This is a genomic window from Gemmobacter sp. LW-1 (assembly GCF_001303875.1).
Taxonomy (GTDB): domain Bacteria; phylum Pseudomonadota; class Alphaproteobacteria; order Rhodobacterales; family Rhodobacteraceae; genus Gemmobacter; species Gemmobacter caeni.
The window spans coordinates 1-84,276 of record NZ_LJSC01000062.1 but is presented as its reverse complement, the minus strand read 5'-3'; the positions used below and the strand labels follow the sequence as shown (position 1 = coordinate 84,276).

The window sequence follows — 84,276 nt, the reverse complement described above, 5'->3', positions numbered from 1 at the left end:
GGCTTGCCACTTCCATCGCCGAACTTCCCGTGACAATCACGCTGATCCTCTCGGCCATCCGCAAGGCGGCGGAGGATGAGGGGTTCGACACCACCGATCCCGTCATTCAGGCCGAGATCCTGCGCTGTTTCGCGGCGGGTACGCCCTCGGGCGGCGATGACGGGGTGAATACTGCGCTCATCGGTGCCCGGCTGACGCTGACCGGACCGGCCCTGCAAAAGCTGATCGCCACGCTGGCGCCGAAGATCGCGGCGGGGCTGAGCCAGAAGCTTGCGGCGCAGGCGGTGCCGGTTCTGGGCGCACTGTCCGGCGCGGCGGTGAACGCGGCTTTCCTGAGCCATTATCGCGAGCTTGCGCGCATCCGCTTTCGCCTGCTGCGGCTGGCGCAGGAGCATGGCGCCGAACGAGTGGTCGCCCGCTTCAACGCGGCGGCCAGCGTGAAGCCGCTGCTGCGGTCGGACTGATCACTCCGGCAAGGTGGCGAGCCAGCCCATCACCGCCGGGCGCACGCTTTCCACGCCTTCCGCCATGGCCGCGGTGACCACCGCGCGCACCTCGCGCAGATCGACCTGACGCAGCAATGATTTTACCGGCCCGATGGAGGCGGGGCGCATCGACAGCGTGCCGATGCCCAGCGAGGCAAAGACCATGGCCTCGATGGGCCTGCCCGCATCCTCGCCACAGAAGGAAAGCTGGGCGTTGCTTTCCGCGCAGCGATCCGCAATCAGTCGCAGGAAGCGCAGGAAAGAGGTGTTCAGCGTGTCATAGCGGCGGCGCACCCGTTCATTTTCACGGTCGGCGGCGAAGAAGAACTGCTTCAGATCATTGCCACCAATGGAAATGAAATCGGCGGATTCGAAAAACGCCTTGGGCGCGAAGGCCAGGCTGGGGGTTTCCAGCATCGCACCGATGCGCAGGGTTTCGGGCACGGGATGACCCATGGCCGCCTCGCGGTCGCGCTGGTGCAGCAATTCATTGCGGGCAGTGACGAATTCCTCATGTTCGGAGATGAAGGGGAACATCACGGTCAGGGGGCGCCCCCGTGCGGCGCGCAGCAGCGCCTGCAACTGCATCCGCAGCACGCCGCGTTTGTCGAGACCGACGCGGATCGCGCGCCAGCCCATCGCGGGGTTCGGCTCGTCCTGCGGCTTCATGTAGGGCAGCACCTTGTCCGAGCCGATGTCCAGCGTCCGGAAGGCCACAGGCCGCCCCTTGGCCGCATCCATGACGCGGGCGTACAGCTTGGCAAGCTCGTCCCGTTTCGGCATCTGGTTGCGGATCAGGAATTGCAGCTCGGTGCGGAACAGGCCCACGCCCTCGGCCCCCGAATTCTCGATCGAGGGCAGATCGGCCATCAGGCCCGCATTCATGTAAAGCCGGGTCACCGTGCCGCAGCGCGATTCCGCAGGCAGGCCGCGCAGGCTGGCATAGCGCTCCTGCGCCTTGGCCTGCATCGCCATCTTGTCGCGGAAACTGCGCACCACCACCTCGTCCGGGCGCAGATGCACAGTGCCACTGTCGCCGTCGACGAGGATCGGATCGCCGTTCAGCGCCTCGGAGGTGATGCGTTCGGCATGGATGATCAGCGGGATGACCAGCGCGCGGGCAACGATGGCGGCATGGCTGCCGACCGAGCCTTCCTCCAGAACCACGCCGCGCAGTTTGCGGCCGTATTCCAGAAGTTCGGCGGGGCCGATGTTGCGGGCCACCAGAATCGGGTTTTCCGGCATGGTTGCGCCGGTATCCTGCCCCTGTCCGGTCAGGATGCGCAGCAGGCGGTTTGACAGGTCGTCCAGATCGTTCAGCCGTTCGCGCAGATAGGCGTCGGGCACCTGTTCCAGACGGGCGCGGGCTGCGGATTGTTCCTTTTCCACTGCCGCTTCGGCCGACAGGCCGCGCTGGATATCCTCTTCCATCCGGCGCAGCCAGCCACGCGAGCGGGCGAACATGCGATAGGCTTCCAGCACCTGCCGCTGATCCTTGTCCAGCGACTCCGCACTCAGCAGATCGTCGATGGAGATGCGCAACTGGCCCACCGCGTCGCGGATGCGGTCGATCTCGGTCAGCGGATCGTCGGCCACCGGATTGGTGACGACGACGCGCGGCTCGTGCAGCCAGACATTGCCCTCGGCCGTGCCTTCCTGCCCGGTGCCGCCGCGAAAGATGCGCGGCTGTCGGTGCAGGGCGCCGGGGCCTTCGCCTTCGCCGACGAAGGCGCCAAGCTCGGTCATCTCGGCCAGCACCATGGCCACGACTTCCAGCGCATAGACCTCGTCATCCGAGAACTGCCGCGCCGTGCGGGACTGCACGACCAGAACGCCCAGCTTTTCCCCGACCCGCTGGATCGGCACGCCGAGGAAGCTGGAAAAGAGTTCCTCGCCGGTTTCCGGCATGTAGCGGAAGCCGCGCTCTGACGGCGCATCGGCCGCATTGACCGGCGTCGCGGTCCGCGCGACGCGCCCGACCAGACCTTCACCCACCTTCATGCGGGTCTGGTGGACGGCCTCTTTCTTCAGCCCCTCGGTCGCACAAAGCTCCAGCGTGTCCTCGTCGCGGAACAGGTAGATCGAACAGACTTCGGTCCCCATGGAATCGGCGATCAGATGGGTGATGCGGTCCAGCCTGTCCTGGCCCTTGCCGGGCAGGGCAAGGCTGTCGCGCAGGCGGCGGAGGAGTTTGCGGCTGTCGCTCTCGCTGCGTTCGGGCATGTTTGGGGGTGCCGTCCTTCTGGATGCCTTTGCCCCCTTTAATCACAGCACGCGGCAAAACGGAACGGGGGAGAGGGTCGCGCCCCGAAGTCACCGCCAACTGCCGCCGATTTGGGCAGTGCCGTCCCCGGACGCATTGCATCCGGCAAGGGATGTGCCGGACAGCCATGGCGTGCAGCGCGATAGACGATGGGAACCGCCGGCAGGTCTTCCCGCGCCTGACCTGCGGACGATTCGGGAATCCCTGGGCCGGTCCTGACTCCGTCCCGCGCCTGCATCCGGCGCGGTCCGTTGCAGATTTGGGGCGCAGAATGAAAAACGCCCCGCAGAGTGCGGGGCGTTCGGGTCAGCTTTGGCCGCGATCAGGCTTTTTCCAGCTCGAACGCATCGTGCAGCGCCTGCACGGCCAGTTCCATATACTTGCGGTCGATCAGGACCGAAATCTTGATTTCCGAGGTCGAGATGACCTTGATGTTCACGCCCTCGTTAGCCAGCGCCTTGAACATCTTGGCGGCGACACCCGTATGGCTGCGCATGCCGATGCCAACGACCGAGACCTTGGCGACATCAGTGTCGATGATCAGCTCGTCATATTTGATGACGCCGGCGGCGCGGGCATCTTCCATCGCCTTCTTGGCGCGCTCGACCTGGTTGATCGGGCAGGAGAAGGTCATGTCGGTGACGGCGCCGGGGTGGCTGTCGTCATAGTCCTTCTCGGAGATGTTCTGGACGATCATGTCCACGTTGACGCCCGCCTCGGCCAGCGGGCCGAAGATGGCCTGGGCCACGCCCGGACGATCCTCGATGGTGAAGAGGGTGATCTTCGCTTCCTCGCGCGAGAAGGCGATGCCCGAGACGACTTTCGATTCCATGATTTCCTCCTCGTCGCAGACCAGGGTGCCAGAGTTTTCGTCGGTATCCTCGAAGGACGACAGCACGCGCAGCCGCACCTTGTAGCGCATTGCCAGTTCGACGGACCGGGTTTGCAGCACCTTCGCGCCGAGGCTGGCAAGTTCCAGCATTTCCTCGAAGGCGATCTTGTTCAGCTTGCGCGCCTTGTCAGACACGCGGGGGTCGGTGGTGTAGACGCCATCGACATCGGTATAGATATCGCAGCGTTCGGCCCCGAAGGCGGCGGCAAAGGCCACGGCGGTCGTATCCGAACCGCCCCGGCCCAGCGTGGTGATGCGGCCCTCGGCAGACAGGCCCTGAAAGCCCGCGACCACGGCAACCTTGAAGCCTTCGGCGAATTTCGCGTCGATATTCTCGCGCGGGATCGACACGAACCGGGCCGACCCATGCGCGGAAGTGGTATTGATCGGCACCTGCCAGCCCTGCCAGGAGCGGGCGGGCACGCCCATCTCCTGCAGGCGCAGCGCCATCAGACCGGCGGTCACATTCTCGCCCGAGGCCACCACCGCGTCATATTCGCGGGCGTCGTAAAGCTTCGACGTGCCCTCGACCCAGCCGACCAGTTCATTGGTCTTGCCCGACATGGCAGAGACGATGACGATCACGTCATAGCCACGCTCGACCTCGCGCTGCACCTTCTTCGCGGCATTTTCGATCCGCGCGAGATCGCCCACCGAGGTGCCACCGAATTTCATCACCAGAAGCGGCATGGCCAACCCCCGTTCTGCCATTAAAACCGCGCGTTCCATACCAGAAGCGGGGGGGGATGCAAGCGCGCTTTCCGATGGGGAAGGCGGTTCAGTCCAGCCGGAAGTTCACCGGCTGCAAGGGTGGCGGCGCGGCTTCGCCCAGATGCGGCGCGAGGCCGATCTCGGCCAGACGGCAGATTGCATCGAGCGGCAGCGCATTCGCTGTATTGCCAAAGGGATGCGCCAGTTCCTCGGTCACCTCGGCCAGGCCGAAGAAAGTATAGGCCACGATCAGCGCGAAGACCGGCGTCAGCCAGCCCGCAGGTTCTACCAGCGCAAGCGGCAGCAGCAGGCAGTAGAGCCAGCTCGTGCGGAAGACCAGCAGGGAATAGACGTAGGGCAGTGGCGTGGCGCGAATACGCTCGCACCCGGCCTGCGCAAGCGCGATGCCGGACAGGCGGGCCGAAAGGGTGCGGGCGCCGAAGCCGTCCAGTTGCCCGTTGCGGCGGGCCTCGGCCAGCAGGCTGTTCATCGCGTCCAGCGTCGCATCCGGGCCTTCGCCCGCTGCCAGCGGCAGGCCGCGCAGCGCACTGCGGTGCAGATGCAGGAAATCACGCATCGACCGCAGCAACTGCATCCGGATCTCGGTGTCGTCGAGAAACAGATCCGCTTCGCGCGCGAGGCTGCGGCTGTCGGCCAGAAGCCCGCCCCAAAGTTTGCGTGCCTCCCACCAGCGGTCATAGGCCGCATTGTTGCGAAAACCCAGAAACAGCGACAGGGCGACGCCGAAAACCGCGAAGGGGGTGGCGCTCAGATGTGGCAGCGGCATGACGTTGTGATCCCACAGCATTGCAGCCACCGCCAGCACGCCCACCAGCGCAAGCTGCGGCGCGATATGCGGCAGGACCGAACCGCGCAGGGCGAACAGCAGCTCTGCCGTGCCGGGTTTTTCGCGCAGGATCATCGCGGCCTCCGTCTTTCCTGCCCTTGGATCGGCCCGAAGCCGCCATCCGTCAAGGCCGGAGCCGACAGGGCCGCGCCTGTCTGCGACGGTCTCAGGCCCGTGCCGCGCCGAAATGGTGCAGCGCAGCCACCGCGCAGGAGGCGAGCCGCGACATCGGGCTGTCTGAACGGGAGTTGAGGATCACCGGCACCCGCGCGCCCATCACCAGCCCCGCGCCTTCTGCATGGCTGATGAAGGCAAGCTGCTTGGCCAGCATGTTGCCTGCGTCGATGTCGGGCACGACAAGGATATTGGCCCGCCCTGCCACGCCGCCCTGCAAACCCTTGGTGCGGGCCGCGCCGATATCCACCGCATTGTCCATCGCCAGCGGCCCGTCGACCAGCCCGCCCCTGATCTGGCCGCGCTCGGCCATTTTCGACAGCAGCGCCGCGTCGATGGAGGACTGGATGGCGGGGGTCACGGTTTCCACCGCGCTCAGCACGCCGACCCGCGGCTCCATCCCCAGTGACAGCGCGAGGTCGATGGCGTTCTGGCAGATGTCCATCTTGGTGGCGAGATCTGGGGCGATGTTGATGGCGGCATCCGTCACCATCACCGGCTGCGGCTGGCCCGGCACATCCATGACGAAGATATGGGTGAAGCGGCGGCCGATGCGCAGGCCTGTGTCGCGGTCAAGCATCGGGCGCAGCAGGTCTTCGGTATGAAGGTGCCCCTTCATCACCGCGGCCGCGCGGCCTTCATGCACCAGCTTGCAGGCCATGGCCGAGGCCGCCGCATCACCCGAGGTCACGTCGATCAGTTCGAACCCCGAAATATCGGCGCCGGTTTCTGCCGCCGCCGCGCGGATCGCGGCCGCCCTGCCGATCAGAATGGGGGTGATCAGGCTTTCCCGCGCGGCCAGCAGCGCGCCGCCCAGTGAATTGGCGTCATCGGGGCAGACCACGGCTGTGGGCAGCGCGGGCAGAGGTCGTGCGCGATCCAGAAGCGCATCGAAATGCCGGTGGCGCTGCACGATGAGGCCCGGAACCTCGATATCGTCGCGGCGGAATTTCACCGTGGGCGCCTGTACCTCGGCCTCGCCCGACAGCAGCAGCGCATCGTCGCCGGTGCGGCGGATCTCGGTCCCCAGACGCAGAACGTTGCCCGCGCACTTTTCCAGCACGGTGACGCGGCAGACCAGTTCATCGCCCGCATGGGCCCGGGCATGAAAATCCAGCGTCTGCCGCAGGTAAAGCGTGCCGGGGCCGGGCAGTTGCGTGCCGAGTACCCCGGAGATCAGCGCGCCCAGAAACATCCCCGGCGTGATCTGTTCGGGGTGGCCATCACCATCGGTATCGGCATTGGGCAGGTGCATCGGGTTATAGTTCCCCGAGGCGGCGGCAAAGACATAAAGATCGTCGGGTGTCACCAGCCGCCGGATTTCGGCGCTGTCGCCTGCGGCGATTTCGTCAAAGGTCCGGTTCACCATATGCATCGGCATCTCCCTTGCGTGGGCAGGGGATGGGTGGCCGGGAATCGGGGCGCGGGTCAAGCCGTGGCGCGACGGCAGGCCCATGCAAAAGGCCCGGAGATGCCTCCGGGCCCTGCAAGTCAGCGGAAAGGGAAAGGATCACTCCTTCGCGCGTTCCACATAGCTGTTGTCGGTGGTGTTGATCACGATGCGGGTGCCGACGCCGATATGCGGCGGAACCATCACGCGAATACCGCCGGTGCAGATCGCGGGCTTGTAGCTGGACGAGGCGGTCTGACCCTTGACGACCGGCTCGGTCTCTTCAACCTCGACGGTAACCTTTTGCGGCAGTTCGATCGACAGTGCCACGCCCTCGTGGGTCAGGATCCAGACGCGGATACCGTCGCGCAGGTGGACCTTGGCATCGCCGACGACATCCTCGGACACGGCGATCTGCTCGTAGCTCTCGGGGTTCATGAAGTGGAAGCCTTCGCCATCCTCATAGAGGAAGTCGAATTCGTTCTCGTCGACATGCGCCTTTTCCACGCTGTCCACGGTCCGCCAGCGCTCCTGCACTTTCACGCCATCCGAGATGCGGCGCATCTCGACCTGGGTCACCGAGTTGCCCTTGCCCGGATGCACGTTTTCGGCGGCGATCACGACATGCAGCACGCCGTTGAGGTCGATCACGTTGCCCTTGCGGATCGAAGAGGCGATCACTTTAGCCATTGTTACGGTCCTTGGTTGGAATTGAGACAGGCTCTGGCGCCCGGATGGCGAAGCGCCTAAACCATCCGCGACCCGATTTCCAGAGAAAAGCCCGCGAAATGAGCCCGACACCCTGGTGGAACCCCGCGCGCCACGCCGACCGCCGCCCCGCGCTGCTGGCGCGTGCCCGCCTTCAGGCCGCGCTGCGCGGCTGGTTCGCGGGGCAGGATTTCCTTGAGGTCGATCCGGTGGCGCTTCAGGTCAGTCCCGGCAATGAGGCCCATCTGCACGCTTTTGCCACCGAGGCCATTGGCAACGACGGGCTGCCGGTTCAGATGTATCTGCATACCTCGCCCGAGTTTGCGATGAAAAAGCTGCTGTCGGCGGGGGAGGAACGGATCTTTGCTTTCGCGCATGTCTGGCGCAACCGCGAGCGCGGGGCGCTGCACAGCCCGGAATTCACCATGCTGGAATGGTATCGCGTGGGTCAGGATTACACGGTGCTGATGGAGGATTGCGCGGCGATGCTGCGGCTTGCCGCCGAGGCGGCGGGGGGCACCACGTTGCAGTATCGCGGCATCACCTGTGATCCTTTCGCGGCGCCGGAACGACTGTCGGTGGCCGAGGCGTTCGGGCGTTTCGCCGGGATCGACCTGCTCGCGACCTGTGACGGGGCGGAGACGGATGCCGCTGCCTTGCGTGCGCAGGCGCGCGCGGCAGGTATCAAGGTGCGGGATGACGACACCTGGTCTTTCCTGCTGTCCAAGATCCTTGTGGAAAAGGTCGAACCCCATCTGGGCCATGGCCGCGCGACGATCCTTGACCGCTACCCGACCGCCGAGGCCGCACTGGCGCGACGTTGCGCCGATGACGCCCGCGTGGCGGAACGGTTCGAGATCTATGCCTGCGGGGTGGAACTGGCGAACGGGTTTGGCGAGTTGACCGACCCTGCCGAACAGCGCCGCCGTTTCGAGGCCGAGATGGACGAGAAGCAGGGCATCTACGGCGAACGTTACCCGCTCGACGAGGATTTTCTGGCAGCGCTCGCCTTCATGCCTGCGGCCAGTGGTATCGCACTGGGGTTCGACCGGCTGGTGATGCTGGCGACCCATGCGCCCCGGATCGACGACGTGATCTGGACCCCGGTCGCGGGGGGCTGAACCTGCCGCGCTGTCGCATTCGCGGGCAGTTGCCGCGCGAACGGGCAGGGCATCTCAGGGTGCCGTAAGGTCATTTCATGTTTTTTGCCCTGTGGTAAGAAAACCTTACCGAATGCTATCTTGCCGCGCAGAAAACGGTTCTCAAACCCGTTTGGGGCCGCTAGGCTGCCCGTCGACACCGATGGCGCGGCAGATCCGGCCGCGTTGTGCAATGAGGAGGAACGGATGGATCGTCGGAAGTTTTTGAGGAATGCGGGTCTTGGCGGTTTGGCAGCCGGGGGGGCTTGCGGCACCGGCGCTGGCGCAGGAGGCTCCGAAGGTGACGTGGCGCCTGACCTCGTCCTTCCCGAAGTCGCTGGATACGATCTATGGGGCGGCCGAAGTGCTGTCGCAGCGGATTTCCGAAGCGACGGACGGCAATTTCACCATCCAGTGCTTCCCGGCGGGCGAACTGGTTCCGGGCCTGCAGGCCGCTGACGAGGTGAGCGCGGGCAACATCGAGGCCTGCCACACCGTCGGTTACTATTACTGGGGCAAAGACCCGACCTGGGCGGTGGCGGCGGCTGTGCCGTTCTCGCTGTCGGCGCGCGGCATCAATGCCTGGCACTACCATGGCGGCGGGATCGACCTTTACAACGAATTCCTGGCCGACAAGAACATCTTCGCGCTGCCGGGTGGCAACACCGGCGTGCAGATGGGTGGCTGGTTCCGCAAGGAAATCAACACCGTCGAGGATCTGAAGGGCCTGAAGTTCCGCGTTGGCGGCTTTGCGGGCAAAGTGCTGGAAAAGCTGGGCGTCGTGCCGCAGCAGATCGCCGGCGGCGACATCTATCCGTCGCTGGAAAAAGGCACCATCGACGGCGCCGAATGGGTCGGCCCCTATGACGACGAGAAGCTGGGCTTCTACAAGGTGGCGCCCTACTACTACTATCCCGGCTGGTGGGAAGGTGGCCCGACCGTCCACTTCATGTTCGGCAAGGCCGCCTATGAGGGGCTGCCGAAGAACTATCAGTCGCTGCTGCGTTCGATCTGCCAGGGTGTCGATGCCGACATGCTGCAAAAGTACGACTACAAGAACCCGACCGCGATCAAGAGCCTCGTGGCCAATGGCACGCAGCTGCGTCCGTTCAGCCCCGAGATCCTGAGCGCCTGCTTCGACGCCGCGAATGAGGTCTATGCCGACATGGAGGCCACCAACCCGGCCTTCGCGAAGATCTGGCAGTCGATCAAGGCGTTCCGTTCGGAGAACTACACCTGGGCGCAGATCGCCGAATACAACTACGACACCTTCATGATGATGCAACAGAACGCGGGCAAGCTGTAAGTCTTCCCCGTTTCGTAGCCGGGGGTCATCCGGCGCGAACAACCTCTCCCCCGGTTCGGAAGGACCGGGGGTTTTTCTTTGTCACGGTCCGGGGCGCGATCTGATGTGATGCGCTGAGATGGAAAAGGCCCCTCCCGGTGGGGAGGGGCCTTTGTGCTGTCGCAAGGGGTCGCGATCAGTTCTGCGGCTGGGGTTCCGGTTGCCCGATGGCAGGCGCGCCCAAAGAGGGTTGGCCCAGAGACGGCTGGCCCAGAGAGGGTTGGCCGAGTGAGGGCTGACCCAGCGCGGGCTGGCCGGGGGCGGGGGCCGGAGTGCCGCCGAGATTCGGCTGACCCAGGCCGCCACCCAGGCTACCCGGTTGGCCGAGACCACCACCCAGACCACCACCCAGACCACCACCAAGTCCGCCGCCGCCGAGGCTCGGCATCTGCGGCAGGGTGATGGTGACATTGGTGGTATCCACCGGCTTGCCCTTGTAGTGCATCACCAGCCCCGGGAAGCCGATCACGACGGCCACCATCACGATCTGGATGAACACGAAGGGTACGGCCCCCCAGTAGATCTGCCCTGTCGTCACCGGAGCGGTTTCCTTGCCGGTTACCTTGTCGATGTAGGGCAGGCGCGGCGCGACCGAGCGCAGGAAGAACAGCGCAAAGCCGAAGGGTGGGTGCATGAACGAGGTCTGCATGTTCACGCCAAGGATGACGCCCAGCCAGATCAGGTCGATCCCCAGCGCCTCAGCCGGGGCAACAAGCAGCGGTACGATGATGAAGGCCAGCTCGAAGAAATCGAGGAAGAAGGCCAGGAAGAACACCAGCACCGACACCACGATCAGGAAGCCCATCTGCCCGCCCGGAAGCGAGGTCAGCAGGTGTTCCACCCAGAGGTGCCCGTTCACGCCATAGAAGGTCAGCGAGAAGACCCGTGCCCCCAGCAGGATGAACATGACGAAGGCAGACAGGCGGGTGGTCGAGGCGAGCGCCTGGCTGATGACCGGCAGGGTCAGCCGCTTCTTGGCCGCCGCCAGAACCATGGCGCCCACCGCGCCCATGGCGCCGCCCTCGGTTGGCGTCGCAATGCCGAGGAAGATGGTGCCGAGCACGAGGAAGATCAGCGCGAGCGGCGGGATCAGCACGATGATCACCTGTTGCGCCAGACGCGACATGACGCCGATTTTCAGCGCCTTGTCCAGCAGAGCCGCCAGATAGACCAGGCCGATGCCGATGGTCGGCGCATAGATGTCGGCATTGGTGCCGACCTTGGGGTGCAGCCAGTGGAAGGCAGCATAGGACAGTGCCGCGCCGACCACGATGGCCACCAGCAGCGAGGTGACGCCCGAGCCGAGTGTCCGCGCCTCCAGCGGCAGGGCGGGCATCGACTTTGGCCGGAGGATCGACATCACCAGCACATAACCGAGGTAGATGCCGGTCAGCACCAGACCGGGCAGCAGGGCACCGGCATACATGTCACCCACCGAACGGCCAAGCTGGTCGGCCAGAACGATCAGAACGAGGCTGGGCGGGATGATCTGTGCCAGGGTGCCCGAAGCCGCGATGACCCCGGAGGCGATGGAACGGTCATAGCCATAGCGCAGCATGATCGGCAGCGAGATCAGGCCCATCGCGATCACACTGGCCGCCACCACGCCGGTCGTCGCCGCCAGCAGCGCGCCCACGATGATCACCGCATAGGCAAGACCGCCACGAACCGGCCCGAAAAGTTGACCGATCGTATCCAGCAGATCCTCGGCCATGCCGGATCGTTCAAGCACGATCCCCATGAAGGTAAAGAAGGGGATGGCAAGTAATGTCTCGTTCGACAAGACCCCCCACAGCCGGTTCGGCATCGTGTTCAGCAGAGGCCAGTCAAGATTGATCGCCCCACCGGACAGGGGGGCGAGTTCGACCCCGATGAAGAAGAACAACAGCCCGTTCGCCGCCAGCGAGAACGCCACCGGATAGCCCAGCAGCAGAAACACCACCAGTGACACGAACATGATCGGCGCAAGGTTCAGCGCGATGAATTCCATCATTTGACGTTCTCCCGCGCCATTTCCTCACCTTCCAGCGTCGCTGCCGCATGGGAGGACACGAAGGGAGAGGGATCGGGTATCACGCCCCGCATCACCGCGATTTTCTTGATAATTTCAGAGACGCCCTGAAACGCCAGCAGCACGAAGCCCGCCAGCAGCAGGGCTTTGGCGGGCCAGAGGATCAGGCCGCCCGAATTGGTGGAAACCTCGCCGATGCGTACCGAGCGCTGTACATAGGGCACCAGATACCAGACCATCAGCAGCACGAAGGGCATCAGGAACAGAAGATGGCCCAGCAGGTCGATCCAGTGCTGCACGCGCCGCGACCACAGGCCATAGACGATGTCGATGCGCACATGTTCGTTCTGTTTCAGCGTATAGGCCGCAGCCAGCAGGAAGGCGGCGCCGAACAGATACCACTGCATTTCCAGCCAGGCATTTGACGAGGTGCTGAACGCCTTTCGAACGATGGCATTCGCCGCGCTGATGATGACGGCAACCAGGATCAGCCACATGACTGATTTTCCTATAAACTCGTTGATACGGTCTATCGCGGCAGAGACTGCCAGCAGGCTCTTCATCTCGTAGATCCCCCCATATAAAGGCGCCTTTGCGGCGCTCATACCTCAGTTTGCCGAAATTGGTAAGAAAAGTTTTCCAAAATCGGGGATCGGGTTTTGCCCTAGCTTCTTTTTCATGGATTTTTGTTCGGAAACCAAGGGGGAAGTGGCGGAAATCCCTCCTGCATTCCGGTTCGGCGACCGCACATGCCGCTGCGGTTCTTGAGTTCCTCCCCCTTCGACCCTAAACCTATGGGACGCAACAAAGGAAGCCATTCATGCGTGTCTCTAGCGATCTTGCCGCGTCGATCGGCAATACCCCCCTCATCCGCCTGCGCAAGGCGAGCGAGCTGACGGGCTGCGAGATCCTCGGCAAGGCCGAGTTCATGAACCCGGGCCAGTCGGTGAAGGACCGCGCGGCGCTGTTCATCATCCGCGACGCCGTGGCGCGCGGCCTGCTGAAGCCTGGCGGCACGATTGTCGAGGGCACGGCGGGCAATACCGGCATCGGCCTTGCCCTGGTCGGCGCCTCGATGGGCTTCCGCACCGTCATCGTGATCCCCGAGACGCAGAGCCAGGAAAAGAAGGACATGCTGCGCCTTGCCGGGGCCGAGCTGGTGCAGGTGCCTGCGGCGCCCTACAAGAACCCGAACAACTATGTCCGTTATTCCGGTCGTCTGGCCGAAGAACTGGCGCGGACCGAACCGAACGGCGCGATCTGGGCGAACCAGTTCGACAATACCGCGAACCGTCAGGCTCATATCGAAACCACCGGGCCGGAGATCTGGGAACAGACCGGCGGCAAGGTGGACGGGTTCATTTGCGCCGTGGGGTCGGGTGGCACGTTCGCCGGTGTTGGCATGGCCTTGCAGCCGAAGGGCGTGAAGATCGGTCTGGCCGATCCCGAGGGCGCGGCGCTGCATGCCTTCTACACCACCGGCACGCTGGATTCGCCCGGCTCCTCGATCACCGAGGGGATTGGTCAGGGCCGGATCACCGCCAACCTCGAAGGCTTCACCCCTGATTTCAGCTATCGCATCCCCGATGCCGAGGCGCTGCCCATTGTCTTTGACCTGCTGTCGGAAGAGGGGCTGTGCCTTGGCGGCTCGTCCGGCATCAACGTGGCGGGCGCCATCCGCATGGCGCGCGAGATGGGGCCGGGCCATACCATCGTCACCGTGCTTTGCGACTATGGCACGCGCTACCAGTCCAAGCTGTTCAACCCCGCCTTCCTGAAGGACAAGGGGCTGCCGGTGCCGGAATGGCTGGACGATGCCGGGCGCCGTCTGCCCGAAGTCTATCAGGACGCCTGATCGCAATGGTTCGTCCGGGGTTCCTGCGGTCACAACCGCTCGCGGTTCTGGCCTTCGTTCTGGCTTTGGCGTCCGGCATCGGTGCGGGCGCCGGATATGCCCAGGAAGGGCAGGGCACCGATGCGCCTGCTTCCGCAGAAACACAGTCACCCGCAGAAACACCGGCACCCGCAGAACCGCAGGGCCAACCGCCCGCCGAACCGGCGATAGATGCGGCGAAGGTCGGGGCGGGCGCCGCCCCCGCGACCGGAGGGCTGAGCAAGAGCCAGACCGCCGGGTCGACGACCGGCGGCAAGTCGATCACGGTTTCGACGCCTGACAGCGCCAAGGTCGATTACGCGGCCTGGGAACAGATGGGCCAGCGCGCCGACCGCGCTCTGGCCGATGCCAATACCTCGAACAACGGGCTGGAACTTCTGCGTGGCCAGCTTGTTGCCTGGCGCACCAAATTCCAGACTGCGCAGACTGCAAACAGTTCGCGGATCACCCGCCTTCGCGACCAGATCTCTGCCCTGGGGCCGGTTCCGGCCGAAGGCCAGTCCGAGGCGCCGGAAATCGCGCAGCGTCGGCGCGACCTTTCGGAGGAGCTGTCGCGGCTTGAGGCGCCGGGGCGCGCGGCGGAAGAGGCCTATCGACGGGCCAACGGGCTGATTGCGCAGATCGACGCCGTTTTGCGCGACCGGCAGGCCAAGCAACTGCTCAAGCTCTGGCCCAGCCCGGCCAATCCGGCGAACTGGGAGGATGCGGCCATTGCCGTGCGCGATACCGGCGCAACGATCTGGCGCGACCTGACGAACAACTGGCAGCGCGCCGACCGCCGGGCCGAGATGTTCGATACCCTGCCGGTGATCGGTATTCTTCTGGTCATGGCGGTGGTGCTGATCTGGCGCGGCCGCGTCTGGATCGAACGCTTTGCCAACTGGTTGCAAGGCCCGAGCCGGTCCGGCCGCTGGAGCCGCGTGCTTGCCTTCATCGCCTCGCTGGGCCAGATCGTCGTGCCCTCGGTGGGTGTGATCATGGTCGCGGTGGCGGCACTGGCGTCGAAGATGTTCACCGGCATGGCGGCCAGTATGGTCGAGGGGCTGGTGCTGACCGGCATCACCCTGTTCACCGGCATCTGGCTGGCGGCGCGGGTCTTCCCGAAACATCCCGATGATGGCGGCCCGCTGGGCTTTCCGGTGCAGACCCGGATCGAGGCGCGCTTTCATGTGCAGTTCATGGGGCTGCTGCTCGGCCTTGGCTCGCTGGAAACCGCGATCTTCCCGCCTGCGCAGCTGAGCGAAGCTGCGGTTCCGGTGATGAGCCTGCCGTTGCAGCTGTTGCTCAGCCTGACGCTGTGGCGTTTTGGTCATCTGGTGAACCGCTGTGCGGGTCAGCAGGCCAGCGACGGGTCCGTGGCAGGGGCGGCAGATGCCGGACGCTTCCGGCTGAGCCTGATCCAGATCATCGCGAAATTCGTCATCGCACTTGCCGTTGTCGCGCCCGTTCTGGCGCTGATCGGCTACAGCTCTGCCGCCAGCGCGCTGCTGTTCCCGGCCACGGCCTCGTTGTTCCTGATCGGGCTGTTGCTGATCCTTGTGCAACTGATCGGCGACCTCTGGGGCGCCGTGGTGCCAGGTGACGAGGATACTGCCGGGCAGGGGCTGCTGCCGGTGCTGGCGGGCTTTCTGCTGACGCTGGTGTCGCTGCCGGTCTTCGCCCTGATCTGGGGCGCGCGGATCGAGGATCTGGGCGAGTTGTGGAACCGCTTTGCCCAAGGGTTCACCATTGGCGAGACGCGGATCTCACCGTCGAACTTCGTCTATTTCCTGATCCTGTTCATCATCGGCTACGGCGCCACCCGGCTGTTCCAGAGCGCGCTGCGCAGCTCGATCCTGCCCAAGACCAAGCTGGATCAGGGCGGGCGCAACGCCATCGTCTCGGGCACCGGCTATGTGGGGATCTTTCTTGCCGCGCTGATCGCGGTTTCCGCCGCCGGGATCGACCTGTCGGGTCTGGCCATCGTCGCCTCCGCCCTGTCGGTCGGTATCGGTTTCGGCCTTCAGAACATTGTGCAGAACTTCGTTTCCGGCATCATCCTGCTGATCGAACGTCCGGTCAGCGAGGGCGACTGGATCGAGGTCGGCGGCGTGACCGGCACGGTCAAGTCGATCTCCGTGCGTTCGACCCGCATCCAGACCTTCGACCGCTCGGATGTGATCGTGCCCAATGCCGATCTGGTCAGCCAGCAGGTGACGAACTGGACGCGGTTCAGCCTGGCCGGGCGGGTCATCGTTCCCGTCGGTGTGGATTACAGCTCTGACACCGAACAGGTGGCCCGCATCCTGCGCGAGATCGCAGAGGCGCATCCGCTTGTGGTGCTGGAGCCGCCGCCCAGCGTGGCCTTCATGGGGCTTGGTGCGGATGCGCTGAACTTCGAGATCCGCATGATCATCCGCGACGTGAATTTCTCGCTGTCGGTTCGGACCGAAGTGAATCACGCCATCGTGCGCCGCTTCCGCGAAGAGGGCGTGGCGATGCCATTCTCGCAGCGCGACATCTGGCTGCGCAACCCCGAGGCGGTGGCCGAGGCGCTGGCCGGGCTGCGGGCTGCGGTGGGCGGTGCCGGACCCGTGGCCCCCGCTGGTGGCGACGGCTCTGCCGCGCGACCGCAACCGCGTCAGCGCGACGATATACAGCTTGACCCGCCAGCCGATCCGCGCGCAGACGAGATACCGGATTTCGACGACGGGACAGAACGATGACCGACACGCCCACACGCCTGCTGTTCCGCGAGGATGCCTATCTGCGCGATGCGCCCGCGCGGGTGCTGGCGCATACGCCCGAGGGCGGCATCGTGCTGGATGCCTCGATCTTCTATCCCACGGGCGGCGGGCAGCCGGGCGACAGCGGGCGGCTGGAATGGCAGGGCGGCGCGGTGGACATTGCGACGGCGGTCAAGGTCGGGCCCGCACAGATCGCGCTGGTGGCGGCAGAGCCGCGCCCTTTGCCTCCGGTGGGCACCAGCCTGCGGCAGTATCTCGACTGGGAGCGCAGGCATCGTCACATGCGTGTTCATACCGCGCTGCACCTGCTGTCGGTCGTGATCCCCCTGCCGGTGACCGGCGGCCAGATCGGGGCCGAGCGCGGGCGTCTGGATTTCGACATGCCCGAACCGCCCGCCGATGTCGGGGCGCTGAATGAGGCGCTGAATGCGCTGATCGACCGCGATCTGCCGGTGGGCGAGCAATGGATCACCGATGCGGAGCTTGCCGCCAATCCGGGGCTTGTGAAAACCATGTCGGTCCGCCCGCCCGCCGGTCAGGGACGGGTGCGGCTGGTGCGGATCGGGCAGGGCGCAGGCCAGGTCGATCTGCAACCCTGTGGCGGCACCCATGTCGCCCGCACGGCCGAGATCGGCCGCGTCGAGATCGGCAAGATCGAGAACAAGGGCCGCCAGAACCGTCGGGTCAGCCTCACACTGGCGGATTGACGCGACAGCGCGTCACGACGGCTGCGGGGCGACTGATGCGCTTTCGCGTCAGGGCGCGTTCACAACCCGTCAGGAATGCGGCTCAGCGCCCGCTGAATGATCGGGGGGGCATAACTCATGTCATGCACGGTATCCTGGCGCACGATGGCCCGCCACAGCGCCGGATCATGGGGCAGGCGCTCCAGCACGGCTGCCGTCATCCGGTTCATCCCGTCAATGCGCCGACGCACCAGAAGCGAGAATCCGGGGTAGAAGCGCATGTTCCCCTCCAGCCCGAATTCGAAGAAATTGATGTTCGACTGGTTCTGCCGGTCCTGGCAATAGATCGACACGCCATCGAGATGCTGCCGTACCAGGCCGAAATAGGCCAGCCGGGGGAAGCGGCGCGCATTCGGATTTTCCTGCTGGGCCAGCAGATTTTCCTCGAATCCCTTGAACAGGGTGACCTCGTCGCGCGTGCGGATCAGGGCAACGTTGGTGACGATTTTTCCCTGAAACATGAAGGACTTGCGCCAGAATCTGTAAACCGCGTCCGGCAAGACCTCGGGGTCCACGGGGCGCGATCTTCCGATCAGAAGCTTGTCGCGCATCTCCAGCAGGAAGCGGTCGGGGATTGACCGGCGCAGATCTTCCAGCGGTTCCAGCAGAATGCGCGCATCCACCTCGAAATGGGTGCAGATCCGTGCAAGGATATCGGGACGCGGGAAGGCCTCCCCCGCGAGGTAGCGGTTGAACTGCGTGCGGTTGATCCCGATCTGCTGGCACAGGACCGAGATCGGCGGCCCACCGTCGCAAAGTTCGCGCAGATTGCGGCCGAAGATCGAACGGACTTCGGTCGGTGACAGGGGGGCCTTGGCCATGGGTCAACCCTCGGGCGGTGGTCTGACGCTGTTCAGCGTCACTCCTGAAACAAAATCGCAGGCTTGTCCACGGTATTGATGCGGAATTCCACATGCAGCGTCAAAGAGCCTGTGCATAAATGATTGAAAGGGCAAGCTTGCCCGAAGTTGGCGCAACCTGTTCGGAGACGGAGTGTCAGATGCTTGGGGTCGTGATCTGGAACTGCCATCGCACAGGCCGGGCGATTGTCTGGTGTTCCGATCACCGTGATCTGGCGCATTACGACGGGCCGGCCGCGGGCACCGCACCGCTGCGGATTGATGTCGGGGATCTGGTTGAAATGTCCTTCCTGCCGGACAGCAGCGTGCGTCGCTGTGCCGATCTGCGTTTGATCGAGCAGGGCTACATGCCCGATGTCGTCAGCGAATTGCGCGGTCGCCGCACCGCAATCGCCGCCGCATGACCGAAGGGCGGAGCCGGTGATACAGAACCGCACCGCAGCCCCTTGCACCCGTCCCGGAACTGCGGTTATACGGCTGCAACGGACAGTTGGCCGAGTGGTCGAAGGCGCACGCCTGGAAAGTGTGTAGGCGGGGAACCGTCTCGAGGGTTCGAATCCCTCACTGTCCGCCACATTCTATTGATTTTATTAGATAATTTGGCGATTTCGTGGCCTTTTGCATGTCACGCTGCATGTCGAGGAAAGGTCTAGATCGGGCCGGTTCGCAGCCCGGAAACGGCGCGGGCGATCACGCGAACGTGACACTTGCCGAAAAACAGCAAACCTGCTTGAAAGAGTAACACGTTCAAATTTTTGGCACCGCATGACAGTCACGATCAATTCCGAAGACGAAGCATGGCAAACACTTCGTGACCTACTTGAAGGTCGCTTGAAGATTGATTCAAAAGAGAAAATTGTCTTCGGTGACTGGGTCAAAGCCTCGGTTTACATACCGGGAAAACGATATGATTCTGCACTAAGCGCCTACATGATGCAGGGATGGGTCGAAACCCAACGTGCGCTATATAGGTCATACGCCTTGGTCGCCCACGGTGAACCGGACGCGCGAAAGCTGACAGACGAAGAACGCGACAAACTTGAACTCGTTGTAACTGTCCAAAGTGGCAGTTCGGATCAGGAAGCGGCGCTAACAGATATTATCAAGGAAGTTCTGACTGGGGCTATCGACAAAATGGACCCGACCACGATTGCAATTGTTGTTATATCTCTTGCCTTGATTTGGGCAGGCCAGTCGGTCTGGCGAACTTGGATTTCGGAACGAAAGGAAGAGCGAGTAGCCGAAACAAACTCAAAGGCGATGCTCAAGGCCCTTGATACTATCCAAGTCGCGGTCGCAGGTGACGCGGAAAAAAGTAGGTTGTTGCAAGATGCGATTAAGAAGCAACCCATGCTTGCCGAACTCAAAGAAGAAGCGGATGCTTCGCGCATGGGGCTAATTAAACATAACTCATCTGTTGACGCAAAGATCAATGGTGTTTCGCTCCCCTCAGATGCAGCAAATAGCCTTACAAAATCCAGCCGAACTTCACCGGAAGAACAACGTAAGGATGGGGCTTATAAAGTCCTGAAGGTTGACACAACGGTTCCCGACGGGTTTCGCGTTCATATCGAAAGTGTAGAAACCGGCGAAACATTCCAAGCCGATGTTCAAGAAGTTATGTCTTCTCTGAATGACCGAAAGCTAATCCAAGAGGCCGAATGGAGTAAAGTTCCAGTCCAGCTTCAAATCAATGCACGAGTGAAGAAAGGGAGCGTAGTAGATGCCCTAATTCTTCGCGCAGATAAATACGAAGAACCGGAGTAGAAGACCCCGGCACAACGCGGCCCTATGCGCTGCAACCGGGGTCCATCGCCGGGTGTCTAAACCGGCTAGCGGACAGGGCGAAAGAAACTAAGCCCCCGTCCGATCCTCATTCCGCCAAGCTGTCGGTGTTCACGCGGGTTGCCATGCCCGCGGCGATTTTCAAGTCATAGAAGCTGCCCGGCAGTTCGGCGGCGACACTCGCAAGCTTGGCATCCAGCCCGGCCACGTCCCGAGCCACCTTGACCCGCATTGAAGCTTCGGGCGCATAGGCGGCGGCTGCATCAACCCGCAGGCTGGCAAGGCGCTCGGGCGTCAGGCCGCTAAGGGCGGCGGGCGCTTCAAGGATCGCATCGGCGAACCGCTTATCGGTTTCGACCAGTCCCCGAAGTTGAGCCGTGAAGTCTGCGGCCTTGTCGCCGGTCAGCGACGACCGAACGAAGGTGCGGATTTCCGACCGAACGACCGCAGCCGACGACCCGCCTTCGGGTTCAAGCTTGCGTTCGACTTCGGCCATAGCGGCAGCGGTTTCCCGTTCAGCCCACGATTTCAGATCGGCGCGGGCCTTCTGGATTTCAGCAAGCGCGGCATCGGCCAGCTTCTTCGCGGCATGGTGCTTCTGCGGCGGCAGGCGGGTCTTGTCCCATTCCAGCGCCTTCACGCGATCAACCGCCGTGCCGACAGACCGATGCACGTTCGTCAGAACCCCGGAAGGAACCGACGGCAAGTCTTCGGCGGACCCCATGAAGGCATTCCGGCCAGCATTGGTGCCCATGATTTCGAGAAAGCGCAGCGCATTGGGGCTATTCACAAGTGCCATGTTCAAACCTTTCCGATTTGGATGCGTTCGCCGGTCAGGCGATCCAGTTGCGTTTCAACGCCGTTCTCGACCGTGAACAGATAGCGGGCGCGCTTCTGTCCGGGTTTCAACGGCACTTCGCCCGTTTCATTCGGGCTAGTGTGCTTCTCATTCGAAGTCCCCTCTTCGCTCTCGGATAGTTCAGCTTCATAAGCTGCAAGCCGGTTCATTAGGTCGCGCTGTTGCAGGGCGCAGCGGGCCGCGAACTGCTCGTTCGTGAAGCGCGGAACGAACCGCAAAACCCCGTCGGCACCTTCTTCAACGTTCCACATGGGCGTTCCGTCCAGCGAATAGCCGATCAAGCGCGGCGGCGGTTCATTCGCCTTCCGCTTCGCTTCAAGCCGGGCGATCCGCGATGCAAGAAAGCGGCTCATTGTTGCTGTTCCAATTCGGCCAAGCGGCTTTCAAGATCGGCGGTTTCGGCCAACTTCGCGATGATCTGCAACAGATAGGCCAGCTTCCCGGCTTCGCTAGCGTCAATCTCTTTTGCGCGAACGGCACGGTAGAGCTTGCAAGCTTCGGCCTTCACGTCTGAAACCGTGTCCAGCTTGCAGCGAACACGCTTTGCTTTCGGCTGACCCACAGGGGGGCTAACCTGCGAAGGCCAAGTCGGGGTTGTGATATTCGCCATGCCAGCCGATCCTTATTGAACCTAGAAGTGCCAATAACTGCCAGTTACGGGGTAATTAATGTCGGCTTGTCAATCCCAAATCAGGAAGACCAAGCCATTTTAAGTGCCTCTCGGTCGGCATCGCCCAATTCTCGCTTCATCCATTTTGATTTGCGACGAAACTTTTCGGCGGATTTCCTGCCAATTTCGATTTGCTTCGGATTGAGCACTTCGCCGACATTCATTGTGCGACGCATATTTCTCTGTCGCAACTAAGCATCCTTCGCCATTCGCTTGACCAACTCTTGCAAATCAGATTCGGATAGCCGCGAGGGATACTTAAATGCCGCTTGAATATTTTCTTCGTTGAACATGATCTTGCCCACATTACAGCCCGCAGGCCCGATTTTCCCCATGCCTCGCAGCGCCCCGTAGAGGGCGCAGGAGGGCCCTTGCCGCTTCCCGGCCACCCATGGGCAACCCCTGACCCCGCCAAGCGCGCCAGCGGCCCGTTGGCGCAGCCCTGCGCCTATGCCCTCCCCGCCTCTGCCAGAAGGTCGGCCATCGTCATGCCGCCAAACGCATTCCGCCAGACCTGCGCCCGTTCGCGCTGCACCATCTGTTCAACGGTTTCTTCGGGCTGCAACATGCCGTCGAAGCCGCGATGAAACGCGCGAGGCATGATGTTCGCGACGCGGTTCAGGGCGTGAACTTCGGCCAGACGGGACACTTCGCGTTCGTAGGTTTCGGACTTGATCGCCTTCAAACGTTCCATGTCATTCAGGTATCGCGTAAACGTGGCGCTTGGCGCTTCTTCGTAGTAAAGCCGACCGGCGGTTATGATGTAGTTTCGCGGATGAAACAGGGCGTCGCGATCTATCGAAAGCGCGATGTTCAACGTTGGGAATACCCGAACGCAAAGCGGCTTCAACGCTTCGACAATAGACGGAACTTCACGAATGAGCATTCCCCACACGGGGGCGTTTCGAACGCGCCGCCTGTAAGCTTCAAAAGCCGACCATTCCGCTTGAACCCATTCGCTTAGAACTTCGGTCAAGAGTTGATCCGAAGTCGCGGCGGTTCGAAGTTCTTTGCTTCGCCAGATAAGCCGATAGCAAAGCAACACATCAAATCCACCCGGCTGTTCGGTCGCCATAGCGAGGAAGTCTTCGGCGACAATGGTATATCCGTTTGCAGTCATTTCGCTGTTCCTTCCAAGATTTCCCACATGGGGCAAGGGACATGGATTAAGATGATTTCTCGTTTCGAAAATCAAACATCGGACATGGACACCCCCTATAGGGGTGTGTGTCCCTATGTCCCCGGTGATATGTCACCAGTTTGTCACCGCGTGTCACCATGTCACCGCTCGCCATTTTGGGGACCGCTATTGGCGGGATTTTGCGGCAACATCGGAAGCGCGATGTTGTTTTCGACCAAGAAGAATCCTTTTACGATCATCTTTCCGAGATCGCGATAGAACGTTCGCTTCTTGCTTGCGCTATTTTCGAGGTGCGATTTTCGATCAAAGAATTTTCGCCACAACTCAACCGGGACACCCCTCGGGTCGCATCCGTAGTCGTGCTTCTGTCTTTCGGTGAATGCTTCCCAGAACGTAGACTTTAGAAACAATTCGCCGTCGCTAAGCGTTGGGCCGTTCCCGACAATCTTTGTGGGCAATTCGGACGGCACTACGACGCAACTTGTAATATCGTCGCCGTCTTCGTCCTTGCCGACTTTCACGATTTCCAGCTTGAAACCGAACGCCTTGCCGTCTTCGCCGTCCTTCACCTTGTCCAGCGTGAAAGTTCGGGCGTCGCCGTCGCGACCGACGATCAACGAACCGTCAACCGCAGCGGGGAAGCTGGAATGCCCGCGAAGACCCTTTTCGGCGTCCTTGCCGGTATGGTGAACGAGGATGACAAGACCGCCGATCAACCGTTGAAGGCGCGACGCTGCGGCGATGATTACGCCCATATCCTTGCCGCTGTTTTCATCCAGCCCCGGCGATGCCCGGTTCAGTGTGTCGATGGCGACGACGCAACCTTGTGGGCAGATGTTCGCCAACTCCTGAATGTCCTGTTCGAACGTGAGCGCGAAGGGTTGCAGGATCGCGGCGAAGTTCGCCGGAACCGGCCTGCCATGAAATGCGGCCCATGCTGCGGCCCGCTGGCGGACCCCGGCGTTGCCTTCAAAGCTGACATACAGAACGGGCGCGGCCTTGGTCTTGAAGCCGAACCATGTTCCACCTTCGGCAATGGTGAACAGCATGTCGAAAAGCAGGAACGACTTCCCCGACTTGAACGGCCCGCCGATCACGCCCAAGCCTTTTGCCGGGAACACGTTCTTCACGCGCCATTCGACGGAAACAAGGGCGCTGATCGCGACGCCGCTTAGGGGTTGATACCGGCTCGTTCGGTTCAGGGCATCAAGCTTGCGAAGCGTAAGGTCTTCGAGCGCATCGGGATCGGGTTTTGTGATTGCCCACAACTTGCTTGCGCGATACTTGCGCATCCCGTGGCGGATCGCCCATTCAATGAACAAACCTTCGAATAGCGGCCCAAGCGACTTGATGCCTCTCGCAACGTCGCGAAAATCTTCCGGGTCCGCCGGTTCAATAAAGGCAAGCACGTCTCTGGCGCTTTCAAAAGCCGAAGTTTCGGCGGCGGTCGCTGCGTGTCGTCCCGCCGCAATAGGGCTGTCGTTCGCCATGATTTCGGGCCTGTATTGCTGGCAAACATGCAAAGGAACATGCAATCCTGCCGTTCCATCGCTATTCTACCATATTTTATTGATTACTTTGGCGGACTGATACTCCGCCAAATCTCACGCCTGACGTGCGGCAGTCAGTTCGACAATCAAAGCTTTGATCGCGGCATCATCTGCGCCGGTAGCGCGGGCCTTCATTACGGCGGAAATTTCGTCGGCGATCCAGCCAACGGCACGGGCACCGATCTTGACCCTTTTCGGCCAAAGCCCGTGCTTCTCCCAATAGTATTGCGTCGACTTCGGAATGCCATATTCGGCATCAATCCGTTGCTGGCGTTTGATCTGCATGTTCCGATCCTCTTGCGTCTAACTGGACATGAAGGGAACATGGTCGGTTCGGCTCAAAAAGTCATTGAAAACAAGTAGTAGTAAGTCGGCAAGCTTATTACCACTCTGCCCGGTAATGTGCGCGGGCGGCTTTGATAAGGCTGCGGGCCTTACTGTCAGAAACTTTGAAGCGCAGAATGATGTCTGAAACGAGTTGCTTTTCTAGGCGGGGTGTTTTGTTCGTCTTGATTTCGTTATGGTAGTCGTGGCCCATGACCATCGCGACAACATCGGTTGGACGAACCTTTACGGGCGCATTGGCCTTGCGTTGCAGGTGCAGTTCAGCAGCGAGAGTGTCCCTTCGATCTAGAATTTCTGCATCTGCGGCCTTCGAAAAAGCATTTGCAATGTATTCGGCTAGTTCGACTGGCATTGTCATCGCCCGCCGAAGATATAGGGCGGCGATTTGCAACAATTCTGCGGCGGCGTCTGGTTCGGTTTTCGCGCGGTGCAACAGTTGTTCCACCCCCCAATCGCTGCGAAGTAGTTCGGCGGTCTTGTCGGCCATCACACTGCACCCCGCATCGGCACAACGTTATCGGCGTCTGTGGGTCGAACGGTGCCGCAGTAATTCGACCAGTCTTCCATGAGACGACGGCGCTTCGGCAACAGGGTGCCGCGCTGATAAGCCGCTTCTGCCCGGTCCTTCAAGCTGTGGGCAAGGGCATGTTCCACAACTTCGCGCGGGTGCGCGGTCGTTTCACCGGCCCAATCTCGGAACGTGCTGCGGAACCCGTGGTTCGTCAGGTCTTTGCGGCCCATCCGTTTCAGAACGTTCGTCAGAGCGTTTTCGCTCATGCTGCCGCTTCGCGAAGTGCCGATGAACACATGACCGCCCCGGAGTCGCCCAGACACGGCACCAGAACCTCACAGCCTCGGCAAGCGCCTTATTTTATTGAGGAAAGACGGTTGGCGACGGGTAACGACACCTAGCGACGGATAGGGCAACGCACTCTCTTAAAAAACCCTATGTTTTTGTCGCGTTACAGAAAGCGCGCGCTAGTTGCATCCTACGGCCAGTCGGAGACTTCCCGCCAAAAGGGCACTGTGGCTCGAAAACGCCTTGTATCGTTGGGCTAAACGCGGTTTTCCAACAGAGCGCCCGCAGGAGCCTTCGGAAACCGTCACTGGACTGGTTCGCGCTTTTGGCCCCCTAATTTTGTCCGATGTCCCATCGTGGACATACAGGTAAGCCATAGTGCCAATCTCGCTGCGCCTATCGATAAATGCCTTATTTTATTGGCTTAAGACGGCTCGGGACACCTTACGACAGGTAACGACGCTTCAGGCCTGGCACCGCCTCTTATGGCCCCCTGTTTCTGTCGCATTACATTTCCGCGTCAATCCGCCGCCAAATGGGGGAAAGAATGGTGGAAGCTGACGACGTGAAATCGCAGATTTGTCAGCTATTTCAATAGGTTAAATGGAGGCAAGTGGCGGAGAGACAGGGATTCGAACCCTGGGTCGGCGCAAACCGACAACGGTTTTCGAGACCGCCGCATTCGACCACTCTGCCACCTCTCCGCGTCAGGGGTCGTCGTGAAGCGGGGATTTAACGAAGCATTCGGGGGCTTGCAAGACCCCTTTCACAGAAAAGTTGAAAATTGCGTCAAGTTGCTGGAATGGGGCGGAAATCCCTTCGGGTGCGTGCGGCTCGCGGTGCGATCACGTGAAGATGTGGCCGGGCTGGTTGGCAAAGGCGTGGCGACGGGTTAGCTCTGGACCTGCGGCCCGCAAACGGGCCCGATGTGGCAGGAGGTAGGCCCGTGTCGAAATTCTGCGGCCCCGTGGCGATTCTGGCCGTGATGCTGGCGATGGGGCAGGCGCCGCTTGCCCATGCCGAGGCGCCGACCGGGGCGCCGGCGGCGGGGGCTTCTATTCCGGCCGGGCTGACCGAGCTGACCCGAACCATGCACATTGACGAGCTGATCGCGGTCATGCGGGCCGAGGGGCTGGACTATGGTGCCGCGCTGAAGACCGAGATGCTGCCCGACAAGGCGCCTGCCGCCTGGGAGGCTTTGGTCTCGCATATCTATGATCCCGGGCGGATGCAGACCGAGTTCGAGACCGCGCTGGCACGGGAACTGACCGGCGCACCGGAGGTCATTGCGGCTGCTGAGGCCTTCTTCGGCGATGCGCGTGGCCAGAAGATCCTGTCGCTGGAGATCGAGGCACGTCAGGCGCTGCTGGATGACAAGGTGGAGGAGGCCGCGCAGGCCGCCGTCGCCCGGATGGAGGCCGAAGGCGCCCCCCGGCTTGAGGCGCTGCACCGTTTCGCCGAGGCCAATGATCTGGTCGAGATGAATGTCATGGGCGCGATGAATGCCAATCTGGCCTTCTATCGCGGGCTCAATGCGGGCGGTGCCTTTGGCGATGCCATGTCCGAAGCCGACATGCTGGCCGAGGTCTGGGGGCAGGAGGCGCAGGTGCGCTCCGAGGCGGAGGACTGGCTCTGGCCCTATCTCTCGCTGGCCTATCAGCCGCTGTCGGATGAGGAACTGCAAGCCTATCAGCGGTTTTCCGAAAGTCCCGAGGGCAAGCGGCTGAATGCGGCGGTCTTCGCCGCATTCGATGGCATGTTTGTCCGCATCAGCACTGAACTCGGCCTTGCGGCGGGGCGTCAGATGCTGGGCGAAGACATCTGACGCGAGGCCGGTCAGCGGCCGTAGGTCGCGGTCAGACTGGCACTGCCCAACGCTTGTGCGCGGGCCATGAAGCTGACCATCGCGGGGCTGGCCAGCGCGCCTTCGGGCAGGGGCGCGGGCAGGGCGTAAAGCGTGAACGTGTAATGATGCGGCGCATCGCCTTCGGGCGGGCAGGCGCCACCAAACCCCGTGGTCCCGAAATCGGTGGCGGTTTCCACGGCGCCATCGGGCATATGTCCACTGGCGCCCGCAGGCAGGCCGGTCACATCGGCGGGCAGATTGGCCACCGACCAGTGCCACCAGCCTGATCCGGTCGGCGCGTCGGGGTCATGCATCATCAGGACGAAGGCGCCGGTGCCCTCGGGCGCGCCGTGCCATGCCAGATCGGGCGAGATATTGCTGCCGGTGCAGCCAAACCCGTTGAACACCTGATCCATGCCAAGCGTGCCTGTGCCAAGCGCATCCGAGGTCAGCACCATATCGGCTTCGGCGCCGCTGGCGATCAGGCTGGCGGCCAGAAGGACGGGATAGAAGGAACGCATTGCAATCTCCTGTTGCTGGGGATGCGTCCTTCTAGCCGGTCGTGACCCCCGGCATGGCCCCGTTCCGCGCAGGCTCTGCCCCGTTCCGCTCATCCTCGGGCAGCGGGAGGCGGATTTCATGCGGTGCAAGGCCGAACCGCGCCCGGAAGCGCGCCGCAAACTGCTGGGGCGAGGCATAGCCCACTTCGGCGGCGATCCGCGACACCGGGAAGGCGGTGCATTGCAGCATCCCCAGCGCCTGCGTCAGCCGGGCATCGCGCAGCAGGACGGCAAAGCTGGTGCCCTCGGCGGCCAGATGACGGCGCAGGGTGGCGGGGCTGCGCGCCATCTGACTGGCGGCGCGGTTCGCCGTCCAGTCGGCAGCCGGATCGGCGGCGATCAGGGCGCGCAGCCGGTCTGACAGCCGGACGGGGCCGGGGGGCGGCAGAACCGCCCCGTCCAGCGCCAGCCACAGCGCCAGTTCCTCCAGCCGCAGCGCCAGCACGTCGGCGGGCAGGACCGCGAAAGGCGAGGGCGCAAAGAAACCGCCAAGCAGGGTCGCAGCCGGTTCAGGAAGGGCGGCCAGCGGCATCGGTCTGGCCGAAGCGGGGCGCGGTGTGGCGGGAAGCCGCGCCATCGCCGCCTCGATCGCGGTGCGTGGCAGGGGCAGGGCGCGGGCCTCGTATCCACCGCGACCGTCGGGGATATTGCAAATGGTCATCGGCAATGCCTCGGGCAGCAGGACCAGCCCGCCCTCGGGCACCGCAAGCCGCTGCCCTGCCGTGATCACCTCTTTGACACCACGCCGCACTTCGATCAGCGCGGGCATCGGCGAGACCAGGCTGTGCATCCGGGCCTGCCTGGCCTGCCGGATGATCTGTCCGGGCAGCATGGTCATTGCGGCCACCGGCGGTTGACGGCGGCGGCGGATCGGGTCAGGCAGGGATATGTGTCGGCGCGGATCATGCCCCAGCATACCCCGAAGCCCGCGACAGACAAAGCCCGCCCGCACGGGTGTTGACTTCGTATCCCTGATCCCCGATAAGCGCGCATCCCGAAGGCTCGGTCCGAGTCAGCGGGCTTATTCTCATCTTCGCCCCCCGAGGGGCGCGCTGTCCGAGGCGGGGAAACCCGGCAACACCAAACCGGCAACGGGGCGGGGCCACAGGATGCGGAAGTTCGAAAAGGAAAGACCCATGTTCGCGGTCCTCAAGACGGGCGGCAAGCAATACAAGGTGCAGGCTGGTGACATCCTGCGCGTTGAAAAGCTCGCGGCCAATGCTGGCGACAAAGTCCAGTTCAACGAAATCCTGATGGTGGGCGGTGAAACCGTCACCCTCGGCGCTCCGACCGTTGCCGGCGCTGCCGTGCAGGCCGAGGTGATTGCCCAGATCAAGGGCGAGAAAACCATCCACTACGTCAAGCGTCGCCGCAAGCACAGCTCGCAGCGCACCAAAGGCCATCGTCAGCAGCTCACCCTGCTGCGCGTGACCGACGTGCTGTCCTCGGGTGCCGATACATCGGGCGTCATGGCTGCCACCGGCACCGCCGATGCCCGCCGCGCCGCGCATAACAACGCACCGGCGAAATAAGGAGTAACACCCCATGGCACACAAGAAAGCAGGCGGCTCCTCGCGCAACGGTCGTGATTCGGCCGGTCGTCGTCTTGGCGTGAAGCTGTATGGCGGCCAGGCTGCCATTCCGGGCAACATCATCGTCCGTCAGCGTGGCACCACCTGGTTCCCGGGTGAAGGCGTCGGCATGGGCACCGATCATACGATCTTTGCCACTGTCGAAGGCCGCGTCACCTTCAAGAAGGGCCTCAAGGGCCGCACTTTCATTTCGGTCCTCCCGGTTGCGGAGGCGGCCGAGTAAGCCGAACCGTTACAACTGGCTTGTAACAAGGGGGTCGGCCGAAAGGCCGGCCCCTTTCCTCATTTTCGCCGCCAGTGTGCGGCAGGAAGGGGAAAAAACGGCCATGGCGGCTTTGGCAGCCCTTGTGCCGGAAAGACCCCGGCCCCAAGTCGCGGGAAGGGGGAGAGTTGAAGTTATTCGTGCGATGGGCGCCGGTTTGCGCCCGGGGGCGCTTCGAAGGAGGGAAGCGATGAAGCTGGATGTGATTGCGAAGGATCAGGATTTCACCGGGATCACCGGCTTTGGCCAGGTTGTCGACGGTGTGATCGGCGCGGGCCGTTTCGTGCTGCGCCCGGTCCGAAAATCCGATGCGGGCCTGTTTGCCATGTATGCGGGCGACCGCCGCGTGGCCGAGGCGACCCGCTCGATCCCGCATCCGCTTCCGCCAGGCGCGGCCGAGAACTTCGTGACCCGTGCCATGGCGCATGACGGGCGCGAAGAGGTCTGGGTGCTGGACGGATCGGCGCATGGTCTGGCCGAGGTCCTGGGCGTCATCAGCCTCAAGCGCATGGACGAGGCGCAGTTCAACCGCGATCAAAGCGAGATCGGTTACTGGGTTGCACCTGCCTTCTGGAACACGGGCTTTGCGTCCGAGGCGGTGCGCGCATTGGTCATGGCCAATCCGCAGAAGAACCGCACCATCTTTGCCGAGGTGTTTCAGGACAATCCGGGTTCGGCCCGTGTCCTGACCAATGCGGGGTTCCAGTATCTTGGCGATGCGGAAACCTTCTCGGTCGCCCGCAATTCCAGGGTCCCGACCTGGACCTACCTGCGCAAGCTGGACTGAGAGGATAGCATGACCCTCTCCGCCCGGCTGAACGCGGGGCGGAGACTGCTCCGCCCCCTGACGATACAGGACGAGGCCGCCGTCGTGGCGGCGCTGTCGCGGATCGAGGTTGCCGGCTGGCTGACCTCGGTGCCGCATCCCTATGGCGTGGCTGACTTCCGCGACTGGCTGGCTACCGCGCCGCAGAACGCGGTCTGGGCCATTGAGGATGCGGGGGTCTTCGTCGGCCTGATCGCCCTGAAACCCGATGGCCCCGGCTACTGGATTGTGCCCGAGGCGCAGGGGCGGGGTCATGCCTCCGCCGCACTGGCCGCCGTTCTGGCGGCGCATTTCGCTGACCCGGAGGCGGGCGACCTGCCCGCGCGGTGTTTTGCAGATAATGCGACTTCGGCGCATGTACTTCAAAAGGCAGGGTTTCGTGAACGGGGTAGGGCGATGCAATTCGCCCGTGCGCGGGGTGCCGAGGTCGAACAGCGAGTGTTCATGCTGGACCGTGATACATGGGCCGCGCGCAATCCGCTGGTGATCGACACGCCGCATCTGCGGCTGGCGCCTCTGGAGGTGCCGCGCGACATTGCGCCGCTGGCCCGGATCGGCGGGCAGGCGGTGGTGGCGCGCAACACGGGCAGCCTCTTGTCTCCCTGGCCCGAGGATGTGGTGCGCGCCTGGGTCGAGGCGCTGCCGTGGCGCGGCTGTCCCGGCTTCAGGCTGGGTGTCTGGCGCAATGGGCGGCTGATTGGTGTCGTGCAGCTTCAGCGCAAGGCATCGGAGATCGGCCTGTTCCTGGACCCCGCCGAATGGGGCAAGGGCTATGCGCGCGAGGCGTTGCAGGCGCTGATCGCCAGTGCCTTTGCCCGTTTCGGCCTGCCGTCGCTGAGTGCCACCGTCTTCGCCGACAACGCAGCCTCGCTGCGGTTGTTGCGGGGGCTTGGCTTCGTTGAGACCGGCCGGGGCGAGGGGGAAAGCCCGGCACGCATCGGCCTGCATCCGACGGTTCTGCTGCGGCTGGACCGCGCGGCCGGAAACGGGCAGGATGCGGCACCATGACCGCACCCTTTGCCATCCGTGACGCCACGCCCGACGATGCCGCCGGTATCGCCGCCATCTACAATGATGCCGTGCGCAACACGACCGCCATTCTGATGGAGGGCGAGGTCGATGCCGCGAACCGCATCGCCTGGATGCAGATGCGCGGGCAGTTGGGCTATCCGGTGCTGGTGGCGGCCGAAGGCGCGGCGGTGCTGGGCTATGCCAGCTTCGGCGACTGGCGCCCGTTTGACGGGTTCCGGGCCACGGTGGAAAACTCGGTCTATGTCGCACCCGAGGCGCGCGGGCGCGGCGTGGCGCTGGCCTTGTTGCAGGTTCTGACAGATCGTGCCCGCGCCTGTGGCAAGCACGAGATGGTTGCCGCCATCACCTCGGAAAATACCGCCTCGCTGCACCTTCATGCCCGCGCCGGTTTCGTGGAAACCGGCCGTATGCCCGAGGTCGGGCAAAAATTCGGCCGCTGGCTGGACCTCGTGTTCATGCAGCGCCGTCTTGACGACCGCGCCGCACCTCCGCCAGCGCCCTGAAACGCAAGCCCTGCTTGCGCCCGCGCGGCTTCGCGGCTATCGCCAATCATCCAATCCCGAAGGGGCTCGCCCATGAAATTCCTCGATCTCTGCAAAGTCTATATCCGCTCGGGCGGCGGCGGATCGGGCTGCGTCTCGTTCCGGCGCGAGAAGTTCATCGAATTTGGTGGCCCGGATGGCGGCGACGGCGGCAATGGCGGCTCGGTCTGGGCCGAGGCAGTCGAGGGGCTGAACACGCTGATCGACTTCCGCTACCAGCAGCATTTCTTCGCCAAATCGGGCCAGCCCGGCATGGGCAACCAGAAAACCGGCAAGACCGGCGATGACATCGTGCTGAAAGTCCCGGTCGGAACCGAGATCATCGACGAGGACGAGGAGACCGTTCTGGCCGATCTGGTGGAGGTCGGACAGAAGGTGTTGCTGGCCAAGGGCGGCAACGGTGGCTTCGGCAACCTGCATTTCAAGACCTCGACCAACCGCGCGCCCGCTCGCGCCAATCCGGGTCAGGAAGGGGTGGAGCGCACGATCTGGCTGCGCCTGAAACTGATCGCCGATGCCGGGCTGGTGGGCCTGCCCAACGCGGGCAAGTCGACCTTCCTTGCCGCCGTGTCCAACGCCCGGCCGAAGATCGCGGATTACCCGTTCACCACGCTGGTGCCGAACCTGGGCGTGGTGGGGATCGACGGGCATGAATTCGTCATGGCCGATATTCCGGGGCTGATCGAGGGCGCGTCAGAGGGGCGGGGTCTGGGCGACCAGTTCCTTGCCCATGTCGAACGCTGTTCGGTCCTGCTGCATCTGGTGGATGGCACGTCGTCGACCATCACCAAGGATTACCGCACCATCGTGGGTGAGCTGGAAGCCTATGCCGAAGAGCTGGCGGACAAGCCGCGCATCCTTGCGATGAACAAGATTGACGCGCTGGACAAGAAAACCATCGGCACCCGCAAACGCGCGCTGGAGAAAGCCAGCGGCGGGCCGGTGCATCTGATTTCCGGCGCCACGGGCGAGGGCATCAAGGATGCACTGCGCGCGATCCATGCCGAGATCATGGAAGACCGCAAATCCCGCATGCCGGTGGAGGTGAAGCCGTGGCAGCCCTGATGCAGATCGCCGCGCCCGATGTGCGCGCGGCGCGGCGGCTGGTGATCAAGATTGGCTCGGCCCTGCTGGTGGACCGGCAGAAGGGGCTGCGGCAGGGCTGGCTTTCCGCGCTGGCGCTGGATGTGGCCGAAGCCAAGCTGCGCGGAACACAGGTGGTGCTGGTGTCCTCCGGCTCCATCGCGCTGGGGCGGATGATCCTTGGCCTGCCCGCCGGGGCGCTGACGCTGGAACAATCGCAGGCCGCCGCGGCGGTCGGGCAGATCCGGCTGGCGCGTGCCTATGAGGAAGTGCTGGCGCCGCATGGGATCACCACTGGGCAGGTTCTGGTCACGCTGGAAGATACCGAGGACCGCCGCCGTTATCTGAACAGCCGCGCCACGATGGAGACACTGCTGGGGCTGGGCGTCGTGCCCATCGTGAATGAAAATGACACGGTGGCGACGGACGAGATCCGCTTTGGCGACAACGACCGGCTGGCGGCGCAGATCGCGGTGACGGCGGGGGCGGATCAGCTGATCCTGCTGTCCGATGTCGACGGTTTCTATTCGGCGAATCCGAAGGAAGACCCGACGGCGCAGCGCTTCGATCTGGTGGAGACCATCACGCCGGAGATCGAGGCAATGGCGGGCGATCCGATTTCCGGCCTGTCGAAAGGCGGCATGAAGACCAAGCTGATGGCAGCCAAGACCGCCGTGGCGGGGGGCTGTGCCATGGCGATCATGGAAGGCTCGGTTCCGCGTCCGCTGAAGGCGCTGGCGGAGGGTGCAAACCGGACTTGGTTTGTGGCGCAGGCCGATCCGCAGGTCGCGCGCAAGCGCTGGATCAATGCGATGAAGGAAAAGGGCAGGGTCCGGGTCGATGCCGGGGCTGTCACCGCGCTCAGGTCGGGCAAGAGCCTGCTGCCGGCGGGGGTGACAGCGGTCGAGGGCGCGTTCGGCCGGGGCGAGCCGGTGGGGATCATCGGTCCCGACGGCGCGGCGCTGGGGCGCGGGCTGATCCGTTATACGTCGGACGAGGCGCGGGCGATTGCCGGGCACCGGTCAAGCGATATTGCCGGAATCCTCGGGTATGAGGGACGGGCGGCGCTGGTTCACCGCGACGATATGGTGATCTAGACGCGGAGGGAAACCGCCGGGGGCTTCACGCCCCGTCGCCAATCGGGCTTGAACCGATGGCGCCGATTGGCGACCCCCGTGGAGTATTTCTGCAAGAAGCAAAAGGGGCAGAGGATGGAAGACGCAGGCAAGCTGATGCAGGAGATCGGGGCGAAGGCCCGCGAAGCTGCGGCGGAGCTTGCCTTCGCGCCAGCCGAAGCCAAACGCGCTGCGCTGCTGGCTGCTGCCGATGCGGTGGCGGCGGGCGTGCCCGCGATCATCGCCGCCAATGCCGAGGATCTGGCCTATGGCGCCGAAAAGGGGCTGACGCCCGCCATGATGGACCGGCTGACGCTGGACGAGGGCCGGATCGGGGGCATCGTCGAGGGGCTGCGCGCCATTGCCGAACAGCCTGATCCTGTGGGGCGGGTTCTGGCGGAATGGGACCGGCCGACGGGCCTGCATATCCAGCGGGTGGCGACGCCTCTGGGCGTGGTCGGCGTGATCTATGAAAGCCGCCCCAATGTGACGGCGGATGCGGGTGCGCTGTGCCTGAAGGCCGGGAATGCGGTGATCCTGCGCGGCGGGTCCGAGAGCTTTCATTCCTCGCGGGCGATCCATGCCTGCATGGTGGAAGGGCTGCGTTCCGCCGGTCTGCCGGAAGCGGCGATTCAGCTGGTGCCGACGCGTGACCGGGCGATGGTCTCGGCCATGTTGCAGGCGGTCGATTTCATCGACGTGATCGTGCCGCGCGGCGGCAAGGGGCTGGTCGGTCTGGTGCAACGTGAGGCGCGGGTGCCGGTCTTTGCGCATCTGGAGGGCATCTGCCACATCTATGCGGATGGGGCCGCCGATCTGGAAAAGGCGCGGCGCGTGGTGCTGAACGCCAAGACCCGGCGCACGGGCATCTGCGGCGCTGCGGAATGTCTGCTGATCGACCGGGCGTTCTACGCCCGTCACGGCGCCGTGCTGATCGAGGATCTGGTGAAGGCCGGCGTCGAGGTCCGGACCGAGGGCGCGTTGCTGGCGGTGCCGGGTACGGTACAGGCGGCGCCCGAAGACTTCGGGCGCGAGTTTCTGGACATGATTATCGCGGCGAAGCTGGTCGATGGCGTGGACGGCGCGATTGCCCATATCCGCCGCTATGGATCGAGCCATACCGAAAGCATCCTGACCGAGGATGATGCGGTGGCGGCGCGGTTCTTCCAGCGGCTCGACAGTGCGATCCTGATGCGCAACGCCTCCACCCAGTTCGCGGATGGCGGCGAGTTCGGCATGGGGGCGGAAATCGGCATCGCCACCGGCAAGATGCATGCGCGCGGCCCGGTGGGGGCCGAGCAACTGACCAGCTTCAAATATCTGGTCACCGGGGATGGCACCTGCCGCGCCTGAGGGGCGCGGCAGAAGGTTTCAGCCGAGGATGAAGTCACCGGCGCGCAGGGAAAGCGCGCTGTTGAGCAGGATCACCAGATCCGCCGCGCCGTCGCCGTCGACATCACCCTGGATCTCGGTTTTGCCGCCGGAGGTTTCGTAGCGCAACTGGCCTGCCTTTTCGGTGAAATCCTTCTTGCCGATGAAGGCGAAGGACTGGTTGCCATTTGCGGCCGCATTGGCGTCGATGGCGCTGAGGTCGATCCGGTCGCCCTGCTTGCGGCTGAAATCGAGGATTGTATCGGCAAATTCCTCGGTGCTGTCGGCGACGCTGGTAAAGACGAAACGATCCGCCCCGGCATTGCCGCGCAGCATGTCGGCGCCTTCACCGCCGGTCAGCGTGTCACGCCCGCCGCCGCCGGTCAGCGCGTTGTCCTCGCCATCACCGGTCAGGCGGTCGGCGCCGCGCCCGCCGGTCACATCCTCGATGTCGCGCAGAAGGAAGGTGCCCTGCGCCGAGGTTGCGTTGCCGCTGGAAAGGTCGACCGTCAGCGATTTGGTGAAGGCCGAGAAATCGACAAGATCGCGGTCCTCGTCCTCGGGGGTGGAGATATTGCCACCGCCTCCGACCACGACAAGGGCGGTCGGATCGGCCTGCTGTTTCACCACCAGCACATCGGCATCGCGGCCCAGAGCCACGAAAGAGGCGCCGCCGCTGCCCAGCACCACCTTGTCCATGCCGCGCCCGGTGTTGATCGCGTCGACATAGTTCACCCCGGTGGTGATCTGGTCATTGCCGCGCCCGCTGTAGAGGGTTTCGATCTCTCCGGTGGCAGTGATCGTGTCGTTGCCGCTGCCCGCGCGAACCGAGCTGGCGCCGCCCGCGCCGATGCTGGCGAAATTGTCCCCCTCGCCGAGGTCGATATACATCACCCCGGCGTTTCCGGTGGTCACGCGGTCATTGCCCTCGCCGGTGGCGATGAAGCCGATCCAGTTCTTGCCGGTCGTGATCGTATCGTTGCCGTTGCCGGTGGTCAGAAGCTGCACGTCGCTGCGGGCCAGCTTCACCACATTGTCGCCCGCGCCGTCCAGGCGGATGGTGGCAATGAAGCGGCCGCTGCCCTTTGCGGAATCGGTGAGCGTCACTCCCAGATCGCCGCCGGCCTGAATGAGATTGGTGCCCCAGTTGTTTCCGGTCAGCGAGATCTTGACCGTGGCAAGGCCGCTGTCATCCGGTTTCCAAAGCTCGAGCGCCTTCAGATGTCTGTCGGACCACACATATTCATCAAACCCGATGCTGAAATCGGTCGAGCCGTTCAGGGTCAGGCTCAGGTTACCATCAAGCGTTGCCATGTCTCTCTCCCTCGCGCTTACAACAGGCATTATTCATGCCCGCCCTGCGGAAGAAAGAAAAAAGGGTTTTCAGAAGCTCAGCCGGATTTCCCCGTCCCGCGTCTCGACCCCGAGAGTGCGGCCAAGCCGGGTCAGTTCGTCCGGCACGAGGGCAAACTGCACCTGCGCGGCGGTGATCTGGTGCCGGGCGCCGGGGTTGGAAAGCACCTCCCACAGATCGGGGTCGATCCGCAGCTTCGGGCCCAGCCCGAGGATATGCCAGCCCCGGTCGTCGCGCTCGATCCGGATGCGGCCACCATGCACCATGGCGGTTTCCAGGCACATGATCAGCAGGAAGGCCAGCTTGACTTCGCGGCGGGGCATGTCCTGCGGTCCCGTCCAGTCAAAGCTCAGCCGGCTGCCGCGCGCCAGATCGGCCAGCAGCGCCTTCACCTCGGGCCGTCCAAGCCGCTGATCCCCGGTGCAGGCCCCGAAGGCGATGCGGAAGAAACGGATGCGCGCATTGGCATGGCCCACGCTTTCGGCAATCAGCGCGATTTCCGGCCCCGGCGTGCCGCCATCCAGCATGAGAAGCTCGACCCCGTTGCCGATCGCGCCGATCGGGCTGATAAGATCATGGCAGATTCGGGAGCCCATAAGGGCACTGAGGTCGGGGCGGTCCGGCATGGATGTTCCTGACAGAGGACGGAGGGCAGGGAACGGAAATGCAACTGGGACTGAATGCACTGCTGGAGCCCGGCATGCTGGTACGCCACCCGCAGGAACCCGACTGGGGTCTGGGACAGGTCCAGTCGAATGTCGGAGCCCGGATCACCGTGAACTTTGAACACCGCGGCAAAGTTGTAATAGACGGGAGCCGCGTCACCCTAGAGCGTGTATTCGATTGATATAGCTTTATATCTCGAAACACCCCGGCGCAACTGGTGATTGAGCCGCAGAGGCGGGCCGCTTGCATTGCGCGGCCCCAGCGCCTAAAGCCGGTTCGGGCCGGAACGGACGAGGGAGCGCCGGATGAAGACCGACGAAAGCCTGTTCGAGGTGCGGCTTGCGGCCGATGCGCGCGACCTGCGCGCGGCGCAGCGCCTGCGCTATGAGGTGTTTGTCGGGGAAATGGGCAGCGACGGGCCGATGGTCGATCACGCGGCGCGACTGGAATGCGACGATTACGACGATCTGTGCGATCACCTTCTGCTGATCGACCGCAGCCGCAATCCCGAACGGCTGGAAGATGTGGTGGGCGTCTATCGGCTGTTGCCGGGCGCGCGTCTGCCCGAGGGCCGGGATTTCTACTCGGAGCAGGAATTTGACCTTGGCCCCTTGCTGGGCGGGGGGCGGCGCCTGCTGGAACTGGGCCGTTCCTGCGTGCATCCCGATTATCGGGGCGGGCCTGCGATGATGCTGATGTGGAACAAGCTGGCCGAATATGTGCTGGACCGCGACATCGACCTGATGTTCGGCACGGCGAGCTTTCCGGGCACCGATCCCGCCAGTGTGGCCGAGCCGCTGGCCTACCTTTACCGCCACCACCTTGCACCCGAGGGGCTGCGCCCGGTGGCGCGTGCCCCGCACCGGCTGGAGATGGACGCTCTGCCGCCCGAGGCGGTGGACCGCCGCCGCGCCATGCAGGCGACACCGCCGCTGATCAAGGCCTATCTGCGGCTGGGGGGCTTTGTCGGGGATGGGGCCTGGATTGACCATGAATTCAACACCATAGACGTGTTGCTGGTGATGGACACTACGCAGATGTCGGCACGGCACCGCGACTATTACACCCGCCGCCGTGGAGACGAAGCATGAGCTCCTGGCACGAGGCGCGGCTGGAACCCGGCCGCATCGGACCGCTGGGCTGGGGGCTCGTCGGGCTGCGGGGGCTGGCACTCGGGGCAGTGACCTATGGCTGTCTGGCGATCTTCCTGCTGGTGCGGCTGGTCGAAAAACCGCTGTTCGGCCTGCACCGCCCGATCACGCCCTGGATCACCCAGTTCGTCTGCCGCGCAGGTCTTGCCATCATGGGGTTCGGCTATAGCGTGACCGGTCGGCCGATGCAGGGGCAGGGCGCCATCGTGGCCAATCATGTCGGCTGGCTGGACATCTTCACCCTGAACGCCGCCGACCGGGTGTATTTCGTATCGAAGGACGATGTGGCGAACTGGCCCGGCATCGGCATCCTGGCACGCGCCACCGGCACCATGTTCATCAACCGCCGCCCTGCCGAGGCCAGGACCCAGCAAGAGATGATGGAGACGCGGCTGCGGGCCGGTCATCGGCTCCTGTTCTTCCCCGAGGGCACCTCGACTGATGCGATCCGGGTCTTGCCGTTCAAGACCCCGCTGTTTCAGGCGTTTTTCACTCATGGCATGGACCGGGTGCTGCATATCCAGCCAGTGACGGTGGTCTATCATGCCCCCGTGGGCCGCGACCCGCGCTATTATGGCTGGTGGGGCGACATGGATTTTGCGGGCCATCTGATCAAGGTTCTGGCCACCCCCCGGCAGGGCCGTGTCGAGGTGATCTTTCACCCGTCAGTCCCCGTCGATGCCTTCGCAGATCGCAAGCAACTGGCGGCCTATTGCGAAAGGGTGATCCGCACCGCGCATCCGCTTGCGCAGACCGCGGAAATTCACGCGGAATGACGTCGGAGCGACGCGGATCGGCTATTGATCAAATCGCGGTGCTGCCCCATGTTCCGCGAGATCACGGAGGGCAGGCGATGGACGACACAGGGCAGGACCGGGGCGAGGCGCGGAAAATTCCGACGCATGAGCTTACCTATCTGCGGCTGCGCGACATGGTGCTTTATGGCGTGCTGCTGCCGGGACAGCCGGTTACCATCCAGGGTCTGATCCGCGATCTGGATGCGGGCATGACCCCGGTGCGCGAGGCGATCCGCCGACTGACCGCCGAAGGGGCGCTGGCGCTTCAGGACAACCGCCGCGTGACCGTGCCAAGGATGACGCCAGATCTGTTTGGCCAGCTGGTCCATGCCCGTCTGGCAATCGAACCGAAGCTTGCGGAACTGGCCGCCCCCCGGCTGACGCCCGAACGCATTGCCCGGCTGGAGGCGATCGACGCGCTGATCGAGCCGGCGATCCGGGCGGGCGACGTGCAGGAATACCTGCGCCAGAACCACGCCTTCCACTTCACGCTGTACGAAGCAGCCGGGGCAATCGTGCTGGAAGACATCGCCCGCTCGCTCTGGCTTCGGTTCGGGCCGTCGCTGCGGGCCGTTCTGGGGCGCTATATCGAGAATGGTCTGCCGGACCGTCATGCCGATGCCCTGGCTGCAATGAAGGCGGGCGATCCGCAGGCGCTGGCCGAGGCGATCCGCCTCGACCTGACGCAGGGGGTGGAACAGGTGCGCGACGCGCTGGCGGAAACCGCCTGAGGCTCAGGCCGCCTGCGCCGCTCCGGCGCGCAGCAGCATGCCGAACAGGTCGCGCGGATCATCCGGGTCGGCGATCATATCAAGGTTCTGATACAGGCCCGAGGTGCGCAGCCGCGAATGGACGTAGCGCAGCGCGCTGAAATCCTCGATGGCGAAGCCCACGCTGTCAAACAGCGTGATCTGCCGCGCATCGGTGCGTCCCGCCGCCTGACCGGCGATGACCTGCCAAAGCTCCGTCACCGGATGATCGGCCTCAAGCTGCTGGATCTCGCCCTCGATACGGGTTTGGGGCGGGTATTCGACGAAGATGCCCGACCGCAGCAGGATGTCGCGGTGGAGTTCCGTCTTGCCGGGGCAATCGCCGCCGACCGCGTTGATATGCACGCCGCTGCCAACCATATTGTCGGTCAGGATGGTGGCATATTGCTTGTCGGCGGTGCAGGTGGTCACGATCTCCGCGCCTTCCATGGCCTGTTCTGCACTGGTGCAGGATACGACGGTCAGCCCGCGCCCCGCCAGATTGCGGGCGCATTTCACGGTCGCAGCCGGGTCGATGTCGTAAAGCCGGATCTCCTCGATGCCGCAGACCGCCTTGAAGGCCAGCGCCTGAAACTCCGCCTGCGCGCCATTGCCGATCATCGCCATCACCCGCGCGCCCTTCGGCGCCAGCCATTTCGCTGCCATGGCGCTGGTCGCCGCCGTGCGCAGCGCCGTCAGCAGGGTCATTTCACTGAGCATCAGCGGATAGCCCGTTGCCACATCCGCCAAAAGACCAAATGCTGTAACGGTTTGCAGGCCTTTCTTCATGTTCGACGGATGGCCGTTCACATATTTGAACCCATAGGTCTCACCATCCGAGGTCGGCATCAGCTCGATCACGCCCACCTCGGAATGGCTGGCCACGCGCGGGGTCTTGTCGAACAGCGGCCAGCGCAGGAAATCGGCCTCGATCTCGGCTGCAAGCTCGGCCATCATGCGTTCAACCCCGATGTGAAGAACCAGCTTCATCATGTTGTCAACACTGACAAAAGGCACAAGAGCATTGCGGGAGGGGGCGGTCATGGCATCTCTCTCAGGTAAAGCTGCGGGTCGGACGGTCGAACACCTTGCGGCCCATCAGCGAGCCGACCAGATCGACCATCAGCTTCGCGGTGCGGCCCCGGTCGTCGAGGAAAGGGTTCAGTTCCACAAGGTCGAGCGAGGTCACCAGCCCGGATTCGTGCAGAAGTTCCATCACCAGATGCGCTTCGCGGAAAGTGGTGCCGCCCGGAACAGTGGTGCCCACCGCAGGCGCGATGGAGGGGTCGAGGAAATCGACATCCAGGCTTACATGCAGCATCCCGCCCGCCTCGCGCACCTTGGCCAGGAAGCTGCGCAGCGGTGCGACGATGCCATGTTCATCCAGCACCCGCATGTCATTGATCGCGATATCATGTTCCAGCAGCGCCGCATGTTCTGCCGGATCGACCGAGCGGATGCCGTAAAGACAGATGCGGTCTGCCGGAATCGGGGCCGGGAAGGGCGGGAAAGCGTCGAACCCGTCGCGCCCGGCGATATAGGCGACCGGCGTGCCATGCAGATTGCCGCTGGTCGTGGTCATCGGCGTGTGGAAATCCGAATGCGCATCCAGCCACAGCAGGAACAGCGGCCGCCCGGCCCGGCGTGCATGGGCCGCCGCCCCGGATACTGACCCCAGCGCCAGCGAATGATCGCCCCCCAGAATCACCGGCATCGCGCCTTCGGACAGCGCGTCATCCACACGGTCCGCCAGAACCTCGGTCCAGCCCAGCGTCTCGGGCAGCTGATCCACCGCCGGGTTGGCGCAAACCGCCTCCTGCAGATCTGGCAGGGCGACGTCGCCCCAGTCCTCGACCCCATGGCCCAGATCGCGGATGGCGCCGGCAATCCCCGCCACGCGATAGGCCGCCGGGCCCATCAGACAACCGGGGCGGCGCTGGCCGGAATCGACGGGCGCGCCGATCAGAATGGTCCGTGTCATGGCAAATCTCCTGTTCCGACAAACATGTTTTCACTTTGCGGCAGCATCCAGCGGCATTATGAGCATTATGCGCGAAGAATTCAGCGGGATGAAAAGGAAAACCGTCGAAATGGACGAAATCGACCAAAGGCTGATCGCCGAGTTGCGCCGGGATGGCCGGGCGGCCCTGTCCGAACTTGCTGATCGCCTTGGTCTCAGCCGTGCCACGGTGCGCGCCCGGATGGAGCGGCTGACCGCACGGGGCGAGATTGCTGGGTTTACCGTGCTCACCCGCGCCGATGTCACCGCTGCCCCGGTGCGCGGGCTTATGATGATCGGGATCGAGGGGCGCGGCGGCGAAAAGATCATGGCGCGCCTCGCTGGCCTGCCTGCCGTCATGGCGGTGCATTCGACCAACGGAAAATGGGATCTGATCGTGGAACTTTCGACCCAGACGCTGCTGGAACTCGATGAGGTGATCCACCGCATCCGCAATATCGAAGGCGTCACCACATCCGAGACCAACCTTCTCCTCTCCACCCGCAAGGCGGGCCGACGCTGATCATTTTCTGTCCATAAATATCCCGGGGGAATCGCGCGGCACGCGCGATGGGGGCTGGCCCCCAAATCTTTTCAACGAAAAGATTTACAAATTTCTTCAAAGAAATTTGGGCGCGCCGGTTGCGACGCTTGGGCGCAGCCCCATGGCGGCGCGCGGCGTCTTGTCCTATGATCCCGCCTGCAAGGGAGACGCGCATGATTTCAGAGCTTGGGCATTTCGCGCTGGTGCTGGCACTGGCGGTGGCCGTGGTACAGGCGGTGGTGCCGCTGATCGGGGCGCAGAAGCGCTGGTCGGGGTGGATGGCAGTGGCCGATCCGGCGGCGGTCGTGCAGTTTGTGCTGATCGCGGTGGCCTTCGGGGCACTGACCTGGGCTTTCGTGACCTCGGATTTCTCGCTGCGTCTTGTGGTGCTGAACAGCCATACCGACAAGCCGATGCTCTATAAGGTCTCGGGCGTCTGGGGCAACCATGAGGGGTCTCTGCTGCTCTGGGTGCTGATCCTTGCCGCCTATGGCAGCGCGGCGGCGCTGTTCGGCGGCAACCTTCCCGCGACGCTGAAGGCGCGGGTTCTTTCGGTGCAGGGGATGATCGGGGTGGCTTTCCTGGCGTTCCTTCTGTTCACCTCCAATCCCTTCCTGCGTCTGGCCGAACCGCCACTGAACGGTGACGACCTGAACCCGCTGCTGCAAGACCCCGGTCTCGCCTTCCATCCGCCCTTCCTCTACCTCGGCTATGTCGGGCTCAGCATGGCGTTCAGCTTTGCCGTCGCGGCGCTGATCGAGGGGCGGGTTGATGCCGCCTGGGCGCGCTGGGTCCGGCCTTGGACGCTGGCGGCCTGGATCTTCCTGACCATCGGCATCGCGCTGGGGTCGTGGTGGGCCTATTACGAGCTTGGCTGGGGCGGATTCTGGTTCTGGGACCCGGTCGAAAACGCCAGCTTCATGCCCTGGCTGTTTGCCGCGGCCCTGCTGCATTCCGCCATCGTTGTGGAAAAACGCGAAAGCCTGAAGGCATGGACGATCCTGCTGTCCATCCTCGCCTTCGGATTCTCGCTGATCGGCACTTTCATCGTGCGCTCGGGTGTCATCACCTCGGTCCATGCCTTTGCCAATGACCCAGAACGTGGCGTGTTCATCCTCATGATCCTTGGTGTCTTCATGGGTGGCGCGCTGACGCTGTTCGCCGCCCGTGCCGGCGCGATGGAGGCGAAGGGCATCTTCGCCATGGTCAGCCGCGAAAGCGCGCTGGTGGTGAACAACCTGCTGCTGGCGGTCGCGGCCTTCGTGGTCTTCGTCGGCACGATCTGGCCCTTGGTGGCCGAGATGCTGTGGGACCGCAAGCTGAGCGTCGGCGCCCCGTTCTTTGACGCCGCCTTCTCGCCCTTCATGATCGGTCTGGCGGTACTTTTGCCCATTGGCGCGATGCTGCCGTGGAAACGGGCCGAGGTCGGGCGCGTGTTCCGGCAACTGATTCCCGCGCTGATCCTGGCAGTGGCCTGTGGCTTGCTGGCCTGGGCACTGGAGACGGGGCGTTCGGCGGTGGGGCCGGTGGCGGCGGCGCTTGGCGCCTGGCTGGTGTTCGGCGCGCTGACCGACCTTTGGGCGCGCACCGGGCGCGGTGCGGTTGGCGGCCGTCTGCAACGGCTTGGCCGTCTGCCGCGCGCCGACTGGGGCCGCGTGACCGCCCATGCCGGGCTGGGCGTCACGATGATTGCGGTCGGCGCGATGAACGCCTGGGCGACCGAGATCATCAAGGTCGTGCAGGTGGGCGAAAGCTTCCCGCTGCATGGCTATGAGGTGACGCTGAACAAGGTCGAGCAGGTCGAGGGTCCGAACTACCTGTCCACCATGGCCGAGATGGTGGTGCGCCGCGAGGGGCGCGAAGTTGCGGTGCTTTATCCCGAAAAGCGCGTCTATCCGGTGCAGGCCATGCCCACCACCGAAGCGGCGCTGGATTACGGCTTCTTCCGCGACATCTATCTGGTGATCGGGGATCCGCAGAATAACGGCGGCTGGGCGATCCGGGGCTACTGGAAACCACTGGCGAACTGGCTGTGGATTGGCGCCGCACTGATGGCGCTCGGGGGGCTTCTGTCCCTTTCGGACCGCCGCTACCGCGTGGCGGCGGGGGCAGCCCGGCGTGCGGCTGCCCCGGTCGCGGCGGAGTAACGCGATGCGCCTGATCCTTGCCCTGTGCCTGTCGCTTCTGGCCTTCCCCGCGCTGGCGGTCCAGCCGGACGAGGTGCTGCCCGATCCTGCGCTGGAGGCGCGCGCGCGCGCCATTTCGCAACTGCTGCGCTGCCCGGTTTGTCAGGGCGAGAATATCGACGATTCAAACGCCGACATCAGCCGCGATCTGCGCCTTCTGGTGCGGGAACGGCTGGTGGCTGGCGACAGCGACGACGCGGTGATCGACTTCGTGGTGGAACGCTATGGCGAGTTCGTGCTGTTCGAACCGCGCGCCACCGGCTCGAACCTTGTTCTCTGGCTGGCCGGTCCGGGGATGCTGCTGCTGGGCGGGATCGCCGCCTTTGCCTTCCTGCGCCGCCGCTCGAAACAGCCGACCGAAGCGCTGAGCGCCGAGGAAGAGGCCCGGCTGAAAGAGATTCTGAAAGAGTGACGCGCCGTTCCGCTTTCCCCCCGGTGCCCGGCGGCTAATCTGCCGGGGCAAAGGAAAGGGAGGCAGAATTGGACCCGATCATTCTGGAGGAACAGGGCGGCATCGCCACGATCACACTGAACCGGCCGCAGGTGATGAATGCCCTGTCGTCGGAGCTGCGCAAGCAGATGCTGGCCGCAATCCGGCAGGCCGAATCCAGCGCCCGCGTCATCGTTTTCTCCGGCGCCGGAAGGGCTTTCTGCTCCGGTCAGGATCTGGCGGATGCACAGGGTATGGGCACCGACGTCCCGTTCGAGAAAATCCTGAACGAGGAATATGTGCCGCTCCTCAATGCGATCTATGATTGCCCGGTGCCGACCATCGCCGCTGTCAATGGCGCGGCGGCCGGGGCGGGCGCCAATCTGGCGTTGGCGGCGGATGTGGTGATCGCGGCGGAAAGCGCGAGCTTCGTGCAGGCCTTCACCCGGATCGGCCTGATCCCCGATGCGGGCGGCACCTGGTGGCTGCCGCGCCAGATCGGCGCCGCGCGCGCCATGGGCAGCTGCCTCTTCGCCGATAAGGTCACGGCGCGACAGGCAGAATCCTGGGGCATGATCTATGAATGTGTGGCGGATGACGCCTTTACCGCCCGTGTTGCCGAACGCGCGACCCATCTGGCCAACGGCCCGACCGCGGCCTATCGCGCGCTGAAACAGGCGCTGCGCGGGTCGCTGTCGAATGACCTGCAAGCGCAACTGGCGCTGGAGGCCCGGCTGCAGGAGGCGGCAGGCAAGACCACCGATTTCCGCGAAGGGGTGGCCGCCTTCCTTGAAAAGCGGCCGCCGCGCTTTACCGGGGCATGAAGCAAGGGCTGCCCCGGCAAGGGGCAGCCACCAGTCGATCAGGCGCCGCGCGACAGCGCCGCAACGCCGGTCCGCGCCACTTCCCGCAGACCCAGAGGCCGCATCAGCTCGGCGAAAGCGTCGATCTTCTCCGGCGTGCCGGTCATCTCGAACACAAAGCTTTCCAGCGTCGAATCAACCACATTGGCGCGGAAGATCTCGGCCAGACGCAGCGCCTCGATCCGTGCATCCCCTTTTCCGGCAACCTTCAGCAGCGCCAGCTCGCGTTGCACCGCCGGCCCCTCGACCGTCAGATCGTTCACCGCATGCACCGGCACCAGACGGCCCAGCTGCGCCTTGATCTGCTCGATCACCTGCGGCGTGCCGCGCGTGACGATGGTGATGCGGCTGCGGTGGCCGGTATGATCCACCTCCGCCACGGTCAGGCTGTCGATGTTGTAGCCACGGCCCGAAAACAACCCGATGACGCGGGCCAGAACCCCGCTTTCGTTATCGACAAGCACGGCCAGCGTATGGCTTTCGATCACCTCGGCATAAGGATCGCGGAGGTCGTAGGCGGAATGGCTCGACGAGCCCTTGGTGATATTGAGCGCCGACATGGGGGCTCCCTTTCATTTTCTGTCTGAAAATATGCTCGGGGGGAAGGGGCGCGCTTGCGCGCCCCTGTCGGGGGGCAGACAGCCCCCCGTGCAAGGGTCACACCAGCACCGCGCCGCCAGCCTTGATCACGCCCTGCGTCTCGGCCTCGCCCAGCAGCATCTCGTTATGCGGCTTGCCCGAGGGGATCATCGGGAAGCAGTTCTCGTGCTTCTCGACCAGACAGTCGAAGATCACCGGCCCGTCGTAGCGGATCATTTCCATGATCGCATCGTCCAGATCCTTCGGGTCGCTGCACTTGATGCCCTTGCAGCCGAAGGCCTCGGCCAGTTTCACGAAATCGGGCAGGCTTTCCGACCAGGAATGGCTGTAACGCTCGCCATGCAGCAATTCCTGCCACTGACGCACCATGCCCAGCCGTTCGTTGTTCAGGATGAACTGTTTGACCGGCGCGCGGAACTGCATCGCAGTGCCCATTTCCTGCATGTTCATCAGCCAGGACGCCTCACCCGCCACGTTGATGACCAGCGCCTCGGGGTGGGCCACCTGCACGCCGATCGAGGCGGGCAGGCCGTAACCCATCGTCCCCAGGCCGCCCGAAGTCATCCAGCGGTTCGGTGCGTCGAAGCCCAGGAACTGTGCCGCCCACATCTGGTGCTGGCCGACCTCGGTGGTGATGTAGCGATCCATCCCCTTGGTCAGCGCCTCCAGCCGTTGCAGCGCATATTGCGGCTTGATTGTCTTTTCGCTGTTCTTGTAGTCGAGGCAGTCCACGGCTTTCCATTCCGTGATCTGTGCCCACCACTTCGCCAGACCTTCCTTGTTCACCTTGCGCCCGCGCGATTTCCATATCCGCAGCATATCCTCCAGCACATGGCCCACGTCACCGACGATGGGCAGATCGACGCGGATCACCTTGTTGATTGACGAGGGGTCGATGTCGATATGCGCCTTCACCGAATGCGGGCTGAAATCGGCGACGCGGCCGGTGATCCGGTCATCGAAGCGGGCGCCGATGTTGATCATCAGGTCGCAGCCGTGCATCGCCAGATTGGCCTCGTAAAGCCCGTGCATCCCCAGCATGCCCAGCCAGTTCCTGCCGCTGGCCGGATAGGCCCCCAGACCCATCAGGGTCGAGGTGATGGGGAAGCCCGTCGCATCCACCAGTTCGCGCAAGAGCTGGCTCGCGGCGGTGCCCGAGTTGATGACGCCGCCGCCGGTGTAGAACACCGGGCGCTCGGCCTTCTCAAGCAGTTCGACCAGTTTCGTGATGGCCTCGATGTCGCCCTTCACGCGCGGCTGGTAATGCGAGGTCTTGATCTTCTCGCGCGCCACATATTCGGCCTGGGCGAATTGCACATCCTTCGGAATGTCCACCAGCACCGGGCCGGGACGGCCCGAGGTTGCCACATGGAAGGCGGTATGAATGGTTTCCGCCAGTTTTGCGGTATCCTTCACCAGCCAGTTCATCTTGGTGCAGGGGCGGGTGATGCCCACGGTATCGGCCTCTTGGAAGCCATCGGTGCCGATCATGAAGGTCGGCACCTGACCCGACAGCACCACCAGCGGGATCGAATCCAGCAGCGCATCGGTCAGCCCGGTCACCGCATTGGTGGCACCGGGGCCGGACGTCACCAGCACCACCCCCGGTTTCCCGGTGGAGCGGGCATAGCCTTCGGCCATGTGCACCGCGCCCTGTTCATGACGGACGAGAATGTGCCGGATGTCGTTTTGCAGGAAGAGTTCGTCATAGATCGGAAGCACGGCGCCGCCGGGGTAGCCGAATACGACCTCGACCCCCTGATCCTTCAGCGCCTTCACGATCATCTTTGCGCCCGTCATGGCGCTCGCATTCGCCTGAGTCATGTTCTCTTCCTTCTTGCCGCTTGCACCGCGGCTGGCACGTTCTTGCCGCGATACCGCGGCGGGCACTTCTTGCCGCAATATCGCGGCGGGCACGGGTATGAAAAAGCCCCCGGAGTTTCCTCGGGGGGCGCATGGGGAACCGAGATGGTCTGCCGTTACCGGCCCATGCGCCCAATCCCTACGATGACGAGAAGCGACATCATGTCGTGTCCCCAGTGGCTTGATTCAGTGCAGCGGACCTTATGAGCGGCGGCGGGGGGCGTCAATGGCAAAAATCCATGAAAAATGTCGCGGTGACGCAGAAAGTTGAACTTTTATTGCGTTTGTTGGCGATCAATAGAAATAACTGCAAAATGCATGGGTCAGGGAAGATGCGAGTCGCCGCGTCATGCAACCTTCGCAAGGCTGTAACCCCCGTGTCACCTCCGACTGGCAGTCAGCCGGAAGGGCCCCCGAAGGTGACGGAGGGGCGCCGATCCAGCCTTTCAGGAGCCAGTGATGACCGACCGCTTTTCCTTCGACGACTTCGACGAGGCCCGCAGCCCGCGTGCCGAAACCACCGATTTCGACCGTATCGTGGCGAGTGGCCTGTCGCGTCGCGGCTTCCTGACCGGGCTCGTGGCCTTCGGCTCGGGTGCCAGCGTCATGGGCAGCCTGCTGCGCGGCACGGCGGCAGTGGCCGCGACCGCCCGTTTCGCCTTCACGCCGATCCCGGTCGCCACCGATGGCACCGTACATGTGCCGGAAGGCTATGAATGGAAGCCGGTGGCGCGCTGGGGCGATGCGCTGTTTTCCGATGCACCGGCCTATGACGCGGCGAAGGGCGTGCCCTCGCAGGGGGCCGACCGGGTGTTTGGCGAAAACACCGACGGGATGGAGCTGTTCAGTATCGGCGGCCATCAGGTCATCGCGGTGAACCATGAATATGTGAACCCCGAGATCAACCTGCCGGCGGAGCAGGAGGAAAAGGTCAAGTCCGAGGCCGATGTGCGCCTGCTGCAAAACCTGCAAGGCGTGACGGTGATGGAAGTCGCGGAAGGGCCGGATGGCTGGGCCATTGTGCCCGACAGCCCGTTCAACCGCCGCATCACCCATCTGACGCCGATGCGCCTGTCCGGCCCGGCGGCGGGGCACGAGCTGCTGCGCACCCCGGCTGATCCCGCTGGCACCGAGGTTCTGGGCACGCTGAACAACTGCGGCGCAGGCAAGACGCCCTGGGGCACCTATCTGACCTGCGAGGAAAACTTCAACGGGTACTTCGGTGCGACCGATGTCGGGGCAAAGCTGCCCGAAGCCTTCGCCCGGTACGGGATCGAGGCGGAATCGGTCTATGGTTACGAACAGTTCGATCCGCGTTTCGATCTGGCGAAGAACGTGAATGAACCCAATCGCTTCGGCTATGTGGTCGAGATCGACCCGGCCGATGCCACCTCGAAGCCGGTGAAGCATACCGCGCTCGGCCGCTTCAAACATGAAAACGCCGCCTGCACCCTGGCGCGCGACGGGCGCGTGGTGGTCTATCTGGGCGATGATGAACGTGGCGAGTTTCTGTACAAATTCGTCTCGACCGGCGTTTACGCCCCCGGCGCGCCGACCGATGCGCTGCTGGATGAAGGCCAGCTTTACGTCGCCAAATTCGCTGAGGACGGCACCGGCAAGTGGCTTGCCCTGACGCCCGAGGCGACCGGCATGACGGCGGCGGAAATCTGCATTCACACCCGTCAGGCCGGGTCGAAGGTTGGCGCCACCACCATGGACCGCCCGGAATGGGTGGCGGTGAACCCCCGCGCGATCGAGGCCTATTGCGCCCTGACCAACAACAAGAACCGGGGTGTGAAGCCCAATGCCGGTGGCGACGAAACCCCGGTGGGCGGTCCGAACCCGCGTGCCGAAAACCACTATGGCCAGATCGTGCGCTGGTATCCGGCGGACGAGGATCACGCGGCCGACAGCTTCCGCTGGGATCTGTTCGTGATGGCGGGCAACCCCGGCGTGCACAAGGATGCCTATGCCGGATCGTCCAACATCAACGCGGGCAACATGTTCAACTCGCCCGATGGCATGATGTTCGATCAGACCGGGATGCTGTGGATCCAGACCGATGGCGAAGACAGCAACGAGGGCGATTTCGCCGGGCAGGGCAACAACCAGATGCTGGTCGGTGACCCGGCCTCGGGCCGGATCGAGCGGTTCCTGACCGGCCCCAAAGGCTCGGAGGTGACGGGCATGACCTTCTCGTCGGATCGCCGCACGGTCTTTGTGGGCATCCAGCATCCGGGTGGCGATTTCCCTGATATGACGGGTGGCCTGCCGCGCTCGACCCTTATCGCCATCCGCCGCACCGATGGCGCGACGCTGGCCTGAGCGTTAACGCATGATACGAGAGGGGCCGTCGCAAGCGGCCCCTTTTGCTGTGACTGGCAGAGCGTTGTGCCGGATGACCTGTGGGTAAGCGTTCCGTGTCAGCCGTGCAGGGCAGGCGGCCCGAGCGTTACCGCGCCCGGCGCGCCATGCCGAGAGAGCGGGGCGCCGTCTCCACAAAGCCGAACTTTTCGTAAAGCTTATTTGCCGGAACGTCGGCGATGAGGCTGACATAGGCTGATGCGGGAAGCCGGGTTGTGACAAACTCCATCAACTCCCCCATGATCGTCTTGCCCAGCCCCTGTCCCTGATCCGACGGGGTCACGGCAATATCCACGATCTGGAAAAAGCACCCGCCGTCCCCGATCAGCCTGCCCATGCCTGCGACGCGGTCGCCATGCTCAAGCACCACGGCAAAGACTGTACCGGCGAGGCCTTTCGTGGCGGCCTCTTCGGAAAACGGGCTCAGGCCCGCCTCTGCGCGAAGCTGCATATATTCGCCGACAGTGGGTGTCCGCCTGACAACCTTGTAGGTGTTTCCGGCCATGTTCGGCTTCCTTTCGGGATCGGTTTGCACTTGCAGAAACAGCACCCTAGTGAGTTTGGCTGTCGACTGCAAAGGTCGCGGGCCCTCTTTTGGGTGTCCGGCAGAGGTTCCATTCAATCCTGCCAGCCTGAGGTCTCCGACCCGCCCCCGAACCTCCGGCTGCTATAGCGCCCGCGGTCAACCTTTGCTAATGCCTCTCGAAAGATCATCTGGATACGAAAGACTTTTCCAAGGGGGATAAACATATGACAATCAGGAACTTTTATCTCCTGATGGCGATTGTCGGGACCGGGGTGCCATGGTTATTCTTCGGCTCTTTTTTCGCGCAGCACGGGCTCGCGCTTCCGCTCTTTATTCAGTCGCTGTTCGCAAACGGGCCCGCTGCGGGCTTCTCGGCAGATGTGCTCATTTCGATTCTGATATTCTGGGTATGGTCCTGGTCTGACGCAGCGAAGCACAAGGTCGAGCGGTGGTGGCTGGTTCTGCCCGCAAGTTTCTTCGTGGGTCTTTCGCTGGCGCTCCCGCTCTACCTGTATCTGAGAGAGCGGGACTGACGAGGGCGACCATCAGTCCCGCGCTCCAGTTCATTATGGGGGGCCGATCCCCCCGAGTATTCCATCCCGCGAAGCGCTGGCCTCGTGCGCTCCGTTCAGATGGCCTCAATGCCGTTGCAGCAGATCCCAGCGGTTGCCGAAAGGATCGCGCCAGACCGCGACGGTGCCATAGGGTTCGTGGCGCGGGGCTTCCTCGAAGATGGCGCCTGCGGCCAGAAGGGCGGCGTGGTCGCGGGCGAAATCGCCGGTTTCCAGAAACAGCCAGACCCGACCCGCGCCCTGCCTGCCGATGGCGGCGCGCTGTTCCTCCGTGTCGGCGCGGGCCAGCACCAATACCGGGCCACCGCCGGGCGGCGCGACGGTGATCCAGCGTTTGCGGCCCTGATCGACATCCTCGATCAGCCGGAAGCCGAGCCTCTGGACATAAAACGCCAGCCCCGCCGCGTAATCCGGCACGATCAGCGCCAGCGCGGCGATGCGCGCATCCGAAAGCGGTGCGGTCATTCGTGATGGGGGCGGGCTTCGGGCAGGGCGATGCGCGCCACCTGTTCGGCGATCGGGTCGACGGACAGCGGGTGCAGTTCCGCCGTGTGATCCTCGGGGCTGCCGATGTCCTGCCACTGGCCAGCCTTGTAAAGCTCCAGCGCGGCGAAATTCGCCTTGTAACCCATCTTGCGGCTGCCCGGCACCCAGTAGCCCAGATAGACATAAGGCAGCCCGGCCTCGCGCGCGATCTCGATATGGTCAAGGATCAGATAGGTGCCCAGGCTCTGCGCCGTCAGGTCAGGGTCATAGAAGCTGTAGACCATGCTCAGCCCGTCATCGAACACATCGGTCAGACAGACAGCTGCCAGCGGCCGGGCGCGGCTGCCATCCCCGGCGGGGCGGGTATATTCGATGACACGCGACCGGATCGGGGTTTCCTCGATCATCGCGGCAAATTCGAAGATGTCCATGTCGGCCATGCCGCCATCGGCGTGGCGATGATCCAGATAGCGACGGAACAGCGCGAACTGATCTTCGGTCGCCCAGGGGCTTGTGGCGTTGCGGCGCAAATGGGCGTTGCGGCGGAGGATCTTGCGCTGCGTGCGGTTCGGTTCGAAATCCGCGACGCGGATGCGGGCCGACAGACAGGCAGAGCATTCGGCACAGGAGGGCCGGTACAGCACGTTCTGGCTGCGCCGGAACCCCTGCTTGGACAGCGCATCATTCAGCCGCTGCGCATGTTCGCCCTGAAGGGCTGTGAACAGCTTGCGTTCCATCCGCCCGTCCAGGTAGGGGCAGGCTTGTGGGGCCGTCACATAGAACTGCGGCGCGATGGGGACCGTGTGGCGCATCTTGGCGGGCGGGCCTGTCCGGTTGCGGGATGGGAAAGGGCTTTGTCGCGCGAAGCCTAGCAAGCCCGCGCCCGCTCGCCAAGACCGGATTGCGACAGGATGAAAAGCCGGGCAGTGGCCCGGCTTTCGTCAGGGTTCAGCGCGGACGGTTGATCGCCACCGTGCCCAGAACGTGATCGCTGAGCCCCTGGCCGCGGGAGGAGGTCGCCATCAGAAAGACCGACAGCACCTGAACCAGCAGCGTACCGATGGACAGCGTGTAACCCAGCGTGTGCAGGAAGGCATGGGCGAAATCGAATTTCTCGCCATTGCGGGTCAGGAAGGTGATGTTCATCAGCCGCATGCCGGGCGTGGCCGAAGCCGATGCCAGCGTCAGCACCCGATAGGCAAAGCTGACACAAAGATACAGCAGCGGCAGGAAGAACAGCGCCGTGAAGGCGGTGAAGGGCACGATCATCGCAGTGATGATCGCGGTCAGGATCACGTCCACCACCCAGGCAAGGCCCCGCTTCATCGTCACGCCTTCATAGAATTCGGCGTGGCGTTCGGGGTCGGGCAGGAAGTGGTCTTCGCTGTTGGCATACATCGGCGGCGGTCCTTGGTTCGGGGAAGGGCGGGGGCCGAAGCCCCCGTCCTGGGGATCAATACGCGCCGGGGGCTGCCGGTTCCTCGGCTTTGGGTTCGGCGGCACGGCGGGCGCGTTCATCCATGAAGCTGTCGAATTCCTGCTTGTCCTTGGCTTCGCGCAGGCGTTGCAGGAAGCTTTCGAAAGCCTCTTGCTCGGTTTCCAGCCGCTTCAGCGTTTCGGCCTTGTAGGCGTCGAAGGCGGTATTGCCCGAGCTGCGGAAGGCGGCATGGTCATGGTGATGGCGGCGGTGACGGCAGAACATGGTGTCATCCTTTCGGTCGGAGTAGCTGGAGGATCTGAACTTGCCGGCGAAGATCATGTAGGCCAGCAGCGCGAGGCCCACGGGCCAGACGAAGATGAAGCCCAGCACCATGGCGGCGATCCAGGCGAGCTTGCCGCGCTGGTCCAGCCAGCCTTCGGCGCGGCGGAAGATGTTGGTGGGGCCGCTCGGCACGGCGGTGGAGGTGGCGTAGGACATGGCGGTCTCCCGGTTGCGTTGGATGTGAATTGCTTTCACATGATCCGAGATGCGCATGGGACGCCCCCGCTTCAAGGGCTGATGTGAAAGATTTTCACATTTTTATCTGACGCTGAGGAAGCCGGGTTGCCAAGTGCTTAATGGGGCAGGCTTTTCGACATCAGATTGATGACCGCGACCCCGGCGATGATCAGTCCGAGTCCGGTCAGGGCCCAGAAATCGAGGCTCTGGCGCAGGAAAATCACCGAAACGGCGGCGATCAGCACGATGCCCATGCCACTCCAGATCGCATAGACGATGCCGACGGGCAGAACGCGCACCGCCAGTGACAGGCAATAGAACGACACGCCATAGCACAGCGCCATGATGATGGTCGGCAGGGGCCGGGTGAATTGCTGTGTCGCGTTCAGAAGCGAGGTGCCGATGACCTCCAGCGCGATGGCGAAGCCAAGGATGGCATAGGTGGCGGGCAGGGTCATGGCGCGTCCTTCCGGGTGCGGGCAAGAAGATGGGCAAACAGCGCGTCCGGCCCCGGCGGCACGGGGACCGATCCGAAGACGCGCGACATCCAGTAGCCGTCGGCCGCCAGCCGCGCCGCCACCAGCGCGGTATCGCTGTCCGTGTCGGCATGAGCCGCCATCTGCGCGGCAATCCAGTCGCGCCACAGCCCGGCCAGTGCCGTATCGGCAAGGCTGCGCAGCGAGGGCGCGGCCCAGGGGCTGTGCGGGCTGGCGGGATGGAAGATGCAGTGCAGATAGGCGCGGGTCAGAACGCCGTGCCCCCCTGCATCCTTGGCCAGCGCCGCCTGAAACTCGGCGTCGATCCGGGCAAGGATTTCTGCCGCTACCGCCTCGACCAGCCCCTGACGATTGCCAAAGTGGTGAAAGAGAGCGCCTTTCGTCACGGCGGCTTCAGCCGAAACCGCAGGCAGGGCCAGCGCCGCCAGCCCCTCGGCCAGCGCCAGCCGCACGCCTGCGTCCAGCAGGGCCTGCCGGGTGGCCTCGGGCGTTTTAGGGCGGCGATGGGCGTCTGACACGGCGGAGCATCCGGGGATTTCCCCAGAAAGATACCGCAGGGTATGTTTTCGTCAAGCCGTGAAATCGGCCAGTTTGGCGCCGGTGATGCGCAGCAGTTCGCCCGGCGCGATGGGGAAGATGTGACGCGGGGTGCCCGCCGCCGCCCAGACCTGCGCGAAATCCATCAGGCGGGGGTCAAGGAATTCGGGGCTGGGTGTCAGATGCCCGACCGGGCTGACCCCGCCGATGGCAAAGCCCGTCACCGCGCGCACTTCCTGCGCATCAGCGCGGCCCAAGGGCTCCCCGGCGAGGGACGAGGCTTTGACCGCGTCGATCCGGTTGCCGCCCGCCGTCAGGAACAGGTAAAGCCGCCCCGAACCTTCGCCCCGGAACAGGATGGATTTCACGATCTGGTCCAGCGCGCAGCCCGCCGCCGCGGCCGCCTGTTCGGCAGTGCGGGTTTCGGCGGGCATCTCGACCGGGCGCGCGGCGACCCCGGCGGCCTCCAGCGCAGCGGTGACACGGGCAAGGCTTTTCGACATCGGCACATCCTTCGCAGGGCACGGGGCGGAATACGGCCATTCCCGGCGCGGCGGGTCAAGGGGGCGCAGGGTCGGTTCCGCCCGTTGACGCGGGCGTGGCCCGGCGCCATGGTCGCGGCATGACACAGACGCATTTCGCTGCCCGCCTGACCCGCTCGCCCATCGCTTTCGACCCCGAGGCCGGGGCGGATGCCGCCGCGAATTTCGCCGATCTTGCGCCCGAACTGCGCGGATTGCTGGCCGGAACGGCGGGCTGCTCGCCCTATCTGAAAGGGCTGATGGGGCGCGAGGCCGACTGGCTGCGCGCCGCACTTGCCGGGGCGCCGGAAGCTGCCATCGAGGCAGTGCTGGAGGGGCTGGACGAGGTGCCGCTGGACGGCCTGGGCAGCGCCTTGCGGCAGGCCAAGCGGCGGGTGGCGCTGCTGACCGGGCTGGCCGATCTGGGCGGCGTCTGGCCGCTGGAGGCGGTGACCGGCGCGCTTTCGGCGCTGGCCGACCGGGCGGTGGACCTCAGCCTCAGGCGGCTGGTCGCGGATGAAATCCGTCGTGGCAAACTGCCCGGTCAGCGTCCCGAGGATGCCGAAACCGCCGCCGGGATGGTGGTGCTGGCCATGGGCAAGGGCGGTGCGGGCGAGCTGAATTATTCGTCCGACATCGACCTCGTGTGTCTGTTCGATCAGGACCGTTATGGCGAAGACTGGCAGGAGGCGCGGATGGGATTCATCCGCGTGACCCGCAAGATGGCGGCGCTGCTGTCCGACATCACGGCCGAGGGTTATGTCTTTCGCACCGACCTGCGGCTGCGGCCCGATGCGGCGGTGACGCCGGTCTGTATCTCCATGGCGGCGGCGGAAGCCTATTACGAGGCGCAGGGCCGCACCTGGGAACGCGCGGCCTATATCAAGGCGCGGCCAGCGGGCGGCGATCTGGCGGCGGGGGAGCGGTTCCTCAAGGCGCTGGTGCCCTTCGTCTGGCGCAAGCATCTGGATTTCGTGGCGATTCAGGATGCACATGACATGCGGCTGCGCATCCGCGATCATCGCGGGCTTCACGGCCCCATCTCGATCGAGGGGCATAACATGAAGCTCGGCCCCGGCGGCATCCGCGAGATCGAGTTCTTCACCCAGACCCGGCAATTGATCGCGGGGGGGCGCGACCCGTCCTTGCGCGACCGGACCACGGTGGGCGGGTTGGCGGCGCTTGCGGCGGCGGGCTGGGTGCCGGGCGAGGTGACGGACGAGCTGACCGCGCTTTACCGCGCGCATCGGGAAATCGAGCACCGCTTGCAGATGGTCGCCGATGCCCAGACCCATGACATGCCGAACAGCGCCGAGGGTGTCGCGCGCATCGCGGCCTTCTGCGGCGAGGGCGATGTGGCGGCGTTCAGGGCGGCGCTGAAGGCGCGGCTGGAACGGACCGAGGCGCTGACCGAGGGCTTCTTCGCCCCCGGTGCCGCCGAGGAAGGGCCGGAGCTTTCGGACAGCGCGCGCGAGATCGTCGATGGCTGGCGGGCCTATCCGGCGCTGCGGTCGGAACGCGCTGTGCGCATCTTCAAGCGCCTGCGCCCCACGCTGCTGCGGGCGCTGCAAAAGGCGGCGAACCCCGACGAGGCGTTGCTGGCCTTCGACGGGTTCCTGAAGGGGCTGCCCGCAGGGGTGCAGCTTTTCGCGCTGTTTGATGCCAATCCGGTGCTGGTCGATCTGATCGTGGACATTGCGGGCACCACGCCCGCGCTGGCGCGTTACCTCAGCCGCAATGCGGGTGTGCTGGATGCGGTGATCGGTGGCAGCTTCTGGGCGCCCTGGCCCGGCACGGCGGAATTGCGCGCCAACCTGACCGCAACGCTGGCCGAGGTCGCGGATTACGAGGCGAAGCTGGATACCGCACGGCGCTGGATGAAGGAATGGCACTTCCGCATCGGCGTGCATCATCTGCGCGGGCTGATCGACGCTTTCGAGGCCGGGAAAAGCTATGCCGATCTGGCGGATGCCATCGTCGGTGCGATTTGGCCGGTGGTCAGCGCCGAGTTTGCCCGCAAGCACGGGCCTGCGCCGGGGCGCGGCGCAGTGGTGCTGGGCATGGGCAGCCTTGGTGCCGGGCGGCTGAACGCCGGATCTGACCTTGACCTGATCGTCATCTATGATGCGCAGGGGGCCGAGACCAGCGAGGGGACGAAGCCGCTGGCAACCCGGCCCTATTTCGCGCGGCTGACGCAGGCCATGGTGACGGCGCTGACGGCCCAAATGCCGGAAGGGCGGCTTTACGAAGTCGATATGCGGCTGCGCCCCTCGGGGCGTCAGGGGCCGGTGGCCACTTCGCTCACCAGTTTCCGCAACTACCAGATGGACGAGGCCTGGACATGGGAGCATCTGGCGCTTACCCGCGCGCGGGTGCTTGCGGGTGATCCGAACCTCGCCGCCGATCTTGAGGCCGTGCGGCGCGAGGTGCTGGCGGCCAAGGCGGGCGGCGACAGCGTGCTGTCCGATGTGGCCGAGATGCGCAAGCGCCTGCAAGCGGCCAAGCCCCCGGCTGGCTCGTGGGAGGCGAAGAACGGGGCGGGCCGCCTGATGGATATCGAGTTGCTGGCGCAGACCGCCTGCCTGCGCGTGGCCGATCCGGCGCGGCGGGTGGAACAGCAACTGCGCGCTGGCGTAAAGCGCGGTTTCCTGTCGGTTTCCGACGAGCAGGTGTTGCTGGATGCCTACAGGCTTCTGTGGCGGTTGCAGGCGGGAACGCGGCTTCTGACCGACCGGACGCTGGACCTCGACACCGTGGGCGAGGGCGGCCGCGCCTTTCTGGTGCGCGAGACCGGGGCGGCAGACGGCGCGGATCTGTCAGCGCGGCTGGAGGCGGCGGTTGCCGCGGCGGCGGCGGTGATCGACGCGCGGCTGGGAGAGACGACAGATGCAGCTTGAAGAAGCGGACCCCAAGGGGCTGATACGCGAAAGCTATAACATCGAGGGGATCACCGATGGCGAATGTCGGTCGATCTTCATCGACTGGGCGCTGAGCCTGCGCGCGGGCACCGAAACGCCCGAGGCGCTGAGCGTGCTGCTGGCGCGCTATGGCGCGGCGGCGGATCACCCGATGACGGCAATCCTTGAAGCCGCGCGGGCCGCGCCCGAAGCGCCGCGCCGTCGCGGTGGCCGCATCGGCCGCATGGCGGGCTGAGCCCCATCCGGCGATCTGTCGCGGACCCCCGGCGCTTCGCCCGGTTCTGCCCGGTTGAACCTGCCCGCGTTTTCCGACATTTTGCGCCACGACAATTTCGCCGCCACCCGAAACAACGACAGGGACAAACCCGATGACCGCCGACACCGCCCATCCGCCTGTGAAATACAGCCGCGTCATGCTGAAAATCTCGGGGGAGGCGTTGATGGGCGATCAGGGCTTCGGCCTGCATCCGCCGACCGTGGCCCGCATCGCAGCCGAGGTGAAATCGGTCCGCGATCTGGGCGTCGAGGTCTGCATGGTGATCGGTGGCGGCAATATCTTCCGTGGTCTGGCCGGATCTGCGCAGGGGATGGAACGCACCACCGCCGATTACATGGGGATGCTCGCCACCGTGATGAACGCGCTGGCCATGCAATCGGCGCTGGAGCAGATGGGGGTCTTTACCCGCGTCATCAGCGCCATTCCGATGGATCAGGTCTGCGAGCCCTATATCCGCCGCCGCGCCGTGCGCCATCTGGAAAAGAAGCGGGTCTGCATTTTCGCGGCCGGCACCGGCAACCCCTATTTCACCACTGATACGGCCGCGACGCTGCGCGCCAATGAAATGGCCTGTCAGGCGATCTTCAAGGGCACCAAGGTCGACGGGGTCTACGACAAGGACCCCAAGAAACATGCCGATGCCAAACGCTACGAGCATGTCAGCTATGACGAATGCCTGGCGAAACATCTGGGCGTGATGGATGCTTCGGCCATTGCGCTGGCCCGCGACAACAACCTGCCGATCATCGTGTTTTCGCTGGATGAACCGGGCGGCTTCCGTGGCATCCTGGCCGGGCAGGGCACCTATACGACGGTGCAGGGCTGATCCGGCTTCCGGGCGGCAAGGCGTCGCCCATCGCGCCCCTGCGGCGCGCATCCCCCTATATCCAACGGCGCCGCCTGCTGTTATAGAGGCCCGAAACGGCGCCCGAGCCGAAAGATGAGGACCCCATGTCGCACGACGAAATCGAAATCGACCTCGACGACCTGAGCCGCCGCATGGACGGCGCCATGACCGCCCTGAAGATGGAATTCGCCTCGCTGCGCACCGGCCGCGCCTCGGCCCAGATCCTCGACCCGATTCAGGTGGAGGCCTATGGCCAGATGACCCCGATCAACCAGCTTGGCACCGTGAACGTGCCCGAGCCGCGCATGGTCGTGATCAATGTCTGGGACAAGGGCATGATCAACAAGGTGGAAAAGGCGATCCGCGAATCCGGTCTGGGCATCAACCCGGTGACTGACGGGCCGCTGATCCGCCTGCCGATCCCGGAACTGAACGAAGAACGCCGCCGCGAACTGACCCGCGTCGCCGCGCAATATGCCGAAAGCGCCAAGGTCGCCATCCGCAACGTGCGCCGCGACGGCATGGACCAGATCAAGAAGGCCAAAGGCTCGGGCATGTCCGAGGACGACCAGAAGATGTATGCCGACGAGGTGCAGGAGCTGACCGACAAGGCCATCGCGCAGGTGGACAAGGCGCTCGAGTCGAAGCAACAGGAAATCATGCAGGTCTGACGACCTGCATCCGCGCCAGCGAAAGGGCTGCTCTTGGCCGCCAGCGACACATCCGCAACCGGCCCGCGTCATGTGGCCATCATCATGGACGGCAATGGCCGCTGGGCCACCAATCGTGGCTGGCCGCGGCTGGTGGGGCATCGCAAGGGCGCCGAACGGGTGAAGGAAATCGTGCGCTGCGCCCCGGATCTGGGCGTGAAATGGCTCACGATCTATGCCTTTTCGACGGAGAACTGGAAGCGTTCGACCGAAGAGGTGCTGGGCCTCATGTCGATCTTTGCACGCTACATCGAGCGCGAGGCCGACCGGCTGGCCGCTGAATCGGTGCGGATGCGGTTCATCGGGGATCGATCGCGGCTGGACCCGAAGCTGCAAAAGCTGATGGCCGGGATCGAGGCTCGGACGGCGGTCTATGACCGGCTGAACCTGACGGTTGCCATCAACTATGGCGGCCGGGACGAAATTACCCGTGCCGCGCGCGATCTGGCGAAGGCGGTGGCGGCGGGGCTGGTCGATCCGGCGCAGATTACCGAGGCGCATCTGACGCAGCATCTGGATACCGCCGATCTGCCCGACCCCGATCTGGTGATCCGCACCAGCGGCGAGACGCGGACCTCGAATTTCCTGCCCTGGCAGGCGGCCTATGCCGAATACGAGTTCACGCAAACGCTCTGGCCCGATTTCACGCCCGAGGAACTGGGCCGCATCCTGAGCCGCTTTGGCGTGCGGGAGCGCCGCTTCGGCGGGGTCTTCGGCGCATGAGCGGCGCGAACTGGGCCGATCTTCGGGCACGCAGCCTGTCGGCACTGGTGATGCTGGCGGTCGGCGCCGTCGCGATCTGGCTGGGCGGGTCGGTCTATCTGCTGCTGATCCTTGCCGCCGTTGCCGCGATGCAGTGGGAGCTGTGGCGCATGACGCTGGGGCAGGGCCGGGATACCGCGCTCTGGGCCGGTTACGGGCTGGCCATCCTGCTGGCCGGGGCGGCGCTGATCTGGCTGCGCGGTCTGCCGAACGGATTTTTGCTGATCTGCTGGTTGCTGGCCGTGGTCATTGCATCCGATGTGATGGGTTATTTCGCGGGCCGTGCACTTGGCGGGCCGAAGTTCTGGCCGCGCATCAGCCCGAAAAAGACATGGAGCGGCACAGTCGCGGGCTGGATCGGTGCTGCGCTGGTTGGTGTGGTCTTTGCCGCGCTGGACCGGGGGACGGGTCCTGGCCTCGTGCTGCTGTCGCCGTTTGTGGCTTTCGCCGGTCAGATGGGCGACATTGCGGAAAGCGCGATCAAGCGGCGGGCAGGTGTCAAGGACAGCTCTAACCTCATCCCGGGTCATGGCGGTGTGCTGGATCGGTTTGACGCGCTGATCTTCGCGGCGATTGTTGTCGGCGCGGCGGCGCTGTTCCTTTTCGGTGCGGGGCACTGACATGCGGCGCATTTCTGTTTTCGGCGCCACCGGCTCGATCGGCGAATCCACCTTCGACCTGATGATGCGGGCGGGCGGGCCGGAGGCGTTTCACACTGTCGCGCTGACCGGCGGGCGCAATGTGACCCGGCTGGCCGAGATGGCACGCGCCCTTCGGGCCGGGGTGGCGGTTACCGCGCATGACGACTGTCTGCCCGCCTTGCGCGACGCGCTGGAAGGCAGCGGCATTGCGGCGGCGGCGGGGTCTGAGGCGCTGCTGGAAGCCGCAGACCGCCCGGCGGACTGGGTGATGTCGGCCATCGTCGGTGCGGCAGGGCTGGCACCGGGGTTCCGGGCGCTGCGCCATGGCACCACGCTGGCGCTCGCGAACAAGGAAAGCCTTGTGACCGCCGGGCCGCTGCTGATGGCCGAGGCTGCGCGTCATGGTGCGCGTATCCTGCCGGTGGACAGCGAGCACAGCGCCATCTTTCAGGCGCTGGTGGGCGAGGATCTGGCGGCGGTGGAACGCATCGTCCTCACCGCTTCTGGGGGCGCGCTGCGCGACTGGCCGCTGGACAAGCTGGCGAAAGCCACGGTGGCCGAGGCGCTGGCGCATCCCAACTGGTCAATGGGGCCGCGCATCACCATCGACAGCGCCTCGATGTTCAACAAGGCGCTGGAGGTGATCGAGACCCGCGAATATTTCGGTGTCGCGCCGGAGCAGATCGAGGTCATCATCCACCCCGAAAGCATCATTCATTCCATGGTGGGTTACCGCGACGGTGCCATCATGGCGCATCTGGGGGCGGCGGACATGCGCCATGCCATCGGCTATGCGCTGAACTGGCCCGAGCGTGGCGAACTGCCGGTGGCGCGGCTGGATTTCGCGGCCCTCGGACGGCTGAGCTTCCGCGCGCCGGACGAGGCGCGCTATCCGGCGCTGCGGCTTGCGCGCGAGGTGATGGCGGTTCGCGGCCAGGCGGGTGCGGCGTTCAATGCCGCGAAAGAGATCGCTCTCGACCATTTCATTGGCGGAGGGGTGGGGTTTGCCGATATGGCGGGAATCGTGGAAGACACGCTTGCCGCGCTTTCGCGCGAGACCGGCCTTGGAAATGCCCCGATGAGCCTTCAGGAGGTTCTGGCGGCGGATCTTCGTGCCCGTGCCCTGGCGACCGGCATTGCGTCGGATCTGGCGGCGCGGCGCGCGGGCTGAGGCCCTCGCCCGACTGCCGCACGCCGGACGATTGAGGAAAGGACGAAGGTTTGGACATTCTCGCACTGATGCCCGGTTTCGGAAATCTGGCCCTGACGGTGCTGGCCTTCGTTCTGGCGCTGTCGATCATCGTGGCGGTGCATGAATACGGCCATTACATCGTCGGCCGCTGGTCGGGCATCCATGCCGAAGTGTTCAGCCTGGGATTCGGCCCGGTTCTGCTGAGCCGGGTGGACCGGCACGGCACGCGCTGGCAACTCGCGGCACTGCCCTTCGGCGGCTATGTGAAATTCCTTGGCGATGCCGATGCAGCCTCGGGCAAGGATGGCGAGGCGATTGGCAGGCTGTCCCCAGCCGAGCGGCGCCATACGATGCATGGCGCGCCGCTTTGGGCGCGGGCGGCCACTGTGGCGGCGGGTCCGGTGTTCAACTTCATCTTTTCGGCGCTGGTATTTGCAGGCTTCTTCTGGGTCAGCGGGATCGCCACCGACGAGCCGCTGGTGGGCAAGACCAAGGCCTTTCCCTATGATGGCCAGCCGCTGCTGCCCGGAGACCGCATTCTGGCGCTGGAGGGCACGCCGGTCACCACGCTGGAAGAGCTGATGGCGCGGGGCAATGCCCTGCCACCGGCGCCCAACGCGGATTACCGCGTGCTGCGCGACGGGGCAGAGCAGGAGATCATTGGCCCGCATCCCTATCCGGCGCTGGTGGATTCGGTGCAGCCCAAATCGGCGGCGGATGAAAGCGGTATCCTGCCGGGCGATCTGGTGCGGGCCATTGACGGTACTGCGGTGCAAAGCTTCGGCCAGATGCGCGAAATCGTCGGCGCCTCGGAAGGCCGCACGATGGTGCTGACTGTGCAGCGGGGCAGCGAATTGCTGGACCTGTCGCTGACGCCCCGCCGAGTTGACCTGCCGCTGCGCGAAGGCGGATTCGAGACGCGCTGGCTGATCGGGCTGACCGGCGGGCTGGCCTTCGGGCCCGAACTGCGCACCCCCGGCGTGGCCGAGGGGCTGGGGCTGGGCGTGCAGCAGGTGGGCCTTGTCGCGCGCACCAGCCTGTCGGGCCTGTGGCACATGATCACCGGCGCGATTTCGTCGTGCAACCTGCAAGGTCCGCTGGGAATCGCCGAGGCCACGGGCACGGCGGCTTCGCAGGGGATCGACAGTTTCATCTGGCTTGTGGCGCTGCTTTCGGCGGCAGTCGGGCTGATGAACCTGCTGCCGGTGCCGGTGCTGGATGGCGGCCATCTGGTGTTCTACGCTTGGGAAGCGGTCATGCGCCGCCCGCCCTCGGATGCGATGTTGCAGCGACTGATGTCGCTGGGGCTGATCGTGGTTCTGGCGACCATGGCCTTCGGTCTGACGAACGATCTGTTCTGCCGCTGAGCCACGCTGAGGCGGTTCCGGGCCGCCCAAATCATGCCACAATGGCGCGATATCACATCCTCGTGTCGATATGAGGTGTGACATGCAAACCGTCATGAATGGCTATCGTGGCTTGTCCTATCTGGTCGGTCTCAACTGGGACTGGCTGTTCACGCTTGGCACCGTTCTCGTGGGCCTTCTGGCCGGGGCCTTTCTGGGCACCCAACTGCTGCCCGCGTTCTGACACCGGGTCAGGTTTCGTGCCCGCGACTGACGGCGGGCACGACAGGGCTGGTGCCCGAGACCCACAATGCCCCTAGAGATAGCGCCGAGTCTTTTGACAAGTCCCGCCAATCCAGCTAGTCAGGTCCAGGAATTTCATTCAGGTGTGGGACCGGCCATGGATCAGGCACAGCGCGCAACGAAAGCCCGGAACCGGGGCAAGTCTGTTCTGATGCGCAGTGTCGCCGTATCGGTTTTTCTTGCGGGGGCAATCGTTTCGCAGCCCGCACTGACCCCGGCACTGGCGCAGGGGATCAACCTGACGCAGGTGACCGTGGAAGGAAACCAGCGCGTCGACAATACCACCATCCTGAAACTGGCCGGAATCGGTCGCGGGCCGATCGGGGCCGCGCAGCTGAATGACGCCTATCAGGGGCTGCAAAATTCGGGTCTGTTCGAGGAAGTCTCGGTCGAGCCGCAGGGCTCGCGGCTGGTTATCCGGGTCAAGGAATACCCGATGATCAACGCCATTTCCTTCGAGGGCAACAAGCGCCTGAAGGACGAAGTGCTGTCCGAGGCGATCCAGTCCAAGGCGCGCCGGGCCTATTCGCCCGCGCTGGCCGAAGCCGATGCCGCCTCCATCGCGGAAGGTTACGAGGTGCAGGGTCGCCTTGCTGCCACCGTGACGCCGAAGATCATCCGCCGCTCCGACAATCGCGTCGATCTGGTGTTCGAGATCACCGAAGGCAAATCGGTCGAGATCGAACGCCTGGCCTTTGTCGGCAACCGTGCCTTCAGCGACCGCCGCCTGCGGCAGGTGCTGCAAACCAAGCAGGCGGGTCTGCTGCGCACCTTCATCCGCCGCGATTCGCTGCAACCGGAACGGCTGGATGTCGACAAGCAGTTGCTGCGGGATTTCTACCTGTCGCGCGGCTTCGTCGATTTCGAGGTGCTGGATGCCGCCGCCGAAGTCGCGCGCGAGCGTGATGGCGTGTTCGTGACCTTCTCGGTTCGTGAGGGGCAGCAGTTCAGGTTCGGCAAGATCACCACCGTCAGCGAGATCGAGGGGCTGGATGCCGCCCCCTATGACGCGGCGCTGAAGGTGAAATCCGGCTCGGTCTATTCGCCGGGGGTGGTCGATACCAACATTGCCCGTCTGGAAAGCCTTGCGCTGAAGCAGGGGCTGAACTTCGTCACCATCGAGCCGCGCATCACCCGGAACGACCGGGATGGCACGCTGGATATCGCCTTCACGCTGGTGCGCGGACAGAAAGTGTTCGTCGAGCGTATCGACATCGAAGGCAACACGACCACGCTGGACCAGGTGGTGCGCCGCCAGTTCCGCACGGTCGAAGGCGACCCCTTCAACCCGCGCGAGATCCGTCAATCGGCCGAGCGTATCCGTGCGCTGGGGTATTTCGCGGATGCGAAGGTCAATGCCGAACCCGGCTCGGCGCCGGATCAGGTGGTGGTCAACGTCGATGTGGAAGAACAGCCCACCGGCTCGCTGTCCTTCGGCGTGTCCTATGGGGTGCAGACCGGCGTCGGCCTCAGCATGGGCCTCACCGAGAACAACTTCCTTGGTCGTGGGCAGACCCTGGGCCTGAACATCAGCTCGGGCACCGACAACGCCAACAGCTCGATCACTTTCGTCGAACCGGCCTTCCTTGGCCGTGACCTGAAGTTCAAGTTCAACGCCTATTACAACGAGACCGACAATCAGGATGCGACCTATGACACGCGCCTGATCGGTATTTCGCCGGCCATCGAATTCCCGGTCAGCGAACTGGGGCGGCTGGAGCTGCGCTATACGCTGAAGAATTCCAAGCTGCTGGACCTGCGTCAGGCGGTGGCGGATGATCCGGCGACCCCCGATGTTGATGAAACCGTGGTGGCGACCACGCCGATCATTCAGCGGGATGCGGCGCGGGGCAACATGATGTCATCGGGGGTGGGGCTGAGCTACACCTATGACAACCGCACCAGCGGGCTCAATCCCAACGGCGGTGTGTTGCTGCGCTTCGGTCTGGATTATGCGGGGCTGGGCGGCGATGTCGAAAGCGTGACCGCCAGCGCCCTGGCCGTGGCCGAACAGAAGGTCTGGAACGAGGAAGTCACGTTGCGCGCGATCTTTGAAGGCGGCGCGGTGCATATGCTGGACGGCGACAGCCGCGTGACCGACCGATACTTCGGCGGTGGCAAGATCCGCGGCTTTGAGCGCGGTGGTCTTGGCCCGCGCGATCTGGCGACCGATGACGCCCTGGGCGGCAACCTGTTTGCCGTCGCGCGGTTCGAGGCCGACTTCCCGCTGGGCCTGCCCGAGGAATACGGCATCACCGGCGGTCTGTTCGCCGATTTCGGCTCGGTCTGGAGCCTCGACGACGTGGCCGGGGCCAGCGGCACGGTGGATGACGGTTTCCACCTGCGCTCTGCCGTCGGCTTCTCGGTGTTCTGGAACACGCCGATCGGGCCGCTGCGCTTCAACTTCGCCAAAGCCATGTCGAAGCAGAGCTACGACAAGGAACAGGTCTTCGACCTGACGATCTCGACGAAGTTCTGATCATGGGGCGGGGCCTGCGACAGGCGCTTCTGGCGCTTTGGGTGGGTCTTTCGCCCGCCCTGTGGGCCATGCCTGCCCTGGCGCAGGAGGGTCAGCCCGGTCCTGTCTTCAAAAGCCAGCTTGCCGTGGTGCAGCAGGACCAGCTTTTCGCGCGCACGCTTTATGGCAAGGCGGTTCAGGCCCGGATCGAGGCGGCCCGGCAGTCGCTTCTGTCAGAAAACCAGCGCATCGAGGCCGGTCTGGAAGCGGAAGAACGTGCGCTGACCCAGCGCCGCCCGACGATGACACCCGCCGAATTCCGCAAGCTGGCCGATGCCTTCGACGCCAAGGTTGAGGGCATCCGTTCCGCGCAGGAGGCCAAGGGCCGCGCCGTGGCCCGCCAGGCCGAGGAGGACCGGCAGCGGTTCTTCCAGACCGCCTATCCCGTTCTGGCGCGGCTGATGGCGGAAATCGGTGCCGTGGCGCTGATGGACAAATCCGATATCATCATCTCGCTGGAAGCGATTGACGTGACGGACCGTGCGGTAGCGCGGATCGACAGCACGCTGGGTGACGGGTCAGCGAGCGAGGCCCCGGCCGAGGCCCCGGAACCGTCCGATGCGGGCCAGCCCGAACAATGACACGCGGGCTGCCGGTACGGCGGCCCCTGAGAGGAGTGATCGATGACCGCAACCGAGACCGCGCCGCAGACTGCTGATATCGCGCTGATCCAGCGCATCCTGCCGCACCGCTATCCGTTCCTGCTGGTCGACAAGGTGCGTGACATCTATGTCAACGAAAGCTGCGTTGGCATCAAGAATGTCACGATGAACGAGCCGCAGTTCACCGGGCATTTCCCGGAGATGCCGGTGTTTCCGGGCGTGCTGATCATCGAGGCGATGGCGCAGACTTCGGGCATTCTCGTCGGTCTGTCGATGGATCTGGTCGACAAGAATGCCAAGGTGTTCTTCATGGGCGTCGACAAGGTGAAGTTTCGCCGCAAGGTCGGCCCCGGCGACGTGCTGGAACTGCATGTGAAGGCGGTGCGCGGCGGCGGCCGGGTCTGGAAATTCGAGGGCCGGGCGATGGTCGGTGACGAGCTGGCCTGTGAGGCCGAGTTCATGGCCATGTTTGACGTGCCGAAGGCCTGAGCGGATGTCGGACGCGCGTATTCATCCCATGGCGGTGGTCGAACCGGGGGCGCTCATCGGCCCCGGCTGTGACATCGGCCCCTTCGCGGTGATCGGGCCGGAGGTTACGCTTGGCCCCGGCGTGGTGGTGAAGCCGCATGGCGTGGTCACTGGCTGGACCGAGGTCGGCGAGGGCACGGTGATCTTTCCGGGCGCCGTTGTGGGCGAGGTGCCGCAGGATCTGAAATACAAGGGGGAGCGCACGCGGCTGATCGTCGGCAAGCGCTGCCGCATCCGCGAGGGTGCAACACTGAACACCGGCACCGAGGGTGGTGGTGGCGTAACGCGCGTGGGCGACGATGTGCTGATGATGACCGGCAGCCATGTTGGCCATGACGCGATCATCGGCGACCGCGTTGTGATGGCCAATCAGGCTGCCATCGCCGGGCATTGCCATATCGGGGATGATGTCATCATCGGCGGGCTGTCCGGCGTTCATCAATGGGTCCGCGTCGGGCGTGGTGCCATCATCGGTGCAGTGACGATGGTGACGAATGATGTGCTGCCGCATGGTCTGGTGCAGGGACCGCGCGGCGTGCTGGATGGGCTGAACCTCGTGGGGCTGAAGCGGCGCGGGGTCGAACGGTCGGAAATCACCGCGCTGCGCGCCGCCTATCAGATGCTGGCGCAGGGGGAAGGGTCTTTCCTCGACCGCGCGCGCCGTCTGGCGGATGAAACCGACAGCCAGCATGTGCGCGAAATGACCGATTTCATCCTGTCGCAGACTGACCGCAGTTTCCTGACCCCGAAATGAGCCGCACCGCCATCATTGCAGGCGCCGGGCACTTGCCCGCTGCCCTTGCCGCCGCGCTGAAGTCACCACTGGTTTGCGCGCTGGACGGTTTCACCCCCGCAGGGCTGGCCGTGGATCAGGTGTTCCGGGTGGAACGGCTGGTGCCCTTCCTGCGCGCGCTGGAGGATGCGGGCGTGACCCGTGTGGTCTTTGCAGGTGCGGTGCAGCGGCCAAGACTGGACCCGTCGCTGTTCGATCAGGGCACCGCCCAGATGGTGCCGCGCCTTCTGGCCGCGATGCAGGCGGGCGATGATGCCACCCTGCGCGAGGTGGTCGCGATTTTCGAGGAAGCCGGATTCGCCGTTGTCGGCGCGCAGGAGGTTGCGCCCGATCTGGTGCCCGGGCCGGGCATTTTGTGCGGAACGCCGGGTGCCGCCGATGAGCGCGACGCCGCGCGGGCCGCTGCCATTGTCGCCGCGCTCGGGGCCGTGGATGTGGGACAGGGTGCTGTGGTGGCACAGGGGCTGTGCCTTGCGGTCGAGGCGTTGCCGGGCACCGATGCGATGCTGGACTGGGTGGCGCAAACCGCCCGCCGTCCTGACCCGAATGGCGCGAAAGGCGTGTTCTACAAGGCGCCGAAACCGGCGCAGGACCGGCGCATCGACCTTCCGGCGCTGGGGCTGGAGACGCTGAAACGTGCCCATGCCGCCGGGCTTGCAGGGATTGCCTTCGAGGCGGGCGGGGTGATCCTGCTCGACCGTACGGCGATGATTGCCGAGGCAGACCGGCTGGGCCTGTTCCTCTGGGCGCGCGAGCCATGAAGCTGTTCCTCGTCGCGGGCGAGCCTTCCGGCGACCGACTGGGGGCCGCGTTGATGGCGGGGCTGAAGGACCTCGCGCCGGGTGTCCGTTTTGACGGGGTGGGCGGCCCACTCATGCAGGCCGAAGGGATGCAAAGCCTGTTCCCGATGGCTGAGCTTTCGGTGATGGGCATTGCCGAGGTGCTGCCGAAATATCGCCATCTGAAGCGGCGTATCCGCGAAACCGCCGAGGCCGTGCTGGCCAGCGGGGCGCGGGCGTTGATCACCATCGACAGCCCCGATTTCTGCCTGCGCGTGGCGCGGCTGGTGAAGGCGGCGCGGCCCGACCTGCGGACAATCCACTATGTCGCGCCCTCGGTCTGGGCCTGGCGGCCGGGCCGGGCGGCGAAGATGGCGACGGCGGTCGATCACGTTCTGGCGCTGCTGCCCTTCGAGCCGCCCTATATGACGGCGGCGGGGATGAGCTGCGATTTCGTCGGCCATCCGGTTGTGGCTGAACCGCTGGCGACGGAGGTGGAGCGCGCGGCCTTTGCCGGTGATGGTCCGTTGCTGCTGGCCCTGCCCGGATCGCGTCAGGGCGAGGTGCGGCGGCTGGCGCCTGTGTTGGGTGCGGTTCTGGGCTTGTTACGGGCGCGTCATCCGGGCCTGCGCGTGGTGCTGCCCACCTTGCCGACGGTAGAGCCTCTGGTGCGCGAGGTGACCGCCGAATGGCCGGTCGCACCCGAAATCGTGCTGGACCCGGCCCGCAAGCGTGGCGCCTTTGCCGCCGCTGATGTGGCGCTGGCGGCCTCGGGCACCGTGTCCCTGGAGCTGGCGGCCAATGGCTGCCCCATGGTCATTGCCTATCGCCTGCATCCCGTCAGCTTCTGGCTGATGAAGCGTGCGGCGCTGATTGATACGGTAACGCTGGTCAATCTGGTGTCCGAGACACGGGCGGTGCCGGAATTCCTTGGCCCCGCCTGTCTGGCCGAAAACATCGCCCCCGCCGTACTGGCCCTGCTGGCACAAGGCCCCGAGCGCGCGGCGCAGGAGGCGGCGATGCGCCTGACGATGGAGCGTCTGGGCAAAGGTGGCGAGCCGCCCGGCCTGCGCGCGGCGCGCTCTGTGCTTTCGGTGCTTTAACGCCCGCGCCAGATCCAGCCGCCGCCGAGGATGCGGCTGCCTTCCGGCGCATAGAACACGCAGGCCTGACCTGCGCTGACGCCATCCTCGGGGTTCAGCAATTCCACCTCTGCCTCGGTGGCAGAGATGGGGCGGATCACTGCCGGGCGCGGCGGGCGGGTGGAGCGGACCTTGACGTTCACATGCCATTCCGCCCGGCTGTCAAAGGGTGTATCGCCCAGCCAGTTGACCTCGCGCACCGGCACGATGCGGGTGGACAGCGCCTCTTTCGGGCCGACGATCACACGGCGACTGTCGGGGTCCAGCCGTACGACATAGACCGGATCGCCCAGACCGCCGATGCCCAGCCCCTTGCGCTGCCCGATGGTGTAATGGATCACGCCGCGATGGGTGCCCAGCACGCGACCCTCCAGATCGACGATCTCGCCCGGTTCGGCCGCGCCAGGGCGCAGCTTTTCGATCACAGCGGCATAATTGCCGTTCGGGACAAAGCAGATGTCCTGGCTGTCGGGCTTGTCCGCCACCGGCAGCCCGTATTTCGACGCCAGCGCCCGTGTTTCCGCCTTCGAGGCCAGATGCCCCAGAGGGAAACGCAGGTAATCGAGCTGTTCCGGCGTGGTCGAGAACAGGAAATAGCTCTGGTCGCGGTTGGCATCGGCGGCGCAATGCAGTTCCGGCCCGGTCGCGCCCTGCATGCGCTGGATGTAATGGCCGGTCGCCATGCAATCGGCCTCCAGATCCTTCGCCGTGGCCAGCAGATCCTTGAACTTCACACGCTCGTTGCAGCGGATGCAGGGCACCGGCGTCGCACCGGCCAGATAGGCATCGGCAAATTCCTCGATCACCGCCTCGCGGAAGGTGTTCTCGTAATCCAGGACGTAGTGCGGAAAGCCCATCGTCTCGGCCACGCGGCGGGCATCATGGATGTCACGTCCGGCACAGCAAGCCCCCTTTTTCGCCAGCGCCGCGCCATGGTCGTAAAGTTGCAGCGTCACGCCGACAACGTCATAACCCTCCTCCTTCAGCTGCGCGGCCACCACCGAACTGTCGACGCCGCCCGACATGGCAACGACGACGCGCGTCTCGGAGGGGGGCTTTGCGAAGCCCAGGGAATTCAGCGGATGGTCCAGCATGACGGAACTCTGGCAGGATCAGGGAAAGTTACGCGCAATATAGGAAAATGCGCGACACTCTCAACCCGTCGCTTCATCAAGGCTTAAGCCTGTCGGCCGAAACTTCGCGTGATGGAAGAGGGGAATGCCATGTATCTGAAACGTGTCCACGGGCCGCGGCAGGTCACGCTGCCGGATGGCTCGATCCTGACCCGCGCCGATCTGCCACCGCCGGAGACCAGTCGCTGGGTGGCCTCGCGCAAGGCAGTGGTGGTTAAGGCGGTGATTTACGGGCTTCTTCCGCTGGCCGAGGCGCTGGAACGCTATGCCCTGTCGGAAGAGGAATTTGCGCTTTGGCGCGCCGCGGTCGAACGCCATGGCGAGAAAGCCCTGAAAGTGACAGCCATCCAAAAGTATAGACAACTTTAGATTGTTTTCTGCGCAACCTATGTCACAGTAACCGCTAGTTAACCATTGCCCTCCAGTATCGTTAACAACCCTGGCGCTGAAGCGGAGAAGACAGAGATGCGCATTTTGCTGGTGGAGGATGACCCGACGACCTCGCGCAGTATCGAACTGATGTTGACCCATGCGAATCTCAACGTCTATTGCACGGATCTCGGCGAGGATGGCATCGACCTGGCCAAGCTCTATGACTACGATCTGATCCTGCTGGACATCAACCTGCCGGACATGAGCGGGCATGAGGTCCTGCGGCAACTGCGCCTTGCACGGGTGGATACGCCGATCCTGATTCTTTCTGGCGCGGACGATACCGACAGCAAGCTGAAGGGCTTTGGCTTCGGCGCGGATGACTACATGACCAAGCCTTTCCATCGTGAGGAACTGGTGGCGCGTATCCATGCCATCATCCGCCGGTCCAAGGGACATTCGCAATCGGTGATCCGTACCGGACGAATCTGCGTCAATCTGGATGCCAAAACTGTGGATGTGGATGGCAAGACCGTGCATCTGACCGGCAAGGAATATCAGATGCTGGAGCTGCTGAGCCTGCGCAAAGGCACCACGCTGACCAAGGAAATGTTCCTCAACCACCTCTATGGCGGTATGGATGAGCCGGAGCTGAAGATCATTGACGTCTTCATCTGCAAGCTGCGCAAGAAACTGGCCGAGGCGACGGGTGGGCAGAACCACATCGAAACCGTCTGGGGCCGTGGCTATGTGCTGCGCGACCCGCTGCCCGATGATCTGGGGCGGCGACTGGCGATGGGGGCGTGAGGCGCGCGCTTTACCTTGAGGGGCTGGCGTCCTAAATCTGGCGCAAAGCCGGAGGGGAACATGGCCACAGATCAGCCTGTCGATCGTATGACCGAAGCCGAAGCTCAGGCCGAACTGGCCCGGCTTGCCGAGGCGATTGCCAGGGCGAATGAAGCCTATCACCGGCAGGACGCACCCGAGATCAGTGATGCGGATTACGATGCGCTGAAACGCCGGAACCTGGAGATCGAGGCGCAGTTCCCGGCGCTGAAACGTGCCGACAGCCCCTCGGATCAGGTTGGCGCGCCGCTGGCCGAAGGCTTTGGCAAGGTCCGGCATGAAGTGCGGATGCTCAGCCTTGAGAATGCCTTCGAGGATGCGGATGTGACGGATTTCGTGACCCGCATCCGCAGTTATCTGGGCCATGAAGGGCCGCTGAGCTTCACTGCCGAGCCAAAGATCGATGGCTTGTCACTGTCGCTGCGCTACGAGGGCGGTGCGCTGGTGCAGGCGGCAACGCGCGGTGATGGCGAAACGGGAGAAAATGTCACCGAAAACGCGCGTACTATCGCCGATATTCCGCACCGGCTGATCGGCGCCCCCGATGTGCTGGAGGTGCGGGGCGAGGTTTATATGCGCCACGCCGATTTCGCCGCGTTGAACGCGCGCGCGGCCGAGGCGGGTGAGAAAACCTTTGCCAACCCGCGCAATGCCGCCGCCGGTTCGCTTCGGCAACTCGATGCGACGATCACCCGTTCGCGTCCGCTCAGCTTCTTTGCCTATGCTTGGGGGGCGCTGTCGGAACCTCTGTCGGAAACCCAGTCCGGCGCCATCGAGCGGCTGGCGGCGCTTGGGTTTCGGACCAACCCTTTGACACGGCTCTGCCTGACGGTCGAGGAAATGCTGGCGCAATATCGCAGCATCGAGGCACAGCGCGCGACTCTGGGCTATGACATCGACGGTGTTGTCTACAAGGTCAATGATCTGGCGCTGCAACGGCGGCTCGGGTTTCGCGCGGCAACCCCCCGCTGGGCCATCGCGCATAAATTCCCCGCCGAACTGGCCTGGACGCGGCTGGAGGCCATCGACATTCAGGTTGGTCGCACCGGCGCGCTGAGCCCTGTCGCGCGGCTGACGCCGGTGACGGTGGGCGGCGTCGTCGTCTCCAACGCCACGCTGCATAATGAGGATTATATCGCGGGTCGCGATTCCTCGGGCGCGCCGATCCGTGATGGCAAGGACATCCGCATCGGTGATTGGGTGCAGGTCTATCGGGCGGGGGATGTAATTCCCAAGGTGGCTGATGTCGATCTGGCGCAGCGCCCCGAAGAGGCCGCGCCCTATACCTTCCCCGAAACCTGCCCCGAATGTGGCAGCCCCGCGATCCGGGAGCCGGGCGATTCGATCCGCCGTTGCACGGGCGGCCTGATCTGCCCTGCGCAGGCCATTGAAAAGCTGAAGCATTTCGTCAGTCGTGGTGCTTTCGATATCGAGGGGCTGGGGGCAAAACAGATCGAGATGTTCTTTGCCGACGATCTGCTGTCGGTGCGTGCGCCTGCCGATATCTTCACCCTTCAGGACCGGGACATCCGCAACCTTGCGAAACTGGCGAACCGCGACGGGTTCGGGAAGCGCAGTGCCGAAAAGCTGTTCGCAGCCATCGACGACCGGCGCCGCATCGCCTTTGAACGCTTCCTTTTCGCGCTTGGCATCCGCCATCTGGGCGAGGTCGCGGCCAAGGATCTGGCCCGGCATTACGGCAGTTGGGCCGGGCTGTCGCAGGCCATCGACGCCGCGCATCCGGCCGCGCTCCTGCACCTGAAAGCGGATGAGGCCGAGGTGGCAGAGCGCGCGGCGGCGGCTGAAGCAGGCCGCCGGGCCGAGGTTTCGAAGGCGCGGGCGCAGATCATGGCGGAAGCCAGCCCCGAGGCGCGCGCGGCATGGGAGGAAATGCTGTCGATTGAAGGGGTTGGCGCAGTTCTGGCAACCTCTCTTGTGACCACGCTTGCGGCGGGCGGGCATGAGCGTCAGGCGGTCGAGGATCTGGTGGCAGAGCTGGCCGAGATCATACCGCCCGAAGCCCGCGCAACGCAAAGCCCGGTTGCCGGGCTGACTGTCGTGTTCACCGGCACGCTGGAAAAGATGACTCGGGCCGAGGCCAAGGCGCGGGCCGAGGCGCTGGGGGCCAAGGTTGCGGGATCGGTCAGCGCCAAGACCGATCTGCTGGTGGCTGGTCCGGGTGCCGGCTCGAAGGCCACGCGGGCGGCGGAACTCGGCGTAAGGGTGATTGACGAGGAGGAATGGCTGGCCCTGGCGGGCGCCGCCGGATGAGCCGCCCGCCCGAGCTTTTCCCGCTGTTTGCCGATCTGGAGACGCTGGAAGGCGTCGGCCCCAAGACGGCGAAGGCGATGGCCGGGCTGGGGGTTGAACGGCCGAAGGACTTGCTGTTCCTTCTGCCGCATTCCGGGGTGGACCGCAGCCGCCGCGCCTCGGTCCGCGATGTGGTGCCGCCTGCGGTGGTAACGGTCGAGGTGACGGTGGGCAGCCACTTTCCGCCGCGCCAGAAAGGGCGGCCCTATCGTGTGGCGGTGAAGGATTCGGCGCTGGAATTCCAGCTTGTCTATTTCCATGCGCGCGGCGATTTCCTGTCGCGGCTGTTGCCGACCGGGCAGCGCCGGATCGTTTCGGGCCGGGTGGAGCTGTTCGACGGCATCGCGCAGATGGTCCACCCCGATCATGTGTTGCGGCCTGAAGAAGCGGGCGATCTGCCAGAGTTCGAGCCGGTCTATCCGCTGGTCGCCGGCGTGACGCAGAAGGTTCTGGCCAAAGCGGCGCAGGCGGCAGTGGCGCGGGCGCCAGAGCTGGCAGAGTGGATCGACGGGCCGTTGAAGCGACGCGAGGGCTGGCCGGATTGGCACGCGGCAGTTCAGGCCGTACATGCGCCGGAAAGTGCCGCCGATCTGGCGCCTGCAGCTGCGGCGCGGGCGCGGCTGGCCTATGATGAGTTGTTTGCCCATCAGGTGACTCTGGCGCTGGCGCGGATGCGGGCGCGGTGCGGTAAGGGGCGTGCCTCGGTCGGAACCGGGGTTTTGCAGCGCAAGGTATTGGATTCACTTCCTTATGCACCGACAGGGGCGCAAAGTCGGGCCGTGGGCGAGATCGCGGCCGATATGGCCTCTGGCCTGCGGATGAACCGGCTGTTGCAGGGCGATGTCGGCGCGGGCAAGACGCTGGTCGCGCTGATGGCGCTGCTGGTCGCGGTGGAGGCGGGCGGCCAGGGCGTGATGATGGCGCCGACCGAGATCCTCGCCCGGCAGCATCTGGAGGGGCTGCGACCGCTTGCCGAGGCGGCCGGGGTGCGGCTTGACCTGCTGACCGGGCGCGACAAGGGGGCGGAGCGTGCGGCGAAGCTGCGCGCGCTGGCCGAGGGCGAGACGGGCATTCTGGTCGGCACCCATGCCGTGTTCCAGAAGGATGTGCAGTTTCATGACCTGCGGCTGGCGGTGATCGACGAACAGCACCGTTTCGGCGTGGCGCAGCGGATGGAGCTGGGCGCAAAGGGGGCGGCGGCGGATGTGCTGGTGATGACCGCGACGCCGATCCCGCGCAGCCTTGCACTGGCGAGCTATGGTGACATGGATGTGTCGGTGCTGGATGAAAAGCCCGCCGGGCGCAAGCCGGTCAAGACGGTGATGGTCTCGACCCAGCGCCTGGATGAGGTGGCGGCGCATCTGGCGCGCGCGGTGGCCGAAGGGCGGCAGGCTTATTGGGTTTGCCCGCTGGTGGAAGACAGCGAGACGGTGGATTACGCCAGTGCCGAGGCGCGGTTTCAGCATCTGCGTGCCGCCCTTGGCGACTGTGTCGGACTGGTGCATGGCCAGATGCCACCCGCCGAGAAGGACGCGGCGATGGCACGATTTGTCGCCGGGGAGACCAGCGTTCTGGTGGCCACGACGGTGATCGAGGTGGGTGTGAACGTGCCCAATGCCTCGATCATGGTGATCGAGCGGGCCGAGATCTTTGGCCTCGCGCAGTTGCACCAGCTGCGGGGCAGGGTCGGGCGCGGGTCGGCGGAATCGACCTGCCTGCTGATGTATCAGGCGCCGCTGAGCGAGGGCGGCGAGCGGCGGCTGACCACGTTGCGCGATACCGAGGACGGTTTTCGTATTGCCGAAGAAGATCTGGCGATGCGTGGCGCCGGCGATCTGATTGGCACGGCGCAATCGGGCCTGCCACGGTTCCGCGTCGCCGATCTGGAACGGCAATCGGCGCTGATGGAAATTGCACAAAGTGATGCGCGGCGGCTGCTGGCTGAAGATCCGCAGCTGGAAAGCCCGCGCGGCCGGGCGGTGCGCCTGCTGCTGTGGTTGCTGGATCAGGATCGGGCGATCAGGCTGATTTCTGTGGGTTGAGCTCGCCTTTCTGTGTTGGAACCCTGGAGCGCGCTCTGGCGTTCTCTCTTTATGTTCACGGATGTTCTCAAAAAGTTCTTTACAGGATGTGAATCATGTGAGAACAATAATGGAACAAACGACAGGAGGTTCCGATGCTGAAGGAAGTCAAAGCCATCATCACCCGCTCCCGCGCAACTTTGCTGGAGGATGCCGCCGGGGCGGTCTCGCTGTTCGTTCTCTTGATTGTCGGCCTGAATCTGCCGGGCCTTGCCTGAGCCGCTGACACTGCCGGTTTTTCACTGCCTGCGGTCTGTTAAGGGCGCATCGACCCCAAGCGATGCCCGCGTCACTGTCCCCGACGCACCTGCCTGCCAGACACGCCACTCACCGCCGCAGCATGACTGCGGCGGTTTTTTTATGCGGCCTCTGCCGCCGTGATGGCCTCTGCCAGCGCCTCGATCGCCAGCAGGATCGAGGCGTGGCGGTTCTTGTAATCCCGCGCGGGCAACAGCACCTCGAACCCGGCGAAAGCGCCCGAAGGCGGTGGCGCCCCGTCCTTCAGCATGGCGCGCAGCGCGTCCCGCGCAGCTTCAACCTCAGCCCGGTTGCGGCCGATGGCGGCACCGCCCACCACGGCGGCCGAGGCCTGACCCAGTGCGCAGGCCTTCACGTCCTGCGCAAACTCCGCGACGCGGCCATCCCGCATCACCACATCTGCCGTGATGGTCGAGCCGCAGACCGGCGAGCGGCGGCGCGCACTGCCCTGTGGCGCGGGCAGGCGGCCCAGATGCGGGATGTCGGCGGCCAGGGCCAGAATCCGGCCGGAATAGAGTTTCACAAGGTCGCTGTCGCTCATCGCTTTTCTCCGCCGCTGTCCCCGCATAGATAGACCTGCAACTGCGGCAATGCAAAGGAGGCGCCGATGCCATTCGATCCGGCTGGCCTAAAGTATGATGCGAACGGTCTGATCCCGGCCATCGCGCAGGACCATGCCACGGGCGAGGTGCTGATGATGGCCTGGATGAATGCCGAAAGCCTGAAGCGCACGCTGGAAACCGGGCAGGTGACTTATTGGTCCCGCTCGCGTCAGGGGTTCTGGGCCAAGGGCGAGACCTCGGGCCATGTGCAGCGGCTGGTGGAGCTGCGGGTGGATTGTGACCGCGATTGCCTGTTGATGCAGGTCGATCAGATCGGACCCGCTTGCCACACCAACCGGCGGTCGTGTTTCTATACTGCGATCCGCGACGGGCAGGAGGTGGTGACCTCGGACCCTATCGCCTGAGGCAAAGAAAAAGGCCGCGCGGAACCCGCGCGGCCTTTTCCATTCTGTCGGTCGGATCACTCGTCCGAAGCGGCAGCGCCCACTTCGTCGAACAGTTCCGCGATCTCGAACTCGGCCGCGGCTTCCGCTTCGGCTGCGAGCTCCTGGATCGACTTGCCCGAGGCTTGCAGTTCGGCTTCTTCGGCCGAACGGGCGACGTTGATCGTGATGCGCACCGAAACTTCGGGGTGCAGAACGACGGTCACCGAATGCAGACCCAGATCCTTGATCGGACGATCCAGAACGACCTGACCGCGCGCGACGGTGAAGCCGCCCTCGGTCGCCGCATCGGCCACGTCACGGGTGGTGACGGAACCATAGAGCGCGCCGGAATCCGAAGCCGAACGGATGACGATGAACGCCTGACCGTCGAGCTTGGCGCCCACGGCTTCGGCTTCTTTCTTCGTTTCCAGGTTCTGCACTTCGAGTTGCGCCTTGCGGGCCTCGAAGGATTTGATGTTCGCGTCGGTGGCGCGCAGCGCCTTGCCTTGCGGCAGCAGGAAGTTCCGGCCGTAGCCGTCCTTCACCTTCACCACATCGCCCATCTGGCCCAGCTTGGCCACGCGCTCAAGAAGGATGACTTGCATCGAAGTATCTCCTTATTTCACGGCATAGGGCAGCAGGGCGAGGAAGCGGGCGCGTTTGATGGCCTGGGCCAGTTCACGCTGCTTCTTCGCCGAGACGGCGGTGATGCGCGACGGAACGATCTTGCCACGCTCGCTGATGTAGCGTTGCAGCAGACGCACGTCCTTGTAGTCGATCGCCGGGGCATTGTCGCCCGAGAAGGGGCAGACTTTCCGACGGCGGAAGAAGGGTTTGTTCGCCATGATGATGGTCCTTTCCCTGTCAGATCAACGACGACGGTCGCCGCCGAAGCTGCGCTCGCGGCGTTCGCCACGTTCGCCTTCCGGACGGTCCCCACGGTCACCGCGATCGCCACGGTCCCCACGCTCGCGCTCGTCGCGCTTCTGCATCTGGACCGACGGGCCTTCGGCGTGCTTTTCGACCTTGATGGTCAGCACGCGCATCACGTCGTCATGCAGGCGCATCAGGCGTTCCATTTCCTGCACGGCAGCGGCGGGCGCGTCCGATTTCAGGAAGGCGTAGTGGCCCTTGCGGTTCTTGTTGATCTTGTAGGCCATCGTTTTGACGCCCCAGTATTCGTGTTCAACGACTTTGCCGCCGTTGTCCGCGAGGACCGTGGAGAAATGTTCGATGAGACCTTCGGCCTGCGCGTTGGACAGATCCTGACGCGCGATCATGACATGCTCGTAGAGAGGCATGTAAGCTCCGTATCATAGGCGCATTTCATAGGGCGGGCCTTTTCGCCTTCCGCGGCCCGTCCACGAGAGGCTGCGCCGGTTCATGGGTCATGCGGAAGGATGGGCGTCCTTACACAGGATTGTGCTTTGGCGCAAGCAAACTTCCGGGGAGTTGCCGGAATTCCCGCCTGTCAGGGGCTGTCGGTGGCATGATATGGCATATCAGCGGGGATTTTTGTCTACAGGGAACCATCTCCGGTGCAGGTGGTTGCCCTTTGGCCCACCGCAGAGAATCGAAAGAGGATAGGCATGAACCGTATTCTGAACTGCACGACGGCACTGGCCGTCGCTCTGGCTGGCATCAATCCCGCAGCCCTGAGCGCGCAGACCCGTGTCCAGGTCCAGGGGCAGACCGTGGTCTGCCTGCCCGACAAGAAGACGGCCTGCCCGGATGGCGCCAACTGCATCGTGGTGAAGAACCCCGCGAATTGCGAGAAGCGCGCCTTCGAGAAATTCGGTGGCGGCTCGCCTGAGCGCAAGAACGGCGAAGGCGCCGAGCAGCCGAAGAAGAAAAAGGCTGCTGCCGGGCAGGATGCGGCGCCTGCCAAGAAGAAGGCGGCGGATGAGCCGGTGAAGAAGCAGAAAAAGGCGGCTGAGGAACAGAAACCCGCCAAGGAGAAGAAGGCCGACAAGCCCGTAAAGGAGAAGAAGGCCGAGAAGAAAGAGAAGAAAGACGACAAGAAGGACAAGGTAGTCCCGAAGGCACCCACGCGCAGCGAAGCCGTCGCGCCGGTCGAGGAGCCGCAGGTGAAAGTGCCCAGCGGCGCGCCGCGCAGCTCGGACAACGACAATGCGCCGACGCTGGCGCCCGATACGTCGGTCAACACCGCCAATACCGCGCCTGCCGAACAGAAGCCGCGCAAGCAGCGCAAGCCGCGTGCTGAAGAGGACAAGGCGATTCTCGATGTGCTCGGCTCGGAACCCGCCGCGCAGCAGGCCGACACCACGCAGAAGGATGGCACCAAGAAGCGCCGGAATTCGAAGAAGCCCGAAAAGCCCGAGGCGGCTCTGGTGCCCTCTGGCGCGCCGCGTTCCGGGGATGACGGCCCGCAGGTCACGGAATCCCGCGTAACACGCGAGGATCGCCGCGACGCCGGCCGGGATTATGACACGCCGGTGATCGGTGACCAGCAGACCGCCAAGAAAGACAGTGGCGGCCTCTCGAAACTGGAAAAGGCCGGGCTTCTGGCGCTTGGCGCGCTGGCCGTCGGGACGCTGCTGAAGAACGGCAACAAGGTCGTGTCGAACACCGGCGACCGGGTGGTCGTTGACCGGGGCTATGGCGATTATGTCGTGCTGAAGGATGATGACGCGCTGATCCGCGAACCGGGCAGCAATGTGCGCACCGAAACCTATCGCGATGGCTCGACCCGCACCACGGTGGATCGCGCCGATGGCACGCAGATCATCACCATCCGCGATGCCTCGGGCCGGGTGCTGCGCCGGGCGCGCATCAATCTCGATGGCAGCCAGACCTTGCTGATCGACGATCTGAGCGACCGCGTGCAGGAAGTGGACGTGACGCGTCTGCCGAAGCCGCAGCCGGGTCTTGCCATCTCGACCTCGGGCGAGGATGCGGCGCTGCGTGCGCGCATGCTGAGCCTGCGCGCGGCGGAAGCGGGACGTTCGTTCAGCCTTGCGCAGATTCGCGATTACCCGGAGGTGCGGGCGCTGGCGCCGACCGTGGATGTCGACAACATCACCTTCGAAACCGGCTCTGCCGCGATCCGGCCTTCGGAGGCGGAAAAGCTGTCGCAACTGGGAGAGTTCATGTCCCAGATGATCGAGGAAAACCCCGGCGAGATGTTCCTGATCGAAGGTCATACCGATGCGGTGGGGGATGCTGCCTATAACCTCGCGCTGTCGGACCGTCGCGCCGAAAGCGTGGCGCTGGCGCTGACCGAATACTTCGACGTTCCGGCAGAGAACATGGTGGTGCAGGGGTATGGCGAGGGCGAGCTGCGCATCGCTTCTGCGGGAGACGAGCCGCGCAATCGCCGGGCTGTTGTGCGGATGATCTCGCCGCTGATGCGTCAACTTGCCTCGAACTGAGGCAGGACAATTTGACCAAAATCAAGGTGGCAGGGCTTCGGCCCTGCCATTTTGCTTTTGCGCGGGTTCTCCCTGTTCTCCGCGCGGGCCTGCCCGGCAATGCTCCGAAGCCGGACACCGGGCGCCGCCGGGCCTCCCCCCTGCGGCGCCTGCTTTTTTGCTGCGGCGCGCGCGTGGCTGTGGCACCTTCGTCGCATGGCAGGCCACCCCGTGCTGGGGCTAGCTTGGGCCACAGGCGGGAGGGCAGCATGGAATTCCGGCACGATCAGATTCCCGAAATCGCGCTTGACTGGCATCGCGGCGGGCGCGGTGCGGTTCTGGCCACCGTGGTTGAAACCTGGGGCTCGGCGCCGCGCCAGCCCGGTGCGCAATTGGTCATTGACGGGCAGGGTGCGATCATGGGGTCCGTCTCTGGCGGGTGCGTCGAAGGCGCGGTGATCGCCGAGGCGGAGGAGGCGCTGCGCGACGGCAAGCCCCGGCTTCTGACCTTCGGGGTCAGCGACGACACGGCCTTTGCCGTGGGTCTGGCCTGTGGCGGCACCATCCGTATCCTGCTGGAACCCGTGGGCGCCGCGCTGCCCGAGGCCATGCTGGCCGAAATCGTTGCCGCCCGCGCAACCCGCCGCGCCCTGGCCTATGCCGTGCATCTGGAAAGCTGGGAACGCCGTCTGGTCGACGGGCCGGGCGATGCCTTGTCGGCCGCGGTCGCCACCCGGATGCGTGCCGACCGCTCCGGTCCAGAGGAGGACGGCTGGTTCATCGCCATTCACAACCCCGGCCTGCGTCTGGCTATCGTGGGGGCGGTGCATATCGCGCAGCCACTGGCACAGATGGCGCGGCTGTGCGGCTATGACGTCAGCATCATCGACCCGCGCGAAACCTTCGGTTCCGCCGCGCGCTTTCCCGGCGAGGTGATCCGTGACGACTGGCCGGACGAGGCGCTGGCGGCGCTTGGTCTGGATGCGCGGACGGCGGTTGTGACGCTGACGCATGACGCCAAGCTGGATGACCCGGCCATCCGCGCCACGCTGGGCAGCCCGGCCTTCTATCTGGGCTGTCTCGGCTCGACCCGCACCCATGCGAAACGCGTGGAACGGCTGCTGGCTGCCGGGTTTGACGCGGGCCAGATTGCGCGCATCCATGCGCCTGTCGGTCTGGCGATCGGGGCGAAAAGCCCGGCGGAAATCGCGGTTTCGGTCATGGCCGAGATCACCCAGGTTCTGAGGCAGGGCTGATGCAGTTCGGGCCGGTGTCACTGACCGAGGCTGAGGGCGCCATTCTGGCGCATCGGGTGGATACGGCGGATGGGCCTTTGCCCAAGGGCG

86 protein-coding genes, 2 tRNA genes and 1 pseudogene are annotated in these 84,276 nt (G+C 64.5%); 51 read left to right on the top strand and 38 right to left on the bottom strand.

Annotation, left to right across the window (positions count from 1 at the left end; all coding sequences use genetic code 11):
• The coding region (locus AO684_RS20005) for an EcsC family protein (RefSeq protein ID WP_161806031.1) at nt 1-464 on the top strand (464 nt) is incomplete at its 5' end.
• Here the strand turns inward: AO684_RS20005 and ptsP are convergent.
• From ptsP to efp, 5 genes are all read right to left on the bottom strand, one after another.
• Complete coding sequence (gene ptsP / locus AO684_RS20000; protein WP_054304495.1) at nt 465-2,708, bottom strand: phosphoenolpyruvate--protein phosphotransferase; 2,244 nt, start codon at nt 2,706-2,708, stop codon at nt 465-467.
• A gap of 362 nt (nt 2,709-3,070) precedes the next feature.
• Nucleotides 3,071-4,330 carry an aspartate kinase gene (locus AO684_RS19995; protein WP_054304494.1) on the bottom strand — a complete coding sequence of 420 codons (1,260 nt, stop codon included), beginning with the start codon at nt 4,328-4,330 and terminating at the stop codon, nt 3,071-3,073.
• Between the two features lie 88 nt (nt 4,331-4,418).
• Nucleotides 4,419-5,273 (bottom strand): bestrophin family protein, encoded by an 855-nt coding sequence (locus AO684_RS19990; protein ID WP_054304493.1) that lies wholly within the window; start codon nt 5,271-5,273, stop codon nt 4,419-4,421.
• 91 nt (nt 5,274-5,364) lie between these two features.
• Nucleotides 5,365-6,747, bottom strand: a complete 1,383-nt coding sequence (locus AO684_RS19985; RefSeq protein ID WP_054304492.1) for a bifunctional enoyl-CoA hydratase/phosphate acetyltransferase — start codon at nt 6,745-6,747, stop codon at nt 5,365-5,367.
• Between the two features lie 135 nt (nt 6,748-6,882).
• Complete coding sequence (gene efp / locus AO684_RS19980; protein ID WP_054304491.1) at nt 6,883-7,452, bottom strand: elongation factor P; 570 nt, start codon at nt 7,450-7,452, stop codon at nt 6,883-6,885.
• A 98-nt stretch (nt 7,453-7,550) separates the two neighbouring features.
• On the opposite strand from efp, the gene epmA reads away from it, so the two are divergent.
• The gene (epmA, locus tag AO684_RS19975) at nt 7,551-8,591 is read left to right on the top strand and encodes an EF-P lysine aminoacylase EpmA (protein ID WP_054304490.1); all 1,041 of its coding nucleotides are present in this window, start codon (nt 7,551-7,553) and stop codon (nt 8,589-8,591) included.
• A gap of 225 nt (nt 8,592-8,816) precedes the next feature.
• Nucleotides 8,817-9,915: pseudogene (locus AO684_RS19970) on the top strand (TRAP transporter substrate-binding protein).
• A 175-nt stretch (nt 9,916-10,090) separates the two neighbouring features.
• Here the strand turns inward: AO684_RS19970 and AO684_RS19965 are convergent.
• Entirely contained in the window at nt 10,091-11,947 is a 1,857-nt protein-coding gene (locus tag AO684_RS19965) for a TRAP transporter large permease subunit (protein ID WP_054304489.1), read from the bottom strand.
• Nucleotides 11,944-12,528 carry a TRAP transporter small permease subunit gene (locus AO684_RS19960; RefSeq protein WP_054304503.1) on the bottom strand — a complete coding sequence of 195 codons (585 nt, stop codon included), beginning with the start codon at nt 12,526-12,528 and terminating at the stop codon, nt 11,944-11,946. Before AO684_RS19960 ends, AO684_RS19965 begins: the two co-directional genes overlap by 4 nt.
• Nucleotides 12,529-12,785: 257 nt before the next feature.
• On the opposite strand from AO684_RS19960, the gene AO684_RS19955 reads away from it, so the two are divergent.
• From AO684_RS19955 to AO684_RS19945, 3 genes are read left to right on the top strand one after another with little or no spacing between them, the layout of a single operon-like run.
• Nucleotides 12,786-13,820, top strand: a complete 1,035-nt coding sequence (locus AO684_RS19955) for a cysteine synthase A (protein WP_054304488.1) — start codon at nt 12,786-12,788, stop codon at nt 13,818-13,820.
• Nucleotides 13,821-13,825: 5 nt separating this feature from the next.
• A complete protein-coding gene (locus AO684_RS19950) occupies nt 13,826-16,564 on the top strand; it encodes a DUF3772 domain-containing protein (RefSeq protein WP_054304487.1) in 2,739 nt (912 codons plus the stop codon).
• Nucleotides 16,561-17,292 (top strand): alanyl-tRNA editing protein, encoded by a 732-nt coding sequence (locus AO684_RS19945; protein WP_054304486.1) that lies wholly within the window; start codon nt 16,561-16,563, stop codon nt 17,290-17,292. Before AO684_RS19950 ends, AO684_RS19945 begins: the two co-directional genes overlap by 4 nt.
• Before the next feature lie 59 nt (nt 17,293-17,351).
• Here the strand turns inward: AO684_RS19945 and AO684_RS19940 are convergent, their stop codons facing one another.
• Nucleotides 17,352-18,152 (bottom strand): helix-turn-helix domain-containing protein, encoded by an 801-nt coding sequence (locus AO684_RS19940; RefSeq protein ID WP_054304485.1) that lies wholly within the window; start codon nt 18,150-18,152, stop codon nt 17,352-17,354.
• A gap of 179 nt (nt 18,153-18,331) precedes the next feature.
• Here AO684_RS19940 and AO684_RS19935 point away from each other — a divergent pair, with 179 nt between their 5' ends.
• The 3 genes from AO684_RS19935 (at nt 18,332) to AO684_RS21660 (ending at nt 19,958) form a co-directional block, all read left to right on the top strand.
• On the top strand, nt 18,332-18,595 hold the full coding sequence (locus AO684_RS19935) for a hypothetical protein (RefSeq protein WP_054304484.1): 264 nt from the start codon (nt 18,332-18,334) through the stop codon (nt 18,593-18,595).
• Between the two features lie 80 nt (nt 18,596-18,675).
• Nucleotides 18,676-18,765, top strand: a tRNA-Ser gene (locus AO684_RS19930).
• Nucleotides 18,766-18,956: 191 nt separating this feature from the next.
• Complete coding sequence (locus tag AO684_RS21660; protein ID WP_152968480.1) at nt 18,957-19,958, top strand: hypothetical protein; 1,002 nt, start codon at nt 18,957-18,959, stop codon at nt 19,956-19,958.
• Between the two features lie 106 nt (nt 19,959-20,064).
• Here the strand turns inward: AO684_RS21660 and AO684_RS19925 are convergent, their stop codons facing one another.
• The 9 genes from AO684_RS19925 to AO684_RS19885 form a co-directional block, all read right to left on the bottom strand.
• On the bottom strand, nt 20,065-20,775 hold the full coding sequence (locus tag AO684_RS19925) for a hypothetical protein (protein WP_054304483.1): 711 nt from the start codon (nt 20,773-20,775) through the stop codon (nt 20,065-20,067).
• Nucleotides 20,776-20,777: 2 nt separating this feature from the next.
• The gene (locus AO684_RS19920) at nt 20,778-21,188 is read right to left on the bottom strand and encodes a hypothetical protein (RefSeq protein ID WP_054304482.1); all 411 of its coding nucleotides are present in this window, start codon (nt 21,186-21,188) and stop codon (nt 20,778-20,780) included.
• Complete coding sequence (locus AO684_RS19915) at nt 21,185-21,445, bottom strand: hypothetical protein (RefSeq protein ID WP_054304481.1); 261 nt, start codon at nt 21,443-21,445, stop codon at nt 21,185-21,187. Before AO684_RS19915 ends, AO684_RS19920 begins: the two co-directional genes overlap by 4 nt.
• A gap of 508 nt (nt 21,446-21,953) precedes the next feature.
• Nucleotides 21,954-22,625: a hypothetical protein gene (locus tag AO684_RS21655; RefSeq protein WP_152968479.1), complete on the bottom strand. Its 672-nt coding sequence runs from the start codon at nt 22,623-22,625 to the stop codon at nt 21,954-21,956.
• 161 nt (nt 22,626-22,786) lie between these two features.
• On the bottom strand, nt 22,787-24,136 hold the full coding sequence (locus AO684_RS19905; RefSeq protein WP_054304479.1) for an AAA family ATPase: 1,350 nt from the start codon (nt 24,134-24,136) through the stop codon (nt 22,787-22,789).
• A 114-nt stretch (nt 24,137-24,250) separates the two neighbouring features.
• Entirely contained in the window at nt 24,251-24,481 is a 231-nt protein-coding gene (locus AO684_RS19900) for an AlpA family transcriptional regulator (protein WP_054304478.1), read from the bottom strand.
• A gap of 97 nt (nt 24,482-24,578) precedes the next feature.
• Entirely contained in the window at nt 24,579-25,028 is a 450-nt protein-coding gene (locus AO684_RS19895) for a hypothetical protein (RefSeq protein WP_054304477.1), read from the bottom strand.
• On the bottom strand, nt 25,028-25,318 hold the full coding sequence (locus tag AO684_RS19890) for a hypothetical protein (RefSeq protein WP_200907841.1): 291 nt from the start codon (nt 25,316-25,318) through the stop codon (nt 25,028-25,030). Before AO684_RS19890 ends, AO684_RS19895 begins: the two co-directional genes overlap by 1 nt.
• A 636-nt stretch (nt 25,319-25,954) precedes the next feature.
• Nucleotides 25,955-26,044: transfer RNA gene (locus AO684_RS19885), tRNA-Ser, on the bottom strand.
• Between the two features lie 242 nt (nt 26,045-26,286).
• Here AO684_RS19885 and AO684_RS19880 point away from each other — a divergent pair.
• Nucleotides 26,287-27,165: a DUF2059 domain-containing protein gene (locus AO684_RS19880; protein ID WP_161806030.1), complete on the top strand. Its 879-nt coding sequence runs from the start codon at nt 26,287-26,289 to the stop codon at nt 27,163-27,165.
• A gap of 11 nt (nt 27,166-27,176) precedes the next feature.
• Here AO684_RS19880 and AO684_RS19875 read toward each other — a convergent pair whose 3' ends face one another.
• Together AO684_RS19875 and AO684_RS19870 are read right to left on the bottom strand one after the other, a co-directional pair.
• Nucleotides 27,177-27,707 carry a YbhB/YbcL family Raf kinase inhibitor-like protein gene (locus tag AO684_RS19875; protein WP_054304475.1) on the bottom strand — a complete coding sequence of 177 codons (531 nt, stop codon included), beginning with the start codon at nt 27,705-27,707 and terminating at the stop codon, nt 27,177-27,179.
• Between the two features lie 31 nt (nt 27,708-27,738).
• Nucleotides 27,739-28,584: a helix-turn-helix transcriptional regulator gene (locus tag AO684_RS19870; RefSeq protein ID WP_054304474.1), complete on the bottom strand. Its 846-nt coding sequence runs from the start codon at nt 28,582-28,584 to the stop codon at nt 27,739-27,741.
• Between the two features lie 298 nt (nt 28,585-28,882).
• Here AO684_RS19870 and rplU point away from each other — a divergent pair, with 298 nt between their 5' ends.
• The 8 genes from rplU (at nt 28,883) to AO684_RS19830 (ending at nt 35,551) form a co-directional block, all read left to right on the top strand.
• Complete coding sequence (gene rplU / locus AO684_RS19865; RefSeq protein WP_054304473.1) at nt 28,883-29,278, top strand: 50S ribosomal protein L21; 396 nt, start codon at nt 28,883-28,885, stop codon at nt 29,276-29,278.
• Nucleotides 29,279-29,291: 13 nt separating this feature from the next.
• The gene (gene rpmA, locus AO684_RS19860) at nt 29,292-29,561 is read left to right on the top strand and encodes a 50S ribosomal protein L27 (protein WP_054304472.1); all 270 of its coding nucleotides are present in this window, start codon (nt 29,292-29,294) and stop codon (nt 29,559-29,561) included.
• A gap of 229 nt (nt 29,562-29,790) precedes the next feature.
• A complete protein-coding gene (locus tag AO684_RS19855) occupies nt 29,791-30,387 on the top strand; it encodes a GNAT family N-acetyltransferase (RefSeq protein ID WP_082401149.1) in 597 nt (198 codons plus the stop codon).
• A 9-nt stretch (nt 30,388-30,396) separates the two neighbouring features.
• Nucleotides 30,397-31,434 (top strand): GNAT family N-acetyltransferase, encoded by a 1,038-nt coding sequence (locus tag AO684_RS19850; protein WP_054304471.1) that lies wholly within the window; start codon nt 30,397-30,399, stop codon nt 31,432-31,434.
• Nucleotides 31,431-31,961, top strand: a complete 531-nt coding sequence (locus tag AO684_RS19845) for a GNAT family N-acetyltransferase (RefSeq protein WP_054304470.1) — start codon at nt 31,431-31,433, stop codon at nt 31,959-31,961. Before AO684_RS19850 ends, AO684_RS19845 begins: the two co-directional genes overlap by 4 nt.
• A gap of 72 nt (nt 31,962-32,033) precedes the next feature.
• Entirely contained in the window at nt 32,034-33,065 is a 1,032-nt protein-coding gene (gene obgE / locus AO684_RS19840) for a GTPase ObgE (protein ID WP_054304469.1), read from the top strand.
• Complete coding sequence (gene proB, locus AO684_RS19835; protein WP_054304500.1) at nt 33,065-34,180, top strand: glutamate 5-kinase; 1,116 nt, start codon at nt 33,065-33,067, stop codon at nt 34,178-34,180. Before obgE ends, proB begins: the two co-directional genes overlap by 1 nt.
• Before the next feature lie 114 nt (nt 34,181-34,294).
• Nucleotides 34,295-35,551, top strand: a complete 1,257-nt coding sequence (locus AO684_RS19830) for a glutamate-5-semialdehyde dehydrogenase (RefSeq protein WP_054304468.1) — start codon at nt 34,295-34,297, stop codon at nt 35,549-35,551.
• A gap of 18 nt (nt 35,552-35,569) precedes the next feature.
• On the opposite strand, the gene AO684_RS19825 is transcribed toward AO684_RS19830, so the two are convergent.
• Both AO684_RS19825 and AO684_RS19820 read right to left on the bottom strand, forming a co-directional pair.
• The gene (locus tag AO684_RS19825) at nt 35,570-36,883 is read right to left on the bottom strand and encodes a calcium-binding protein (protein ID WP_054304467.1); all 1,314 of its coding nucleotides are present in this window, start codon (nt 36,881-36,883) and stop codon (nt 35,570-35,572) included.
• Between the two features lie 69 nt (nt 36,884-36,952).
• On the bottom strand, nt 36,953-37,549 hold the full coding sequence (locus tag AO684_RS19820) for a histidine phosphotransferase family protein (RefSeq protein WP_054304466.1): 597 nt from the start codon (nt 37,547-37,549) through the stop codon (nt 36,953-36,955).
• Nucleotides 37,550-37,587: 38 nt separating this feature from the next.
• Between AO684_RS19820 and AO684_RS19815 the strand changes: the two genes are divergently transcribed.
• The 4 genes from AO684_RS19815 (at nt 37,588) to AO684_RS19800 (ending at nt 40,268) form a co-directional block, all read left to right on the top strand.
• Nucleotides 37,588-37,770 carry a DUF3553 domain-containing protein gene (locus AO684_RS19815; RefSeq protein ID WP_189379896.1) on the top strand — a complete coding sequence of 61 codons (183 nt, stop codon included), beginning with the start codon at nt 37,588-37,590 and terminating at the stop codon, nt 37,768-37,770.
• 124 nt (nt 37,771-37,894) lie between these two features.
• Complete coding sequence (locus tag AO684_RS19810; RefSeq protein ID WP_054304464.1) at nt 37,895-38,680, top strand: GNAT family N-acetyltransferase; 786 nt, start codon at nt 37,895-37,897, stop codon at nt 38,678-38,680.
• Complete coding sequence (locus AO684_RS19805) at nt 38,677-39,516, top strand: 1-acyl-sn-glycerol-3-phosphate acyltransferase (RefSeq protein WP_054304463.1); 840 nt, start codon at nt 38,677-38,679, stop codon at nt 39,514-39,516. Before AO684_RS19810 ends, AO684_RS19805 begins: the two co-directional genes overlap by 4 nt.
• A 77-nt stretch (nt 39,517-39,593) precedes the next feature.
• Nucleotides 39,594-40,268 (top strand): GntR family transcriptional regulator, encoded by a 675-nt coding sequence (locus AO684_RS19800; RefSeq protein WP_054304462.1) that lies wholly within the window; start codon nt 39,594-39,596, stop codon nt 40,266-40,268.
• 3 nt (nt 40,269-40,271) lie between these two features.
• On the opposite strand, the gene AO684_RS19795 is transcribed toward AO684_RS19800, so the two are convergent.
• Nucleotides 40,272-41,330 (bottom strand): ornithine cyclodeaminase, encoded by a 1,059-nt coding sequence (locus AO684_RS19795; protein ID WP_054304461.1) that lies wholly within the window; start codon nt 41,328-41,330, stop codon nt 40,272-40,274.
• A 10-nt stretch (nt 41,331-41,340) separates the two neighbouring features.
• Complete coding sequence (gene rocF / locus AO684_RS19790) at nt 41,341-42,267, bottom strand: arginase (protein ID WP_054304460.1); 927 nt, start codon at nt 42,265-42,267, stop codon at nt 41,341-41,343.
• A 109-nt stretch (nt 42,268-42,376) separates the two neighbouring features.
• Between rocF and AO684_RS19785 the strand changes: the two genes are divergently transcribed.
• From AO684_RS19785 to AO684_RS19770, 4 genes are all read left to right on the top strand, one after another.
• Nucleotides 42,377-42,808 (top strand): Lrp/AsnC family transcriptional regulator, encoded by a 432-nt coding sequence (locus AO684_RS19785; RefSeq protein ID WP_054304499.1) that lies wholly within the window; start codon nt 42,377-42,379, stop codon nt 42,806-42,808.
• A 194-nt stretch (nt 42,809-43,002) separates the two neighbouring features.
• Nucleotides 43,003-44,976 (top strand): heme lyase CcmF/NrfE family subunit, encoded by a 1,974-nt coding sequence (locus AO684_RS19780; protein ID WP_054304459.1) that lies wholly within the window; start codon nt 43,003-43,005, stop codon nt 44,974-44,976.
• A gap of 4 nt (nt 44,977-44,980) precedes the next feature.
• Nucleotides 44,981-45,427: a cytochrome c-type biogenesis protein gene (locus AO684_RS19775; protein WP_054304458.1), complete on the top strand. Its 447-nt coding sequence runs from the start codon at nt 44,981-44,983 to the stop codon at nt 45,425-45,427.
• A gap of 68 nt (nt 45,428-45,495) precedes the next feature.
• On the top strand, nt 45,496-46,269 hold the full coding sequence (locus tag AO684_RS19770) for an enoyl-CoA hydratase-related protein (protein ID WP_054304457.1): 774 nt from the start codon (nt 45,496-45,498) through the stop codon (nt 46,267-46,269).
• Nucleotides 46,270-46,307: 38 nt separating this feature from the next.
• On the opposite strand, the gene ilvN is transcribed toward AO684_RS19770, so the two are convergent.
• Together ilvN and AO684_RS19760 are read right to left on the bottom strand one after the other, a co-directional pair.
• Nucleotides 46,308-46,868: an acetolactate synthase small subunit gene (gene ilvN / locus AO684_RS19765; RefSeq protein WP_054304456.1), complete on the bottom strand. Its 561-nt coding sequence runs from the start codon at nt 46,866-46,868 to the stop codon at nt 46,308-46,310.
• A gap of 97 nt (nt 46,869-46,965) precedes the next feature.
• Complete coding sequence (locus AO684_RS19760; RefSeq protein ID WP_054304498.1) at nt 46,966-48,732, bottom strand: acetolactate synthase 3 large subunit; 1,767 nt, start codon at nt 48,730-48,732, stop codon at nt 46,966-46,968.
• A 498-nt stretch (nt 48,733-49,230) separates the two neighbouring features.
• Between AO684_RS19760 and AO684_RS19755 the strand changes: the two genes are divergently transcribed.
• Nucleotides 49,231-51,096, top strand: coding sequence for a PhoX family phosphatase (locus AO684_RS19755; RefSeq protein ID WP_054304455.1), 1,866 nt, complete (start codon nt 49,231-49,233; stop codon nt 51,094-51,096).
• Nucleotides 51,097-51,223: 127 nt separating this feature from the next.
• Here the strand turns inward: AO684_RS19755 and AO684_RS19750 are convergent, their stop codons facing one another.
• Nucleotides 51,224-51,640: a GNAT family N-acetyltransferase gene (locus AO684_RS19750; RefSeq protein WP_054304454.1), complete on the bottom strand. Its 417-nt coding sequence runs from the start codon at nt 51,638-51,640 to the stop codon at nt 51,224-51,226.
• A 245-nt stretch (nt 51,641-51,885) separates the two neighbouring features.
• Here AO684_RS19750 and AO684_RS19745 point away from each other — a divergent pair, with 245 nt between their 5' ends.
• Entirely contained in the window at nt 51,886-52,194 is a 309-nt protein-coding gene (locus tag AO684_RS19745; protein ID WP_054304453.1) for a DUF2834 domain-containing protein, read from the top strand.
• A gap of 105 nt (nt 52,195-52,299) precedes the next feature.
• Here the strand turns inward: AO684_RS19745 and AO684_RS19740 are convergent, their stop codons facing one another.
• The 7 genes from AO684_RS19740 to AO684_RS19710 all read right to left on the bottom strand — a co-directional run bounded on the left by AO684_RS19740 (nt 52,300) and on the right by AO684_RS19710 (nt 56,195).
• Nucleotides 52,300-52,698 carry a VOC family protein gene (locus AO684_RS19740; protein ID WP_054304452.1) on the bottom strand — a complete coding sequence of 133 codons (399 nt, stop codon included), beginning with the start codon at nt 52,696-52,698 and terminating at the stop codon, nt 52,300-52,302.
• Nucleotides 52,695-53,531: an arginyltransferase gene (locus AO684_RS19735; protein ID WP_054304451.1), complete on the bottom strand. Its 837-nt coding sequence runs from the start codon at nt 53,529-53,531 to the stop codon at nt 52,695-52,697. The genes AO684_RS19740 and AO684_RS19735 overlap by 4 nt, the downstream gene beginning before the upstream one ends.
• A gap of 136 nt (nt 53,532-53,667) precedes the next feature.
• The gene (locus AO684_RS19730; protein WP_054304450.1) at nt 53,668-54,117 is read right to left on the bottom strand and encodes an RDD family protein; all 450 of its coding nucleotides are present in this window, start codon (nt 54,115-54,117) and stop codon (nt 53,668-53,670) included.
• Nucleotides 54,118-54,172: 55 nt separating this feature from the next.
• Complete coding sequence (locus AO684_RS19725; protein ID WP_054304497.1) at nt 54,173-54,637, bottom strand: DUF2852 domain-containing protein; 465 nt, start codon at nt 54,635-54,637, stop codon at nt 54,173-54,175.
• A gap of 137 nt (nt 54,638-54,774) precedes the next feature.
• Nucleotides 54,775-55,116, bottom strand: a complete 342-nt coding sequence (locus tag AO684_RS19720; RefSeq protein WP_054304449.1) for a multidrug efflux SMR transporter — start codon at nt 55,114-55,116, stop codon at nt 54,775-54,777.
• Complete coding sequence (locus tag AO684_RS19715; protein WP_054304448.1) at nt 55,113-55,673, bottom strand: TetR/AcrR family transcriptional regulator; 561 nt, start codon at nt 55,671-55,673, stop codon at nt 55,113-55,115. The genes AO684_RS19720 and AO684_RS19715 overlap by 4 nt, the downstream gene beginning before the upstream one ends.
• Nucleotides 55,674-55,724: 51 nt before the next feature.
• A complete protein-coding gene (locus AO684_RS19710) occupies nt 55,725-56,195 on the bottom strand; it encodes a YbaK/EbsC family protein (protein WP_054304447.1) in 471 nt (156 codons plus the stop codon).
• Nucleotides 56,196-56,314: 119 nt separating this feature from the next.
• On the opposite strand from AO684_RS19710, the gene AO684_RS19705 reads away from it, so the two are divergent.
• From AO684_RS19705 to lpxB, 15 genes are all read left to right on the top strand, one after another.
• Complete coding sequence (locus AO684_RS19705; protein ID WP_054304446.1) at nt 56,315-59,110, top strand: [glutamate--ammonia-ligase] adenylyltransferase; 2,796 nt, start codon at nt 56,315-56,317, stop codon at nt 59,108-59,110.
• Complete coding sequence (locus tag AO684_RS19700; protein WP_054304445.1) at nt 59,100-59,366, top strand: hypothetical protein; 267 nt, start codon at nt 59,100-59,102, stop codon at nt 59,364-59,366. The genes AO684_RS19705 and AO684_RS19700 overlap by 11 nt, the downstream gene beginning before the upstream one ends.
• Nucleotides 59,367-59,499: 133 nt before the next feature.
• Entirely contained in the window at nt 59,500-60,234 is a 735-nt protein-coding gene (gene pyrH, locus AO684_RS19695; RefSeq protein WP_054304444.1) for a UMP kinase, read from the top strand.
• 125 nt (nt 60,235-60,359) lie between these two features.
• The gene (gene frr, locus AO684_RS19690) at nt 60,360-60,926 is read left to right on the top strand and encodes a ribosome recycling factor (protein ID WP_054304443.1); all 567 of its coding nucleotides are present in this window, start codon (nt 60,360-60,362) and stop codon (nt 60,924-60,926) included.
• Nucleotides 60,927-61,010: 84 nt separating this feature from the next.
• Nucleotides 61,011-61,688: a polyprenyl diphosphate synthase gene (uppS, locus tag AO684_RS19685; RefSeq protein WP_229825238.1), complete on the top strand. Its 678-nt coding sequence runs from the start codon at nt 61,011-61,013 to the stop codon at nt 61,686-61,688.
• On the top strand, nt 61,685-62,347 hold the full coding sequence (locus AO684_RS19680) for a phosphatidate cytidylyltransferase (RefSeq protein WP_054304441.1): 663 nt from the start codon (nt 61,685-61,687) through the stop codon (nt 62,345-62,347). Before uppS ends, AO684_RS19680 begins: the two co-directional genes overlap by 4 nt.
• A 1-nt stretch (nt 62,348) precedes the next feature.
• Nucleotides 62,349-63,539: a 1-deoxy-D-xylulose-5-phosphate reductoisomerase gene (gene dxr / locus AO684_RS19675; protein WP_054304440.1), complete on the top strand. Its 1,191-nt coding sequence runs from the start codon at nt 62,349-62,351 to the stop codon at nt 63,537-63,539.
• A gap of 50 nt (nt 63,540-63,589) precedes the next feature.
• Nucleotides 63,590-64,927: an RIP metalloprotease RseP gene (gene rseP, locus AO684_RS19670; protein ID WP_054304439.1), complete on the top strand. Its 1,338-nt coding sequence runs from the start codon at nt 63,590-63,592 to the stop codon at nt 64,925-64,927.
• 82 nt (nt 64,928-65,009) lie between these two features.
• Nucleotides 65,010-65,150 carry a hypothetical protein gene (locus AO684_RS22095; protein ID WP_170120559.1) on the top strand — a complete coding sequence of 47 codons (141 nt, stop codon included), beginning with the start codon at nt 65,010-65,012 and terminating at the stop codon, nt 65,148-65,150.
• Between the two features lie 156 nt (nt 65,151-65,306).
• Nucleotides 65,307-67,688: an outer membrane protein assembly factor BamA gene (gene bamA / locus AO684_RS19665; RefSeq protein WP_054304438.1), complete on the top strand. Its 2,382-nt coding sequence runs from the start codon at nt 65,307-65,309 to the stop codon at nt 67,686-67,688.
• Nucleotides 67,689-67,690: 2 nt separating this feature from the next.
• Nucleotides 67,691-68,308, top strand: a complete 618-nt coding sequence (locus AO684_RS19660; RefSeq protein WP_054304437.1) for an OmpH family outer membrane protein — start codon at nt 67,691-67,693, stop codon at nt 68,306-68,308.
• A gap of 42 nt (nt 68,309-68,350) precedes the next feature.
• Nucleotides 68,351-68,818: a 3-hydroxyacyl-ACP dehydratase FabZ gene (gene fabZ / locus AO684_RS19655; protein ID WP_054304436.1), complete on the top strand. Its 468-nt coding sequence runs from the start codon at nt 68,351-68,353 to the stop codon at nt 68,816-68,818.
• Nucleotides 68,819-68,822: 4 nt separating this feature from the next.
• Complete coding sequence (gene lpxA, locus AO684_RS19650; protein WP_054304435.1) at nt 68,823-69,611, top strand: acyl-ACP--UDP-N-acetylglucosamine O-acyltransferase; 789 nt, start codon at nt 68,823-68,825, stop codon at nt 69,609-69,611.
• The gene (locus AO684_RS19645; protein ID WP_054304434.1) at nt 69,608-70,411 is read left to right on the top strand and encodes an LpxI family protein; all 804 of its coding nucleotides are present in this window, start codon (nt 69,608-69,610) and stop codon (nt 70,409-70,411) included. Before lpxA ends, AO684_RS19645 begins: the two co-directional genes overlap by 4 nt.
• A complete protein-coding gene (lpxB, locus tag AO684_RS19640; protein WP_054304433.1) occupies nt 70,408-71,532 on the top strand; it encodes a lipid-A-disaccharide synthase in 1,125 nt (374 codons plus the stop codon). Before AO684_RS19645 ends, lpxB begins: the two co-directional genes overlap by 4 nt.
• On the opposite strand, the gene mnmA is transcribed toward lpxB, so the two are convergent.
• Entirely contained in the window at nt 71,529-72,665 is a 1,137-nt protein-coding gene (gene mnmA, locus AO684_RS19635; RefSeq protein ID WP_054304432.1) for a tRNA 2-thiouridine(34) synthase MnmA, read from the bottom strand. The genes lpxB and mnmA overlap by 4 nt on opposite strands.
• A 129-nt stretch (nt 72,666-72,794) precedes the next feature.
• On the opposite strand from mnmA, the gene AO684_RS19630 reads away from it, so the two are divergent.
• From AO684_RS19630 to AO684_RS22520, 5 genes are all read left to right on the top strand, one after another.
• Nucleotides 72,795-73,073 carry a DUF1153 domain-containing protein gene (locus AO684_RS19630; RefSeq protein WP_054304431.1) on the top strand — a complete coding sequence of 93 codons (279 nt, stop codon included), beginning with the start codon at nt 72,795-72,797 and terminating at the stop codon, nt 73,071-73,073.
• Between the two features lie 96 nt (nt 73,074-73,169).
• A complete protein-coding gene (gene ctrA, locus AO684_RS19625) occupies nt 73,170-73,883 on the top strand; it encodes a response regulator transcription factor CtrA (protein ID WP_054304430.1) in 714 nt (237 codons plus the stop codon).
• 60 nt (nt 73,884-73,943) lie between these two features.
• On the top strand, nt 73,944-76,193 hold the full coding sequence (gene ligA / locus AO684_RS19620) for an NAD-dependent DNA ligase LigA (RefSeq protein WP_054304429.1): 2,250 nt from the start codon (nt 73,944-73,946) through the stop codon (nt 76,191-76,193).
• Nucleotides 76,190-78,274: an ATP-dependent DNA helicase RecG gene (recG, locus tag AO684_RS19615; protein WP_054304496.1), complete on the top strand. Its 2,085-nt coding sequence runs from the start codon at nt 76,190-76,192 to the stop codon at nt 78,272-78,274. Before ligA ends, recG begins: the two co-directional genes overlap by 4 nt.
• 134 nt (nt 78,275-78,408) lie before the next feature.
• The gene (locus AO684_RS22520) at nt 78,409-78,531 is read left to right on the top strand and encodes a hypothetical protein (protein WP_255349808.1); all 123 of its coding nucleotides are present in this window, start codon (nt 78,409-78,411) and stop codon (nt 78,529-78,531) included.
• Between the two features lie 140 nt (nt 78,532-78,671).
• On the opposite strand, the gene AO684_RS19610 is transcribed toward AO684_RS22520, so the two are convergent.
• Nucleotides 78,672-79,112 (bottom strand): iron-sulfur cluster assembly scaffold protein, encoded by a 441-nt coding sequence (locus tag AO684_RS19610; RefSeq protein WP_054304428.1) that lies wholly within the window; start codon nt 79,110-79,112, stop codon nt 78,672-78,674.
• 66 nt (nt 79,113-79,178) lie between these two features.
• Here AO684_RS19610 and hisI point away from each other — a divergent pair, with 66 nt between their 5' ends.
• Complete coding sequence (hisI, locus tag AO684_RS19605) at nt 79,179-79,538, top strand: phosphoribosyl-AMP cyclohydrolase (protein WP_054304427.1); 360 nt, start codon at nt 79,179-79,181, stop codon at nt 79,536-79,538.
• Nucleotides 79,539-79,594: 56 nt separating this feature from the next.
• On the opposite strand, the gene rplI is transcribed toward hisI, so the two are convergent.
• Genes rplI through rpsF form a run of 3 tightly spaced genes read right to left on the bottom strand, consistent with a single transcriptional unit; the run spans nt 79,595 to nt 80,860 of the window.
• Nucleotides 79,595-80,164, bottom strand: a complete 570-nt coding sequence (gene rplI / locus AO684_RS19600; RefSeq protein ID WP_054304426.1) for a 50S ribosomal protein L9 — start codon at nt 80,162-80,164, stop codon at nt 79,595-79,597.
• A gap of 12 nt (nt 80,165-80,176) precedes the next feature.
• Nucleotides 80,177-80,404: a 30S ribosomal protein S18 gene (gene rpsR, locus AO684_RS19595; protein ID WP_023666208.1), complete on the bottom strand. Its 228-nt coding sequence runs from the start codon at nt 80,402-80,404 to the stop codon at nt 80,177-80,179.
• Between the two features lie 24 nt (nt 80,405-80,428).
• Complete coding sequence (gene rpsF / locus AO684_RS19590) at nt 80,429-80,860, bottom strand: 30S ribosomal protein S6 (protein WP_054304425.1); 432 nt, start codon at nt 80,858-80,860, stop codon at nt 80,429-80,431.
• 288 nt (nt 80,861-81,148) lie between these two features.
• Between rpsF and AO684_RS19585 the strand changes: the two genes are divergently transcribed.
• The gene (locus AO684_RS19585) at nt 81,149-82,951 is read left to right on the top strand and encodes an OmpA family protein (RefSeq protein WP_054304424.1); all 1,803 of its coding nucleotides are present in this window, start codon (nt 81,149-81,151) and stop codon (nt 82,949-82,951) included.
• A gap of 248 nt (nt 82,952-83,199) precedes the next feature.
• Nucleotides 83,200-84,186, top strand: coding sequence for an XdhC family protein (locus AO684_RS19580; RefSeq protein ID WP_054304423.1), 987 nt, complete (start codon nt 83,200-83,202; stop codon nt 84,184-84,186).
• The last annotated feature ends 90 nt before the right edge of the window (nt 84,187-84,276 follow it).

Bases quoted from the DNA above. Each gene is read 5' to 3' on its own strand.
- ptsP (WP_054304495.1), bottom strand. From the start codon at position 2,708: ATGCCCGAACGCAGCGAGAGCGACAGCCGCAAACTCCTCCGCCGCCTG.
- AO684_RS19995 (WP_054304494.1), bottom strand. From the start codon at position 4,330: ATGCCGCTTCTGGTGATGAAATTCGGTGGCACCTCGGTGGGCGATCTC.
- AO684_RS19990 (WP_054304493.1), bottom strand. From the start codon at position 5,273: ATGATCCTGCGCGAAAAACCCGGCACGGCAGAGCTGCTGTTCGCCCTG.
- AO684_RS19985 (WP_054304492.1), bottom strand. From the start codon at position 6,747: ATGCATATGGTGAACCGGACCTTTGACGAAATCGCCGCAGGCGACAGC.
- efp (WP_054304491.1), bottom strand. From the start codon at position 7,452: ATGGCTAAAGTGATCGCCTCTTCGATCCGCAAGGGCAACGTGATCGAC.
- epmA (WP_054304490.1), top strand. From the start codon at position 7,551: ATGAGCCCGACACCCTGGTGGAACCCCGCGCGCCACGCCGACCGCCGC.
- AO684_RS19965 (WP_054304489.1), bottom strand. From the start codon at position 11,947: ATGATGGAATTCATCGCGCTGAACCTTGCGCCGATCATGTTCGTGTCA.
- AO684_RS19960 (WP_054304503.1), bottom strand. From the start codon at position 12,528: ATGAAGAGCCTGCTGGCAGTCTCTGCCGCGATAGACCGTATCAACGAG.
- AO684_RS19955 (WP_054304488.1), top strand. From the start codon at position 12,786: ATGCGTGTCTCTAGCGATCTTGCCGCGTCGATCGGCAATACCCCCCTC.
- AO684_RS19950 (WP_054304487.1), top strand. From the start codon at position 13,826: ATGGTTCGTCCGGGGTTCCTGCGGTCACAACCGCTCGCGGTTCTGGCC.
- AO684_RS19945 (WP_054304486.1), top strand. From the start codon at position 16,561: ATGACCGACACGCCCACACGCCTGCTGTTCCGCGAGGATGCCTATCTG.
- AO684_RS19940 (WP_054304485.1), bottom strand. From the start codon at position 18,152: ATGGCCAAGGCCCCCCTGTCACCGACCGAAGTCCGTTCGATCTTCGGC.
- AO684_RS19935 (WP_054304484.1), top strand. From the start codon at position 18,332: ATGCTTGGGGTCGTGATCTGGAACTGCCATCGCACAGGCCGGGCGATT.
- AO684_RS21660 (WP_152968480.1), top strand. From the start codon at position 18,957: ATGACAGTCACGATCAATTCCGAAGACGAAGCATGGCAAACACTTCGT.
- AO684_RS19925 (WP_054304483.1), bottom strand. From the start codon at position 20,775: ATGGCACTTGTGAATAGCCCCAATGCGCTGCGCTTTCTCGAAATCATG.
- AO684_RS19920 (WP_054304482.1), bottom strand. From the start codon at position 21,188: ATGAGCCGCTTTCTTGCATCGCGGATCGCCCGGCTTGAAGCGAAGCGG.
- AO684_RS19915 (WP_054304481.1), bottom strand. From the start codon at position 21,445: ATGGCGAATATCACAACCCCGACTTGGCCTTCGCAGGTTAGCCCCCCT.
- AO684_RS21655 (WP_152968479.1), bottom strand. From the start codon at position 22,625: ATGACTGCAAACGGATATACCATTGTCGCCGAAGACTTCCTCGCTATG.
- AO684_RS19905 (WP_054304479.1), bottom strand. From the start codon at position 24,136: ATGGCGAACGACAGCCCTATTGCGGCGGGACGACACGCAGCGACCGCC.
- AO684_RS19900 (WP_054304478.1), bottom strand. From the start codon at position 24,481: ATGCAGATCAAACGCCAGCAACGGATTGATGCCGAATATGGCATTCCG.
- AO684_RS19895 (WP_054304477.1), bottom strand. From the start codon at position 25,028: ATGGCCGACAAGACCGCCGAACTACTTCGCAGCGATTGGGGGGTGGAA.
- AO684_RS19890 (WP_200907841.1), bottom strand. From the start codon at position 25,318: ATGAGCGAAAACGCTCTGACGAACGTTCTGAAACGGATGGGCCGCAAA.
- AO684_RS19875 (WP_054304475.1), bottom strand. From the start codon at position 27,707: ATGCGTTCCTTCTATCCCGTCCTTCTGGCCGCCAGCCTGATCGCCAGC.
- AO684_RS19870 (WP_054304474.1), bottom strand. From the start codon at position 28,584: ATGACCATGCTGCCCGGACAGATCATCCGGCAGGCCAGGCAGGCCCGG.
- rplU (WP_054304473.1), top strand. From the start codon at position 28,883: ATGTTCGCGGTCCTCAAGACGGGCGGCAAGCAATACAAGGTGCAGGCT.
- rpmA (WP_054304472.1), top strand. From the start codon at position 29,292: ATGGCACACAAGAAAGCAGGCGGCTCCTCGCGCAACGGTCGTGATTCG.
- AO684_RS19855 (WP_082401149.1), top strand. From the start codon at position 29,791: ATGAAGCTGGATGTGATTGCGAAGGATCAGGATTTCACCGGGATCACC.
- AO684_RS19850 (WP_054304471.1), top strand. From the start codon at position 30,397: ATGACCCTCTCCGCCCGGCTGAACGCGGGGCGGAGACTGCTCCGCCCC.
- AO684_RS19845 (WP_054304470.1), top strand. From the start codon at position 31,431: ATGACCGCACCCTTTGCCATCCGTGACGCCACGCCCGACGATGCCGCC.
- obgE (WP_054304469.1), top strand. From the start codon at position 32,034: ATGAAATTCCTCGATCTCTGCAAAGTCTATATCCGCTCGGGCGGCGGC.
- proB (WP_054304500.1), top strand. From the start codon at position 33,065: ATGCAGATCGCCGCGCCCGATGTGCGCGCGGCGCGGCGGCTGGTGATC.
- AO684_RS19830 (WP_054304468.1), top strand. From the start codon at position 34,295: ATGGAAGACGCAGGCAAGCTGATGCAGGAGATCGGGGCGAAGGCCCGC.
- AO684_RS19825 (WP_054304467.1), bottom strand. From the start codon at position 36,883: ATGGCAACGCTTGATGGTAACCTGAGCCTGACCCTGAACGGCTCGACC.
- AO684_RS19820 (WP_054304466.1), bottom strand. From the start codon at position 37,549: ATGCCGGACCGCCCCGACCTCAGTGCCCTTATGGGCTCCCGAATCTGC.
- AO684_RS19815 (WP_189379896.1), top strand. From the start codon at position 37,588: ATGCAACTGGGACTGAATGCACTGCTGGAGCCCGGCATGCTGGTACGC.
- AO684_RS19810 (WP_054304464.1), top strand. From the start codon at position 37,895: ATGAAGACCGACGAAAGCCTGTTCGAGGTGCGGCTTGCGGCCGATGCG.
- AO684_RS19805 (WP_054304463.1), top strand. From the start codon at position 38,677: ATGAGCTCCTGGCACGAGGCGCGGCTGGAACCCGGCCGCATCGGACCG.
- AO684_RS19800 (WP_054304462.1), top strand. From the start codon at position 39,594: ATGGACGACACAGGGCAGGACCGGGGCGAGGCGCGGAAAATTCCGACG.
- AO684_RS19795 (WP_054304461.1), bottom strand. From the start codon at position 41,330: ATGACCGCCCCCTCCCGCAATGCTCTTGTGCCTTTTGTCAGTGTTGAC.
- rocF (WP_054304460.1), bottom strand. From the start codon at position 42,267: ATGACACGGACCATTCTGATCGGCGCGCCCGTCGATTCCGGCCAGCGC.
- AO684_RS19785 (WP_054304499.1), top strand. From the start codon at position 42,377: ATGGACGAAATCGACCAAAGGCTGATCGCCGAGTTGCGCCGGGATGGC.
- AO684_RS19780 (WP_054304459.1), top strand. From the start codon at position 43,003: ATGATTTCAGAGCTTGGGCATTTCGCGCTGGTGCTGGCACTGGCGGTG.
- AO684_RS19775 (WP_054304458.1), top strand. From the start codon at position 44,981: ATGCGCCTGATCCTTGCCCTGTGCCTGTCGCTTCTGGCCTTCCCCGCG.
- ilvN (WP_054304456.1), bottom strand. From the start codon at position 46,868: ATGTCGGCGCTCAATATCACCAAGGGCTCGTCGAGCCATTCCGCCTAC.
- AO684_RS19760 (WP_054304498.1), bottom strand. From the start codon at position 48,732: ATGACTCAGGCGAATGCGAGCGCCATGACGGGCGCAAAGATGATCGTG.
- AO684_RS19755 (WP_054304455.1), top strand. From the start codon at position 49,231: ATGACCGACCGCTTTTCCTTCGACGACTTCGACGAGGCCCGCAGCCCG.
- AO684_RS19750 (WP_054304454.1), bottom strand. From the start codon at position 51,640: ATGGCCGGAAACACCTACAAGGTTGTCAGGCGGACACCCACTGTCGGC.
- AO684_RS19745 (WP_054304453.1), top strand. From the start codon at position 51,886: ATGACAATCAGGAACTTTTATCTCCTGATGGCGATTGTCGGGACCGGG.
- AO684_RS19740 (WP_054304452.1), bottom strand. From the start codon at position 52,698: ATGACCGCACCGCTTTCGGATGCGCGCATCGCCGCGCTGGCGCTGATC.
- AO684_RS19735 (WP_054304451.1), bottom strand. From the start codon at position 53,531: ATGCGCCACACGGTCCCCATCGCGCCGCAGTTCTATGTGACGGCCCCA.
- AO684_RS19730 (WP_054304450.1), bottom strand. From the start codon at position 54,117: ATGTATGCCAACAGCGAAGACCACTTCCTGCCCGACCCCGAACGCCAC.
- AO684_RS19725 (WP_054304497.1), bottom strand. From the start codon at position 54,637: ATGTCCTACGCCACCTCCACCGCCGTGCCGAGCGGCCCCACCAACATC.
- AO684_RS19720 (WP_054304449.1), bottom strand. From the start codon at position 55,116: ATGACCCTGCCCGCCACCTATGCCATCCTTGGCTTCGCCATCGCGCTG.
- AO684_RS19710 (WP_054304447.1), bottom strand. From the start codon at position 56,195: ATGTCGAAAAGCCTTGCCCGTGTCACCGCTGCGCTGGAGGCCGCCGGG.
- AO684_RS19705 (WP_054304446.1), top strand. From the start codon at position 56,315: ATGACACAGACGCATTTCGCTGCCCGCCTGACCCGCTCGCCCATCGCT.
- AO684_RS19700 (WP_054304445.1), top strand. From the start codon at position 59,100: ATGCAGCTTGAAGAAGCGGACCCCAAGGGGCTGATACGCGAAAGCTAT.
- pyrH (WP_054304444.1), top strand. From the start codon at position 59,500: ATGACCGCCGACACCGCCCATCCGCCTGTGAAATACAGCCGCGTCATG.
- frr (WP_054304443.1), top strand. From the start codon at position 60,360: ATGTCGCACGACGAAATCGAAATCGACCTCGACGACCTGAGCCGCCGC.
- uppS (WP_229825238.1), top strand. From the start codon at position 61,011: ATGGACGGCAATGGCCGCTGGGCCACCAATCGTGGCTGGCCGCGGCTG.
- AO684_RS19680 (WP_054304441.1), top strand. From the start codon at position 61,685: ATGAGCGGCGCGAACTGGGCCGATCTTCGGGCACGCAGCCTGTCGGCA.
- dxr (WP_054304440.1), top strand. From the start codon at position 62,349: ATGCGGCGCATTTCTGTTTTCGGCGCCACCGGCTCGATCGGCGAATCC.
- AO684_RS22095 (WP_170120559.1), top strand. From the start codon at position 65,010: ATGCAAACCGTCATGAATGGCTATCGTGGCTTGTCCTATCTGGTCGGT.
- bamA (WP_054304438.1), top strand. From the start codon at position 65,307: ATGGATCAGGCACAGCGCGCAACGAAAGCCCGGAACCGGGGCAAGTCT.
- AO684_RS19660 (WP_054304437.1), top strand. From the start codon at position 67,691: ATGGGGCGGGGCCTGCGACAGGCGCTTCTGGCGCTTTGGGTGGGTCTT.
- fabZ (WP_054304436.1), top strand. From the start codon at position 68,351: ATGACCGCAACCGAGACCGCGCCGCAGACTGCTGATATCGCGCTGATC.
- lpxA (WP_054304435.1), top strand. From the start codon at position 68,823: ATGTCGGACGCGCGTATTCATCCCATGGCGGTGGTCGAACCGGGGGCG.
- AO684_RS19645 (WP_054304434.1), top strand. From the start codon at position 69,608: ATGAGCCGCACCGCCATCATTGCAGGCGCCGGGCACTTGCCCGCTGCC.
- lpxB (WP_054304433.1), top strand. From the start codon at position 70,408: ATGAAGCTGTTCCTCGTCGCGGGCGAGCCTTCCGGCGACCGACTGGGG.
- mnmA (WP_054304432.1), bottom strand. From the start codon at position 72,665: ATGCTGGACCATCCGCTGAATTCCCTGGGCTTCGCAAAGCCCCCCTCC.
- AO684_RS19630 (WP_054304431.1), top strand. From the start codon at position 72,795: ATGTATCTGAAACGTGTCCACGGGCCGCGGCAGGTCACGCTGCCGGAT.
- ctrA (WP_054304430.1), top strand. From the start codon at position 73,170: ATGCGCATTTTGCTGGTGGAGGATGACCCGACGACCTCGCGCAGTATC.
- ligA (WP_054304429.1), top strand. From the start codon at position 73,944: ATGGCCACAGATCAGCCTGTCGATCGTATGACCGAAGCCGAAGCTCAG.
- recG (WP_054304496.1), top strand. From the start codon at position 76,190: ATGAGCCGCCCGCCCGAGCTTTTCCCGCTGTTTGCCGATCTGGAGACG.
- AO684_RS22520 (WP_255349808.1), top strand. From the start codon at position 78,409: ATGCTGAAGGAAGTCAAAGCCATCATCACCCGCTCCCGCGCAACTTTG.
- AO684_RS19610 (WP_054304428.1), bottom strand. From the start codon at position 79,112: ATGAGCGACAGCGACCTTGTGAAACTCTATTCCGGCCGGATTCTGGCC.
- hisI (WP_054304427.1), top strand. From the start codon at position 79,179: ATGCCATTCGATCCGGCTGGCCTAAAGTATGATGCGAACGGTCTGATC.
- rplI (WP_054304426.1), bottom strand. From the start codon at position 80,164: ATGCAAGTCATCCTTCTTGAGCGCGTGGCCAAGCTGGGCCAGATGGGC.
- rpsR (WP_023666208.1), bottom strand. From the start codon at position 80,404: ATGGCGAACAAACCCTTCTTCCGCCGTCGGAAAGTCTGCCCCTTCTCG.
- rpsF (WP_054304425.1), bottom strand. From the start codon at position 80,860: ATGCCTCTCTACGAGCATGTCATGATCGCGCGTCAGGATCTGTCCAAC.
- AO684_RS19585 (WP_054304424.1), top strand. From the start codon at position 81,149: ATGAACCGTATTCTGAACTGCACGACGGCACTGGCCGTCGCTCTGGCT.
- AO684_RS19580 (WP_054304423.1), top strand. From the start codon at position 83,200: ATGGAATTCCGGCACGATCAGATTCCCGAAATCGCGCTTGACTGGCAT.